Below are 107,149 nucleotides of genomic sequence, written 5' to 3'. Positions count from 1 at the left end.
TCTGTATTTTTCGTTGCAATTCTCTGCACTTTTCTGTTGCAAAACACAACTGTTGTAAAATACACCTTATATCCAGCTAAACAAGTTTAAATTCCTAAACCAATCGCTATATGCGTTTTACCTGTACCTGGCGATTCGATTAATAAGACGTTGTGTTTTTCTTGAATAAAATCTAATTTCTTTAAATGCGGAAGGCGAGAGGCCGAATTTTCCGGTAATCTCTCAGTCTCTAATTCATTTAAGAGAAACTCGCCGAACGAATCCGATTCGCTTTTACTCGCACTTCTCGATCTTGCATCTCTTGCACCAGTGCGTGATATAAAAAATCCTCTGCTGTCTGATGTTGTTTCCACATATGTTCTTCTTGAATAAATGCCCGAATATTTGGTAGTCGAAGTTATTTACATAAATTACCATACGTAAAAACTTCTGGTACAAAGCCTAAATAGTCAATACACTTTCTTACTTTCTTGATGAAAGGCAAGTAGCACTTTCTGTTTCTTCTCCAATGAAATCACCTCTATACGCTCCTAACTCTATGAAGTTAGGATTATTTTCATATAAAAGTGGATCAGTTTTAGCTTATCAAATATATACAACATCAGAAAATAAAAAAACCAGGAATTAACCCGGTTAAAAGATATCTATGATTATTTATTTTAAATAGTCCTCTAACACCCCACTTATAGCCACTTCAATAGGACGTTGTTTCACAATTTTAATATATTGTTTTTTTTCTAGTGCTTTTAGTTCTTTTCTTATGACATAATCCGTTAAGTCTAACCCGTTTTCTAACTCTTTTTTAGACATAGCTGTTCCTTCTATCCCAAAGATGAAGTGTTGTCCTAAAACGAATAAAATATCCTTTTCAATGTTATTAAGACCTTCAAGAGTTTTTATTAGTTCAAATAATCTTTCCATTTTCCCCTTTTTTTCTGATAAATCTTGCAAAATATCATTTTGGGCATTATGAATTATTTGGAAAAACACTTCACAAAAATAGGTTAACTCTCCCTTGTTTTTAGGATCATTACTTATAGTAAATGCATCATAATAAAATTGTTTCGATTTATTAGTTGAGTAAGAGAGGGTTATGGCTGTTAATTTGTCTAGTTCATCTATTAGATACATACTACTAATATATCTAGATGTACGTCCGTTCCCATCATAAAAGGGATGGATATAACCAAAATAATAGTGGGCAATAGCAATTTTATATAACATTGGAAAACTATCATTGTTTAAAAAACTTATTAGGTTTTTTAAATGTTTTTGAATAGACGTTTCAGGAGCAACTCCTCTATGTACAGTTTTACCTGAGGAGGTTACTACATCAACCGCTTCCTTTCTAAATAGCTCTCCATCCAATTCATCTTCATTTTTTATTTCTTCTTTCACTAATCGATCATAAATATCTCTTATCTCCTCAATCGATTCAATAGCAGTTTTCACTTCTGATAAAAGGTTAAAATAAGTATTCGTTAAACTTAAATGTCTTACTCTCTTCTTTGGTATATCCTTTTTGACGACAATTTCAATGACTGTTTCCATCTCTGCTTTTGTACTTCGAACACCTTCAATTTCATTTGTACTAAGCAACTCATCTACTAGTTTAGACTTAATGTATTGATTAATAGCAATGCTTGGTAATTTATCAATCATTGACTGAATTAATCTACTTTGTTTTAAAATCTGTTCATGTAACAAGTCAAGTTCAGGATGATTTACATAAAAACAAGTATACTCTTCGTTATAGTTATAAGGTTTTATTTGAAAAGGAAGTTTATATGTTCCATAGCTATTAATTCTTTTCTCATACTCAGTTCTATACTTTTCTAAGTCTTTATAATAAAGCTTGGATAACACCTCGTACATAAGACACCTCTATTCATAAAAAATGCTGTTTTTTTAAATATAATTTTTATATTATAAATTATAACCAATAAAATATATAAATATTTAAATTTATAATTAACTCTTTTAATTATTTAACATTAAATTCGACGAAATTTAATAAATACCTTCATTATAAAAAATTATTATGAGTTCTTTAAATTTATATAAGTCTTAGAGAAAAATAAATTATATCCATTGATTCTACCAATACTCTCGTCAAAAAATGAAAAATAACCCATCCTTGAGTCAGTAACTCTGATGGGTTATTTTCTTTCTACTTAAAACAGGGACATTTGTTCACGTTCTCCTAGTCGCTCTAAACTTTCTGGTGCGTGATCTTGGAAGAAGGCTGTTTGGATTTGTTTTTCTTTTGTCATCACTTGTTTGGAAGAGCCAGCTAAATGACGTAACCGACAGCTATAAATAATTGGGAAGTAATCTGCCAAGAACTTCCCTTCTGCATGTGCTGTTAATGCGATGACTTGGAATCCTAGCTGTTCTGCGATGAAAAACACTGGGCTTAATACATGATCACTTGATGCTTTACCAAATGGATTGTCTAATATGACCGTACGATGACGTTTCGCATTGGATTGAATATGCTGGCTTTTTTCTGCAATGAAATTCAAAATCCCTAAAAATAACGCCATATTTTTACTCCATTTTTCTCCTCCTGACCATTGATTGGATTGTTCCCATGAGTAGTAGTTTTTCGAAATATAGTTATCACTTTCTACCTTTAGACATTTAACCTTGATGGTTTGATTTCCAATTACTTCTCGAAGCAATGGAACTGTCTGTAATGATTTTTCTAAAAACTGGCGAATTTTTATTGGATCTTCTATTCCATTTTCATCCATATATTGTCTTTGTTCGATTTTCGATAAAATCCAGTTGATGTATTCTCGAATTCTCTCTTTTCCTTCATCTTCATCCCAATCAGGTACTTCGACTTTGTAAATAGTACGCCATTCGTCTCCTACTTTGACACGAGTTCTTCTCGGAATTTCCAATAAATCTTCTCTTACTTTTCTTAAATGAAGGTGAATATACATCATCACACGTTGTTGTTCTTCATCATACCCACGAATTGAAGTTTCTGCGAATTGATTCGTACGATCAATCTGTTCTTCTAACAATTGATGATGATTTAAAACCTCTGAATAGGTTGATTTTGTATCTATGCCATCCAGTGCTATTTTCCGCATTTTAGGATCTGTTAATTCATGGCAAAACTTTTTGAATTGCTCTTTTGCTTTTCCTAAATAGTTATACTCATTGTCAACTTGTTGTTTGTTATCATCGAGTCCACGTATGACCTTTTCAATGATTGAAATACGGCTGTAGCTAAATGCTTGAATTTCCTCATCCGTCAATTGACCAGCATTTAAGTGAGGATCATTTAATTTGTGTAACTTCTCATTTTTCTCAAAAATAAGTTGTGCTTTTTTACAATTTCGTTCAACTTGCTCTGCATTTTGTTGTTGTTGCTGTAAATAAAGATGCCGTTTTGTTAACTGAGTTTGTTCAGCATCAAGAATAGCCTCGACAGTATTTATGTCCTCCTCAAAAGAAATCAGTTCTTCACTAGAAAATGTACTTTCATACTGTTGAATGAGTTGTTTTATTTTACTTTCTTGAACAGCACATTCAGTATGCTTATTTTGTAAATGATCTTTCTCTTCATTTAAGTCTCTTTCTAATTCTCGAATCGTACGTTGTAATGAATAGATTTTTTCTTTACCGTTTACAGGAAATACAAGTTTTTCATCAAAGTTATCAAATTCCATGAGGAGATTTTTTTTCGTATCTTCTAAATCATTTATCCGTTTTTTACTACTTTCTCTTCTCGCTTCCCATTCGCCCCTTGTTTTTTGTACTTGTTTTAATTGGTCAAGGGTATTTGTTCTCAGCTCTTTTAAAGTATTCATATTCGCTGTGGAATTGATTGGTCGAGTAGATTTCACTGCTTCATATATCTCATTTATTTCTACTTCGAACTTTAATTGATACTTTAAAGATGATAGGTCATCTCGATCCTTCAAAATGTCATCCAACACTTCCTGAAGTTGAACTTTCAATTGACCCTCTATTCGTTCTTGCTCTTTTAAGTGGTTTTCATAAAGAACAATTTGAGATTCTTGCTGTTGTACTTCCTTTTTCAAACGAATAAAATCGTTAGCGAGAGGTATCCGTTTTTCTTGTAAATTTTGGAATCTTTCTTTCACACCACTTAGCTGTTGTTCTTTAATGTCTAGATCTCTTTTTATCTCATGAATTCGATCATCCAGTTTTTGATTTTCTAATTGTAAGTTTTCCAATTCATGAGACAAACCCGTAATTTCAAAGTTTAATTCATTGTATTGTTCAATTGGAAATTCGTTTATGAATTGGTGGAAGGACTGTTTTGTTTGTTCCCAAAGTTGGATGGTTTTTTCAATTTCTACACGTTCCATCGTTTTTTCTTCCGCATTTTGAGAAATGGTTGCTTTCCATTCATTAAAAATATGTTCATTAAAATTGTTTCTCCATATAGTAGGTTCAACTACTTCATTTAACGACGGCTCACCTTTAGCATACCTAGCTGCATCATGGACCGTTAGAACAAAAATTGGATATGTTAAATGGTGTTGGACTGATTGGAGCTTTTCGATTAATGCTTCTTTTTCATGTTCTGTAGTTATTAATGACGTTGCCCAAAATGGATAGTCAATGTTGGATGCATCTATTTCAACGGATTGTATATAACTGATTCCTGTTTTCAAATAGCTAAATTGATTCCATTGGTGGATTTGTTTTTCAACATAAGGATCTGCAAAGAAGTTTTCTTGGTTAACATAATCATCTACATATCGTTTTGCAATGCGTTCCTTTATTAAGGATTCTTCCTTTTTTCCCTGAAGGATTGCAAGGCGCTCTTCAATTTGTTGTTGAATGGAGGATTTTTTCTCGTAAACCGATTGTAAAAAACTCCATTGATGTAATGTTTCGGCAAGCTGTTTGATTATACGTTCATGAGCCTGATCAAACTGAAGTTTCTGTTCTATTTTCTTCGTTTGTTCCATTTGTTTATCATGAATTTCACCATTCTTTGATTTAACTTGTAGTTCCTTTTCTTGTCGTTCAATATTCAGCTGCTTTATTTGTTGATGTAATGTGATTTTTTCTTCATCTAACTGATTTTGTTCGTCAATCCATTTCGAAAGTAATTCTTCTATCGACTCTTCCTCATGAGATACTAGTTGTAACTTTATGAATTTCATCTGATTCGATTTTTCTTCCACTTTCGTCTTTGCCTGAACTTGTTTCGAACGAATATTTTGTATTTCGCTTGATATAGTGTTTATTTTTTCTTGAACCTTATCTCGCAGTTCTTCATTTTGTTTTTTCGATAAAGTTGTATTCTTTATTTGTTTTTCGAATTTTTCTTTTAGTTCTAAAAATAAATAATGAAGTTGACCATTGATATCATCAAGTTTTAAATGAAGTTGCTCAACCGTTTCGTCCTGGTCTAATGTTTCTAATTCTTTTTCAACAAATTGTAGATTTTCTAATTCATTTTTCAGTTCTATATTTATTTGTGCCAATCTCAATGAATAGTATTCTTGTTGACTGTTATTTCGTTTTAATTCAAGTTGGTCCACTAACTTTTGAATGTTATTTTGTTCTTTTTGCAGGTTGTTTAAAGTTTCATTCTCTTTATGAATGTGTAAGGAAGTCCTTTTTTGCTCCAGACGTTGTTGTTCAGTTTGCCATTCTTGAAAAGACTGTTCTAATTGTAGTAGCTGTTGTTCCACTTGATGAAGTTCTTCTAAAAGCAACTGATAGTAACCTTTTGCTGATTTTCTTGCCTGAAGATAAGTTACTTCTTTATCATCCACTTTTTTAAATTGTTCAACATAGATAGCAAGTTCTTGTTGAAGGAGTTTATTTTCTTGAATTTTTTCTTTTAATTCTTTATATTTTTTAAATTGTTCACGATGGTTTTCAAACATATCTGCAAATGTATCTTTTTTATATCCTGCAATTCCTTTTTCAACTGAAGGAATTAACAAACGGTCGATTAACTCATTTGTTTTCTTACAATTTTCAAAGAATTCTTCAATGCCGCCTTCTGATCCGTTTATTTGCACAATACTTTCCCATTCATTTCCAATAATGTGATAGTTGTTTTCGATAAATTCTCGAAATGATTTAATGGATTGGGAAAATGTTTTTGCTTTTGTACTATATTGACTGGTCATGTAGGAGTAATAATCCGACATTTCACCACGACTACTTGGGCGCTTACCATTTCCTTCAGGCTGTGTAAAGGGGATTAAATCAATTGAATGAGCATCATTTTCTCCATATTCGTAAACATATCGAAGGGATTCAATTCCATTTAATTTCCTATAAAGGGTTACAGCCGTTACAACATAACGCCGTGGCTTTTCATTCAAGAGCCACTCAATTGCAATATGTGCTGCTCCTTCATCTAAATTCAGTGTATCTTTCACTTTGCGTTCTGCAATGTCTGTATGTGGAATAATGGCCTGTAATACTGTTTGGATAAATACCGTTTTTCCACCGCCATTTTCTAATAAGACGGCTCCATTATGACCATCAAATAGAAATATTTCATCGTGGTATCTTTTTTGCCCTTGTTCATATACAACATTTGTTAAACGGATTTTGCTAATAGCTGGCATGTCTTTTACTCCTTTCTAATTAATCTTTTTTGAAAATAAAATCAGTCTTTACCCTCATCATAGACTTTAAATGTTAATCACTTTTTTGTTCTTCTTCAAAAGCATATAAAAATTCTAGTATTCCTCTATTAAATTCACGTTCCATAAAATATCTTCCTACAATAACTTTTGTTTTTTCAGTAATGGTGATTTCCCCATTCCCAATATTTTCGACAATCTGATAGGTGATTAAAAATCTGCGAACAGTATCTAAGAAACTTAAACGACTTAGCGTATTACCTGATTGTTTATTCGCTGTTTCTTTAACATCATCTAATGCATCCCATTTTTCAATAATCGCTGTCCATCGATATGAAAACTCTTTTTCAAGTTGTTCCAATTTCTCTACATCATGTTCTTTCAAGCTATCGATACGATTATTTACTTCATTTAACCATTCATCTAGGGTAATGAAGTTTAACGTTGGCTCTATTGATTGATAGCTATCATAAAAACATCCAATTAGGACAATTGAACAAAAATACAATAGGTATAGATCGACATTCGTCGCCTTTGTGCCTAGATGCATTTTTTTAAGTTGTTCATTGGTCACATGAAATGGAGATAGTTTCGTTTTCGGAACAAGGTATAACTCTTGTCCAACAGAAAGACAGACTGCATCATTCATTTCAACAAAATGGTCAGTAAGTGATCTAATCGCTTCTTCTACTTTGTAAGCTCGAGCAAGGTCACCTGAAGCGACTCCTTTTTGAGCAAGCTCGGAATATAATGAAAATGCCTTTAAAACTTGGTCTTGTTCATATCGCAACTCGTTATTTCCCCCTTATGTATGTGAATTTTCCTTTAGATAAAAAGTCATATTTTGAATTTCAAACCGTTCATTCACTTTAATAATCTCTTGAATTTCTTCAATGACTACTATTTTGTTATTTAATAATTCTAAGGCGTTACTTAAAAGGTGTAGCGCACTTTCTTCTTCGCTTTCCTTCTCTTGGAAGAGAGGACTCCTCTGATGACAGAGAATAATAAAATCGTAGAAAGCACGGTTATTTAGCCAAGGATGTTGTCTGGTTTGTAACTGGTCAATCCATTCAGAAAGTAACCATTCAGTTTTTCCTTCAAATATTTCCACCATATTGTTCATCATGTCAGCATAAAGCTTTCTTTTTATATTTACGTATTTTGCATTAGCTTCTTCTTCATCTATCGTGTCAAATACTGCATTGTTACTACTTTGGTCATCTTCTGACCAGGATTGTGGTGCGAATATGGAAAGTAATGACCATGTTTCGATCTTTTCGATTGTTAAAAATGGTGCTAGTACGCCTTTCATTGATTCAAGTGGTAATGGAGTACTTATAATTTTTGACACAATATCTTGGTCTATATTAAACGTATCCACACCAATATAGTATAGCGATTCCTCTGCCGCCTCTAACGCATGTTTTTTTAATACAAAGCTTTGATTTAGTAAATCACGATGCTGACTATGTACGATACTTAACTCTTTTTCAATTTGTAACAACAACTCATATGCTTCTTTTTCTTTTTCAGGGTTAGGTTGATAATAGTAATTGTTTCTTGTTTCTGAAACAAATTGCTGTAGTTCTTGAAATTCTTCATTTTCTAAACTAAGACGAAAATTACGATCTTCAATGACTTCCATAAAACGCTTTTGCGTTTCAATCGACACAATACTTCTTTTAATCTCATGTTCGAGTTTCACCATTCGCTCATGGATTGTTTCGACATCCATTCTCATTTCGTTAATTTGTCTTAAAGCTCCAACAAATTCCCCTTTTTCAAGTAATTTTCGTAGCATTAGCTGATGAATAGACAGCTGAAACTCTTGAAAATACTCTTTTGTTGCAAATACGAGCTCTAACCCATCATCATCAAGGGTATAGTATTGTCGATTATTCTTAACATCAAAATCTGTTGCTTTTATATATGAATAATCTATTTGATCATCTTGTTGAGTTTCCCAATTGAAAAAAGATTGTATTTTCTTCTTTCCTGTACCTGGTCGAAACGTACTAAGTATGATTCGGGCAATCTCTTCCAGTTGCTTTTCATCTAAATCATATGTACCATTAGTGAATTTCTGCAAAAATTGTATAAGCTCAGAAATTCCACTCTTTTTTTCTCTCATCAATTTCATTTCAAAGAAAAACAGTAGTGTAAACAAACCGAGACTTTTCATATCGATTTCTTTACCCTTTTTATCAGTTCGATTTTTTCTTCCTAATTCTTGTAAGGGCTCAAAAAGAAAGACTCTTTTAACACGTTCTTTATAATCTTTAGCTATTGTTTCGATAAAAGACTGGTCCAATCCGATTCACTCCAGATCTGTTTTAATTCGTTTGATGATAGCATTTCTTGAGGATAGTAGGTATCATTGGTTAAAATTTTTAGAAGTTCACTTTTTTCGTGTTCGTTGAAATAAGATAAAAATTGCTCATTAGCAGCATCGTTTTTTGTCTGTTTCGTTTTAATTGGGATTGGTTGCTTCTTTAATATAGATTGGTAAAAATAAAGTGCTGGAATAGCATCGATTTTTTGAGTAAGCAAATGCCAAATCTTAATTCCTTCCCAGTCTACATCACCAAAATAGTAGAATACATGTTTTGCAGTGGGAATAGGTATTTGTTTTTTGAAATGTTCAATACTTTTTGTAATTTTATATCCTTGTCCATAGATCAATGTTGTAAATTGAGTATCTGTTATTTTTCCAATTAGTCCATCAAATGTTGTTTTATTTTCTACGATGAGATGATACTGAGTACTGTTATTTATGTGAAGAGGATTTATTGCAAAGCTTAATGGATCATGTACAGGGATAATCCTCAATTGATCCCATATTTTTATACTTTCAAGTAGTTTTTGTCCATTGTTTTCTTGAATCCATTTTTCATCACCTACAAGTGCGAGACTACGTTCAGGAGCGGGAACTTCATCTTCTGGGAAACCATGCTTTTGTAAGTAAGAATTAATTTTTTCTATGTAAAGCTTGTCCTCTTGCCACTTTTGAGGTAAAGCACTTAAGTAAGCATCCAGTTTTATTGCTGGATGGATGAAAAGACTGAATTTTTCAATTTCCCCCTGTGAATCTTTTTTCAGTTTTGAATAGTAAATGCGATATTTATAAGCAAGTGAAGGCGTTTTTCCATTCCTTCCAGAACTTTTAACCGCTTGTAGTAGTCCTTGTTCTTCTAACTCGAGAATTTTTAACGAAAACTGTTCATAAGTTTGATATGTTGAGTCCATTTTTTCTAGTTCGTCTAGTGTGATATAAGTTTTTGAAAAAGTAAACAAGTGATCTATTAGTTCCATCATAACTCCCCCTTTACATAGTAGTTTCTATTGATTATATTCTATTAACTATTTTCCCATAGATTTAAGCTCTTAGAAGGGGAAATCTGATTTTTTTATTATTTTGTCACTTTTAGATTCATAATATTGATCATCAACTTCCAGCATTTCTTCTAACTTTTCATGCGTTACTCCATACTCAAATCCACTACTCGTATAACCCGCTATGCATGCGAAATAACCCTCTGATTCAATTTCTTTATATTTTTCTCTTCTCTGTTTTTTCTTTTTCATTATTTCCTTCTTTCCTTCATTTTACAAGTTGTTTATAACAGGTTGTTACTTGTTCAATTTCCTCCCCCACTTATTGAATACTTAGTATTTGACATTAAAAATACAAGCAAGATATTATGGATATATTAAGTCTACAATTGGGTGATATTATGAAGTTAACAAAAGCAACGAACTATGCTCTCCACACCATGTTATTTTTAGCTATGAATCCCCCTAATGAGCATATTGGCGTGGTGAAATTGGCTGAACGCCAAGAAGTTTCTACAACATATTTATCTAAAATACTAACAAAATTAGTAAAGTCGGGTATGGTTGAGTCTGTTTCCGGAGCAAATGGTGGGTATAAACTAAAACCGGGTTGGGAAAGACTTTCATTACTGGATGTTATTAAAGCGATTGAGGGTTTGACGCCTATTTTTGATTATTGTCACAATCATAATCCCGATTGTTTAATTCAAAGAGCGATCGAATCTGCAGAAGAGAAGCTTTTAAATGAACTGAATCACACACTGATTGTTGACCTTGCTAACAAAATGAACGAGACATCTTTATAATTCATGATGTCTTTTGCCTTAATTGTAGATATTATAACTCTATAATATATATTATAGATACGGAGGGAAATATTGATGGATAAATTAGATTGTATTGTCATTGGTGCAGGACCTGCTGGACTAAGTGCAACCTTAACCTTAGGAAGAGCACGTAGAAAGGTTCACATAGTTGATAATGGTACAAATCGAAATCGCGTGACGCAAGAGTCCCATGGATTTTTAACGAGAGATGGTATTAAACCACAACAACTCAAAGATATAGCAATGGAACAATTAAAACCTTATCCATCTGTTTCAATTTCGAAAGAGACAGTTACCGAGGTTTATAAAGATGATCAAAAGGATTTATTTACAGTCCATACTTCGAATAATAAATCATATTTAGCAGAAAAAATCTTATTAGCTACTGGTATACAAGAGGAATTTTCCATTTCACAGATTAAACAATATTACGGGAAGAGTTTATTCAGCTGTCCATATTGTGATGGTTGGGAGCATAGAGATCAGCCGTTAGCCGTTATTGCAGAAAATGAAGCACATATTACTCATTTGACTAAATTGGTTTTTAATTGGTCGAAGGATTTAATCGTTTTTTCTAATGGTCACCAACTATCCAATAAACTTCGAAATGAATTTGAGAGTAAAAATATTAAAGTTTACACAGCAAGAATTAAAAACTTACATGGGGAGAATGGCAACTTAGAAAGTATTGAATTAGAGTCCGGTGAAAACATCTTTAGAAGTGGTGGCTTCGTCGTTCCAAGTTTTTATAGCCCAAATAAATTTGCCGAACAATTAAATTGTCAGTTTGATGAAAACGGAGAAATTATCACAGATGGGGATGGACGAACAACAACAAACGGGGTTTATATTGCTGGAGAAACAGAAAAAGCAGGACCATCTTCTTTGATAATTGCGGCCGCCCACGGAAATAAAGCTGCTGCTAGTATAAATCTAGATTTAACATTAGAAAGGTTTTAAGCTCATGTCGCTTAGATGTAAACTCATCAGCGAACATCTAGGCTTTGCTACAAAAAAAACCTCATCAATTTATTATGTGGAAATGATGATGAAAATTAGGTATCCTTTTGGGTGTTTTTGCAGCACTTACATCCTTTTTTCTTTTAACGATAAAAATAACCCATCCTTGAGTTAGCAGCTCAGATGGGTTATTTCTATTATGTAATCAACCGCCTTTGCGGAGATCGACTATTATACTTAAGCTAAAATATCATGTAACTTATAACAACCCACCATTTATTCGAATCGTTCTAATTCCTGATATTCTTGCATAAATGGGCCGTTATCGGCTACTGCGGAGTGATAAAGTGCTTTTATTGCTAGATTTTTATCTAGACCCGTTTCTACTTTTATTTTCTTTAATTCATCGTGTAATTCACGGTGCTCATTTATTAGTTTCGTCATTACTTTTTTGGCTCTTCACCACAAGTTGTACTTGAGATTTTAAGATAGGTATGCATAGGGAAAATAGAGGATACAAAAAATGCGAATTTTCCTGTATGGTAAAGGTGACCAAACCAAACCATTGGAGGAAAATTCGCATGTACGCTCAGTTTATCAAAGAACTCATCGATTTACCAGATGTTTTGATTCAAAAGGTGCGAAAAGAAGAAGAACGTTGGATTTTCGAACTTTCTCTACCCGAACAATGCCCATTATGTCCTGTCTGCTTGAAGCGTACAATCAAAATGACAGGCAAAAAGAAGCAATGGATGCATGGGTATGCTCAACGGATCGGCATCTTTCGGGTGGAACTCCCTGTGGAGCGTAGACGTTGTGGTACATGTGGCATGACATTCAGCACGTCTTATCCCGGAATTTCCCCTCGAAGTGTAGCGACGGATGCGTTTCAGCAATGGGTGGCGCAATCTTGCATCGGAACATCCATTCAGGCGGTGGCTCGTATGCTCAAGCTTCCTTACACGACCGTGGAACGTTGGTTTTATACCCATGCCCCTTCCTTCCTATCGAATGACATCCAACCAAAGGCAGTTTGTGTCGATGAGTTTGCGTTTCGAAAAGGGCATGATTACGGAGTGGCGATCATGGATGCCGAAACGGGAGAAGTGTATGCCGTTGAAGCAGGAAAGAACGAGGAAGCCATTGGACGTGTGTTGGCTCCTGTGTCTGATTCTGTTCAGTATGTCGTGAGCGATTTGGCTCCAGCGATGAAAAAAGCGATTCAAGGGGCGTGTCCGGAAGCGAAGCATGTGGTCGATTATTTTCATGTGATTCAATTGTTTACGGAAGCGTTGGATCGATGCCGCAAATCCTTCGGAAAAGGGAACAAGAAACATGGGCATGTCCGGTATGTTTGCCGCTTATTGACCCAGCGCCCCGAGAAGCTCACCGAGGAGGAACGCCAAACGGTGCGGGAGTGGCAGAAAGAGAGCGATTCCTTGCAGGCTGTCTATCAATCCCTTCAACATTTTCGTTATGTATCCAAAAGCCAAAAGCCAAAACGAGCGACAAGCGAAACGTCGTTTGAACGCCTGGGTTCATCGGTATTTGTTTTGTCCTTGTTCTGCTGTTCGCGCCATCGCAAAATCACTCGTCAAACGAACAGACGAAATCATATCGTGCATTTTATCCCCTTATTCAAATGGGAAAATGGAGGGAACAAATAACAAGATCAAGCTGATGAAACGTCGGGGATACGGATACAGAAATATCCAGCGTTTTGCATTGCGGGTTCGGCTAGAAACAGCTAACATACTTTCATGACAGGTGCAAGTACAACTTTTGGTGATGAACCAATTTTTAATTCTCGCTCTTTCAGATCGTTTGAACGACTTAATTCAGAAGCAATTTCATTGAGCTTTCTTACCATTTCTGGAATATCACGCTCATAAAATTTTTGCCCCATATGAGTTTGAAAAAATTGAACCATATAAACCTTCTCCTTTTTTGTTTTTTTAATAGATAAAGAGGACAACCGAGTGGATTGTCCTCTTTGCCCTCTATATTTTCTTTCCAACATCAATATGGCTATTGTATTCCCATGCTGGAATATAAATCTCCATATCCACATTGATGTCGTTTTTCAAGTTTAGATAACTTATAATTTCGTGAGGGGAATCATCAAAAATGATCCATTCATATTCACGAATTGCTTTATCCGAAAAGACTTTCCTAATCACTTCACCCTTCGGCACTCCGTCTGTAAAGTAAAACGGAAAAGTGAAGGGTGTGTGTTCATTAATCCATTGTCTTGTAATTTCAGAAGATATGTGTTTTTTATTTGGTCGGGAAGTAAGGAACATACACATATCTTTTTTGTCGTCTATTATTCCTTCGATGTTTTCAATGACTGATTTCATAGGTTCTGCATTTTTAAAAATAGAACCGTCATCAAACAAACGTGAAGGAACAGGTGATGGATATATGTCGGTTCTGTATCCTTTATCTTTAAGTGCTTTGTTAACATTGGCAATGCAATTGTCTATATCAACAATCACTATTCTTGACATATATTTTTCCCCTTTCTACCAACTACTTTTGTAAAAGATGATATACTCTCGTTTCGTTTTTAAATCCGCCAACGTGATCAAAAGAAATAAAACAGCCTGAGTCCTTATGTAATTTTAGGTCTCAGGCTGTTAATGTCTGTCTGCGTGACAGGGCTTATTTTCGAACTAAGATAAAGCAGGTCACGAGTTTGCAGTCATTGGATGTTCTGTTTTTTCATTTTATGTCATTTGGTCAATTCTTACATTTTCAGGGCTTGTTTTACGGTTTCCTTCAGAGGGGTCAAGGATCCGATCAGTTTTTGCAGATCATCTGATGTTTTGGACGCTTCTCCTTTGGAAATCGCGTCATAGATCGCTGCCGTAATTTCAGCAAACGGCTCAGGGACACCAGCGTTTACGAGGAAATTTTTCTCTTCTTCGAATGAGACAGGCTGATGCACGACTTTTTTGCCGGAAACCTCGGAGAGAATTTGGGCAAGTTCATCAAAGGTCCACGGTTGATTGGAAACAAGGTTATACGTTTTGTTTTCATGCCCTTCCTCTGTAAGAACCGTTGCGGCAGCCAAAGCAAGTTCATTGCGTGTTACTGAATTAACGATCCCGCTTCCCGCATTCGTAACAATTGCTCCAGACTCTATGGATGCGCGCAGCCCCTCATTTACAAAAAAGTCCGTATATAAGGCATTACGCAGGAAAGTATACGGGATATTGGTCGTACGGATGGCATATTCCGTTGCTAAATGTACGTGTGCAAGGGGAATTATTGATTCCTCAGCAAAGGCATATCCTGTGTAAGCAATATGTTTGACTCCCGCATCTCTGGCAGCTTTTACGACATTTGCATGTTGAACGATAAGAAGCGTATTATCATAATGCGGACCTGAGATAAAGAGCAGCTTGGAGACACCTGCAAAAGCCTTTTGAAGAGATTCCGGTTGATTATAGTCGCCATGGCGAACTTCCACGCCTTGATCGGCAAGAGTAGAGGCTTTTTCAACATTACGCACGATGGCAATGATTTGACTGGCGGGAACTTTTTTGAGCAAATGTTGAATCACAAGCCCACCGAGTTGACCAGTAGCACCTGTAACCGCAATTGACATAATCATTTCTCCTTTTTTTCTAAAAATTTTTTGAATAAATAACATCATCTAGGTGGCGGAAGCCAAAAATAAACGAAGGCGGCCGCAATTGAAGACTGGATTGAGGAATGACTGTTTATTATGTATTTCGGCCATTCTTGCCCACCATTATAATTGCATCAGAAATGTAAATCAAATCTTATGCCTGTGCTGCTAAACAAGGTGAATGCCTCCTATCATTTTGTCGCGCCTATCATAGATAAGGCCGTGCAATCAAAATTTTTACAAGTCAACTCCTCTTTTTAGCTTTTTAATAGTTTGCCGCTGTTGTTCAACTCATGAAAAAGTTATTTTCTCTTTCCCTAAACTAGATAAACCTATGATGCTTCGTGTTTTTTATATATGATAGAGATTTTTTGTGTGAGCGTCAAGTACAATTGAACAAATTTCGCCAAATAATTTTGAGCACCTAGTCATTTCCAAATATGGTTTTCCTGTATTTCAAACGATAACTGTCACCGGTGAGATGAATCACCTCGCTTTTATGGAGTAGCCGGTCCAGAATGGCTGTGGTAATGGCCGGATCACCCAATAACTCTCCCCAATCTTCCGGTCCTTTGTTGGAGGTGATGATCACAGATGATTGGCCATAGAGTTTGTTGATGAGTTGAAAGAAAAGATTGGCTTCATGCCGGTTGATGGCCATAAACATCAAATCATCAATGATGACAAGATCTGACTGAGTGATTCTTTTCAATTTTGTTTGGGCGCTTCTTGTTACTTCTTGGGTACGCAGCAACTGGATTAAATGATCCATGGTCACAAAGCTGACTTTGTACCCTTGCTGAACGGCTTCTACTCCTAAGCCAATGGCCAGGTGAGTTTTACCCACCCCTGGCGGGCCCAATAAGATGAGGTTATAAACTTGTTCAATCCATAAGAGTTCACGCAACTGTTGAAATTGCTGCCGGCTTAGGGCAGGCTGGGCGCTAATGTCGAACTCATCGAGGGATTGGTGGACAGGAAAGTCTGCCCACTTGAGCCGTTTGGCCAATTGTTTTTCTTCCCGCTTGCGTATTTCGTATCCCAACAGTTTCGTCAGAAACTGTTGATAACTGAATCCATTTGTTTCGGCTTCCATCAGTTGTTCCTCAATCACTTCGGCGATGGAGGCCAATTTGAGTGTTTTCAAGCTGTGTTTCAATTGCACTAAGCTTTCTGACATAGGCTCTCTCCCTCCAGGATACGAATGTAAACTTGAGGATCTCGAATTTCTGCTTTCACTTGCGAGTGTGATTGATGTCCGAGCACGGTGGGTTTGATCTCAGGTTGATGTTCATGCTGGTGTGCTTGTTGTCTCTGTGCTTGTTGCATAAAATGTTGCACTGCATCGCTGAAGGCTGCTGCACTGTACAGTTGGTATGTCAGACAGTAGGCTAAAGCTTGTCCAATCACTCCAGAATGAGGGTTGGCTTTGTTCATGACTTCCTGTATCTTTTGCAATTGATCTCTCATATAACGCTGCTTCCGCTGATAGATTTCTTTCAAAAAGAGGGTGGCTTGATCCGGTTCTGGAAAACGCCCGGCCACTTGTTGCATTAACGCTTGAATCCCTTTGCTGCGGTCCCTTTTATGATTCGTATTTTGAATCAACTTGCCTTTTTCGTGGCAAATCGCGTGTTGGGCAAGTACCTCTCCTGTTTCCCAGTCGTAGATGGTCAGGGTATCGTCTTGAATCTTTAGTCCAACGCTTTTACCCTTGTCATCATAGGTCCCTAGAGGGACCGAATAGCGGTTCCCGGCATAAAGAATGGTATTGTCTTTTCGGACAACTCTTGTTATACTGGCCTTGGCTTCATTGAGATGATATTTTTCTTGGACCGGGCGAAGGTAAAGGCGTTCCTGTTGGAACACTTCGGCCGGTATTTTTTTGGTTGTCTGATGCACTTTGCCATTGCCTGTTCGCTCAAGCCAGGCCAGACAGTCTTCACTCCATTGGGCCAGATTGTAATAGGTCCGGTGACGGGCAAAGTTCTTTTTCACATAGCCAACAACGTTTTCCACTTTTCCTTTGCTTTCCGGGTCGCCTTTGCGGCACATGCGAACCTTAAATGCCCTGTGCTTCAGATAATTGGCAAATTCTTTTGTGTAAATAAGATCTCCACCATTTTCACTCACTAAGATGAGATGGTCTTGATCATAAACAATTTCTTGAGGAAGACCGCCGTAAAAGACGAAAGCTTGTTCATGAGCCTGAATGACATCTGCTGTTGTAAAGGGACGGTCCAGCCAATACACAAATTTGTAACGGGAATGGGATAATACGCAAGCCATAAACCACAGTTTCTGAGGTTGATGAAACGTATTTCTGACGGTGACCTGACCAAAGTCAACTTGCATTTGTTGTCCCATAGGCGGGTCTTCAACCGCTTCATATTGCCGGGTCACCTTTATTTTTGGAATACTATACTCCTTTCTCAGTTGACTAACATAGCACCTGACGGTACTTTCACCGACCGTAAGGTCAGGATATCTCTCCTTAATCCAATCATGGATCTGTGCACTTGAAATGTCGGGATACTGTTTCAACCAGGTGATGAGCTTCTCTTTGATACAGTCTAATTTCTTTTGTCTCACTTCCATGTGCTCCAACATATCTTCAAATTCTTCAGGTGTCATATTGATATATTTGTAAACTGTATTGCGGCTAATCCCCAATCGTCTGGCAATTTGCGATTTGTTAAGTCCCAGTTTCTTTAGCTGTTGAATCTCTAGGTACATGTTCCACCTTTCCATTTTATTCATATTTTCCTCTCCCAACTGTTTTGATGTTTCCAGTGATATGATACTGGGAGAGGAATGTTATGGTAAATAGTGTTCACTGTTATCCAGCGATTTTTGTTAATTCTAATTTAGCATTCACAATACATGGAGTTTAAACTATCAAACTCACATATTTTATTGTCCAATTCGATGAGTTGCTCAAAAGAATATCCTTTCACTTTTGGCATGGACTCCAAATACATGTCTAAACCCATTTTAAATCTCTCCCTTTTTGTTTTTTATTTTTATTTTTGAAGTATCTTAACTACTTCTGAACGCAAAAGGAGTATTTTTTCCTCAAACTTTTCCGTTTCAGAAGAAGTTAACTCTTTGTATTGCTTGTAGTCACGAATAGCATTATTCGTTTCCTCTACAAGCATCTTAATCTGGTCTTTCCTTAGTCCTTCTGTAGAACGACATTGATCAAGCAAGTGATCTAGGTAGTCGTTTAATTTTTTACTTACCATGTGCCTGTTATCACTTGAGTTAATAACAGGTACTTTAAAAGCGTCACTGTTTTCCAGTGAACAAATAAATGTCACTAAGTTGGTCAGCCCAGCCGTCATGCTATTGGGAACAAAATATATTACACCATTTTCACGCATAGGCGTTGGTGCCAATGAACCCAATATTTTTGCGACCATGACCCGAATGTGTTGGCTCGAATAATGGTCACGGTACAAGTAGAACTTCTGCTCTGCTTGTTTACACAGCTCTATTGCTTCGGAGTCTGACGTCTCGAACACCAAATTGCCATTCTTCTTATCTAACCTAATAATGGCTGTTTGGGCTTTGTAGCCTAGACGTTTGTTATTCTGATCAACTGTTTCAACTACTACATTTCGTTGAATAGTCCCAAGATCAGCATAGACTTCCCTTATCAAGTAATTTTTAAATATCTTTGGATTTGCTGTTGGTTTTTTGGTCTGAACCTCTTTGGTGGCTCTCCTGAAAGCATCAACTGACCGAATACGATTAGGCATCCATTCTTCGCCTAACCCTGAATCAATCAATTTTTGCTTTAAATCATCCACCCTCACAAGCTGTTTACCAATGTTGAACCAAAACAGATGACCTAACACATCTTGTGTCGATTGTGTTGTAGCAATAATTTCCTCTGCTTTTATCATTCCCATTATCCTCCCTCTATAAAGTTTAATTATCTCCCGAATACTCCCGTATTCTTAAAATTTCATAGTCACCTAATCGTTGACACACCTCAAATTTTGGATAGATGCGGTTTGTCTTAAAATATTTAGCAGGATAGGGTCCATCCTACCTTCCAAACTGGATGGGTTTGGAAAAATTGCTATAACCGTGCGTAAAAACTCCACGCAACTCACGGTCGCTTACCCTCCCATATCTCACTGGATTGAGATCCATACATTCCTTCGTCCTGCGTATCCATGAGGTGGAGGTCGGATATGCTCCTTTGCTGGGTCAAATGCCCGTATGGTGAATATATTCTCCGACTCTGCACTATTGGTGTTTGTGTATAAGATTCTGGTCGTATTCAGAAGTGACTAACCAAAAATTGTGTTAAGCAACTTGTAATGTATTGATTTGAGGTAATCCTCGCAATAGCTTTGAACCATCAAACTTACATTGTTTATTCCCAATGGCAAACAACACACGCAGTAATTTGCAACATACAGCAATGAGTGACTGTTGCTTCTTTAATGGGCGATCAGGTCGTTTGGTATAATAGTGGTGCAAGGCTTTAAACGTTGAATTATGGGCAACAAGTGGCCGAATGGCTAGATACAGTGCTCTACGTAGACGACTTCGTCCTCTTTTTGAAATCCGTGTTTGCCCTTTAAACTTTCCAGAACTATGTTCCCGTAACGAGAGCCCTGCTAGATTAACTAATTGCTGAGGGTGACTATAGTTCCTGATGTCTCCCACTTCAGCGAAGAATAAAGCGACTGTTGTTCGACCTAAACCTGGAATCGCCATCATTTCCTTAGCCCCTGGTATCGTTTCTACAAGGGCTTCTAGTTCTTGATCCAACTGTTCCACTTGCTCCTTGTAAAGCTCATATTGATCGAGTAGACATTCTAATTCTCTTTGGGCAAACTGCAACCCAACCTTGATACCAATACTCTTTTTCGCCGTTTCCACCAGCTTTGTAGCACGCTTGATTCCTACACCACGTTGGACAAAAGGTTTCCATTTCATAAGGACACCTTCTGGTGTCATCTCCTGAATCTGTGAAGGGAATGGAAACATTCGTAATGTGCAAAAAGCAGCTTTACCTTCCCAGTCTCCAAACACATCGAAAAACTCTGGGAAGTAACGTTGAATGATATTTTGGATACGTCCCTCAATGATCATTAACTGTTTAGTGAGCTGGTCTCTTAATTTGACGCCTTCTCTTAGTTCGGCATAAATGCCTTCCAAGAGGTTTGGTACGGAGTACCGCCCATCCTTGATCAGCTGTGCAATCACTTTGGCATCCTTAGTATCATTCTTCGTCGGGGAGTTATCATCTAGCTCTTTGCTCTTCTTGACATGCATAGGATTCACCAATACAAAGTCATATCCTTTTGCAGTGAGATAATAAGCGAGATTCAACCAGTAATGCCCTGTTGGCTCAACGCCAAAGATGATGTGATTTTTCCCATTTGCTTTTGCATGATGTCGTATCCATTCCAATAACTTTTCAAATCCATGTATTCGATTTTCAAAGACCAGACGTTTGCCAAACTCAATGCCTCGATCATCTTGGGCACGTGCCACATGTTTGTCTTTGGCAATGTCAATTCCTACAACTAATGTTGATGGTGTGATTTGAGAGATTTTCTGATTTTGTGTATAATTCATTTTGAGTCCTCCCTTGGTATTTTATTAATTTCGGGGTCAATGCATTGACACCCTGTACTATACCAAGAGGGCTCTTTTTTGTTCAATCCTCAAATTTCTTCATTACAGGAATGCTCCTTTAATTTTTTTATAATAAAAACAAGCGATTGCTTGTCTTTATTTAAAATCAATCAAGTTATTTATGAAGTCGCTAATTAAATCACTAACCATGTCCTCAATACTTATCTGTTGGAAGTATTTAATGATTAGTAATAACGCTAATATCACCACATAAGCTCCCAACAGTTTATAAGTTAATTTCATTTTCAACCTCCCAAATTGCTGTTTTTAAACATAAAAAAACACATTCACTTCTAGCAAAAGCTAGGTAAATGTGCCTTTTTAATCCGTCCTTTGTTCGTTTTTCAAACAGTTACTGCCTTTTTTTTGGTTCATCACCAAAAGATGTACTTGACTTTTAAAGACAAACATGATAGCAATGTTGCTCAAAGAGATGTGTGGTATAAAAAGGAAAAATGCTGTTTTGATTTTCTTTATCATAATCGTCTTTCTTTGTCAAGTACACTTTGTGGTGAAGAGCCACTTTTTTGTTATATTTCATATTTTCATACCTCTAGTTCATCACTTTTATAAAAACAACTTTTAAATAGTTAAATTCCGGAAAATTATGTGGGACCGTAAAATCTTCTGGCAACTGATATTCTTCTAGAATTTTGTAACGTCTATTCTCTTCTTTGAACGCTTTTTCAATAAATGATTTAAACTTTTTCATGTTAAAGCTATCGTTATTTGTAGATGCAATAATGACCCCATCATCATTTATAATTTTTAACGCGTCTTTTAACAACTTTGGATAGTCTTTTGCTGTACTAAATGTCATTTTCTTCGTACGTGCAAAGCTTGGCGAATCTAATACAATAACATCAAATTTCAAATGATGACGTGCTGCATAACTAAAGTAATCAAAAACATTCATTACTTTAATGTCTTGGGATTCATAATCAATGCCGTTTACCGCAAATTGTTCAATCGTTTTTGGTAAGCTACGTTTGGCTAAATCTACACTGGTCGTTCCTACAGCACCGCCAAGAGCAGCGGCTACCGAAAACGCACCAGTATAAGAAAAGGTATTCAGTACAGTTTTTCCCTCGGAATACTTATCACGTAAAGCTTTTCGAACATTACGTTGATCTAAGAAAATTCCTGTCATGGCGTCATCATTTAAGTGCACGGCATAATTCATACCGTTTTCCAAAATGATTAAAGGAAACTCTCCCTTTTCCCCTGAAACATAATCATCCTGATTAACATATTGACCATTTGTATAAAAACGTAGCTTTTCATAAACTCCACGCGTATTTACTACTTCATTTAGTGCGCTATAAATATCTTCTCGGAACGAATAAATACCTTCACTATACCAGCTCACCATATAAAAACCGTTGAAGAAATCGATTGTTAAACCGCCGATTCCATCTCCTTCACCATTAAATACGCGGAACGCCGTTGTATCTTCTGACGCAAAAAAATTAGCTCGTTTTTCAACTGCCGCACTTATCTTTTTGACAAAAAATTTCTTATCAATTTTTTCTTTTTCTTTTCGGCTTAAGACCCAGCCTATTCCCTTATTTTGAGTTCCATAATACCCAGTTGCAATATACCCACCATTTTTATCGACTAAGTGTAGTAGGCTTCCCTCTTCTATTGCAACTGCTGGAATTTCAATTGCATCTTTTAAAATTAATGGATAGCCATTTGTAATATCTTTGATTGATTTGGATTTTAATTGTATTTCGATTAACTGTCTCATTTAGTCATCCTTCACGTGTTTAATCTCTTCATTATGTCATTTTTCATCGCAATAAGCGAAAATATTCGTCTTTTAACCATAAAAAATAACCCATCCTTAAGCCATACGCTCGGGATGGGTTATATTATCCAAATGTTTAATAATAGGATACAGAGACTGACTAGCTTTTCCTGTGGAATATAAAACTGGTCAATGTACTTTCAACTTAAGTCTCTTCTAATTTAATTTTTAATAAGCAGACCATAGTATGTTCATTTAACATATTTTTCAATTCTTCCTCGTCTTGGTAATCGTATCCCGACCGGATTGAATCGCCATTCTTTTGTCGATAGACGGCCAGCAAGTATGTTTTACCGTACTCTAGTTCTTGTTTTTCCTCGCCAATGGCATATTCCCAAGCTTCCATTGAATTTGGAACCTTTAAGTTTTCGATAATTTCTGGACTTGTTCTTATCTCCGGCGCAGCAAGAAACATAGAGATTATATTTTTATCGGTGTTCATCATTCCAAATAGAATATTCCCTTTATCCACTTTGTTAGGACTTAACCCATACGATAACTTAGAAAGTGGCTCTTCTGACAACTCTCCATTCTCATACTGTTCTACCCAAATTTCTACCCACGTTTTATCTGCGTCATTTAGAATAAAATTAAATTCAAACAATCTTCCTATATTTAAATTTTTGAACGTTTTCACTTGTTCCGAATCGGTATTTGCTTGTATGGTCGCTATACTTTCATTAGAGCTTGAGCATCCTGACAACATCATTATAAAAATAACAAAACTAACAATATAATAAATCTTTTTCAAGGACTCCCCCCCAGTTCTTTATATATATATCTTTAAGAACCATACATCACTTTCCACAACATTTCTTAAATTTCAGCCCACTGCCACATGGACATGGATCGTTTCTCCCTACTTTGCCCCCGATGATTACCCTCAAAGGTAATGCTTGTATTGGTGATGCATGTTGTTTGTCTATTCTCGAAAGTTCCTCTGGCGTATGACCTCGATTTTCCCAAATTCGTGTCGTGTTTGCAATGTTGGTGAGGACTTGAATATATTCATTTGCATGCTTTAAATCTTGAAATTCATAGCGTCCTAATAAGTCACTTACTACCTCGTTAAAATCGATTTCTATTAACTGTAATTGACCAACGATTTCATCGATTTCGTCCTTGACCATCAGTGTGCTTCCTCCGAAAAAGTCTTTCGCTAACATCTTCTCTAACTTTTCTAGATAGCTCGTTTTTTCGTAGTAAAGTTCATCGGTATATCGTAATAATTCTTCTTTTACAGGAACATAGAACGGCTTTCCTATAACCTGATCTAAAAAATTTCCGTAATCCTCTACAAACTCAATCGCCTCATGGATAAATGCACGTTTATGTACAAAAACAAATTGCTGTTCCAATTGTTTTGCATACTGAGGAGTTGTAATTAATGCCCTTAATTCCTTACTAGATAAGGACGGTTTGTTTTGAGCATTATAAATTTTTAGAAACTCTTGATATTCAATTAGCCCATATAAATTCGTACAAGCAACTGCATATTGAATGATGAGGTCTTTATTTGGCAGAGCTTCTAAATCCACATAATCAGAGCCGCGGTATTTATCTGAAAGCACATAATAATTTTCATGATCAATATGCATCCATTCCGATTTTTTATATTTTACATGTTTTAATTGTTCATTTACTTCATCGTTATCAAGTGGTAAATAATACATACTTTCCGCCCATGCATAAGTTGATAAATAGTCAGAGTGTGTAGGATCCTGGTAGATTTTAAGAAACTCTTTGTATCCAGATGGACCACCTACATCCTCTGGTGGAGCAACCCCTTCTCCTGCAAGTAGTGTTGGATAGCCAAAATAATAATCCTCTACCGTCTCTTCAAGTACTACTCGAATCCGCCAGTCGTCTCCAAAATCATAGTGATATAAGATTTCACCATGTTTTTCAAGATAGTTATCTATTTTTATTCGAGATGGCTGTTTCACTGTCAATCCATTAAAAAGTCTGCCTTTATATTCTTCCAATAAATTCCTATCGTTCGTAATAAATAAATTCTCTATTTCGAAGCTGAAGTTATGATAGGAATCTAATTCACTTTGAAAGTTCGTCACATATTGAATCGTTTCATGTAATCGATTAAATGTCGCACCAGCTGGCAAAACTACTCGTCGCCATATCTCTGGCTTAATCTCTTCGAATGTAAGTTTTAAAATATAAGCTTTCACACGTCACCTAATTTCTTATAAAATAGTTATTAATAGTATAACTTATAAGTAATAGTAATATATATAAATTGTATTATTTAACCAATTATCATAACTAGGGAAACCTTCCCCTAGCGTAATCTGTTAAGTATGAAATATTAATTTGTCAATTTCTTCACTCAACCGTATCCTCAAAAATAAACACCGACACCGCCATATCCTCATCAATTTTCACATCTGAAAATAGATGGAGGAGTTTGGAGCCAATGAGTTCTTCCATACCTTCTGGGATTTGTTGCTTATAAAGATCTTGAATCATTTGAGTTCTGGCGTTATGGATTACTTTTTTGCCTTCTTCGGTTTGTGTGATGAATTTTTCGGTTGGGGTTAGAATTCCGTACATGACAGTAACAGCCATGTTCTCTACGAAGTGGGTATGAATTCGCTCCGGTCCCTTTCCATAAATCTCTTTTCGCATTTTCCGCACAATATCATTAAACATCGTTTCCCTTTTCCCCATGTTCTTGCCTCCTAATAGCTTAATACTATACAACAAAGACTTTTAAATATTCAATCACCCTAAATATGTCTTGTTTTTTTAGAAAATCGGCGTATAATCATGACTATTATTTATCATTTAAACAGCTTTTGAAATGGAATTCTAATAAATTTTTTGTTAGAACTCTATTTTTATTTTTCCCATGGAATGATTCGTTAGTAGGGATTGCTAATAAATTACTCCACTACAAGATGTCATTTGACATTATCTTGTGGTGGAGTTTTTTTGTTTTTGTACTATTTTAATCGCGGATCGTGTTTAAGTTTTAGGAGGTTTTTTAAAGGAATGTCTTGGATTGTCTTACATTTTATCGGAATTATTTCTTATGCAGCGAGTGGCGCCTTTGTGGCACTTGAGGCAAAATACTCTTTTATAGGAGTTTACGCACTTGGTTTAACTACAGCCTTTGGAGGAGCGCTCATTCGTAATGTAATTATTGGTGTTCCCGTTACTGAGCTTTGGGATCCTATCATTATTTTTACAGTTTTAATGACACTAACAATTATTGTTTTACTGCCACTAAAGCTACTTAATCATTGGCGCCGTTGGAGTTTATTTTTTGATTCTATTGGACTTGCTTCCTTCGCTTTACAAGGAGCCATGTTGGCCAAAGAGATGTTTACGAATGATTTTGGTGTAATCATTTTAGCATCAATGTTTACCGGCATTGGAGGTGGAATGATTCGTGACATCATAGCACAAAGAAAACCACTTGCTTTAAAGGAAGAAATTCATGCGATCTTAACTATTTTATGTGCTTTCTGTATTTGGTTAGGTTGGGATTCTCCCTTTGAGTTAACAGTTATCGTCCTTGTGGTTGTTGCTTTACGAATGTCTGCGATTCACTACAATTGGCGTCTACCTCTTCCCTACCACCTTCATAAAGAAAGTGAATAACAAAAAATTGGCCTAGCGAGTCGTCTTGCTGGGTTTTATTATGAAGGTAGTCGTTGAAATAATAATGGCTCCTCGTTCTTGTAATAAATTGAACGAAGAGCCAAATTGAAAATATTTATATTAGGATTCACTAGGTGATAATCTTCAATTTTCTAAAGTAATTTCTTGGGGTGGTTCACCAGACATATTTAAAATACGGATAATCTCAGGTTGTATTTCAAGAAATACGTAATTTGGATCTTCTGGGCCATCAAACCACTTTTCATATGATTCATCCCAATATTGCTTTTTTAATTCTTGGGAATCATTTAGGGTAGCTGTTCCCGTAATTTCCACGTAAGCATCACTTAACCCATTCTCTTCATATCCCAACAATACAGCAACAGCTGGATTTGATTCAATTTCTTCTATTTTTTCGGTATCCCTTTTAGTTGGTGAATATAACGTTAAGTTCTCATTATAAAACGTCATATATCTTGAATGGGGTTTATTATTTTCCACTGAAGAAAGTACACCCATTTGATGACCTGCTATAATTTTTTTCACTTTTTCTTTTATATCTTCACTCACTGTTTATTACTCCTTTTTCAACTTTTTCATTACGTTTTTATCATTTCCAAATACATAAAATTCATAAGGTGAATAACTAGAAGGAAAAGAAGAGTAAGTTTAATGAGTTAAAAATTCTACAACCCAATATAGAAATGGGATGGTAACAATACATAATAACGTAGTTAACAATACCGCTAACGACGCAAAGGAAGTATCCGCACCATATTTTTGTGCATATAGAGAAATCGTTGGTGCAGAAGGCATTCCAGACACTATAACAGCAATTAATAATAGTGGTGTTGGTACAGAAATTACTATAAACGGAATCAATAATAATGGAATCATTATAAGTTTCGCAATTGCAATTTTCCATAGCGCTCTATTTTTTAACATCGAAAAAAGAGACACGGATTTTATATTAGCGATTAAACTCCCAATTATGATCATTGATAGTGGAACGGTCATTTTTCCAACCATTTCAAGACCATCTGAAATCATATTTGGCCAGCTTATCGGTGGCAATATAAAAATCACTAATCCTACAATTGTAGAAATAATACCTGGATTTAAAAATAAATCTTTTCGTTTAATTGCATCATTACTTTTACAAAACAGGTACATACCATACGACCATATTAATAATAAATAACATATATTAAATATTGTTAAATAAATGATTCCTTGGTCTCCAAAAAGAATATAAATTACCGCATAACCTATAAATCCTTGGTTTCCAAAAATGATCATTCCTTCGTACACACTAGCTTGCTTTGTAGACAGTTTAGCATTTCTTCTCATCCAATTAGCTAACAGTATTGATAAAACAAGCACATAAATAGACATTAAAACAAGCCAGAAAAATTCCTTTACTAAGGAAAAAGAAAATGAAACATCTAAAGAAAATAAAATTAAAGCCGGTAATGTGATGTAAAGAATCAATTGTGTTAATACATTATTTGCATTTTCATTAAGGATGCCCCTTCTCCTAGCGATAAAACCTAGTATTGCTATTCCATAAAGCATTAACAGTTCTTGCAAAAGTAAACTTATTGACCCCATAATCCCCCTCCATGATAAAGGGTATGAATAAACTGCATGAAAGGTTATTCAAATATTATTAAGGAAGAATATAGAATGAGGTTTTCTCGGTTTAAAAAAAGTTTTCATCTTAAAATCTTCATGAAGAGCACTCTATTTTTTCTGCGTTCGAGAAGCGGTTGTTTGCACTGGAGCACTTTCATTTACAAAAGAAGACCAAACTGAAATAGGTTGTCCGACTGAAAATACATCACCGTTTTCCACAGATACATACGCCGAATCATATTGGCCATTATTTTGTATTGCATCGGTTTCCTCTACGTACAATCGATTCCCCTTAATCTCGATAATTTCCCCAGTAATCACTAAAATTTCTTCTGAAAGCATCTTTTGTAATTCGGCAAAGTCTTCGTTTGAAAGCTTATACCATGAATGCGAGTCTGATACTTTCACCAATACTGCCGATTGATCATTAATCCATAAATAATATTTCTCTCCATCTAAATCAAATTCAAATTGAGGGTTAAAAATATCGATGATACCTGGTTGTTTAATGGCTCTAGCCCTTGCATTAAACAGTATTTTATATACATGCTCCTGTGTTGTATTGAATACAACTGGATAGTCATTACTTTCTGTTAATTCTGCATAAATTGAATTTAATGTTTCTTCATCTTGTATTGACTTAAAATCGATTTGATATTCTTTCTCCAAATCGGATTTTTGTATCACTTCATGCTGACCATTCATTTCAAATTGCACATAGTCTGCATTTTGCACTAATGCAAATACGTAAAGAGCTAATTTTAATTGTAGCTGTTCAATTGTAGCGGGTGTGGTATGCACAATTAATCCGTAGGGCTCGTTTTTCGTCTGCAACTCGATATATTCATACCCCTGCTCCCCTACTACTGTTGACACAATTTCCGATAATGCCGAATTGTCACCAATATATGTCCCTTTTAACTTAAAAAGATTCAATGATTCATAGTCGTTCTCAGGATTTCCATTCGTACTGTCTATTGATTCTTTTGTTAACGGTGATAACAATAGAAACAAAGCAATGAATACCACACCGATGCCAGCAACAGCTGGCTTCCACATTCGTTTTGTTACCTTTTCAGCTTTTTTTGCTCTTACCATCCCATCATGAATACCTTCCTTTTCAAAAATCCTATTTAAACTTTCCTTTACCTCTTTATGCATCAAAATCCACCCCTTTCATACCAACAAGTTTTTGTTTTAACTGCTCCCGCGCTCTCTTTAGCCTCGTTTTGACTGTTCCTTCAGGTATATTTAAAAACTTTGCGATTTCTAACGTCGTAAAGTCTTCGTAATAATACAAAACGATGATTTCCCTATATTTTGGTTTTAACTTTAAAATAGCGATACCAAGCTGGGCTTTTATATCTTTCAAAATGGCATTTTTCTCAGGTGTTTCAGAATTAAATAGCTGTGCAATCGTGTTTGTTATGGACAATTGCTTATATTTCCAGCTTCTTAAATAGTCATAACTTCGATTAATGGTCATACGAATCAAATAGGTTTTATAGGAAGCATCCCCTCGAAAAGCAGATTCCTTTTCAATCGCTTTCTCGAATACATCCTGCACAATATCCTCAGCCATAGCACGGCTTTTTACATATGTATAAGCAAGTTTAAGCAGCATCACATGATGTTCATTAAATTCCCTCTCTAAGGAGTTAATCAAAGTTGCCCCTCCTTTCAAAAATTTATGATTAGACGGAGAAAAGATTAGAATGGTTTCAAAAATTTTTGTTCTCTTCTTCTTTCCAGTTAAAGCGTCACATAAAAAAGCTAAATAATTTTCTAGCAAAGACTTTGTGTAACGTAAATACTTAATAAAAATATGGGGTATGTTAATAGTTGTCGCATGGTTCATCGTGTATTAAATATGAACCAATTTACACACTTGTCCTTATCATTTTTCTATTGCTGGAAAAAAGCGTTCTACTAACTTTCTTCCGAACTATATAGTTATTTTGATATAGCAATAATTGGTTAAATTGGATAACGATTTTGACTATAAAAATATCAACCCCTTTGTTTCCAATAAGCTCAACATTATAAATTGAATATAATAAATATTAATATTTTTCATAATTTTGTTTCTTTTAAAACTTCATTGACTATTTAATTGTTTATAAATTAAGATAATTATACTAAAATAATTAAACGCAACCTAGAGGCGCATCAAAAGTGGAAACAACTATAGATCAACATACAAAGAAGCACCCTCCTGGATTATATCTGTTATTCATGACAGAAATGTGGGAACGCTTTAGTTATTACGGTATGAGGGCCATCTTAATTCTTTACCTAACTAAATCTTTAGTTAGCGGTGGATTAGGCATGGATGAAAGTACCGCTCTTATGCTTTATGGATTCTTTACAGGAGCCGTTTACTTTACACCATTAATCGGTGGTTATCTATCAGATAGATACTTAGGACAACGTAAAGCTGTTACAATTGGCGGTATCATCATGGCACTAGGTAACCTTGTTTTATTTGCACATCAAAGCTTTACTGCCGTATATATTGGCTTAGGTTTACTCATTATTGGTAATGGTTTCTTCAAACCAAATATTTCTACCATTGTTGGGGAGCTTTATGGTCCAAAAGACAAACGTCGTGATGCTGCGTTTACAATTTTCTACATGGGAATCAACACAGGTGCATTTTTCGCGCCATTAATTATCGGTGCTATTACTGATAAATGGTTTGCAGTGTCAGCAAACGGAATTATCGAATACGGATATAAATATGGATTCCTTGCTTCTGCAATCGGTATGGTTATTGGACAAATCTTATTTAACGCTTTAGGAAATCGTTTCTTAGGCGATGTTGGTAAAAAACCTGTTGGTAAACCACAAGTTTCAAGTACAGGAGTAGTAGAAAAACAACAACTTACAAAAGTTGAGAAAAACAGAACTGCTGTTATTTTCATCTTAACAGCGATTGTTATCTTCTTCTGGGCTGGATTTGAACAAGCTGGTGGAGCACTAAGTATTTATACGGATAAATTTATTGACCGTACGGTATTTGGATGGGAAATACCAACAGCATGGTTCCAGTCAGTTAACCCATTATTCATCATCCTATTAGCACCGCTTGTATCCATGCTATGGGTGAAGCTATCAAATTCAAAACGCGGAGATCTTCCAGTTCCAACAAAAATGGGGATCGGTATGATCTTGCTTGGATTTGGATTTATAGTGCTACTATTTGCAATTATGCAAACAGGTAGCGACGATAGCAATATTACTATCAAAGCAAATATTATGTTTATTGTATTCACATATCTTTTCCATACAATTGGTGAATTGTTCCTTTCTCCAGTAGGACTTTCATTTGTAAGTAAGTACGCACCAATTAAATTTGCTTCTTTACTAATGGCTGTTTGGATGGCTAGTTCTTTTGTGGCAAACATCTTAGCCGGTCAATTAGGTGCCGTTACTGCAAGTATGGGATATTTTGAAGTATTCTCTGTTATTGGTATTGCTGTTATTGTTCTTGGCCTAGTTCTTATTGCAATTTCGAAAAAGCTTGTGAAGATGTTAGGTGACGACGATAAAGAGGATCAAAATGAGGATGAATTAGTAAAAGCAAATTAATAATAGTGACTTTCTAATCTCTCCTACCCTAAGAGTTTATCTTGGTAGCTAAAATTACGAAAAAGGCACATCTAGTAATTTAACTAGGTGTGCCTTTTTTCGTGCAAACAAAAGTTCATACGAATCAACTTTGCGTGTTTTTATCCTAATTTATTATAAATCCCCAGACAATAATTCACTACCTTTTGCCTTGTACATTGCTTTATCTGCTTCTTTGATCATATCCTCTAAATCTGCATTAGAGACCTCTGTTGAGTAAGACCATCCAATGCTTGCTGAAACTTTTATCTCTAAATTGTTCATGTTCATCGGCTTATCCAATACTAATTGGATTTTCTCTAAAAGACTTTCTAAATTTTCTATGTCGATATTGGATGATAAAATAATAAACTCATCTCCGCCTAATCTACATAGTAAATCTGTATCTCTTAGGAAATCATTTAGCCTTGAAACAAACCTTTCCAACAATTGATCTCCCACTTCATGTCCATATGTATCATTTATTCGTTTAAAGCCATTCATATCAATAAATACTATCGCGATAGAATGGACCTTTATACTTTTTAATAGATCAAATTTTTCCTTTAGTAATAAGCGGTTTGCCGCCCCAGTCAAAGGATCCTTATATGCTAATTCCTTCAGACTGTTTTTTACCTTTCTTATTTTGTGTATAAATAGTAATAGAAAGGCCGTCATAAATACACCAAATAAAATTAAATAAATAAAATCCTCCATTACAACATTCGGAAAAATTTCATTGTGGAGATAAAAGAAAGCATAAAAAGTAATAATAATCGATGCATTACCCGCTATCATTACCAATTTGGTATTCTCATAAATAGTAGAAAGAGGCAGGGCTAGCCACATGAATAAATAATTTACTAAAAATGGAGAATCACTCAGTAAGTAATAAAAATAGATATACATGCCGATGACGATAACATACATCGTTATCTGTGGTTCTATTTTTTTATAAATCAATAGTAAAAAGATAATATCAAATACGATAAACAAAAAAGCTGGAGGAAAGACACTTCCAAAACCTTCAATAATAATATTAATGATTACATGTACGAAATAAAAAACGGTTATTAAAATGAATAAAATTGTATTTAGACGATGTATGGATTCATTACCGTTCATAGCTGATCATCCCGTTCCTGTAGTAATGGAGGCTGAGTTTGGTTTGTTATGTAGCTCTAAAAGATATCTAAATTCAAATTTTATTATAGCGTACGCACTTTTACTTATGTAAAAAATTAGAATTTTTAACCAACAATCAGTCCAAAGTAATAGTAATTTTTAAATGGATATAAAAAAATCCCGACTATTTAAAATTCGAGATTTTTACATTCAATTTTAACTCAGTTTTCGATCTAGTAGAATATTCATAAATTAATCGTTCTGTACTATTCAACAACCAATAATTTATTGTCCCTAATTGTCACGCCAAAATGTTTTAGCACTACTGTTTTGACAGCATTCTTTTCATTGGCAAACACGATTAAAATTCGGTCATCAAGTATATCAATGCCTCCATTGTCACCTTTAAATCGTATACCCATTGACTCTTCAATTGCTTCATTTGTCGAATAAGGACCAAACACTTCGGCTGCTCCCCATTCAAAATCCGTTAGTTTTGTTAAGTCTATTTTCTTTTCCCCTTGCTCGATTAGGGATTGAATTTCCTTACTTAAATTCGTATCTAGACTCGCTCGGTTCCAAAATAATTCAGCCACGATAATGACAATAGCAATCAACAAAACTATATATACAATTTTTTTCATAATGTCTCCAATCGATGCTAGGTGGTAATTTAGAAATCTTAACTATGTTAAAAATTATAATTGTTGCAAACTCATCACTCTTGCTATGTTATAAAGATCTTCATTATTTAATTTAAAGCTAGCACCCATAAAAATGGACAATTCATACTTCCCATTTCTATCTTCTCTTACTTCTCCGACCCCGGTGAAATAGATTTCTTTATAATGACTGAGCATTTCCTTAATTGCCCAGAACTTATTTAAATAACTCTTATTTAAAGGCTCTTTTCTGAAGCGTTCTTCGAAAACTACTTTCATCTCTTCATTGTTAAATCCTATAATTATTTCTGCAGCTGAATCGAGCAATTCAACATCTTTTACATATCCTTTAATCAATCGGACTTGTCCTACATCATTTGGGGCAATAAGATGAACCCATCTGGAAAGAAGCTTTTTTCCTTTATAGTTCGAGCTTTCTTCATCAAGGTCACCGCCGAAAAGCTTCAGTTGGAAGGATTGTTCCTTTACAGCTCCGTTTGTTTTTGGGCTATCATTCTTTTTGGGTTTGTTGTTTGAAGGTTGTATTAGTTCGCTTCCATCTACTTCAACCATTGATTTGTACGCTCTTGATAAAGCATCTTGTATTCTCGTTTTACTAATATTCATCGTATTCGCTGGTGTGGAGCCTACAACTGTTCTTCTCCCGTTCCGATTAAGATGATAAATACAGTCTGGAGAATGGTTACTGAAGCGCCATGTTTTATAATGTGCCTTTTGACCGCTGCAAAATGACACTTTTGCAGGACAATTATCAGTGGGGCAAAACAGTTTACCTTTATAAATTGCATCATATTTTTTCTTTGTAATTTCATTGAGGGTTACCATCTTGATGTCATCTTCAGTAATATATCTTGCTTTCGGAATTCGCATAAATATACCTCCAATAACTCAACTATTTAATTAATGAATACTTACCAACTCAACTACTTGATGCTATTTTAAATCTATTTGCAAAGAAGGGAAATTTTACAACTTAATTCTAATAGTTTCATTATACATCCTAATTACAGGAAATTCCTTATTTAGAAACGAAAATTGAAGTTTATTTTATCGCTATTCTTAAAGATGTTATTTGTAAAAATAGAAAATTGAAGTGAGACGGGGGGAATGGGTTCTTAGTAATATAGAATCCCTTATAGTATGTAATAGATAAGATATTGTTACCATCTTTAGATTTTAATATGATAAATACGAACATATGTGCTATAATTATTTGTAATAGTTTGGTAACTCAAGGGTGGTTGGCTCACTGCATATAAAAGAACGCAGGCTACTAAGAGTACCGCGTTCTGTGATAACGTCCCAATTACCTGCTCTATTATGCAGGCCGGGGGGTGATGCCTCTTGACAGTATTCGAAGCACTAATGTTTGCAATTTCTTTTACTACATTAGTCATAATGATTCTGTCTTTTAACTATAAAAAATAACCCATCCTTGAGTTAACGGCTCAGATGGGTTAGTACACCACTAGCCAATCCCCTTGTAGGGACCGACTATTATATTGACTACTTGATGTCGCATCATCAAGTGGTCTTTTTTAAATTACGTTTCTACTTCCTTTATTATACAAGAATTTTATGATTTAAACAAGAATGCATCATATCGCAAAGTAATATGATTCGATTTACATTATTTCAATTGCGTTTACACCGTTATAACCTACAATTATTCCTCTTAGACTAAAGAAGCACTTGTTAATTACCAGATATATTTAAAAATTTTCGGATTCTTTCTATCCCCTCTATTGCTTCCTGAAGCTTTGGCGCTCTTTTCAGCATTGCTTGGAAAGAGTTTATTGCCAATTTATAATTTTCCGTAGCACGAGTTATATCATTATGTTTCTTGTAGAAATCCCCTAGCAATTCATAGGTTTTTGCCATGCTGTTATCTACATAAATATAGTTTGACGTACTTTTCAATAAATCGTAAATTTCTAATGCTTTTTGCAAATGAGGTATAGCAAGAGTTGGCTCGTTCTTCTTTATATACATAATTGCTAATTCACGATAAGCAGAACCTATTCTATTTTGGGCTCCACCTTGTTTCGGCGAAAGTTCAAGTACAGCTTCAAAAGTCTCAATGGCTTCATTGAAGCATTCTATAGCTCGATTGTATTGTTCTAACTCGATTGAAATTTTTAAATAATCAACAAGCGCATGACCTTTCTTTTCAAGAACATCAATAAAATCTGGTGCTTTTTCAACTACTTCATTAAAGATTGAGATAGCTTCCTCATAGCTTTTGAGTTTATCGATGGTCTCTGTTTTCAATTCATAGCTCTCACCTAATCTTTTATATGCCAGCCCCATATTCGCTAAGGTTCTAACATCATATTCTCGCTCTATCGCATTTTTATAATGCTCGATAGATTGAAGATAGTATTGTCTTTGTTCATTAGAATTAAAAGTTGAATGTAGCTCACCAAGTTTTTCATATGATAAAGCTAATCTTCCATAGGCAACTGCACTCTCAGGTGATATTTCTAAAACTTGATTACATAATGAGATAGCTGTTTTGTAATGCTCCGTAGAATTTTCATATTTAGAAAATCGAATATCTAATTTACCTAATCGGATATAAACTAGAGCTAGTTCCAATAGCACTTCTAATTCTTCACTATTTGTAGTTTGATAGCTATTAATCGCATTTGAAAAATAATCATATGCTTGATCAAAATTCGTCATTTGAATCATTATTTCCGCCAAGTCATTACAACATTTTAGATATTCTCGTTTTTTTGTTGGAAGCTTAGCATAAATTGTCGCTGCCTTTTGTAGTAGTTCTAGTGCTAGTTCATAATTTCCTTGAAGAAGGCCAATCCCCCCAAAATATTGATAAATAGCCGACGCTTGTTCATTATCTTTATTAGAAATCTGTTCGATTAGTTCATTATAATAAGAAGAGATCAGTTCAAATTGTCCGCAGTCTTGAAGCTTTTTCCCTATAGATAAAAACCAATTCAAAAAGTCGTCTGTTTCCATAATAATATTCCCATGGTAAAAGGCTTCTCTAAAATATGGCCAATCCTCTCGAGATATTTGCCCATTCTCTTTATTTGTTATTTTCTCGTTGTAATATTTATAAAGGAATTGATGTGCTTTTTTATAAAGGTAAGGATTTTCTTTCTTTATTTCTTCTTGCAAACTGTTTCGCATCATTAGGTTCATATCCCATGTACGATTTTCATATTGGTTAATGAAGGAGAAACGAAATAGATCTTTATAAGCAAATATAGGGTAACCTGTTTTAAATTCACTGACTAATTCAACAAACAATTCTTCAGTCCAGTAACGAGCAAAGGATAATACTTTTAATGTCTCCTTTTCATGAAGCTCTAAATAATATAAAAATCGGTCAACAATCTTCTGAGGCGTTTGTGAAAAATCATCTAACACAGGGGTTCTTTTTTGATTATCGATAATGACTGTATACGTATCAACCATTAAATCTAAATAATATGGGTAGCCTCTACTCCCTCGAATAATTACCTCTTTTATCTCCTGACTATGGATTCCACAAGAGGATAAAAATCTTTCACTGTCCTTTTCTGAAAGTTCCCCTATTAAATGTTGATCGAGATAATTTTTCCACGCTTCCTGAATATCAGCCCAATGAATTTTCTCTCGCCCTGCAATAACCCATAAAACTTCTGGTAGTTGTAAAACAAGCTCCTGCACCCATGAATCTTTATCATGAAATGCTCCTTGCAAGCGATTTTTCGCCCACAATGCTTCGTAGGTATCTATAAAAATAACCGCGCTTTTTCCTGTTCGTTTTAAGTATTCCTTTATATCTTCAGCAAAAAAGGCTGGTAGCATTTCTTCGATTTCACTTGGAATTGATTCCTCTAAATCCTCCATCACTTGCTTTCCTATCCCATGCCACCATTGTAATGACTCCTTATATCGCCCCATATTACCGATTAATTTCAACGTTTTTGGAACCCATTGAGCAAATGGGACATAATCAAGCTGCTGAACTAAATCTGCAACAAAGCTTCCCTCTTCAAGAAATGGTAAATCGCCATTATTTGATTTCATGGATAGTTGAGGATTTAGCTTTTTCCAATAAACTGCATAGGCTAAGTCAAATGTATTAAATTTAATCTTATGGGATCTTTTAATTTTGTCTCTTATGAAAATAAGTGCTTCTCCCGGATTACGGTGACTTTCTTCTTTAAAGTCTAGAAGAACTTTAACACAAGCAGAATCAACACTTTCTAATTTATTATAAAGCTCTGTTAATAATCTGCTTTTCCCTATCCCCCCTACCCCATAATAAGTAAGGACTTTATATTCATCCTGTGTCTTTTGTTCAACCGCATTTAAGAATGCTTTTGTCGGTTCTTCACGGTCTGTGAACTCTCTTGTTGCAGATGCATTGTCTTTATTCCTTTTTAACACTTGATACTTTGGCCTTAAGTCTCCCATAAGTATCCCTCCATTTCCCGATATTTATCACTTAACTGCCAATAGATTCTTTTAGATTTATTTTCTATTACATTACTATTATTGTCCGCATATTTCTATACGGAACTGTTCACACAAGTAAATAGTGAGAGTAATAGAAATGGCCCCTTATATTAAATCTAACATCCTATTAATAAATGAATAAAAAACAATCCCACCCCAAATTTTATCCAACACATCTTTTTTCCTCAATTTCCCCAATAACTACATACCTATTGAAATTTTGACAATACTAAATTACGGAAGAAGGTGATTTCAATGCCGGGAAGGCTTGCTTTTCGTACATTAAAAAATCTCTTTAGAAAAACATCCAATAATGAACCAGCTAGTCAAACATCACAGCAGGAAGTTCCTGAAAAGCTGGACTCTTCCTTAGATCACAATATCGCAAAAGTTAAACAAGCGTTAGGAAACAGTGCCGATCTTGTTATACGGATTATCCAAATTGGACCGTTAAATGATGTTAAAGTTGGGGTACTTTTTACAGATGGGATGATAAACACTGCTGCACTTCAAGATTTAATGGACTCTTTGATTAATAAGATGCGACCGAACGATATTCATCCCTCCGATAATACAAACATTGTAACAGCTATAAGAAAAAACGCTGTTACTGTTGGTGAAGTGGAACAAATAAACGATGTTAATACGTTAATTACAAATGTCCTTTCCGGTCATGCTGCATTATTGATTGATAATGAATCACAGGCGCTTTCAGTCAGGATCTCTGGGCCTGAGAAACGTGGCGTGGAGGAGCCTCAATCCGCCACTTTAATCAAAGGACCTCGTGATGGATTTACAGAAACCCTTAGCACAAACACATCTTTATTAAGGCGGAGAATTAGAAGTTCAAATTTTTGGCTAGAATCTAAAGAGATTGGCAGAGTCACTAAAACAAAAGTAGTGGTGGCATATATTAAAGGTATTGCAAATGAAGATGTTATCAAAGAAGTACATGAGCGACTTGATAAAATTAATATAGATGCCATATTAGAAACAGGATATATCGAAGAGCTGATACAAGATGAAACCTACACCCCCTTCCCTACTGTTTTCAGTACGGAAAGACCAGATACAGTAGCAGGAAAATTATTGGAAGGTCGTGTAGCTATTTTGGTCGACGGCTCTCCTTTTGTTTTAGTTGTTCCAAGTTTAATTATTGAGTTTTTTCAAGCGAGTGAGGATTACTACCAGAGGGCTGACATTGCGACTTTTTTGCGTTTATTACGTTTTCTCTGTTTTTTTATCGCACTACTTGCCCCATCTTTCTATATTGCGATCTTAACATATCATCAAGAGATGTTGCCGACCACATTGTTAATTAGTATCGCTGCTCAACGGGAAGGTGTTCCTTTTCCCGCTTTTTTCGAAGCATTAATCATGGAACTTACATTTGAAATTTTGAGAGAAGCTGGCGTTCGAATGCCAAGAGCAGTTGGACAGGCAATTAGTATTGTGGGCGCACTCGTATTGGGTCAGGCAGCAGTTCAAGCGGGCATTGTTTCGAATGCGTTGGTTATTGTTGTTGCACTTACTGCTATTGCCAACTTTTGCTTCCCATCAATCAATTTAGCCACTTCTATTCGCTTAATACGATTTGGCATGATGTTTTTAGCTGCTGCTTTCGGGTTTATTGGGGTTTTATTTGGAATCATCGCCCTCTGTATCCATTTAAGCACCCTTAGATCATTCGGTATTCCATATACAGCACCCGTGGCACCATTTATTTTGCAAGATCAAAAAGATGTATTTTTCCGATTACCATTATGGTCTATGTTTTCTAGACCTCGATTAATCAACCAAGATAATATTATCCGGGAGCAAACGAATCCTACGTCTAAGCCGAAAAGACAGAATAGGAAATGAGTGATACTTCTATGAAAAAGTTAATTTTCATAATTCCAGTTTCCATTGTTTTAATGATAATTTTGACCGGCTGCTGGGATCGACGAGAAGTGAATGATTTAGCTATTGCGGTAGCCCTCGGAATCGATAAAAGTGAGGATAAGGGATACACTGTTTCCGCACAAATACTTAACCCTTCCGAAATCGCATCCTCATCATCGGGTGGTGGTGGCAGTGTTTATGATACACCTGTTACAACCTACACCACTTCAGGCGATATTATTTTCGAGGCACTACGTAAGCTTACACAGCAAGTACCGCGCAGAATCTATTTAGCACACATTCGTCTCATTGTGATCGGCGAGGATATTGCAGAGGAAGGTATTTATAGCGTTTTAGACTTCTTATCACGAGATCCTGAAATGCGAACGAACTTTTACATCATTGTTTCAAAGGATAGTAAGGCCGAGGATGTTTTAAATCTTCTCACTAGCATCGAAAAGATTCCAGCTAATAAATTATTCGAGTCATTGGAATCATCAACTGAAGCATGGGCAGCTACAAATAAGGTGAAATTAAATGAGCTAATGGATGACATTGTAAACGAAGGAGTAGAGCCGACCTTAACTGCTGTTAAAATTATTGGTGGTGGTGGAAGAACTCTAACCAATGTTCAGACAATTTCCCCAAGTTCAGTACTTGATTTTGACGGCATGGCCGCTTTCCGAAAAAACAAGCTAGTAGGCTGGTTAACTGAAGATGAAAGTAAAGGATTGAACTATATAAAAGGCAATGTCCAAAACACAATTGTTGATTTTGATTTTGAAGGTGATCAAGTGGGCATAGAGCTTTTACACTCAACAGCTGAAATTATCCCTCACGTTCAAGGTAATGAACCTATTTCCATTGAAGTGAAGTTAACCGGAGAAGCCAATATAGCGGAGGTAAATACAAAACTCGATTTGATGACTGACAATGTCTTTTATGAGCTTGAAGAAAAAACAAATGAAGATATAGAAGGTGTCATTACAAAGGCTGTGAATAAAGCCCAAAAATATTATGAGTCCGATATCTTTGGATTCGGAGAACAAATTAACAAAAAAGCCCCTAATGTATGGGAAGAAATTAAAGACAATTGGACGGAAATGTTCCCAGATATAAAGGTAAAAGTTAGCGTTGATATAAAAATTAGACGAGTAGGAACAATTACAAATCCTATCCACAATGAAATAGAGGAGTAAAAAGATGCTAAAAAGCCTTGGGGTACTATTAATTTTTACCGTTATTGCCCTATTTCAGATTCCACAACTCACAAAATCAGGGATGAAGAAAGAGATTGTCATATTTTCTATACTCTCAGTATTCGGCGCTGTCATTGCGATTCTACAAGTAAATAATATTCCTGTTCCAAATCCGTTAGATTTAATAGGATTTGCCATGGATCCAATAAACCAAATGTTCTCATAACAGATTAAAAGGAGGTCATACAGTGGAGGAAAAAGTAAAGCTAAGTCCATTTGAACTTTCTGTGCTCACTATTCTTTTTACAGCGGGAACAACCTTCCTTGTTATTCCTTCTAGTATGACCGCCGAATCTGAACAAGACGCTTGGTTGTCAGCTTTAATCGGCATGGCTATTTGTACAGGATTAGCTTATTTCTTCATTGTGTGCGGTAGAGCGATGGGGGACAAAAACTACATACAATACCTGGAAGATGTATACGGTAAAATACTTGGAAAGATTATGGGGATTTTGTATGTATTTTTTTCATTTATCGGCACTGCTACACTGCTTTCTTACTTCGGTTTTTTCACTACTACTCAAATGCTGCCGAATACTCCCATTGAAATTATGCATATTTTGTTAGCACTATTGGTCATTTTTGTTGTAAGAGCTGGGCTTGAGGTGTTAGCAAGAACCGGAGAACAATTAATCATCTGGGTAATATTATTACTTCTTACTTTAATAATTTTTTTAATGCCCGAGTTTAAACACGAACATCTAACCCCTTTATATGAAGCAAGTGCTATGAATCATCTCAAAGCAGCTCTAAACTTTGTTGCAACTGCAGGGTTTCCATTAGTATTGTTTTTAATGATTTATCCAAAGCATATCAATCGACCAGACCATGCAAAATGGAACTTCATTACTGGTACTATTATCGGTACGGGAGCAGTAACGATTATTATTATTCTTTGCATTTTAGTTTTAGGACCTTCAACAACAGCTAGACAGTTGTACCCGAGTTACGTCCTTGCTAAAACCGTCAGTATATTTGATATTATCGAACGAATCGAGTCCATCATAGGTGGAATATGGGTTATAACTATATTTTTTAAAACAGCGATCTATTTTTATGCTTGTGCTGTCGGGTTTGCACAAGTATTAGAGGTGAAGACCTATCGTTTTTTAGTTATTCCTATGGGTGTTTTGGCAGCTCTTTATGCGACGGTCGTATATCCCAATATCGAGTATATGATTCATTGGGATTCTAGTTATTGGATCAGTTATACAGCAATCATGGGCTTTGTCCTCCCTCTTATTACGTTGATTGTTGATAAAATGAAAAAAGCGATCAAATCTAAAAAAGCTACCGCCAATTCCTCTAACACTTCTTAAATATAGTTGCCCCTGAAAAAACCGTGGGATTGAGATTCTTCTCCCCACGGTTAATATCACTCTTATTTATTTTCAAATGCACTTTATCCCCTAACCAAATACAATAATCACATCATCCAACCACCATTTAACAAATAACTCGACTTCTTTAGTTCTATATCATTTTCCATGTAAAAGTGCTCATTACTTCCGGCTTATTTTCTACTCTATTTGAAATATGTTAAGATAATTTTCGACATCTTAGAAAGGAGAGGAAATATGCCTAATAAGATATTTTTTGGTAATTGGCGTTCTAGAGGAGGCGTACTCATTGATGTAGATGATGTAGGTAAAGGCGTATCTGGTGGAATATCAATACTAGGAAAACTGGCCATTGGTATCGCCATTTTAAGCGTCTTACTAGGCGTCATGATTGTCCTAGGTCTTGGTTTTTATAGTTTAGTTCGTCCGATTTATGATTTTATCCTCATTAAAATACTCGTATTCCCTTCTACATTTGATTTGTTTTTCAACATTTTAGGAGAGAACCATTTAGCGCAAATTCTCATTTTCATTGGGTTGATAATTATTTACATAGCGAGTGGGATGTTCATCAAAAAGAAATGGATTCGAGGTTACCTTTTTGCTAATTCCGGTATTCTCGTTCTACGTATTCTTTTTTCCATTTCGATGGGCTTAATGGGTCTTTTCTTGGAAGAAGGAGAGACGTTTTCAAATGGACAACTTGTGCAAACTGAATTTAAGCTAGTGAATATTCAAAATGAACATGAACATTCCTTTGATTACTATACATATTCTGAACGTGAAAAAGAAGAAAGCGGCAGGGCTCAAGATGCAAAAAACGTTTTATGGGTAGCATTCGGAGAAGATAGAGACGAGATTGGTCAGTTTTCAACTTTCTCGACAGAATTTCAATTTGATGGATTTCTCTTTAGCGCTCCGCAGGATATCAATCGTTTCCAAACGACTGTATCATATAGGCCAATAAATGAAGAGTTAAACGGTACTACAAACCAAACCACATTTAAGATTAATGTGATAGCGGATGGCGAAGTGATTGGACATTTTTCATTATCTCCTACAAATAACGAAGTTCATATTGATCTCCCTCTTCAAGTTGAGGAAACATTCAGTATTGAATTCGAAGGAGAAGTTCAGGATCGTTCGACTGTTTCTTTATTAAATCCGAAGTTTATTCGAGAGTTTTAAGGGTTGATTAGGTTAGTAGTGATTTGTGAGATTGTGGACGGATTTTGTATCGTGAAGTTTCGTTAACCAGTATGCTTGGCATTGCTATTTTCCCTTTCTTTTCAGGAGCATTTTTCGCTTGGGAACATTGAATACTCCTATGGCCTTTCTTCTTAGGAACTTTTTCACTCGGGAACATTGGAGCCATTTTACAGTACCTTTCCTCTGGATTTTTTCCGTTCAGGTACATTGGACTCCTATGTGTCCTTTCTCCCGGATTTATTTTTCACTTATAAGCATTGGTGCCACCTCGTATAAGAGTGGAACAGTATTTTGTAGCACGAAAAAAAGAGAGGCATACCACCTCTCTTAATAAATTTATTCGTAATAGTATTCTCCAAAATCTTCAGGCCGCTCAGCTTCAGGGTTGAAGAATCCGTATACTTCCGAACCATTCTCAGGAGCATAAAGGACCCCTTTTATGTTTTCAGCAATTTCAGAGCGATCCTGCAATAGGTAATTATCAAAGATAAAACGTTCATGATAATCGATAATTTCTCCCGGTTTTACATACATCGTTTCATCAAATTCAGAGTCAAACATCGTTTGGTCCGTACCATAGCGAGCTACATCGTCGTAAAGATAGATTTTATTTGAATCAAAATAAATTTCAGTACTTGATGTATTTTCCACTCTTATATAGCCATCTTCTTTATCAATTGGACCGTATAAGGAAATTACTAAACCAAACTGCGATTCGGGACCAACAATTTCCTCATATTCCGGATACATCATCGCCATGATTTGTTCTTCATATTGACTAGGGAAATTTAGCTGTAATGCAACGGTTTCTTCCGTTACTTCTTGATTGCCTAAATATTTGAGCCTTACTTCCTCGATATTTATCGCAAATATATCCGGTTTTGCAAAGGATACATTATAATAACCAAAAATAACGTTTTCTTCCTGAGGAGCTAAAGTAATTTCTGTTGGAAAAGCTGTCTCCCCTAGGGAAAATTCAGCATTTGGATCTTGTGTATCATATAAAGTAAAATCTTCTTGTTTTACTTGTATCTCTTCATTGCTATTATTTTTTACGATGATTGCCACCGTTAAATATCCGTAAATATCTAATTCATTCGTTTGTAAATATGCTTCATAAGCAATTGATTCTACCTGTGTTTCTTGCTTTACTTCTTGCTGCGCTCCCTCAACTACCTTCTCATCCGTGCTTTCTTCTGCATGGTTACACGCAGCTAGCACTGATATGACAAATAAAAACCCTAATAGTTTTTTCATGATGACTTCCTCTCGTTGATTTATGTATTAGTTACAGAGGTTATATAAAATTCTCCCGAACTCAATACTGCATAATAACTTCTTGATTATAATACGATTTAGATGTGAATAGCTTTGGTAATTTTTGTTTTAGGTAATGAGCTATCTATATTCATTTTCTGATTCGATTCCCATCAAGCTCTCCCTTAGGAATTCACCAAACGACGATTATTTAATAGGGATTAGGTGAAATGAAAAAACCTTCATCGCACGGTTAAATACGATGAAGGTTTATCATTAATCTATTTTGCCACTCTTATCGAAATCCTACATGTTTAGATTCTGATTCTGAATTCCATGTACGATTTTTATTACTTTTGTTATCCAATTGAAGCTGCTTACATAATGCATCTATATCTACAACACGGTCATAGTGCCATTGTAGCGCGATAGAAGTATACAGTTCATTTAGCTGAGCAAAGGAAAATCCCTTAGTTTCCTTAACGATTTTTTCTACATCCTCAAATGAAATGAACTGGTGAATATCTTTTTTCAATAAATATTGTTTACGTAACTCCTCAGTTGGAAGTTTTATTTCATAAGCTCTATCAAAACGACCCGAGCGATTTATTAATGCGGGGTCAATTTTTTCAGGGTAATTGGTAGTGCCTATTAGAAACACGCCTTCTTTTGAAGTTGCGCCATCTAATGTGTTTAAAAATACGGAACGTACCTCTTCTGGCATCGAGTCAATATCCTCAATGACCAAAACCATCGGCGCCATTTTTGCTACTGTTGAAAATACTTCATGAATTGAGTAGCTAGAAGTAAATTCTGTAATTTGCCAGTAAGCTACCGGCGCTGAAATGCTATTGGCAATGGATTTAACAAGGGTTGTTTTTCCATTACCAGGATTTCCATATAATAAAATTCCTCTTTTATATGGGATATTATATGTTTTAAAAAAGCTCCCACTTTTCGAGAAAAATTCATCGATTGAGCGATAGATTTCTTTTTTCAAACCTTCTTCTAAAAACACTTCATCTCTCGATACTAAACTTGTAATCTTTTCTTTTGTATTATCAACACCATCTTCTGTATCAGTAAATACAGTGACATGATTTTTAATATATTCCCTTTTTCGTTCTAAAACATATTCTAAAAATGCAACCATACAGTTATCATCTTTTGCTAATATAAAATCATGGGTTAAATCACTATGACTTAGGAATACAGGTGTTTTTGATAACGCTACTTGAAATTTTGGATAGTAATAAAGAGCATTTTCAATTCTATTTTTAATTATTAGCTCTAGCTTTTCTTGAGTATGATTGGACGAAATAGTTGCAGTCTCTATCCCATCATAAATATAGGAAACCAATGTTACTTCACTTTGATTACTTTCAAGATCCTCTTCTAATACTTCCCAGATTTCATTTGTTGTTTCATCATCTGCGTACATTTTAAATTCAAAGCCAAACTTCTGAACAAGTTTTTCTTTTATGCGATGAATGACAAAACCATACTCAAAATAATTGGATTTTGCATTCGGATCAGTTTCATGGTGCTTTACAATATAATTCACGTCGTTATACATTTAAAACCCTTTCTCTTTAGCGAAATAATTTATTACTCTCATATTACTTTAAAAATGTTCTATTATAGTAGTGGTAAATTTACCTAAAAATTTCATGTTATGTATTAGATAAAATAAAAGATTACTAATAATTAAAACCCCACAGAATTCTGCGGGGTGAAGATTTGTTCCCTTCAAATGTTACTATAAATCATACGAATTAGCGTTTTCAAGTTTTGTCCTGATTTTATTTTCACATCATTCATAACGTTTAGTAAATAAAGTCCACCATATTTCGAAAGCTCCAATTCCCCATTAGTATAGTTAACCTACTTTACCCCTTCCATCTCTTCACTTGCAATACTAGCTTCTTGATACTTATAGGCTATCCAAATAAGCCTCGCCATCATTAAGCTAATGAAACATGCTAACAGAAGAAAAAGACTATGAAAGCCAATCATGACTAGGTCAGTATTTTCTTTATTCGTAGAAGTCATCCATTTCGTAATGGAACCGTTTGCGAAAAAGTTCATAAAGGTTACACCGAGGGCTGTCCCTAAAGTCATTCCTAAATTTCGAAACAACGCGATATTTCCACCCATACTTCCAGTTTCAGATAAAGGTAAGTGACTCATCACGAGATTATAATTAGGCGATGTCAAAATTCCCATAGAAACACCAAGTAAACAAAGAAAAACCGAGACCGTAAATAGCGATGATGTTGTCGATAAAGTTCCTAGCCCAATTAATGAGAAAATCATTAAAACCATTCCAATGATGACCACTTTAAATGAACCTATTTTGTCTGATAATGCACCACTAATTGGACCAATCAAAGCTAGCAGCAAAGGATAGCTCATTAACAATACTCCCGTTAAAGTAGACGATAGCTCCAGAACACCTCTTAGGTAAAAAGGAATGACAACCATCGTAGAAAACGTTGCCATAAAGCTAAACACGATGATGATTAATCCTGTACGAATGAAAGGATGTGAAAACATAGTCATATTAATAAATGGTTCCGGGAATTTTTTCACCCAGAAAGAAAATAGGATTAAACTAATAATACCAATGGCACCAATTAGTAAATAGGTAGAATCGGTAATTCCTTCTCCAATTTGATTTAGTACGTAAACGATAGAGATGATGCCGACACCAAATAGAAATGCACCTACGACATCGAAGGAATTTTTTTTCGTACCCACATCATTTGGAACAAAATAAATCGATAATACAAAGGCTAGTAAAACTAAAGGTATTTGTATCCAGAATAGAACATCCCAGGAAAACCAATGTATTAAGATTCCACCTGCTGGAGGTCCCAACAATCCACCTACTCCAACTGACGCTCCAATCAGCCCTAATGCCTTTCCTCTTTTTTCTTTTGGGTAATTCTCCGTAATGATGGCCATGTTCACCGCCTGTAGCATTGCAGCACCTATACCTTGTAGGACTCTTGCAACTAATAAGAAATAAAGAGTTGGTGATACCGCAGATAAAATGACTCCCACTCCAAATACCACATACCCTGCATAATGAATCTTCTTTTTCCCAATCATATCTGCTACCTTTCCCATAATCGGCAAAAACAGCATAACGGCAAGTAAATAGCCTGTGACAACCCATTGGGAAAAGCTTAATGACACTTGAAAAACAATCGAAAGATCCGGTAATGCAACATTTACTAATCCTGCTGAAAAATGAGATAAAAAAGAACCAGGAAGAACGGAGATTAGAATTAATAGTGGAGGAATAGAATGACTTTTAATACTCCTTTGAAAAGATATCGTAGTTTCTGTAATCTCCTTTTTCATACGTTAAAGTCTCCTTAGCTAAATTGATATAAAAACCCCATTAATTTAGATGATTAATGGGGTGAAATAAATTATAATGATCCTCTAAATTTCTAATTCGATTGGAACAGATTTGATACCTTCCCATTCGTTTGCAAGTTCTTTTGAATTGGTCACTTCACCAAAGAAGCCACTCATATTTTTTAATGTCATCTCGTGAGCTTCGCGAGAGTAGGATGCTGTGCAATCTTCAAGAAATACAATATTGTAATCTCTCATAAAACCATCTCGGGCAGTGGATTCCACGCAAACATTCGTCGCAACACCTGTCATAATAAGCGTTTCTACTTTCAATGTGCGTAATACTGAATCTAGCCTCGTATTCAGAAAAGCGCTATAACGATGCTTATTGACGATAATATCATCTACATCTGGAGCTACTTCATAAAATTCAGCTCCCCATGTATTCGGCCTACAAATATTCGGTTCTGCATCACTACTTATTCTACGAGACTTCCAACTTGCAGAATCCGTCGCCGCCTCGTGGAATGTTTGAATGTAAATGACCGGTACTTTATTCATTTTGGCATTGGCTATTAATTCGATTAAATTAGGCATCATTTCATTAACCATCGTAAGATCTGCGCCTTGTTTTCCTAAATTTCCATCCCTTGAGCAAAAATCATTTTGAACATCCACCACAATTAGCGCCGTACTTTCAGGAGAAACATTTGTTTTTAACGACATAAATACCACTGCCCTTCAAATTATTATTTTTTATTATTGAAAAACTAATTCATCCCAAAACTATTCATCAGAGCTTTCAACAAATTGCATATCGATCAATTCGTCATAACTATACCCATCTGTATAAATACCAGTTTTCTCAACAACTTCCATCGTTAACGCTAAGCTTTCTTCTGTAATAAATCCGTCTTTACTCCATAGTTCGTCTTCAAAAGCACGATCAAGAGCCGCTTTCATACTCGTTTCATCAGACGTAGGGAATTCTTTCATGAAAATTTCCTCTGCTAAGGCACGATCTTCATTGATAGCTTTCAAGCCTTTTATGACAGCATTAACAAATTTTTGAACCGTTTCCGGATCCTCATCTATAGTTGATTTCCTTACGCTAATTACTGAGTACGGATAATCACCTAAATCCGTAAACTTATAGAAAGGCTCACCCCAAACCCCTTTTGCAAGTCCATCTTTAATTTGTGGTTCAGCTCCATTGGCAATTTGGGCTTTTCCAGATTCGACTAAGGAAATAGCAGCAGCTGGGTCAGCTAGCTCTTCAAGTACGACATCTTTTTCAGGATCTAAGCCAAGTTCTAACAGTAACCAACGAGTCAGAACATTTAAACTCCCCCCGTAACGGTGTGCAGAAATGGTTTTCCCTTTTAAAAATTCTGCAAACGCTTCTTCATCTGAAGGGTCTGGAACTTCCAAACCAGTTTGTGCCATTAAGTATACATTTGCTCTATTCGCAACATTGACAACAGATACAATAGGATCTGGACTTCCATTGTTAGCCATTTGGTTTGATTCTGGTCCACCAATATTTCCCCAAACTTCTCCACTAACAACAGTCGTAACATGCCCACCACCTGTTGTTGTTATAATCTCAACTTCTAAACCTTCCTCAGCAAAATAGCCTTCGTGAATGGCTGCGTAGATCGGTAAGTAACCTACATTATGAACCGGTTCTGCAATGACCAGTTTTTTTGTTTCCTCACTACTAGTTTCTCCACCACTTGTCTCACCATTAGTAGTACCTGTAGATCCAGTTGACCCTGTTGATTGTGTTGAACCACCACATGCTGCTAGTATGAAAACCAAACAAATTATTAAGATGGACATTAAGTTTTTTTTCATATAATTTATCCTCCAAAAGTGTAATCTACATTTTTTACTTTTTTATATTTTCCTGCTAGCACCTTTTAAAAGCAGCTTTTCGAGATATACCGTTGCTAAATACATAACTATTGATAGGAGAGATAAAACCACTACCCCAACCCAAACAAGATCAATATCCATAATTTGTCCGGCATAGGAAATCATGCGTCCTACCCCTTGGCGTGAAGCGATAAACTCACCTACTATTGTCCCAGCAAGGGCAAGGGCAATGTTAATTTTTAAGCTACTAATAATCCAAGGCATAGATGATGGAATAACTACTTTTGTAAATACTTGATGTCTTTTTGCTCCGAGGGAAAATAGCATCTTTTCAAGATCCGGATCTACAGCCTTCACGCCACTATGTGCTGCTAATGCTGTGACTATTACGACCATTAAGAATGCTAGTATTACTTTTGAGGAAAAACCAATGCCTAATAAAATTACAATAACGGGTGCAAGGGCTAATTTTGGAATGGAATTAAAAGCGACAAGGTAGGGTTCTGATATACTTGAGTAAAGCTTTGACCACCAAAAGGATAGTCCTAAAATAGCGCCTGTCACTGTACCTAGAATAAATCCTAATATTGTCGCTCCAGAAGTAAATGCCATATCGGTTAATAGAGTACCTTCTGTGATGGCAACCCATGATGTCTGTAGAATAATTTGAGGGCTACTCCAATAATAGGAATCCATGACCCCTATTCTAGTAAGGATTTCCCACAATGCGACAATCAATATACCCAAGGTGACTTGACCAATGAGCGTCTTCCTTTTTATCTTTTTAAGCTCTAATTCTTCATCTTCAATAATCACTTTCGAACTTTCTTCCTTTGTGAATTTTGGTTCTAAGATGATTGACTCTATGACTACTCCCATTTTTTCTTTCATAGAATTAACCTCCTCCTCTATGATTAATTTTCAATTCTTAGTTAACTCGAAGCTTCCTCAATTTGATCTTCTTTCAACATTTCTAAAAGCTGCTGTTTTAAACGAATGAAATCTTCCGAGAGTAAGGATTGATCATTTCTTGGTCTTGCCATATTCACACTTACTCTTGCTTTTAGGCGCCCTGGTCTTGGAGATAACACATAGATTTCATCTGATAAATAAATCGCTTCATCTATATCATGGGTGACGAACAATACCGTCTTCTTGAAATCTTCCCAAATTTGCAACAACCAGTTTTGCATTGTTAATCTTGTTTGTGCATCAAGCGCTCCAAAGGGCTCGTCTAGTAAAATAATTTCAGAATCATATAAAATAGTCCTTAACAAGGCAGCCCTTTGTCGCATTCCTCCCGATAATTCATTTGGAAGATGATTCTCAAAACCTTTCAGTCCGTATCTATGCAGTAAAGGCAAGGCTTTCGCGTGGGCTTCCTTTTTAGGTGTCCCCTTTATCTCTAAGCCTAAAATGACATTTTCAAGAATCGTTCGCCAAGGGAGTAATAAATCCTTTTGTAACATGTAGCCAACGTGTCCGTTTTCTCCAACAATACTTTTGCCATCTAAGAGAATTTCTCCACTAGTCGGCTTCATTAACCCAGCTATCATGTTAAATAGAGTCGATTTACCGCATCCACTTGGTCCGATAATACTGATGAATTTCCCTTCTTCAATTTGGATTGTGGTGTCTTGTAATGCAATAAACTCTTTTCCACTTTTTTTGAATATTTTGTTACCGTTAAGGACTTCCAGTTTGTAACCACCCATTTAACCACTCCCTCTCTATCACGTTAACTTTTCTAACATAAAAATTGTTAAAAAATGATTAAAACCATACTATCATACAAAAAATCGTTTTAAAAATACCGAAATTTAATAATCATTATTTGAATTTGTTATAAGAAAAGAGATATTATCATATAAAATAGAAGTATACAGTGATTTTGTGTTATAAAATATAACATTTAGAGGTGGCTTATAATGGATATAAAACACTTAAAGCATTTTAAAATTGTAGTGGATGAAAATCAGAACATGTCTAGAGCTGCTAAGAAATTACATATTTCACAACCTCCTTTGAGTCAACAAATTAAAAGTATGGAGAAAACCCTTGGCGTTAATTTATTTGAAAGACATGGTCGGAAATTGGAGCTTACGGATGAAGGAAAAGCACTTTATCAGCACTCTGTTAAAATCGTCAACTTATTTGAAGAAATGGTGAATGAAATGAAGGGAATCGGTAAGGACCCTCAAGGAGACTTAGTCATTGCCGTTTCAGTTTTTTACTCTTCTATTTTTGATTCTTCCATTCTCTTTAATAAAATCAAAGAATTTAAAAAGGATTATCCAAAAGTAAAATTAAAAATCGCCATTGTCGATGGAAATCAATTGAGAGAACGTATGGAAGCAAAGGAAATTGATTTAGCAGTGTTAAATCTACCTGTAAAAAATGATGAATTTTCATACATCCATCTTGAAACACAACAATTTGTATGTGTCGTCCCTGAGCTCTGGAAGGATACGATAAACAAAAAGAAGGAACTTTCTTTTAAAGAAATAAAAGATTTACCATTAATTCTTTTAAAAAGAGATTCTGGCAATGGGATTTACGAGAGGTTTTTAGAGGCTTGTTTAAAAGAAGGGTTTTATCCAGATGTTACAGCAGAAAGTAATGATGTAAACACAGTTTTATCATTAGTAAAAGCGGGCATAGGCGCTACCATCCTCCCCCAATCCATTGTTAGTGGCTTTTTGGGAGAAAATTTAAGAGTAATTAAATTTTCGGATACCAATTTCTATACAGAATCGGTTCTAATGTGGCTAAAAGATCGCTATATGTCAACGACAACGAAATTATTTTTAGAATACATGAAAATGGATTATTAAAGACAATTTATAATAAATAGTAAAATGCGTTATCCGTTACTGGCAGAAATATAAAAAAACTTTTATTTATACGAGCATTTTTCAGCTCATATGAATAATTATTGGTTATCAATAAAGTTCGTATTACCAGCACCAAAAAGGTATTTAATCGCATTTAATCGAACATTATTATTACATTTTTCGCATCTAAAAAATTTTGTACGTCTTTCTTTATATAACTTATATTGAAGGCTACCTTCAGCAAGCTCATATCTTTCACAACAACCACTACATTTAACATAATAAGACATTTTCTCATTGCTCCTTATAAGTTTTTAATAGAGCTAAGCTTATTACTGTGTGATTATAATAATAACGAGTTTTAGATGCTAAGCGCTAATTAACTCAATAGTATCATAGAGCGAAGGGATGTCAATTTTAGTTTCGCGACGTTTCGAAAAAACAACTACAAACAAAACTCTTAACTAAAAATAACCCATCCATGAGTTAAGACTCCGATGAGATGGGTAAGAATTTTTCCTGAAATCACTAACTAAATGACGAAAGGAAACTCCTTGTAACTTTGTAGTTCTTTTGTACAAACTGCCCTTTAAACTATCTTCTAAAAATATTTAAAATGGAACCAAACTGCCTCATCATTTGTATCCCGTTGTTGATTGTTCCCATATGACCTACTAATGTATTAAAATGATCCGGCAATCTTTCAAAACGAGAGGGTCTCCGTTGTTGATTTGGAGGAGGTTGTTGCCCTTGCATTTGATTTGGATAATAGTCAGGAGTTCCTTGACCTCTCATCTCAGTCGGATAATATTCAGGCGCTCCTTGTCTTCTCATTTGATTCGGATAGTAATTCGGTGCTCCCTGCCCTCTCATCATTTCATTCGGATAAAAGTAGGCCGCATCCTCTCTTCTAATTGCTTCAGGGCGAAATCGTGGATTCCCTCTTGAATTACTGCCCATTTGCATTTCATTAGGGTAAAAATACTCCGCATCCTGTCTACGCATTAGATTGGCAGATCTTGGTCCCGTTCTTTGTGGATACATAGGCGAGTCTGGTCTTCTTGAATTATCTGGCGGATAATACACCAATTTTATTCACCACCTATCATGTATTAACTTCAGCTTAGTATATGTGAATTTTTACCGATAACTTAGACATTAGGGACAATTGCTTAAAAATTATCTTCCTATTTGTGTATTTCTAATTCCCGTTAAAGCGTTATTTTAATTTGCCCAAGACTTCATGTAAAAAATCTAATTTTATTTAAAATTACGGGTATGAAAATAACAGAACGATCTATACTATTAAAGATTTCACTTCTAATCCAAGTGACAAGGAGGGTCAACCCGATGAGTGCGAATGATCGTTAACTCAAAAGGTCCGTCAACTGAATAGCTAGAGCAAGGTTTTCTTAGGGTAAATCTTAAGATCCAAGCAAAAAGCGGAGGTTGAAGTGTCATGGAGGATGAAAAGTAAGTGAGAATCGCCCGGAATTTATTTCCGGGTTTTTTTATTTTTCATCGAGTTTTCCTATCATTGAATTTTTGTTAAAATGTATCCCCCCTTCAACTTTAAATATTATCAAGAAAAAATCCCCAAGTTGTAAACGTTTGCATTATTTTTTAAAAAGGAGTATGATAGATTCAAAGAGAAATATGTCGAAATTATGACAATCTCTAATAATAAATATATTTTTTAATTTATGGGGGCAGGAATTATGATTTATGCAAATCCAAATACAGAAGGTTCTTTAGTTCAATTTAAAGATCAATATCAAAACTTCATTGGCGGAGAATGGGTTGCACCAGTAAAAGGTCAATATTTAGAAGTAATTTCTCCAGTGACAGGTAAAGTATTTACAACAGTTCCTCGTTCAACAGCAGAAGACGTTGAATTAGCACTTGATGCAGCACATGCAGCAAAAGATGCTTGGGGTAAAACAACTGTTGCTTACCGCTCACAAATTTTAAATAAAATTGCGGATCGCATTGAAGAAAATCTTGAAATGATTGCTGTTGCTGAAACTTGGGACAATGGTAAAGCAGTGCGTGAAACATTAAATGCAGATATTCCTTTAGTAGTTGATCACTTCCGTTATTTCGCAGGTGTTATTCGCGCTCAAGAGGGCGGTATTAGTGAAATCGATGGTGATACAGTAGCATATCATTTCCACGAGCCACTAGGTGTAGTTGGACAAATTATTCCTTGGAACTTCCCACTACTTATGGCTGCATGGAAAATCGCTCCAGCACTTGTTGCAGGTAACTGTATCGTGATGAAGCCAGCTGAGCAAACACCGGCTTCTATGTGTGTATTAATCGAGCTAATCCAAGATTTATTACCAAAAGGTGTATTAAACATCGTTCAAGGTACAGGTTTAGAAGTTGGGAAACCACTTGCAACAAACCCACGTATTGCAAAAATCGCCTTCACTGGTTCAACAGCAGTAGGTCGCTCAATTATGCAATATGCAACTGAAAATATTATTCCTGTAACATTAGAGCTTGGTGGTAAATCACCAAACATTTTCTTCCCAGACGTAATGGATGCAGATGATGAGTATTTAGATAAAGCAATTGAAGGCTTCGTATTATTCGCTCTTAACTCAGGTGAAATTTGTACATGCCCTTCACGCGCATTAGTTCATGAATCAATCTATGATAAATTCATGGAAAAAGTAATGGAACGCATTAAAGCGATTAAAATTGGTAATCCATTAGATACAGACACAATGATGGGTGCTCAAGCTTCTAAACAACAATTAGATAAAATTCTTTCTTATATCGAAATCGGTAAAGAAGAAGGTGCTGAACTTTTAATCGGCGGTTACCAAAACAAATTAGAAGGCGAATTAGCTGAAGGATACTACGTAGCTCCAACTGTATTCAAAGGCACAAACAACATGCGTATCTTCCAAGAAGAAATCTTTGGTCCAGTACTTTCAGTGACAACATTCAAAGATTTCGACGAAGCAATTTCAATCGCTAACGACACATTATACGGCTTAGGTGCTGGTGTATGGTCTCGTAATGGCGAAATCGCATACCGCGCTGGTCGTGCAATCCAAGCTGGTCGCGTTTGGACTAACACATATCACCAATACCCAGCACATGCTGCATTCGGTGGTTACAAACAATCGGGTATCGGTCGTGAAAACCACTTAATGATGCTTAGCCACTATCAACAAACAAAATGTATTTTAGTAGGCTACAATAAAGGATCAATGGGCTTCTTCTAATATGGAGAAAGTTGTTGCAACAGCTGCTGCTAAAGAGCTAATCAAACAATTACAAAAGCAGCACGGAGAGCTTGTGTTTATTCACTCAGAAGGCTGCTGTGATGGGACTTCCCCTATTTGCATGACAGCTGGTGACTTTTATCTCGGTAGCCGTGACGAGCAAATAGGAATGATATTGGACGTGCCTTATTATATGCACACCTCAAACTTTTCTTATTGGCAGCATCTGCAAATTATCATTGATGTCGTTGATGGATTAGGCAACTCCTTTTCACTCGAAAGCAGCATGAATAAGTCCTTTATTATCCAAGCTAAAAAATTAGAAATGTAGTTTTACGTAAATAACCCCCTTTGCTACCAACAGAGCGAAGGGGGTTAACTATATTTCTCAACTTATAATTTCAGCTAATTAGAATGGATTCGTCGCAATTAAGCTTGCTGTTTTCACATAAACTCTTGGATTTAATTTTAGTTGATCCACAATAAACTCAGCAATGTCATCTGGTTGCATAATTTTAGATTCATCGTTTTCTTTAATTAAGTTTAACTCAAGGGATAAATCTGTTCCTACAGTACTAGGCGTTAATGCTGACACGCGAATATTATTGCGTCGAACCTCTTGTGCTAATGACTCAGTGAAACCAATAACACCAAATTTTGATGCACTATATGCACTTGATGTTGCAGCTCCACCTAATCCGCTTGTTGATGAAATATTAATGATGTCCCCACCATTTTTTTCGATTAGTTGAGGTAATACGGCACGCGTTACATAATAAGTACCCATCAAGTTGACATCAATGATTTTTTTCCACTCTTCTGGATCCATATTTAAAACCGTATCAAATTTTGCAGTACCTGCATTGTTAATTAAAATATCAGCAGTACCTAAGTCTTTCGTTAATTTGGAAACAGCTGTTTCAACTTCCTCTTTCGATGTAACATCCGCCACAGCATAAGCAACTTTTACACCTAAGCCTTCAACTTCAGCCGCTACTTCTTTTAATGTGGATTCTGTTCTTGCAAGTAAGCCTACATTTACACCTTCTTTTGCTAAATGAATTGCAATCGCTTTACCAATTCCTTTTGCTGCACCAGTGATATATGCTACTTTTCCATTTATTGATTGTGCCATTTTAACGACTCCTTTTTCGCTGTATTTATTTTCGCTCCCATTATACTATCTAGTGGATAGATTTGGTATGAATTCGATTTTTGTGAACATCTTTTATATCATGCACTGAAATTTCTTAAGCTTAAATTGTAATAATACTGATTGTTTCGGAAAACATAGTTTTAAAAAAGGATGGCTAAGATGAAAGAACATACAGAAACAAACTTGAAGACTTTTTGTAAGAGTGAATACGATACATTAAAACGAGTAATCCTTTGCCAGCCTCAGTATATGAATATCCGAGAAATAATTAACGAAACACAGAGGCACTTTAAAAATGAAGGGATTCATATCGAACGCGCACTCAAACAACATGAGGAATTGGTGAAGACACTAAAAAAGTATAATATCGAGGTTATTTTACTACCCTATCATAAAAAATATCCCGAACAGGTCTTCACTCGTGATATCGGTTTTACTCTAGGACAAACAATCTTTGTTGCGAAAATGGCAAACAATCTACGTCAAGGTGAGGAAAACGTTTTAAAACAATGGCTAGAGGATGAAGAAATCTCCTATTTCAATTTAGTTGAGGAGAAAATTGAAGGTGGAGATGTAATTATAGACAGAGATACTATATATGTTGGACTAAGCGATCGGACAAATCAAAAAGCAGCGGATCAATTACAACGACTCTTAAATCAATTTAATGTCATAACTGTACCATTCAAAGAAAAGTTCTTACATTTGGATTGTGTATTTAATGTAGTTTCCCCTGACGTTGCACTCATCTATCCAAAAGCCTTAACAGAAAAAGACATTGATCTTTTTGCCTCACGCTATGATTTAATCGAAGTATCTGAAGAGGAACAGTTTCAATTAGGTACAAATGTCTTGAGCATTGGCAACAAAAGAGTGATTAGTCTACCAGTGAATGAAAAGGTAAATAAACAACTTAGCAATAAAGGCTTTGAGGTAATTGAAGTTGATATTACCGAAATCATAAAATCTGGCGGGTCATTCCGTTGCTGTACCCTACCTCTTTTGAGGGAAGAGTAAATTTTCGGCAGAAGCATAATAAGTACTAAAAAAGACACCCTTATCTATCAAACTAATTTTGAAGAAAAGGGTGTTGTTATTTTTAAAGGAATCCTTATATATAGAATCATGCTTCATTAAATGGAACATAAACTAACCTTTTTGCTTCTGCAGTAGGGCGTTCATCAGCTGGTTCATTTTTTCTTGTAACTGCTTATTAGACTCTCGAACATTGGCTAATTCTTCTTGGATCCCTTCTAATTCATTCACAAGTTCTTTATTATCTACTTCCATCTCCTGAGATATTTTCTGTGCATTATTAACGATTTCTCCAAAGAAGATATTTGCGACGATAAACGCACTAATAATTATAAAGGAACTAAAATATATCCAAGACCAACCAAACTCTAGAAAAATTGGTCTGAATATTGCACTTGCCCATGATTCTAATGTAAATACTTGAAATAATGCTAATAATGCCAATTCCAGACTTCCAAAGTATTCCGGTGTAACCTCTGCAAAAAACGTTGTACCGATAATGGCATAAATATAAAATACAATCACCATTAATAAAAAAGTACTGCCCAATGCAGGTATAGACATGAACAGTGCGTTTACTAGCCGTCTTAATGAAGGGAAAACTGAAATAGTTCTTAAAATCCTTAACACTCGAATAATTCGTAAGACGCTCACAAAGCTCGTATTAATAAAAAGTAAGCTTAGGACGACGATAGAAAAATCCATTACGTTCCAACCACTTTTAAAATAATTACCTTTATAAGCGACCAATTTTAGTGCAATTTCAATACAAAATAGTGTTAGTATAACGCGATCCACAATGATGAACAAATCTTGATATGTACTATGTAGTTCCGGATACGTTTCTAAGCCGATGCAAATTGCATTTACAAGAATGAGCAACATAATTCCAGTAGAGAATAATCGATGTTCAACAATACCTTTTAATTTCATACATTTTTCCTCTCTTAAACTTCAGTTATTTTCACCGCTTATGTTACTCTAATAGAAGTTAATACTAGTTTAATATTAAAAGGGCTCAAAAAGAAGCCACTGATTTTTATATAATCAAAAAATATTTACACGAAAAGAGGTATAAGTATGGCCGTCAACTCATTTTTAATTCGACTTTCGCTCATTATCATTATTATTTTTGGAGGCACTTTTATTCTTCGTTACGTTCGAACAGGTGAACTATTTTTAGACCAAATGATTGGTGGAATAGTTGGAGTAATTTTATTAATCGCTTGTTTGATTTGGAGGAAGGCAAGAAAATAAAATGTTTACATTTCTAATAGCAAACGGACGCCAGAAAATTATAAACTGCGTTTGGTGGATTATAGACCGGATTTTGGACGATAATAGACAACCCTCATTGGATAATAGACAAAACAGTCCGATAATATACACATTGCATTTTGCGGCAAGTTAATGGACAGACCTCACTGGATAATAGACAAGCCAATACACTTAATAGACATCTGTCGCAGTGCCAATCCATTATAGACAGAAGTTCCAGGATAATAGACAGAATGAAGCATATAATAGACAATCCCGGAACAATAATAGCCCCACTACAAAATTATAAAAAAACTTCTATTCATATCGCCTCATGCCTAATAAAAAAGTGTGCAAAATCTGATTTTGCACACCTTTCATCACTTTAGTCAAATCCATTTTCCTTAAGGCTACTCCATTATTTCAATCTCTCCACAAAGTATTTTAAAATCCTTGCCGTTAGCCCCCAAATCGTGTAGTCTTCATAGTCAAAAAACCATTCCTCCATGGAGCGTGTTCTCCACTCATATTGTTCACCATTCATAATTTTATGAAACGGAAAATCAGTTGATGGTTTTACTTCAACCGATGCATAATGCATATAAGGCTCGTATTCCAACAGCCAATCTAAAGGAATCGTAAACACTTCTTCCACTTCATGTTCATTGATCTGAATTTGCTTCACGTCCAGTATTGCAACAAAGGGATATACAACAAACTTCGGACTTGTGACAAGTGGACTTAACTCACTAATGACGTTGATTGATTCAAATTTAATTCCTAGCTCTTCGACTGTCTCCCGTACTGCTGCTTCCAAAGGAGATTTGTCTGTTGGATCTATTTTGCCGCCAGGAAAACTGATATCTCCAGGCTGTTTTCGCATTTTCAATGAGCGCACTTCAAATAGGACGTGCCACACTCCATCAACCTGCACTAGCGGAATAAGCACTGCAGATTGAAATGCCGTATCCTCCCCTATAAAAAGTGGCTGATTTTGATTAAATCTCTCTCGTATTTTATCAATAACCATAAAATCCCCCTTCCCTTTGGACTTCGTTTTAGTCGCGCTTTATTTACAATCATCCTTTAATTATTTTCCCACAAAAAAATGAAAAATGATAATGAACAGTTACTTGAAGGCAAAATGTCGCCATTTCTTTGCATCAACACAACAAAAAAGGTCCCGCAGCTTATCTTACTGCAAGACCTTTAAAAAACTAGTGATAATTCATCAAAAAACGCTCTAGCTTCTCAATCACTTCACTACTAATATAGGTTTCTACATTTTTTACTTCATTTTCGATTTTTTCCTGCTCGATACCTATTACTTCGAAAAGATGCACTAATATTTTATGCCTCCGAATAAGTCCCTTGCTTATTTCATTTCCCTTTTCAGTCAAAGTAATGATGCCGTATCGTTGAAATTGTATTAGGTTCTCTTCATTTAATTTTTTCGCCATTTTAGAGGCAGAGGGAACTGAAACTTGTAATGATTTTGCTAATTGCGATACTCTCGTGTACCCTTCTTCGTTTAAATTGGTATATATCTCCCAAAGGTGTTTCTCTCTATTAGCTGAAACCAAACTTTTCACTCCCTATTTCGCAATACGTTAAAACAAACTTCATCATTTAGCTGTAGCTGGGCGAATCCAATACGAAAGCATACCGTGTCGAGGTGAGAATAAAAAACTAATAAGAAAAACGATACCTGTCGCAAATGCCATAGAGCCTGAAATGGAGGTATCAATCCATAGGGCAAAGTAATACCCAAAAACTGCTGAAATTGTTCCAAAAAGAGCACTTAAAACAAACATCATAATAAGTTTATCCGTCCAGAGATAGGCTGAAGCTGCAGGGGCAATTAGCATGGCAACTACCATGATAGCTCCAACTGCATCAAAAGCTGCAACAGTTGTCATCGATAGCAATGTCATATATAGATAATGCATTGCAAGCACTGGAAGTCCAATACTTGCAGCAAGAGCTGGGTCAAAGGTTGTAATTTTCCATTCCTTATAAAATAGCCCTATAATTAAACTAACAATGAATAATACAATCATTAAAGTCAGTGTTGCAACAGGGACTTCTCCGAGCAAAGGTATACGAATGGTATCCCACGGAATAAATGCGATTTCCCCCATTAAAGCATGTTTAACATCAAGATGAGCATTCCCTACTTTTTTTGCAATCAGAATAACCCCTAATGCAAAAAGTATCGTAAATACTACACCAATCGATGCATCGTGTTGAACCCCTCTAGAATTTAACCATTGCACAAGATATGTGGTTAATACACCTGCAACGGCTGCACCTATCACCATATGAATGCCACTTAAACTCTGAGTTGCCAAGTAAGCCATGACAATACCCAGAAGTACAGTATGACTAATAGCATCTGCCATCATGGCCATTCGACGTAGAATCAAAAGCACACCCACAATCCCACAGGAAATTCCTACGAGAGAAGCGGTTAATAATATCCATGCCGTATAGCTCATGATTTCCCCTCCCTTACAACTGGTGCCTTTAAAGAAAGCTGCTTCATTTCATTCTTTTTATTGCGCAGCATCATATATTCGATAATTAACCCCTTCTTTGCACCTAAAAATAAGGAAGCTAAAAAGATAAAACCTGATGTCAATACAATGAAAGGTCCCGTTGGCCAGCCAGCACCAAATGTACTAATGGTTGTTCCAATCGCACCAGCAACACCACCAAATACTGCCGATAACCACATCATCGTCTTAAATGAATGCGTCCAATAGCGTGCACTAACTGCCGGAATTATGAGTAGAGCGGACATCAGAATAACGCCAACCGCCTGAATTCCAATCACAATTGTCAATACAAGTAGTATTAGATAGAGAGCATTCATTCCTTTAATTGAAAAATTAAAGCCCTTCGCAAAATTAGGATCGAACAAAAACAATTTCCATTCTTTAAATCCAGCAATAATTACGAAAATGATTAGTAGAGCAAGAGCTGACATTAGAGTAACATCTGATCCTACCATGGAGGCTGCCTGCCCAAATATAAAATTGTCTAAACCGGCCTGATTTCCGCCACCACTCCGATTCACAATCGTAAGAAGAACCATTCCTCCACCGAAGAATACCGCTAAAACCATCCCCATTGCCGTATCTTCCGTAATGCGAGTGGTTGATTTTACTAACAGGATTAATAATGCGCCAAGAAGGGCACTAATACTTGCTCCTATTATTAATACAATAAAATTCTTTTCATGGAATAATAGAAAACCAATCATAACGCCAGGTAGGGCAGCATGAGAAAGGGCATCACTCATTAAACTCTGCTTTTTCCAATAGGCTAAACAACCTATCAATCCGGAGGCGATACCTAGAAAGAGTGTACTCATGAAAACCCACTGAAAGTTACTAGATAGGAGAATGGACAAGGCCGATCCCCTCCTTCAACCAACGAACAGTACCACCATATGCTTTCTCAATATTTTCTGTTGTGAAAGTATTATGAACCTCGCCATGTGCAACAACAGTACGGTTTAAGAACAACACCTGATCGAAATAATTTTCCACAGTTTGAAGGTCATGATGAACTACTAAAACTGTTTTTCCTTCATTTTTTAATTCACGTAATATGGTCATAATCGCCCTCTCTGTTGCAGCGTCAACGCCAGCTAGTGGCTCATCCATAAAATACAAATCCGCCTCTTGAATTAAAGCTCGCGCTAAAAAAACCCGTTGCTGCTGACCACCAGACAGTTCACTAATTTGACGATGAGCATAGTCAGCCATACCTACTTTATCTAATGCATTTAAAGCTTTTTCTTTATGTTTTTTATTAGGCCATTTCAGCCAACCAATCTGGCCATACATCCCCATCATCACGACGTCTAATGCATCCGTAGGAAAATCCCAATCAACAGAACCACGTTGCGGAACATAGCCAATTCTAGTTTTCACTGTTTTTAAAGGTGACTCAAAAAATGATACATTTCCAGTAAGCTTAGGATGTAAATCCAGTAAAACTTTGATTAACGTAGACTTCCCTGCACCATTAGGACCAACAATTCCAGTAAGTGAACCTTTCTTAACGGAAAAGGAGACATCATGAAGAACTGTATTTTTCCGATAAGCGGCACTTAAATTTTCTACTTTTAGAACATGCATTACTCAACACCTCTAGTTAAGCCTTCATAAACAGTGTTTACATTGTGGCGATACATACCTAAATAGGTTCCTTCCTCAGTTCCTTCTTCGCCCATCGCATCTGAGAATAGTTCTCCACCAAGTTCAACTTCTAAACCTTGCTTCGCAGCACCCTCAATAACTGCTTGAATAGAGTTTTGATTAATACTACTTTCTACGAAGACGGAAGGAACCTGTTTATCGATTAACAAATCTACTGTTGATTGAATATCCGATAAACCTACCTCATCTTCTGTACTTAACCCCTGTAATCCAACAACCTCTATGTCATACATACGACCAAAATAACCAAATGCATCATGAGCAGTAACTAAAACGCGTTGTTCATCCGGAATACTAGATAATTTCTCTGTGGCCTCTGCCTTAAGTTCATCGATTTGAGCAAAGTATTTCTGTTTGTTTTGCTCAAAATAATCAGCATCCTCTGGGGAATATTCCTTTAACACTTCAGTTGCATTATCCAACGCATCCTTCCAAATATCTAAATCAAACCAAATATGCGGATCGATTGCACCTTCCTCATCCTTTAGTAATCTACTTTCATCAATTGACTCCCCAAGAGCCAGTGTTGTTTTGGATTCCTTTAATTTGGAAAATATTTCAATCATATTTCCTTCAAGATGAAGGCCATTGTAGAAAACAATCTCTGCATTTTGTAATGTCGTAATGTCTCCCTGTGTCGCTTCATACAAGTGCGGATCCACTCCAGGACCCATTAAACTTTCAACTTCTACACGATCTCCACCTATAATTTGAATCGGTTCACCAATTTGAGAAATCGTCGTAATGATCTGTATAGAATCATTTGAATCTGATCCCTTTGCCCCTTCCTCGGTTGTTGAATTACACGCACTTAATAGAATCACACTCCCAATACCTAACACTATTAACTGAATAAAAGATTTTAAATTACGCAATTATTCTCCTCCTTGCTTTTAGGAATATTTGTTGCCCTAAGGAAACTTTTGGGGTAAAAAATTTAGCAGTTCTCTAGTACAAGCATTTCCTACAAGACAAAAATTTTCCTTGAGGAAACTTTATGTTATGATTCCAACTTTGTCAACACATAAATAATAAAAATTTTAAAAACCCTTTGTTTACAACCTGATACCCGACTCATCAATTTCGGATTTCCAAAGGAAAAACGCTACTAAATCTAAAATTGGATTAGTAACACTTTACTTATTTTCCCTAAGTAATTAAGACGTATTTCGTTTATAGGTCAAAATAACTAACAAATCCAAAATTCATTTGAATACAAACTATTCTAAAAACTGAATCAAACTATTAACATATACCTAAATTTTCAGATATAATTCAAAGTAAGAACAACTCTATTAATCATCTATTAAAAAAGGAGACCAATCGAATGAAGTGGATCAAAAATCTAAAACTTACTCAAAAATTCACTTTGCTATTAGTCGTTACTTTAATAAGCCTTATATTAATAGGCGTCATTAGCTATACCCAATTTTCGAAAATGGGAAATAAATTGAGCGATATGTATGATAACAAACTCACTCCAATCGAAACTGTGAGTGAACTGAAAAGCAATTCGCAATATATCCGATTAGCATTAATAGAATTAATGATTAATACAAGAATTAGCCGTAACGAGGAGCTTTTACTTTCCATTAACGAAAGAATAAAAGCAAACGAAGATTTACGACAATCCTATCAAACCGATGATCCAGAGAAATTAGGATTACTAGAAAAACTCGATGCTTTAGAGGCAGAATTCTATGACTTAAAGGATGAAGTAATGAGTTTAGCAATAAAAAATCAAAATACAGAAAGCTATAATTTATATGTAGCTGAAGTAGCTCCTTTAGTAAACGAAATAGATGATTTGTATTCCCATCTTATCAATGTAAATAATTTAGAAGCCAAAACAGAAAATGAACAAAACGAAAAAGATATAAGCACATCATTGATTTTATTAATTAGTATCATCGTTGGTGCGTTAGTTTTATATGTTGGACTAAGTTGGGTCATTTCACAACTCATTTCAAAACCAACAAAAGAAATGGAAAAATTGATGAAAAAGGCTGAGCGCGGTGACTTAACTGTACAAAGTACATACCAATCAAAAGATGAAATTGGATCGTTAGCTCATTCCTTTAATGAAATGCTTAGCCAATTAAATAGATTGGTCAAGAATGTTCGCGATGCATCCAATCAGGTTGCATCATCCTCTGAAGAATTGATCGCAAGTGCTGAAGAAACAAGCAATGCCTCACAACATATTGCAGAGGCGAGCACACTTCTGGCTACCGGTGCGGAAAGTTCATTAAATGATACAGAGGAGATAGCTATCTCAATGCAAAATACGGCAACAAGCATTGGAGAAATTGCTAATTCTATTTCCCTTGTTTCTAAGCATTCAAATACAACTTCCGAAGAATCGGAAAAAGGCAATGTAGCTTTAAATAAAACAATTGATCAAATGAAATCTATCAGTAATACTGTTCAAGCTTCATCAAGTGTTATTAAAGAGCTTGGTAATCGTTCATCGGAGATTGAAAAAATAGTAGCTGTTATCACTGGCATCTCTGAACAAACGAATCTATTAGCCTTAAACGCGGCAATTGAAGCTGCAAGAGCTGGTGAGCACGGTAAAGGATTTGCTGTAGTTGCTGAAGAAGTTAGAAAATTAGCTGAAGAATCAAAACGTTCTGCAGAGCAAATTACACATCTTATTTTAGATATTCAAAACAACACGATAGATGCTGTCTCATCAATGGATAAATGTACATCAGAAGTCGAGACTGGTTTACAGTTAATCCATGAAACTGGAGAATCCTTCGAGAAAATTTTAAGCTCTGCTATTGATGTTGCAAATAAATCAGAAGAGGTATCGATTACATCAAAACAAATTACAGCATCTGTAGAAGAAATGAGCCACAAAATACAAAATATATCTAAGAGTGCTGAAGAGGCTTCTTCAAATTCTCAAAGCGTTGCGGCTGGAGCTGAGGAACAATTAGCTTCCATGGAAGAAATAACCGCTTCTGCCCAAGCACTTGCTAATATGGCAGAAGACCTAAGAAACGCAGTAAATACGTTTAAAATTTCTTAATACAAACTTAGAGTGTAGCATTTTTTCTACACTCTATTTTTATTTTAATTTAACCTAGCATTTCCTCTCCCCTAATGTTCGAACCATTCAAAATGTAAATTGCACACCTAGCAATTTAATGCTGGTGTGCATTTTATTCTTCAAACTTATTTTTAAGATACGTTTGTTTTAGCGACTTTTGGTTGAAAGGAATGGGAAAAACCTTCTCCAAATACCTCGGTCGCTTCACATAAAATAATGAACGCACCGGGGTCAATTTCTTGTACAATAGCTCTAAGTATAGTTGCTTTTGCTGGATTTAAAACAATCATCATAATAGCTCTTTCACTATTCGTATAGCCACCTACTCCAGATATTTTCGTTAATCCTCTATCTAAATCATGGAGAACTTTCTCTTCAATTTTTTTCTCATATTCTTTAGAGGTAATAATATATGCAACCTTCGAGCCTTTTTTATCGCCATGGATGATAATATCCATCGTTTTTCTTGTTAGGAATGCACCAACTAAAGCATACAAAGCGATTTCCGGAGAGAAAATAATTCCTCCTGCAATAATAACCGTACCATCCATCACCAACAGAGAAGTGCTATGTTTAACAGACTTCATTTTATATAATATTTGTGCGATTAATGAAAATCCACCTACGTTGCCCCCTACCCGAATTACAATACCTAAACCAATGCCGACACCGACACCTCCATAAATTGATGCAAGTAAAGGATCATTTGTCAGTGCAGGTAATCCATTTGTTAAATTGACGAACAGTGGAATTAATAACGAACCTATAACGGACTTTCCAATTGATTTGATTCCTAAAAAATAACTAGAAATAACTAATATAATTATCGTAATTGCCCATAAAATGATACTTGAAGGAAGATGAAATATAGAACTAAGTACCAAGGAAGTCCCCGGTAATCCACCAGAAGCTATTTGATTGGGTCCTTGTAATACATTAAAGGATAACGCAATAATTAATGTTCCTATAATTAAAGAAAAATAAAATTTCACTTGATTCACATTTTCTACCCCTTCCCTAAAAAAATTATAAGGGTAGAATAACTTTTATGCAATATTTGATATTTATGGTACTTTTTTGATTTAATGCGTTGATGCGTTGAATTACAGAAGTTTATTTAAATAATTTTCCCTAAAACAAAGTAAAAAACGTCTCTACAATTTAGTAGAAACGTTATATCAAAATAGTTATGGGAATATTTTTATTAAGAAAGTTTAACTGGAATAGAATGGTCAATTTTCAAACCATCTTCTACCACAATCGTATCATAGGCTAAAATTTGTACCCCTGCTTGGTGTGCCAGGAGCAATGCATCTGCAAAAGCTGGATCTGTTTCTCGATTTGGAGTAAATTCATGACAACCCTTTAATTGCACGATTAAAAGAATGGCATTTTGGTATCCCTCTTGCTGGGCTTTTGCCAATTCTAGAACATGTTTTGTCCCTCTTGTCGTTGGCGCATCTGGAAACATTGCAATTCCATCTTTTTCTAATGTCACACCTTTCACTTCAATGAATCCTTTCTTTCCATCCTTCTCATAATAAAGATCGAATCTTGATGCACCATAGGTTACTTCCCTTTTAAGGTTAGTTGGAATTCCAAATTCAACTATTTCCCCTTCACTCATCGCTTCAAATGCGACCTTATTTGGCGCTTGTGAATCAATATTCACCCATCTACTATCTTTTTCAACTGCGACAAGGGAATACTTTGTCTTTCTATCCGGGTTATCACTTTCTTCTAGCAGAACTGCTGTTTCTGGGATAAATAGCTCCTTTAAGCGTCCCGTGTTTTTAATATGTACGCGTTCTTTTATTCCTTCTATCTCAACTTCAGCAATAAAACGATTCATTCTCTTATGGAATTTGCCATGTACAATGTTCTGATACTTCATCTATTCACGTCCTTACTCGGTATATCTTTCACTTCTACAATAGTAAGTCATTCTGCTACATTTTACCGCAGTTATATTTGGTTATCGATTGATTTTCTGAAAATATTGAAACACTTTTTTTAGTTTTTTGGATTGATTTCCTCCTGGATTCTCCATTGAGCCAAATTCAAAAAATTTCACTTTTTTCATGCCCGTAAAATGAAATAAGCCTTTCTTCATCAATACTTGGTGTGCATTGTGGAGTAAAAAACGTGGATAGAATGTAGGTCCTCTCATCGTCGATATACAGACAGCAGACTTTCCTTTCAAAAGTCCCTCTGGTAATAGTCCATTTTTAAATTTATAGGCAAAATTGGCTGCGAATACTTGGTCGATGTAGCCAAGCAACATTGCAGGAGGTCTTCCCCACCAGATAGGATAAATGAATACAATTTTATCTGCCCAGGAAATTTGTTTTCTATATCTCTCCATTTTCGGATCAAGATGCATATCCCTTCTTCGCTTTTGTTTATTAAATTGTAAAGCCGGTTGGAACTGTTGTTCATATAAATCTAAAACCTGCAGTTCTGTAATGTTTGGATTTTTTTCACTACCTTCAATAACCTTTTGTAAAAATGAATAACATAAACTTTGATGATTCGGGTGTGTATAAATAACTAAGACGTTCATATAGCACCTCTTTTATTTATCATTTGATAAGTATAGAGTATACCGCACGGCATTTACTTGTCAAATAATAATTGTTTTTTGATAATAAATTTGTTATGTTTTGATGTGAGGTGAACCTGATGGATAAAAAAAGACTTTTTCAAAAAGTAGTGTCGTTTACAGCTTCTTTTTATCGAGTAACACATGAATTAACGAAAGACGCTAAAGCAGATTTCGTAACGCCCGTGCAATATGACATTCTCGAATTCATCACGGTGAATCAACCTGTCACTCCAAGTGAAATTAGTGATTGCCTATATATATCAATGCCTAATACAAGTCGAGAACTAAGAAAATTAAGCGAGAAGAACCTTATTGAGAAAATTACTGACTCAATAGATAAACGCAAGCAATTAGTTCGTCTTTCGAAGGATGGAGAAAAAATGATGGACGAAGCCTTTGCATTAGTTGAATCTCATTTTTTAGCTCGGATTAAAAATGCATCTGAAGAAGATTTAGAAGAGATTGAACGAGCTATGGATATACTTCATAGAAAGTTATATTATTAGCACTATTTCGTTGTATACCATAATGCAAAAAGTACGCATTGGCCTAATTTCCAATGCGTACTTTTTATTTTATAGGTGTAAATTACAACTACGCCTTATTCATCATCAATCTCACCGTCACCAATTTCATCTTCTTCTTCAATTTCTTCAATATGTTCCCCATCTTCCAGTTCATCGTCCCCACAACCTATTAAAGCAACTGAAGAAAATGCTAGGAAGAGCAAGAAAAATAGCTTTTTCATTTGAATTTACCTCCTTTTTCATTAGCTTTACCTATTGTTCTAAGATTATGAAGGTATACTTTTACGGAATTTCACTACAACACAAAGAAAGCAAGCCTAGTTTTAATAGACTTGCTTTCAGAATTGCACTTTTTACAGTGCCTGATTATTTTAATATTTCGTTGCCATTCGAATCGAAGTTAATTGTATGCTTTTTGGCAGCTTCTTCGATATGCGAGAATGCCCAGTTCGTTGTTGGGACATCTTTGAAGGTTGGTGTCGTGAGACCTGTTAACGGACCACGTTTAAATAAATTATTTAAAACAACAACGGCTTGCGCTCTTGTTAGTTTTTCATTTGGGCGGAATGTGTTGTCTTCATACCCTACCATTACTTTTGCTTCTTTTACAAAACTGATGGCCTCAATTGCCCAATGTTTAGATGATACATCGCTAAAAGTTGCTGTAGAATAATTCGTTATTTTTTGACAACTATCAAAAGCAGAATTATCATTTTTACATTCGTTTTCAATCCATCGATAGGCAATGACAGCCATTTGCGCACGGGTCACTGTCCCATTTGGGTCAAATGTTGTAGGATTCACACCAGTCATGATACCTGCACCTTTAGCTTCCATGATCAGTGGATACGCCCAATGCGATACTTTCACATCGTTATATAGCACTGTAGAAGGTATTCCTTCCAGATTTCTTGAAAGCATTGATGCCATTTGCGCTCTTGTAATGGACGCATTTGGACGGAACATATCTCCGTAGCCACTGATATAAGGTTTATGCATCAGATCCTTCTGTTCATCTTGCCCAGAACCATCAGTTGGTCCTTGATTTGAATCAGGAATTAAATCTTCCCAACCTTCCATGTTTAGAATCGTAAAAGTACTAAACTTCGTGATTCCAAATTCCAATCCAAGTTGACCATCTTTATATTGCACAACGGTCGGTTTAAGTAATTCTTTGTCTCCATCACTATGTTCAATGAATATTACTAAGTCAGCTAAAGAGGCTTCTTTTTCTGAAGCATTTGTAGGTATTTCCACTTCACGTAGTGGCAAGATAAGTGTCACTGGACGACTTTGTAAATTTGTTTCAATTGTCATTGGACGCGATACAACATTGACTTCCTTATCCCCTGCAACCTCTTTTACAATCGCTTCTACCCGCGCACGACTTTCCACCTCTTGTCGCTGTACTTCATCTTTAATTGGAATAACACGGAAATATAAATCCTCTTCAAAATTATCCAATGAACCTTCAGGGACTTGAATCCTTACATTTTCTGTATAGATCTCAAGATTTACGATCTCTTCGCTTAGTGATTTTGCAGCTTCTTTTGTGATTGAAACATCAACTTGTCCAACTTCATCCTTATCATCTGGAATCACAATACTTGCTGTGTTTTGTCCAGAACCTTTTACATTTGTTATTGTCTCTTTTGTTTTTTCTTCAGTTAACGTTACTTCATCTTGTACCGTACCATCTGATTGTTTCGTACGTGTGACAGTTGTTTGGCTCACTACCGAATTATTATCACCTGTTTTAACATCAACTTTGATTTCTTCTTTTGATGATTGAGGTTTTGAACTGCTCCCACCAGAAGAATGAGAAGTTGAGTCTTGTACTGTTAGATTTAAGCTTTGTACTTCACCTTCATTAAATACAAAAATAAGTGTAGATGTACCTTTTGGGAGTTTTGCTAAATATTCTTTTTTCAGTACTATAGTTGAATCACTAATTGTATAGTCCTTACCCTCTTCCAATGGGCTATCGCCATTTGTAATACTATCTAAAGTAACTTCCGGACTATTTATTGTAATGATGATATCTTCTTGATTTTCAGATTTTTTATCAATTCATCTTGCCACATGTAAAGACCATTATTCAGTTTATTTACTACAGTTTTATACATGTTGACTTTCCTTTCATGAATAAAATTACCCACTAATTATGACACCCAAAACACCTTTCTACAAGATGATAAATCTTACTAAAATGTGAATAAAAAAGAGTAGAATTTTTAAAAAATCCTACTATAATTTAATACTTAATTTATTTAGATTATCAATTCAATACTTCTATTGCTTCTTCATAAATTCGAACCTGATTGCGACCACTATGTTTTGCAGAGTAAAGAGCTTTATCTGCTCGATTTAACACTAGATTTAGTGTCTCATCCTCTTCATACGACGCCTCTGCTACACCTAAGCTTAATGTGACAGAATGAACCCCTTTAGAAGAAACAAGTGGATTAGATTCTACATATTGACGAATCTGATTAGCAATCGCCTCTCCTTCCTCTACTGTATATCCTTTAAGGGCAATGACAAACTCCTCACCGCCATAGCGAGCAAATAACATATCATCCGTTAATTGAGTTTGACAAGCATTCACTACATGAACAAGCATTTGATCACCTACATCATGTCCATATGTATCATTCACACTCTTGAAAAAGTCAATGTCGATTAAAAGAAGTGTAAAAGGAATGCCCTCATTTTTCGCTTGTACAAAGTCTTCTTCACACTGCTGGAAAAACGCACGGCGATTATAAATTTTTGTTAATTCGTCATAATAGGCTTGTTTTTTTAGCTGCTCTTGTAGCTTTTTTAACTCGGTAATATCCGTAAACATCAGGAGTAATCCTTTTTGATGATCTTTCTGTTTTAGAGAAGATACGCGAACCTGATAAATACGTTCTTCAAATTGGATAGTACTTGTAAGATCTTTATTAGTCACTGTCATTTCAAATTGTAATGGAAATGCTTCTCCTGATAATTCATACCAAACCTTATTAAAATCCGTTCCATACATCGATTTTTTCAACCTAGAGAACATACGTTGACTTTCTTCATTGTATTCGATTAATCTAGTGGATTCGTCAAGCACCATTACCCCATCATTCATGCTATTAAAAATCGATTCCTTTGCAATCGGCATTACCATAAACAATTGTGATGATCGAATCGACCAAAGATAAAGCAATGAAGTCATCCATAATACCATTGGAACTGGATCTACCCCAGTAGGTGTTAAACCAAGTAAATATATAAAAGCTGTTAACATCGGTACAAGCTGACCAAACATGAGGGCAATCAATTGAGGGCGATAGGTCTTCGCTGTATCTTTCCACTTTCTTAAAACAATAAAGAATGCGAAGAACATACATCCAAAGATGTAGGCTCCGTGGACAACATACCAAATCCCCATTTCTTGTAGCATATACGGAGCGCCTAATTGTGGATGAAATTCGTACACACGATAATGTAGATGGTGTAGATCGTTTGTTGCAACCATTAATAAAGTAATAAAGGGCAGTGTAAGTAGGGAAATTGCCTGTTTTTTCGTTATAGGAATCCCTACATATTGCATAGCAAATATTAATCCTAACGGAGGAGCAAATGGTATTCCCACATACTGAATAACCGTCCAAAACTTCATTTCTTCTAATGTAGTAGACATTAAGCCAAAAGCAGAAGCAAAGCAATAAATCGTGATGACTGACGTACTAAGAATAAAAAAATTTAAGATGTTTGTATAATTATGCCGCTTTCCAAAAACATAAACACATAAATATAGATTCAATACACCCGACGTACAAATAAGCGCTATATAGGCAGTCAATTGCGAATTCACGTTCATACCTCTTTACTTTCAAAATTTTCCTTTTTTAATGTAGCATATCTAGAGATAAAAGTGAGAATTTTTCGAAAAATATTTTTCAGTATTTTTAATATTACTTTGAGGTACTTATTTTAAAAGCATAGTCCATGACCATCCCATTTATTAATTTAACCTTCGAAATGCTTCTCCTTTTTGGACCCAGTTGTTGGTCACCTCTAATATATGGGTTACAATCTTTTCCTTTGTCCGCCATCGCATCACTTTTTTAGCTGGATCCATACCGTATTCAGAAACGATGTCTTTTAGTTGATCAATTTCTAATTGATTTAAGGATTCAAAAAGCCCCTCTTTTCCTTTTTCACTTAGGACGATTTCTGGGTTGAACAATGCTGGTTTTCTTTTTCTTGCCCTTTTTTTGCCTGTAGTTGAAGTATTTGTGGAGCTTGCGATTGTCTCCAGTTTAGGTTTCCTTGTGGTTTGCTTTTTCTGCTCATACTTCCCGAACTCCTTCTCTGTGAAAACCGTCTCAATTTTCTTAGCGAATTCTTTATTTACGTTTATTTCTTGTAAGATCACTTTAAATAATTCCAAGAGCTTCATTTCAATGTTCATTTCTTTCATACCTCTCCACTATTTCATTAGCTAAGCTGTAAAAGGCATCAAATTGACCTCCATAGCCCCATTTTTGACGGAATGTCGCATAAGTCATGGTGAAATCAGCTGCACTTGCCATTTGGTTATTTTCTTTAAATATTCCACTGAGTAGTGGTGCATCGATTTCCCGCTTCAATTTCCTCAAAGTTGTTTTATGAATATTAGAATTTTCCTTATACTTCGTTATCACTATACCTAGCGTCTCAATTGGATAACCAATTTCCCATGCGAAGTCATTTACACGGTTTATAATTTGTGGAATGCCATATGTGGAAAGCACATCTGGAATTGTAGGAATCATATAGCCATCTGCAATTCGAAGGCCATTGAGGGTAATAATGCCAAGATTCGGTGGACAATCAATTAATATATAATCATAGTTGTTTAGAATCGGCTGAATCGCTTTTCGTAAAATGTCAGTCGGATTATTTGCATAGAGTGGACCCATCGGCACTTTCGCTAGCTCATCCTGTACTTTAATCAAATCTAAACTAGAGGGAATCAGATCTAAACTCATAACAGATAAAATATTGGATACATTACGTTGCAATGTGTTTTCTAAATCAAAGTTATATTCATTCGGCTTTAACGCGCTTTCAAATAAACGAGCTAACGTATAGCCTTGGTCATTCAGTTCTTTCCATGCATGCTCACCAATTAACATTGTTGTACCATTCGTTTGAGGATCTAGATCAATGAAAAGCACCTTCTTTTTAAACTCAGATGAAAGAATCTCAGCTAGTCCAACACTTGTCGTTGTTTTTGCTACGCCACCCTTTAAATTAATAGTCGCAATAACAGTAGCCAAATAATTAGAATCCCCCTTCATAATTACTTATCTTTTATTAATATATTTTGAGAGGGTAGAGATAATGATATATTTAAAATTTTCTTTAATAACCATAGCTTCTACAAGCTGCGTTTCTATAGCAGAAGCAATTCATTAGCCAGGAATTCACCATATTGTGTACGATGGAAATAAATAAACAATGGAGGGATACAAAATGACAACTGTTTACGACTTTTCCGTAAAGCTACCTACTGGGGAGATGAAATCACTTAAAGATTATGAGGGGAAACCATTACTTATCGTCAATACTGCCAGTAAATGCGGGCTAACGCCACAATTTAAAGGTCTTCAGGAACTTTATGATAAATACAAGGAGCAAGGGCTCGAAATTCTCGGTTTCCCTTGTGATCAGTTCAACAATCAGGAATTTAATGATATTGATGAAACATTGCAGTTTTGCCAGATGAATTACGGTGTCACGTTCCCGATGTTTGCAAAAATCGATGTCAATGGCGATAATGCTGATCCCTTATTTAAGTTTTTAAAAGAGCAGAAGAAAGGTGTTTTATCGAAAAATATTAAATGGAATTTTACGAAGTTTTTAATCGATAAAAATGGCAGTGTTATTGAACGCTATGCACCGACAACTGAACCAGAAAAAATTGATGACGATATCCAAAAAATATTGTAGATTAGTACTTTATTATAGAGCAAATGAGTTTAATTTCGTTAAAAAATGCCGTTTCCAATTGAGTAACGGCATTTCTTTTTTGTTTTCACAGTTGACTATATACATTCAATTTCTCATTCAACTTTTTATAAACGACTTTCATTTCTGGCTCCGTACTTTTCTCAATGGCTTCTTCAAGTCCCATCCACTGAATGGCACTATTTTCATCTGGTTTTACTTTTGTTAATTCGTTTTCGTCAGCTTCTAATAAATATGTAACATTTAAATGAACATGTGTCGCCACATGCTTTCCTCGTTTTTCATGAGCTGGTACTCCTAAAATTTCAATCGAATAGATCTCCTCTGATACCGGTTTGACCAGACTCAATCCCGTTTCTTCCTTCGCTTCCTTAATAGCGACTTTGAGCAAATCCTCTTCACCGTCTGCATGTCCACCAACCCATGACCATGAATTATAAATATTGTGATACGCCATCAATACTTTTGTATGATTTTGATTTACAAGCCATGCCGATGCAGTAAAGTGAGCAAATTCATTATCACGTACCAATAAATTGTCGAATGTATCCATGTATTTCAGGATGACTTCTTGATCCTTCATTTCTTGTGCATTATATGGTTTATAGTTTTCGATTTGTAGTTTCAGATTCATAGGGTACTCCTTTATTTAACGTTTCTTATAATTTAACATAATTAGCTATACTCATAGGTATTAGCTACAAACAAATTGCTCAATAAATCTACGATGGCTCCCAACCATTCTGTCTGGCAATTTACGGCAATTGAAATACTGCACATCAATTGTTTCAGATGAGTGTTTATGAAGCTCCCCTTCCACTTCATTTGTTAAAAACACAGCTGTCACTCCATAAAACTCATCACCATTTGGGGCTTTCGCATAAAATTCTTCTCCCGAAAAAACATGGAGCAGTCTCAAATTTTGAATATGTAAACCTGTCTCCTCTAATACTTCTCTAATCGCTACTTGCTCAAAGCTTTCGCCAAGATTCATTAACCCACCTGGTAAACCCCATCTTCCTTCAGGTCTCTTTTGCAGTAGAACCTCTCCTAATTCATTTAAAATGATTACCGTGGAGCCTGGTAATATTAAAGGTTTTGTTCCAACATACTTCCTCAAAAACTTATAATACTCTTGATCTTCTGGCATATGACGATCTCCTTTAATCATGCTTTCAATTTATCCTATATATTAAATTTTGCGTCTTAATGGTAGTCGTTTTTTTAGACTTATTTCCAATTCTACGCACATGTCCCTAAAGTTATAGTATGAAACTGAATAGAATAGGAACAAATAAATATTCGAAACTTTCCACTCTTCGCTTCGTATATGAAGAAAGAGATCGGATTGGTGATGATAATGAATTTTGCTTCTTGGGTAGCGATTGGTATTGCAATAGCAGTTGCATTAGGTTTATTTGACAGTAAAAAAGAAAAATAATGAATCTCGTTTTTATCTATTAACCCTTTTCATACACCTCATTTTAACCGATACCTTACTGGTGTCGGTTCTTTCATGCCCATAACTTCTATCATTTGTCGAAGAAATTTAATTTCAATGAATTTCATGGAATATTTCCTTGGAAATAATCGAAATTTGTTTAAGTAGAAATCGTTAATCGACATTTTGTCTTTGAAATAGCCATCGAAATTCTCACTTCTATATTACACAATGCGATTACTTTAAAAAAATCAAAGAGACTTGATATAGAAAATCAAGCCTCTTTTCAATATGCCCTAATTATTATCGAAATACATAAATATCTTTTAAAACACTTTTTTCCCCCGACAATAGGTTGCTACGATACTGTGTGGAAATTCATAGCCTGCATATATGGATTGTTTATGCTTTGCCATCATATTTCCTTTCGTCACTACAAAAGGTACTTCCTCTACTACTGCAAAGTCTGCATCATAACCATTTGCAATCCTGCCTTTCTGAGTAATGCCGAATCTTTCCGCAGGCCCTAAAGCTGTTAATTCCGCTACTTTTGTTATCGGTAAGTCTTTTTCCTTTGCAACCTTTAACATTGCCAGTAGCGTATATTGTCCGCCGCTAATCCCTCCCCACGCTTCAAAAAAGTTAAGCTTACTTAAATCCTTCAAATGCGGAGAACATGGGGAATGATCAGAAGTAATGAAATCGATTTTCCCTTCTACCAATAACGCTACTAATTCATTTTGGACACTTGGTGGGCGAAGAGGTGGTGCACATTTGGCAAAAACCCCATGTTCTTCAAAGGCTTCATCATTAAATAGCAAATAATGTGCACAGGTTTCAAGCGTTACGTCTAAGCCGCGCCCCCTTGCCTCGTGGATAATTTGAACAGCCTCTGGACTACTAATATGAACAAAGTGAAGGGCACAGCCTGTAATTTCTGCATAGCTTAATGCACGAACTACGGCTTCCACTTCTGCTGCAATCGGTCTTGATTCGCAATAATCCTTTGGCGTTAACTTTCTATCTGCTATTTTTTCAGCTTGTAGGAAGCTCGTCATTTCATCACTTTCCGCATGCAAAGCTAAAATTTTATCTAATCTACGTATCTCTTTCATACCTATTAACAAAGATTGGTTATCTACTGAAGAAAAGGGTTCAAATCCAGAATTTGAAATAAAAGCTTTAAACCCAATAACACCTTTTTCAGCTAGCGCCTCAAGCTCTCCAATATTATCTGGGACTAGACCTCCCCAAAATTTATAATCAACAACGGACTTTTCCTTCGATAATTTTTCCTTTAACTGTAAAGAAGGTACATTAATCGTCGGGGGATCGCTATTTAATGGCATATCAAAATACATCGTTACACCACCAGCAGCAAGCATTTTAGTACCTGTCTCAATCCCTTCCCACTCAACGTTTCCCGGTTCATTAAAATGCACATGGACATCAATGGCACCAGGTAAAACAAACTTGCCCTCTAAATCGACCACTTGCACGTCTTCCATATCAATTGAAGGAGCGATTTCTACAATTACACCATCCTTAACTGCAATATCACATATCGAGACTTGGTGTGGTTCAACTACTGTTCCTTTTTTTAAAACAAGGTCATATACCATGATACTTCACCTTCCTAAAAAGAGATGAAAACAGGTGCTTCATAATAATCAAGCGCTGCCTGCACACCCTCACCACGAATTGGTTCAAAACCACTACGGATTAATGCTGCTTCCAATGCATATAACACAGCTAATACATTTTCTTTTCTACAGCTATATCCCATTGTGCCGATTCGCCAAATCTTCCCATGCAGCGGACCAAATGAAGAAGCAATTTCAACGCCAAATTGCTCGAGCATTAATTTACGAACTAGTTCACCATCCACCCCATCAGGAATTTCAATACATGTCACCGTTGGAAGTTTGCAAGTACGATCGCCAAATATTTTTAATCCCATTGCTTCGATTCCTTCAATCAATGCAGCCTCATGATAGCTGTGCCGTCCAAAACGTTCATATAATCCCTCATCTAACACAAGACGCAATCCTTCTCGCAATGCATATAGCATAGACGTTGCCTCAGTATGATGATTTAAACGTCTGGGTCCCCAATAATCCTGAAGCATTGCTAAGTCAAAGTAATTACTTCGAATCATATTTGTACGTTTCGTTGCAAACTCTTCCTCTGTTGCAATACCATATTCCACTTTTTTACGCTTTTGAATAATCGCTTCTATTCGATCATTATACGTAATCGGTGACATTCCAGATGGTACAGATAAACATTTCTGTGTACCACCGATAATCCCATCAATATACCACTCATCTACTGGGATATTGACACCGCCAATAGAAGCAACTGCATCAACTATGAGCAATATATCTTGCTCATGACACGCCTTTCCTAGTTCATTTAATGGTTGCATACAGCCTGTAGATGTCTCACCATGAACAATGGCCACTACTTTTGGCTGAACCTTTTTCATTTCATTAATGATGTCTTGTTGGTCAAAAACCGTACCCCACTTTGTTTCCATCGTATAAACTTCAGCGCCATAACGCTCACATATTTCAACGAGCAAATGACCAAAGCGGCCGAAAATTGGTACAAGAACTTTATCACCCGGCTCAATAATACTTGCTAGCATCGCTTCATTTCCTGATCTTGAAGTGCCGTCTATCGGGAATGCCCACTTATTTTTCGTTTGGAATAGGGAGCGTAGCATCTCCATTACTTCATTCATAATATCCGTAAAGGCTGGATCGAATTGCCCAAGAATGGGGGTACTCATTGCCTGCAATACTCTTGGATCTACTTCAACAGGTCCTGGAGTCATGATTGTTCTACTTGGTGTTTGTAATGGTTTATAAAACATTAGGCGATGCCCCCTTTATATGCTAGGTGGTATAAAGTATCCATCATTACTTTTACTCCCTTTTCTAAATATTCATCTTCTGTAAATTCAAGCGGTGAGTGACTAATTCCGTTACAGCTCGGGATAAAAATTAAAGTGGTCGGATAATGTCGTCCAAATACCTGTGCATCATGACCAGCTCCACTGACCATTTGCATATGGCTAAATCCCTTTGATTCTATTTTCTTTTTCATTAGCTCATGCAATGATTGATCTAAAGTAACAGGATCGATATCAGTCCACTTTTCTACCGATAATTGAATATCACTTTCATTAGAGATACACTCCAGTACTTCTATAACTTTCTCGCAATAGCTATCTAAAACCTTCTTATCGTGGTAACGAATATCTAATGTAAAGCTAACTTCACCAGCTACTACATTAGGAACATTCGGCTTGGCAATGAGTTGTCCTGCCGTTATTCTTAGTCCTGGAGCTAAGCTTATGGCTATTGAAGTTAGCTGACTAATAGCCTTTGCAGCACACACCATAGCATCTTTCCTTTCATCCATCGGTGTTGTACCAGCATGATTACTTTCACCCGTTAGCGTAATTGTGTATCGTTTTTGGCCAACGATGTGAGTAACAAGGCCAATATCCTTCAAATTCTTTTCTAAGATTGACCCTTGTTCAATATGAATCTCTACAAAATGTTCTATATCATTGCGCTTTTTCGGAGAATAAGCATCAATTGGATAGCCTGCATCATTCATTGCCTTTTTAAAAGGAATCCCTTCATTATCAGAAATATTGTCAATGGATGTTATTGAAAATTCACCAGTAATATTTTTTGAGCCCCAGAAGGTTAAAGGAAAACGACTTCCCTCTTCTTCACATAGTGACACTACTTCGATTGTTTTTATTGGGGGACCGTATTTCTCTACTAATCTTCTAACTGCAAGAAAGCTCGCGAGTATACCGTACGCCCCATCGTATTTTCCACCCTGTTTTACTGTATCAATATGAGAGCCCGTTAATATGACAGTATCACCTTGAATAGAGCCTTCGATTCTTCCGTATAAATTCCCTACTCCATCAAAATAGGTTGCCATTCCAGCTTCATGCATTTTTTGTTTCAACGCTTGCTGTGCTTTTATCCATTCCGTTGAGTACAGTAATCGAGTTACACCCCTCTCGTTTGTTGTACCGAAAGTCGAAAGCCATTCTACCAATTCTCTAATTTCAATAGTTTGAACGTTTGTTGTACTTTCGCTCATAGTTGACACCACCTCCCTGCCTGTTACGTTTCCTTTATTTTAAGGAAAGGTTTCCTACCGTTCATCGTCAGAAATGTGAAAAAAAAAACACTTTTTAGTTAACTTAAACAAAATAGACATATTTCCAGCTTATTTCATGTAATGTTTTCTAACAAATATGTACATAACCAATGCATATATGTTATATTTTGTAACATATAACGAAAAAGGGAGGTTTTAATTGTGAATATTCTACAAATGTTAACCCAACAAGAATTGGCTCCAATTACGTTGGTGGCTGGGGAGGCAAGTAAATATCGTCAGATAACATCCATTACAATGATGGATGCACCTGATATCATTCCATATTTACGACCAAATATGCTTATCATTACAACCGCCTATCATTTAAAGAATAATCACGACTACTTCCAAGAGCTTATTCGTGAAATGGCTGCAAACGGATGCGCTGGGATTGGTATAAAGAAAAACCGTTACCTACACGAAATCCCTCAAGATATCTTACTACTAGCAGAACAACTAAATTTACCCTTTATGGAATTACCGGAGCACTTATCATTAGGGCAGATCAACTTTTTAATGACAGAGAAAATATTACAGAGCGAAGCTTCTTTATTGACGCACGCAATGGATATTCATCGTCAATTCACTTTACTTATTTTAAATGGTCACGGGGTTCCAAAGTTAATACGACAGCTATCATCACTTATCGGGAGGGAAGTTCTTCTCATAAGCCCTTATTTAAGACCTATGTATTCAACACAGCAATACGTACCGGTACTTGCAACTATACAAAATATGATGAATGAAGGTTTTCAAAATCCATTAAACTGCGAACAAACCTTCACATTTTCTCTCATTGAAGGAAAAGAAACATTCGCCTTTTTTCCTATCAATACCCACGCGGAGAAAAACTGCTTTTTAATGGTTAAAGGGAATATCGATCAACAGGATATTACAGTGCGTTTAACGATTGAGCAGGCCATCAATGTACTATCATTCGCATTGATGCAGGAGCAGGCTTTACAGCAACAAAAGCGCAATATTCGCAATCAGCATTTAAAAGATTTTTTAGAGAATGATAGCGGATCTACCGTTGTTACGAAGGCGATGTCACAGGAACTTTCCCTCCCATACCAACAGGCGTATGTATGCATTATTGGTCATGTGATAACGAAAACACCTTCTTACTCATTTCAACCTACTTTTACAATTGAACAAATTCATAAATTTTGCGAAGAAACCCTTCAGTCAACACGAATACCTATACACGTATTCTCATTAAATAATGAATTGATTTTTTTATACGAGCTTCAAGATCCAAACTCTGATTATATTTTATTTTTAAGAGAATTGTTTTCGGAGCTGGAAGGATCCATCTATCAATATTTTGATTTGCATATGGTTTTTGGTGTCAGCAACCAAACACAAAGCTTTTCAGACATTCAGCGAGCATTCAAAGAAGCACAAAGTACAATAGTCACTTTACGGAATAAACAGCGCGTTGTTTCCTTCTATAAAAAGAAAGAGATCAACGAATTACTACAAATGATTCCACAAACAGATTTGTTGAACTATCAACGAATGGTATTTAAGGCTTTTGCTTCTTTGCCAGATGATGAACAAACAATTTTATTTGAAACTTTAAACGAATATTTAGAATGTCATTGCCAAATTTCTGAAACAGCAAAACGTTTATTTGTTCATCGAAACACCGTCATTTACCGTATTGAAAAGTGCAGCTCTTTATTAAATAAAGATTTAAAGGATCCAGAGGTAACATTACAGCTACGCCTTGCCCTAAGAATCCGCAATCACCTTATCATTGAACAACATGCATAATTCATCAAATCGCCTTTAAATGCAGATATAAAAATGGATATAACGGTATACATTTTCTTAAAGCGAACTATATCGTTAAAAATAAATTCAGATGCCTTTGCATCATTTTGGAGGTTATATTAATGGCTTTAACATTAGATCAATTAAACAACTTTACAGAAAAAGAGTTTACTAATCTATTCGGAGAAATCTTTGAGCATTCTCCATGGATAGCAAAAATTGCTGCACATATGCGACCGTTCTCTTCATTTGATATCGCCTTCGATACAATGAAGCAAATTGTGGTGGAAAGCGGCAGCGAAGCACAGCTCTCACTTATAAAAGAACATCCGGAGCTTGGCAAACGAATTCAAATGAGCCAGGCATCCGTTAAAGAACAGCAGGGTGCCGGTCTTGACTCTTTAACACCTGAGGAATATCAAATCTTTTCCGAAGTAAATCAGGCATATATGGAAAAGTTCCGATTCCCTTTTATCATTGCCGTTAGCGGAAAGGATAAAAACGATATATTACAAGCAATGAAGGAACGTCTTTCTTCTAACCCGGAAAAAGAATTCCAGACTGCTTTACAAGAAATCTACAAAATTGCAAATATACGTTTTAGAGGAATTATCGAAACTTATAATTAAGGAGGCTTTTTCATGCCATCTCTTTCAACACATGTGCTCGATTTATATCACGGGCACCCCGCTAAAAACGTAAGAATTGATCTTTATTTCCAGCTTGAAACAGAACCCAATCTATTATTAAAAACCATCTATACAAATGAAGATGGTCGCTGTAATGAGCCCCTTGTTACAAATGCTACTTTTAAACAAGGGACATACGAGCTCGTTTTTCATGTAGAGGATTATTATAGAGCTACAGAAGTAGAGCTCCCAACACCAAATTTTTTATCAACGGTGCCTGTGCGATTCCAAATGCTAGAAACGGAAGCCCACTATCACGTTCCATTACTCGTTACACCTTGGAGCTACCAAGTATACCGAGGAAGCTAACAAAACCGACCGCTACACCTTTTATAAAGGAGGCGGTCACATTCTTTTTTTAGTATCATCGATTACCCTCACCCTCCACTTCAACTCACTCCCCCTTTCACAAAGTAATATGTAACAAAAGGCAACATGCAATTTAGACCTTTTAGTTAAACCGCACAAAAGCAAATTTAATTTTTAGATAGGCCTATAAGGAATGTTAAATTTCAGAATGTTAAGATAGTTATATAAATAGATGTTAGAAGATGTTACATAAAAGTAAAGGAGCTGTTCCTATGAGTCTTGAAGCATTAAATGAGCAAGTAAAAAAAGATCTTTCTTATATTGCCCATCCCGGTAAAGAGTGGGTAAAACCCGTTACACATGAAGATAGCCATGTTTATGATGTAGCAATTATCGGAGGCGGTCAAAGTGGATTAAGTACTGCTTTCGGTTTATTTCGAGAACGGATTACGAATATTACGATTTTAGACGAAAATCCAAAAGGTGTTGAAGGTCCATGGATTACTTATGCTCGTATGATTACGCTTAGGACTCCAAAGCATCTCCCTTCTATTGACTTAGGGGTCCCATCTCTTACGTTCCAATCATGGTTTATTGCTAAATTCGGTCAAGAGGCATGGGATGAATTAGATAAAATCTCCCGGAACGATTGGATGGAGTATTTAAAATGGTATCGAGAAGTTTTAAATTTACCTGTACAAAACGAAGTAAAGGTTGATTTAATCGAACCAGTCGGCAATAAGTTACACCGTCTTCATTTAAGCGGAAATGGCGCACCGTCAAAAACGATTTTAGCTCGTAAGGTTGTTCTCGCTACTGGTATACAAGGCGGCGGAGAGTGGCATGTACCTAATTTCGTCAAAAACGCACTTCCGAAATCACTCTATGCACATACTTCAGAAACTATTGATTTCGATGCATTAAAGGGTAAAAAAATCGGTATTCTCGGTGGCGGCGCTTCTTCGTTTGATAATGCAAATTTTGCCTTATCAGCTGGTGTGAAAGAAGCCCATGTATTTGTTCGACGTAAAGAAATGGTGCGCATCAACCCAATGCGTATCCTTGAACAAACTGGCATTATTGAACGTTATCATTCTTTAAGCGATGATGAAAAATATGCGGCAATGGCCCATTTCTTTAAATTTAATCAACCTCCGACGAATGATACGTTTAACCGCGCAAGTGCATGGGAAGGGTTTAAGGTGCATCTTGACTCCCCTTGGATAGAAGTGAAAGAAACAGAAGAAGGGGTATTCATTCGCACACCCCACGATACATTTACTTTTGATTATTTAATCATTAGTACAGGTTTAGTTTCAGACCCAGCATTGCGACCTGAGTTAAAGGCTGTCGAAAAATATATTACACGCTGGGGCGATGTGTATAAGGCAAGCCCTAACATTGCAAGCCCAATGATTGATGCACACCCATATTTAGATTACGGTTTTAAATTCATTGCCAACTGCGAGGAAGGGAAAGATGCTTTATACGGTTTATTCCCCTTCAATTATTCAGCATTAATCAGCTGCGGTGTATCTGCTTCTGCACTATCTGGAATACGTTTTGCCATCCCAAAACTCGTCATGGCCATTGCAGACGAATTGTTCCAAGATGATAAAGAACTTATTCTCAAGGATTATTTTGAATACGATATAGTGGAGTTTACAGGCAATCCAAAGATTCCTACCGTTTAATTTTCAAACCTTCAAAATTACCCGGAACACATTAGGTTAAATACACAGAAACACTCGGACAGATTAAAAGAAAGGACTTAAGCTTATAAAGAGCTCAAGTCCTTTTTCATAATATTAGAGATATACCCCCTGATTGGAGCTTTCTCCGCTTTGAACGCCACTCATCATATCAGTTTTTGGTTCCGTCGAATATTGAGGATTCCTTTGATGAATAATTTGTGTTCCAGCTAAATCACTAGTAATATTGAAGCTGTACCAGGAGTAGCTGGCGAAGTGGTAATGCAACCGTATATATCATTGCGTCCACACAGCTCATATATTAGCACTTCACGAACTCGGTCTAAATGTTCAATACATTAAACATGCTCCTACTTAATAAAATCTAACCCCTTCCTTCTAAAGAAACACTCCACCAACCACTAAGCCGGCTAAAATTACAAAGGCTGGGTGGATTTTAAGCTTTTCTAAAGCAAAATATGCACATACTACAATCACCGCAGTAATAACTAATCCAATTACATCATAAGACGTCTTTACAAAATCAAAGGTCATTTCAGCTAACAACACCGCAATCGCCGGTAAAACAAAGCTTGATAGACGCTTAACTCTCGGAGAATTGCGGAAGCGATACAAAATATTTAAAAGGATTAGCATTAATATTAATGAAGGTGCTACAGTTGCAAATAATGCAACAACCACTCCAAGAACCCCGCCCACTTCATAACCAATAAAACCCGCCATTTTTGTTGCAATTGGTCCGGGTAATGAATTACCAAGGGCGAGCACCTCACTAAATTCGCTCGTTGTCATCCAACCATAATTTTCTACCACCTCATGCTCAATTAACGGAATTGTAGCAGGCCCTCCTCCATAACCTAAAATTCCAGGATAGAAAAAGGCTAAAAAGATTTGGATGTAAATCATTTCGCACCATCCTCCTCTTTTTTAAATGGCAGAAAGAGTGCTAACAACAATAAGACAGCAATAACGATCCCCGGATGGATATGGAATAAAATCATACTTACACCAGAAGCTACAAGAATAATAGCTCCCTTCACCCAACCAAGCGATTTTTGGGATTTCTTTAAAAAATCCCAGGTTAGCACTGCTAGCATTACTCCAACAATCGGTACTACCCCATTCGTCATCCCTTTAACAAAATCAAATTCTCTTATTTGATTTAATGAGGCTAGTAATAAAATCATTAATAAAACAGTAGGTAAGACCGTTGCAATCAGTGCATTAACAAGCCCCAACCATCCGCCTACTCGATAGCCTATATAGCCAGCCATTTTCGTTGCAATCGGCCCCGGCAATGTATTTCCAATGGATAAAACATCTGAAAACTCTTCATCTGTCATCATTTTATAGGTTTCTACAACTTCTTTATGTACCAACGGAATCGTAGAAGGCCCTCCTCCAAACCCGAGCATACCCGAACGAAAGAAGGCGATAAATATCTCTTTTTGTTTTCCCATACACCTAATTCTCCCTTATCATTACATCCTCAAATGAGCTTTCCATTCAGATCGAATTTTCTAGCCTTTGCCTAGCTTTAATAACCAATCGCCATACCATCCCCACGCGGATCAGCACCACCAAATTTCACATTTGTTTTTCCATCAATAAATATTGCACCTGCATGACCCATTGTGTCTGTATAGTCCGCTAATACTTCAACTTCATGACCAAGTCCTTCAAGCTCACGACGAACTGTTTCCTCGATTCGACCTTCCAGCTTCAAACTGTTGGATGAGGCTCCCCATGTACGCCCATATAAAAAGCGCGGTGCTTCAATAGCTGCTTGAACACTCATACCATAGTCAACCATTCTCGTCACAAGCATCGCTTGAGTTTGAGGCTGACCCTCTCCCCCCATCGTCCCATAAACAATGGCTGGTTTTCCATCCTTTAACAACATGGCTGGATTTAGCGTATGGAAGGTTCTCTTCTTTGGCGTTAAAGCATTGACATGTTTTTCATCAAGCGAGAAAAAGCTTCCTCTATTTTGCAGTAAAATTCCTGTTCCTTTTGGGATAAAGCCAGAACCAAACTCATGGTAAATACTTTGAATAAAGGAAACCGCATTGCCTTCTTCATCAACAATGCCAAACCATACGGTATCACCTTTTACATCTAATAATGCTAATTCACTTGCCAAATGGTGTTCTTTTATTTTTTCAGCAAATACTAACCCGCGTTCAGAGCTTAACAATTCCTTTATAGGTATATCGCTAAACTCCGGATCCGTTAAATATTGATCTCGATCCATAAAGGCGTGCTTTACTGCTTCAACGAGAATATGATAATAGGTAGAAGACCCCTCTTCCATTTGCCGTAATTCTATATGGTTTAAAATATTTAAAATTGATAAAGAAGCCATCCCTTGCGTATTTGGAGGCAAATTGTAAGCAACATAATCTCTGTAAGGGACTGATATCGGTTCTACCCAATCGCTTGTATGTTGTTTAAAGTCCTCTACAGTTAATAGCCCTCCGTGTTTTTGTAAATCTTTAATAATTCGCTCTGTCAATTCACTATTATAAAGATACGCCGCACCATTCTTCGAAATATCCGATAAGGTATTCGCCAAATCTTCCTGTACCATAATATCTCCCATTTCATAGGGCTTGCCATCCTTTAAAAATACGCGAGAAAATTCCTCAAACCGTCCAAGGTCACGAAACTCCTTATCTTTTTCATCTAAATTCACCTGTGTCCAATACTCCTGACTTGGTGTCACAGGGAAACCTTCTTTAGCATAGGTAATAGCTTGTTCTAGTAGATCACTCCATGCTAAGGAGCCTTCCATTTCACTCGTTCCGTATTTATAGGCTTCCCCCCAACCAGCCACCGCGCCTGGTACGGTATTAGCAGCAACAGCACCTCTTGAAGGAATTTTTGAGAAACCTAGTTTTTTGTAAAAATCAATTGTCACCTTCTCACCTGAACGACCACTCGAATTTAACCCTTTTAATTCATTCTTCCGCGCATTGTAAATAAGCCAGAAATTATCTCCACCAATACTATTCATATGAGGATAAACAACCGCAATAGTAGAAGCTGCTGCAATCGCTGCTTCTATAGCGTTACCACCTTTCTGCAAGATTGCCATCGCAGCCTGAGAAGCTAAATAATGCGGTGTTGTCACCATCCCCTTTGTCCCCATTGTTGTCGCTCTATATTGTTGCACCATTTCAAATCCCCCTCACAATCCCCAAAGTCTTAATTTTAATTACCACTAAAGTATTTTCGGACAAATTTTAGCAACGACCGATCACATTGCTTATTTGCAATAAAGGATAATCCTAATGTCATGCCATCTTCTCTTAGTACTGGGACCGTTACCTGTGGCAAACCTGAAATTCCGGCAATACAAGTTAATTGCATAGTCATAGCACGGACACTTTCAACCGCTTCACCGGGTGCATTTTTTTCAGGCGCAACAGAAGCTGCTGTAGGAATAATAATCATGCCGTCTTCCCCTAGAGCCTCGCTTATCCTCCATGCTATTTGCGCTTGTTGTTTTTTCAGATCATCATATTGCATCGGATTTAGAGAGCTAGCATATTGGAATCTCCCATAGATTGCTTCAGAAAATCTCGGCTGCGCGTTTGTGATCCATTCACCATGTGCACGCCACGCTTCAATACCTTGTATTCTTTTAAACAGTTCTGGCCATTCAAAGAATCCAATAGATTTGAAATCTACTTTATCAATAGAAAGTCCTTGAGGAATTTTATTCCGCAATATTTCACAGTCTTCGGAATTCATTAGACTCCACGCATTTTCTTCTATATAAAAATGATTAAAGGCGGTATCAACAGCATTAGGTAGTAAAACCGAGCCTACCGCCTCCAATGTTTCAATCGTTTTCGCCATCCATCCAACCGTATCAAAACTCGGTGCCAAAGGAATCACACCATTACAAGGTATGGAGTCATGTGTAGGTCGGATACCAAATAATCCGCAATAGGATGACGGTATACGAACGGAACCTCCCGTATCTGTTCCCAGAGCAAAATCTGTTATTCCACAGGCAACTGCTGAAGCAGAGCCACTGGATGACCCACCGGGGATACAATTTGGAGCAATCGGATTCAGCGGAGTACCATAGTGAATGTTCTCTCCATTCAAGCTATACATTAGTTCATCTGTATGAGTCATTCCTTTTAAAGTAGCCCCGTTATCTAATAACCTTTCAATCACGGGCGCTGTATGTTTTCCCTTTTCATGAGTTTCGTACCATGTTGGATTTCCTGCACTATTACGATGCCCACTCACTTCGTACACATCTTTTACTGCAAAGGTCATTCCACTTAATGGCCCTTCTTTTTTTGGCAAGATCATGATCGCTTCATCAAAAAATGCATGACTCTCCATTGTAAAATCCCCCTTTTACCAGTAGTTTTTATTGTAAATAAATACGACACTTCATACATTGGTATTCTCCACAAAACCCTATTATTAATTTAGTTACCATATATAATTTTCTTATTATTCAGTTAATTCTATCAATCTACCGAATTTAAATAAAGTCCTAATACAATAAAACAAAGAGCCAATCCAAACAATTGGATCAGCCCTCTATTTAGATATAGGTAATTATTGTGGTAAAAATTCTGTTGTAAAGATTGTGCTTGCATCATATTGCTCATCAAGCAATCCTAAGCTGTACAATTGTTCAATTAATGTCGCCCAACGCTCTTCCGTCATATAACCTACACCATTTTCAGCAGCATCCATTCCGTAAACAAATTCAGCTTGAGATTCAGCTTCGAATTGCAATGATTCTAATTCTATATCTGGATTATCTGCCTGGATGATTGGATTAATCTCTTCGTAAGAATCTTTATATAAGTTCCAACCTTCAACAAATGCTTTTGTGAACGCAGCAACTGTTTCTTTATTTTGTTCTAAGTAATCTTTTGTTACGTAAAGTACTACGTTATAAGGATCGTAACCTGCATCTGCAATTAACTTTGTTTCTACTTCAACACCTTCTAATTCCATAAAATACGGTTCAGAAGTAAGGAATGCTTGTGTAACAGATTCTACATCAGGAATGAAGTTTACATGTTGACCCGTGTAAGTTAATTCTTCAACACCACTAAGGTCATATTGTGTTTTTAAATATTCCCAATATATAATTCCTGGTTGGATAAATACTTTTCTTCCATTTAGCTCTTCAAAGTCTTCAATACCATGACCTTTATGGAACATAAATGCTTGAGGACTTCCTTGCATCGCTGTCGCAACTGCTACTAATTCAATTCCTTCGTTACGAGCCATTGCGATTTGGTCAGCATGAGCAAGACCAAATTCCGCATTACCTGATGCGACCATGTTAATCGAAGATACTTGAGGTCCACCTGGCTCAACGGTTACATTTAAACCCGCCTCTTCAAATAACCCATTTTCTTGCGCAGCATAAACACCGCCATGCTGTGCTTTAGCAAACCAGTTTAAAACTAATTTGACATCCTTCATTTCTACAGGTTCTTCTGTTGTTTCCGAAGGTGTTTCACTACCAGACGTTCCTGTCCCTTCACCTGCCGGTTCGCTACTTGAACCACTTCCACCACAAGCAGCTAAAACAACTAATAAAGCTAGTCCAAATAATAATAAACTTAATTTCTTTAATTCCTTCATAACCTTTACTCCCTTCAATTTTCAAAATGCATAAATTTTGAACACATAGGCCTGTATCATTGGAATATGTTAACCGATTCTTAAAATCGATTTTCTTCTTAGAAGTGAGATAAATTAAAGGTTTTCTTATTTATTGAAATGATTAACATATCATTATAAGCCCATTTATATAAAAGAATTTTCAAACGAAAGCGTCTGTCATTCTCCTACATTACGAATTTACTACTATTTTTCTACTTTCATCGCTGATTCGTGCCAAGATTTTAGGACTAATCGCGAAAGCAAGCTGACTAATAGATAGAACACAATTCCAAACAGCGCACCTGCGATTGCACAAGCGAATAGATAAGGCGTCTTCAGCTGAACTGCAGCTACAGTAATGGCATAACCCAATCCACCTTTTCCGCCGCCAATCCCTGCGATATATTCTCCTGTTATGGCACCAATGATAGCTAATGTACATGAAACCTTTAAACCAGACATAATAAACGGCATTGCAGCTGGAATTCGCAGTTTAAACATCGTTTGCCATTTGTTCGCATTGTACAGTTTGAACAAATCACCCATGTTATTATCAACGGAGTTTAGACCCATTAACGTATTTGAAACAATCGGGAAGAATCCTATTAAAAAGGAGATGATTACGATAGAATTAAACCCTGAACCAAACCAAATAACAACAATCGGAGCGATGGCAACAACAGGAATGGTTTGTAAGATTACCGCATAAGGGTAAAGACTAATCTCTAATACTCTTGAGCTCGCTAGTAAGATAGAGATCCCTATCCCGATAACTGCACTGAGAACAAAGCCAATCACCGCTTCAAATATGGTCATTTGCATCGCTGGCCACAGTAAATGCCAGTCCTCAATCGCCGCTTCCAAAACATCCGTTGGTTTCGGAAGAATAAATGGTTTAATATCCATTAACATCGGTACAAACTGCCAAACAGAAATAAATACTACAAAGGCAATGATTGGACCGAGATACTTTAAGCCAAACAAGCTTTTCCATTGCACACTGGATGTTTTCTTTACAGCTTTTTTTGATTCTGTAGATACAGTTTTAACCGTCATTTATACTAACTCCTTTCGTCCCATACTGTGCTCAAGACTTTGAGAGGCAACATTTACAAGATCTGCAAATTCGGTATTTGTACGTTCTCTCGGATAAGGAAGGTTGACATCAATTAATGTTGATAGTCGTCCAGGTCTTGCGGACATAACCGCAATCCTAGAGGATAGGTATACCGCTTCATAAACATTGTGGGTAACAAACAATATCGTCATTTTTTCCTTTTCCCAAATATTTAACAAATCCATTTGTAATGTTTGACGTGTTAACTCATCTAACGCAGCAAAAGGTTCATCCATTAACAAAAGCTTTGGTTTTGCAGCCATCGCACGCGCGATAGACACCCTCATTTTCATCCCACCCGAAAGCTGACGTGGGTATGATTTAATATGATCTTTTAACCCTACTTTCTCCAATACTTGAATTGCCGCCTCTTTTCTACTCTTTTTATCAGAGCCTCTTAATTCCAACGGTAACAAAACATTATCCAAAACCGTCCGCCAAGGAAGTAAATTTGCTTCTTGGAAAACAAATGCTACATCGTTTGTCTTTTGAATAACTGCCTTCGGATCTTGACCAAATACATTCACTTTCCCTTTCGTCGGATCACCTAATCCTGCAACCATGCGTAATGCAGTAGACTTCCCACAACCCGAAGGACCTAAAAAACTGATAAATTCTCCTTCCTTTATCGAAAGGTTTAGCCGGTTTAACGCCACAGTTCCTGTATTGTAGATCTTATCTACCTGTTCAAATGAGACAACCTCGTTTTCCATTACAACCATTTTAAACCCTCCTAATCTAGCGGATTTCTTATTTTCAATTCGTTTTATTCTTTAACCAAATTCAGTACAATGGCTGAATGCTATTCCATAAATCAGAAATAACGTTACTTTTTATAACTTATTGTGTATAAGTTTTATAACATGATTTAATTATATTTTCTTACTTTCTATTTGACATTAGCTATTGCTTACAAAATTAGGTTTACTATTTAGCTATTTTAACTAAGTGAAGTAAACGTTTTTACACAAACCTCTTCTTATTAAATAGAAAACTAATTGAACAGATTTGGATAAAGTAACAAAATGGATATCTAGGTGCATCATTTTTTCTATTCACTTTAAGTATCCAAAATTGAACTTAAATTTAAAGGAGGCTGGGACAAAAGTAAACTACGAACAAGTAGACACAAGAAAGAATAGTAAATATTTGTTCACCGCTTATTTGGAAGTCGTTCGTTGGAGAGGTAGGCGAAGACTCCTGCGGGATGTAAGAGCAGTGGTGAGACCCAGCAGAGCAAAGCTCGAGGAGGCTCACCGCTCGCCCGCGGAAAGCGAAGCCTGCCTCGGAAACGAACGGTTCTATATCAAAAAAGTACAATCCGCATTTTAAAATGGATTGTACTTTTCTCTTTATGTCCCAGCCTCTCTTTGAGCGTTTTTTCACCCAATGGCATGTACACTTTATCCCGGATATTTTTCATTATTTGTTTACATGTTCATCGTCATTAAATAATAGTACAAAAACATCCAAATAATCGGTATGAAGTTAATGAAGAACGAAGCAATTGGTTTCTTCGAATGAAAATACCACGCAATGATGGAACAAACTACAATCACCACTGGATATACGGTTATCGTTAAAACAAACAAAGTATTATCTAAATTAATCCCCGAGCCAAAGGTAGTAAGTGACAATCCCCAAATTAAAAACCATGGCAGTATCGTTAGAAAGTACACCATCTGCGTCACGATAAAATAAACCCTCATTGCTCTCCCCCAAGTAAGTATATTTTCGAACGAAGATTTTAGGATTATATTATATTTACGATTTTTCGAGGACGAGTATGTTAATTTCATCATAAATCCTTTCATTTCAAATACGTTCCATTTTTCTCGAACCCATTAATGACAAAGTTAAATATTAGCATAAAATTTTGTTGTTAAAAATCCCCGCTCTTCCAAACTTTAAAAGAAGTAATAGACATTAATAGAACTCTTTCTAGCATAAATCTCATAATAAACTAATTAACTATCTATTTTTTTCAATTTTTTTGTACTCTATTATTCATATTTACTATTTTTTTTGCATATGTAGAATAGAATCCATTTTTACTAAACATAATAGAAATAGAAATATTTTCATTGAATAGGAGTGAGAACACTTGGAAAATTGGAATCAAATTCTATACACTTTAATATCAGAAAACCCTATCGAAACCGCAATTCTATTATTTACGATATTTTTACTGTCCATCGTTTGGTTGAGGTTAAATAAAATTGTGAAGATTGATTTACTAAAGGATAAACGGGACGCAACGGAAAAGGCCATATTATTCGCAGATCGTTTTACAGATACTGTCGTCCCACATTTAAAAAATTATAAAGTTAAAGTACGAGATTTAGCTTATGATGACCCATCTTTTGTATCAGATGTAAAAGGTATTCACAACTTTAAATACGATTATCCGCTAACAAAGGACCAGGTTGCTATCCGCGAAGAATTGGATGTACACGGCGCATTGTATCACTTGAAAACAATTTCAACAGGGATTCAACACGGTCGAGTTGATAAAGATGTTTGCTGTAAATTATTTGGGCAGGAATTTTGCGAAGCTGTTGAAGTTTACTATGATATGATTCTTCATATTCGAAAAGAAGATAGCAAAGCATATGACCAGGTTATTTCTTTATATCAAGACTGGCGTAAAAAATTCACAAAAATCAAAACAACAAGCACAAGTAAAAGTATTGAATTCATTCCAGAAATGATTACAGAAGCAAATTAAAAGTGGCCCCCTCAACTTTTTTTGAGGGGGTTATTTATTTATCTTAATGCTATTATATGAATAGTATTTATTTTATTGTTTTCACAATCCCTTTTCTAGCACAAGAACCTCCCACCCCTCTATTTACAACCAGTAAAAAGCTACCTAAGTTTTTTTACTTTTCAGATAAATAAAGATTGATTACTTGGAATTTTATGTTAGTATATAATTGTGTCTATCTAAAAGATTATAACTCAATAAACCTACCACTTAGCGAGGTGTCCATCATATTACAGCATAGTTTTATACCTATATTGGAAGTAGCCACGCTCTTTCTTGGATTATTTTACACACTAAATGTGAAGCCAACACTTAATAGGACATTTATTTGTATCGTTTTTGTTTTCTTACCATTATTGATATTGTTTCAACTAGGAACTAAATGGATATTTACTATATTCTTAATACTATCTACATTAGCCATCTTTAATTTCTTTTCTAAATCAATTCGCTCTATATTAGATTTAAGCTTCTTAGTACTTGGCTCTAACCTTTCAGAGGATAGCGCTCAAAGGCTTACATACTTTTTCATTAGTAATGAACAATACCATCTTTACTACTATACATCGATATATTTGGTAGCCTTTTCATTACTAGCATTTCTTTATAAAAAGCTGATTTCCAATATTAATCCAATTACACCATTACCTTTTAAAGTTCGTCTGTATATTTTATTTATTTCCATTTTTACAATTATCGTGGTTTACTTGAATACTTTTATCCGCGTTGATCCTAGTGAAACGATTGCATTCCGCATTAACGTTGCATTAGAAACTGGCTATTTGTTCATGATGGCTATCCTAGCAAGAATTCTTTATCAAAGTATTAAAAAACATAGAGAATTTCAACAAATGACAAAGGAACAAGAACAACAATTGAATTACATGAACTCACTGGAAAAAGTAAATAAGGAAATGCGTAAATTCCAGCATGATTATGCAAATATCCTACTTACCATGCGTGGTTACTTAGAAAATGAGGATTTAGAAGGGTTAAAAAATTATTTTCAATCTCACATTTTAAAGGCTGAAAAAGAAACTCTTATTAAAAACGAAGTACTTAGCAATTTAGATAATTTAAAAATTGTAGAGCTTAAAGGCCTCCTTGCAACAAAGTTAATGAGAGCTGATCAAATTGGCATTAAGATGAATATTGAAATTCCCGAAGTAATTGAGGCGATTGATATGGATATTATTGATTTAACTCGAATTATCGGCATCTTAACAGATAATGCAATTGAGGCTTGTACAAAGTTAGAAGAAGGTGAAGTTCACATTGCTTTCATCAATACTCATCAGAACTCAATATTAATCGGGATAGATAATACAGTAGATGAATCATCCATTAACATTACTGACATTAATAAAGAAAACTTTTCAACAAAAGGTGATGGTCGCGGAATTGGTTTATCCAATGTAAGAGATCTTTTAAAGGGCTATAATAATGTTAAAATGTCTACACAAATTGAAAATGGTTGGTTTATGCAGGAGATTGAAATACCCAATAGTCAATTAACATTACATGTTTAATTAAGTAATTTTAAAATAATGCATTTGCAATTTTTCTTACATAACAAAAAGCTTATCCACGAGATAATACGGATAAGCTTTTATAATTTTCTATCAAACTTTCTATCACATAAAACCTCTGCTATTTTTATTCTATAACATCCTCAAGGGTTTCATTTTCTTCCTTCTGACCGAAAATCGTCACGATTTCATCCGATTTCTTACGTTCTTTTCCTTTTGGCAATTCATCAAAATACCCTAACTGGAGCATTGAAATAATTCGTTCCCCTGGCTTTGCACCAATCGCCTCGCGAAATGCTGGAGCATCTAAATATTCAGGCGTTTTCCAGCAAGAACCAATACCATAATCCCATGCCAGAAGCTGGATATTGTGAATAAATGTACTCGCTGCAGCGTAATCCTCTAAACGTTGTTTTTGACGAACATCCTCTGGCACAATCACAAAAACGAAAGCACCCGGTGTAGTAAATTTTTGCATTTGTTTTTCTAACACTTCAGCTGATAAATCCTGCCATCTTGGTATAGCGGTATCTCTTAGTAAATCATGCAATTGGAAAAGTTCTTTCCCACACGCAACAACTAATCTCCATGGTTCTCTATTTTTATGATTCGGCGCCCAAACTGCATCATCGATAATGTTTAATAAATCTTCTCTATCTACAGGTTGGCCATTAAATTTTTTAATGGAACGTCTTCCAACGATTGCTTCTCTAACTGATAATGATTGTTCATTCATATTGTCGTTTTCTCTCCTTAAACTTTGACTCGACAAATACCCCATTTCATATCAGTTACCTTATCATAAAACAGATAAAATGGAAATAGTGATTATATTTTACTACTTTACATGCTATGTAAGTTAATGTTTTTGTTTTTAATTAAATACATCATCAATTTTATAATAAAAATACTGGGTATTTGGTGTGTAGGCTAAAGAATTTCGATAATCATAGTGACGATTTTCACTATTTACCGTATGCGCATGAATATAAGGCACACCATTTATCATACTGGTCACAATGGTACTATGATTAGTCCTTCCATCCCCTTCAAAGTCATAAAATATCACATCGCCAACAGTTAATTCTGATGGCGAATTAACTCTTGTTGCCGTTAAACCCGATGTGGCATTTTCGAGGTATAGTCTTAGCGCATGCGATACTGACCAGCTATAACTCCAAGTCTCCCTCGCAAACTGCCCCGGCCGTCCTGTTTGCCAGCCATCAGTAATCCACCAACCTCTCCCCCTATTTGGCGCTCCAGTCATTGGTGCACCACCAGCTCTTAAACATTGAGAAATAAAATTGGTACAGTCGTCTACAAACGAAGGGTATACTGGATTTCGACCATTCCACCAAGTTCTTGCATATTGCACCGCCGCATTGCGGTTATAATAAGTTGCGATTACCGTCCCTCCTCTACAACCATCCTATGCGTATTCCCTCGCTATTCTGCCTAAAATTTCAAATTTATTGAACATGATTTAGTAATTTCCAGGTAATTTATGTAATAAAAATGAAACATTTTTTTGTCTATAAAATTTAACTTATTCCACAAAATTAATGATATATTATCAAGATAGACATCATATTGTAAGTTGCATATTTTTTGAGAGTTTTTCAGTGAGAGGATGTATTAACTTGACGCAGCATGCTGAACGAGAAATTGTGGAGCTCACCCGTTTATGTGATAAAAAGGGAAATTTAAATCCAAATGCAATCGGATTTGCCCGCAAACCATTGATTGAAAGTAATTTATCTGGCCATTTTATGCGTAAGAAGAAATGGAATTACTGGTGTGTTTTTGGAGAAGAAATCTTATTTTCTGTAACAATTAGCCATTTAGATTATGCTGCGGTATGCTTTGTTTATTTCTTAGAATATGAGACACAACGGTTTATAGAAAAAACTATTACAATTCCATTGGGTGGTAAGGTCAAAATGCCAACAATGGTATTAGAACCAATCCAATTTTCAAATGCGGAATTAAATATTAGTATTACTCATTTACAACAGACTACTTATTTATCTGTTGCTTCAAAAAACTTTGATAATGCTAATTTACAGGCAGAATTAATTATAGAACATCCGGCTGATGATGAATCCTTAAATGTAGTTATTCCAAAAAACCGTCAAATCTTTCAATTCACTGCCAAACATCACACTTTACCGACTACCGGTTTTGTAAAAATCGGGGATCGTACTTATAAATTCAATGAAGAAGATTGTTTTAGTGTGCTTGATTTTGGTCGCGGTATTTGGCCTCGAGAAGTGGTTTGGAATTGGGCAATGGCATCTCAACGGGTTAGAGGGCAACGAGTAGGTTTAAATTTTGGTGGTCAATGGACAGATGGCACAGGTATGACTGAAAATGCGGTTTTCATTGATGGTAAAATGACCAAGATTCATGAAGATGTGTTATTTAGCTATGATCGTACTAATTTCATGAAGCCTTGGTATATCACAACGAAATTCTCTGATCAGGTAATGCTCAGCTTCCACCCATTTTTTGAACGTGTTGCAAAAAATGAGATGAAGATCGTTCATTCGGAAGTCCACCAATTAGTTGGTTATTACCATGGACAGGTTAAATTAGAAGATGGAAGTACAATATTAATTCAGCAGATGCTAGGGTGTATTGAGGAGCACGAAGCAAAATGGTAGTTCAACGAAGAACTTCATAGAAACAATCACCTATTAGATTTTAAAATGATACATTAAATTGGAGCCAACCTATGAAAAGGTTAGCTCCATTTTTTTCTATCTATTATGGATATACTTATACATTTTCTCTGGCTCGTCTGTAAATATACCATCAACCCCAAGTTGTAAAAGTTGATCAACGTAGTCTAATTCATTTACTGTCCAAACCCTCACAATAGAACCTTGTTTTATAGCATCAAGTACGGGTTTTCGAACTGCAGTCGGCAAATAGACATGTAAAGCTTTTGCAGGAAGCTGCCTTTGATATTCCTTAACATTTAATATCATATTTGCAAACAATGCTGCATTTTCCACATCTGGAGCAAGTTCGAAAATTCGATTTACCGCTTCATGGTCAAAGGATGAGATGACAACGCGTTCCACCATCCCACATTCCTCGACTTCCTTTAGAACTAGCTCTTCTAATCCTGTATAAACAAAAACATCTGATTTCAGCTCAATATTAATGTGGTGATGGCATTGACGAAATACATTTAATACTTCAGATAAGGTTGGAATGACTTCCCCTTCAAACTCCCTACCAAACCATGAACCAAAGTCATAACTACGCAACTCTTCAAGGGTCATATCTTTAATGTATCCCTTACCGTTTGAAGTACGATCTATGGATTCATCATGAATGACAACAACTTGGCGATCTTTCGTTAAATGCACATCAAATTCAACTCCATGTACAGGTAACTTTGCGACTGCACGAAAAGCGGCTAATGTATTTTCAGGATAACTCCCTGAATACCCCCTATGTGCATAAATTTTCATACGACCCCTCCATTATCGGATTCAGATAATCCTATTCATTTAACTTCAAACCACTTACACCTGTTTTTCTACATGTTATCGAAACTTTATTACTCGATACAATACATTTAACAGAAATACAAATTTTCCATGATATAGTAATCACAAGTAAAGCATATTCCATCTAGTATGTGTCAATAAATATTAAATAAAGTGAAATGAGGGTTACATGTTGAATTTAGATGATAAGTATTTACAAGCAAAAAAGAAAGTGGAAAAAATAAAGGCTTTTTATATTCATCTATTTGTTTATGTCGTTGTAAATATCGGGTTAATCGGCATTAATTTATTTAATTTCGATGGTACATTATGGTTTATTTATCCCTTATTAGGATGGGGAATTGGTATTGTTTCACATGCCTTTGCCGTCCTTGGTCACACATCACTATTCGGGAAGAACTGGGAAGAACGACAAATTGCTAAATATATGGATGAGGATTAGTCCGAAACATAAACGCATTGATTAAAAAGAATCAGTGCGTTTTCCATCTATTTAAATAACCGATCTAATTCACGTCGGATTAAATACCTTACTCTTTCCTCACCAATCGGTACTACCCCCATTAATATATGTAATGCTAGCCCGTCGATTAACGCATGTAGATGAACGATTTCCTCTTCTAAAAAAATATTCTCTTGAAGGACACCTTCGTCATTTAGCTTTGTTACTAGTTGCACAACAGCAGAATAAACATTATCTTCTCCTACTTCTTTCTTTCGAATTTTGTAAGAAACATACTCCAACCATACTTGCATTTCAATATTGCGATTTTCAAATGGAACAAGCTCCATTAAGATGTTCAATGTAATTTCCTTTAGGCTAAGTGGCCTCTTTGTATGCTCGATAATTCGTTCCCTCACCTGTTCTTCAACAAGCTGCATTGCAAACTCCAGCAGTTCTTCTTGTGTATTAAAATAGTGACGAACTGCTCCAAGTGATAAATTCGCCTCCTTTGCAATCGAGCGTACAGAAGCCCCTTCTAATCCATACTTCGCAATAACATTCCAGGTTGCTTTTGCGATTTGTGTTTTTCTTTCTTCATGATTTACTATTTTCGGCATGTTTTTATTATAACAATATTTTTTAAATAATACAGTTGTATTATTTAAAACACCATGATATCATTTCAATACAATTGTATTAAATAAAATTTAAGGGGTAGAGTTTTTGATTACATGGATAATTGCTGCTGAAATTGCCTTTTGGATTGCAATAGCACTCGGTCTTGTTTCAAGATATATATTGAATTTGAAAGGTCTTAGTTGGTTCTTTTTTATCCTTACACCTTTTGTTGATTTAGCACTTATTGTATTAACAGCTATGGATTTAAAAAATGGCGCTATAGCAACAACTGCCCATGGAGTTGCGGCTATTTATATCGGCGTTTCGTTAGCTTACGGAAAGTCGATGATTGCATGGGCAGATGAGAAATTCCAAGTGCTGTTTTTAAAGAAGTCTTCAACAAAAAAGAAACTTTCAGGACTGGCAAAAGGGAAATACGAAATGAAAATGTGGGCTAGACATGTCGTAGCTTATGTAATAGGCAGTTCCTTAATTTGGCTCATGATTTTCTATGTAGGACACCTTAAGGCAGAAGCGTTGTTTAATCTTTGGAGAATCTGGTCAATTGTCGTATTAGTCGATGGTGCAATTAGTGTTTCGTATATTATTTTCCCGAAAAAATCTAATTAATTTTAGAGCGCTCATTAAGCTACTCTATACAAATAACATCTAACAAAGATAAAAACTTAAAACGCTTGGGTATTTTAAAGATTCCCAAGCGTTTTTTCCGTTTTAATTATTCTTTAACCCTTAATAATCTCATACTATTTAACGAAACTAACAAGGTTGCACCCATGTCAGCTAAAATAGCAATCCATAGCGTTAGCCATCCCGGAACAACTAGTAATAGCGCTAATACCTTTATACCAAGGGCAAAGATTATGTTCGATTTGATAATACCCAATGCTTTTCGACTTAATTTAATTGTAAATGGTAGCTTCGTTAGGTCATCTGCCATTAGCACAACATCAGCTGTCTCCAATGCAGTGTCTGTTCCAGCACCACCCATTGCAACACCAACTGTAGCTGCTGCAAGTGCTGGTGCGTCGTTAACTCCGTCTCCTACCATTGCCACTTTGCCATATTCAGATCGTAATTGTTTAATATAGTTTAATTTGTCTTCTGGCATTAATTCTGCTTGAACATCAGATACACCAATCTCATGTCCTTTTGCTTTTGCAGTCGATTCATTGTCCCCTGTTAACATAATGGTTTTAATACCATGTGAATGAAGTTTACTTATAACACCTTTACTTGACTCTCGAACTTGATCTGCAACAGCAATGATAGCTAAGGTTTCTTCTTCAGTACCCATTACCATCACCGTCTTACCCTCTTTTTGAAAGGCAGTTATTTCGGGAAAATCAACCGTTGTTGTTTGGAATAGTTTTGGACTACCAATATAATAAGTAATTCCTTCAATTGAACCTTTTATCCCTTTACCTGTGATAGATTCAAAATTTTCAACGACAATACCTTTGTAGCTAATTCCCATTTCATTTGCTTTCCTAACAATTGCAGATGCAAGTGGATGGCCAGAACGGTTTTCCAGCGCTGCCACATTAGCAAGTAACTCTTTCTCACTCGATAAATCTTTTAATAATTTGAAATCTGTCACAACCGGTACACCTTTAGTCAATGTCCCTGTTTTATCAAAAGCAATAGCCTTTATGCCGCCCATTTCCTCTAAATAAATACCGCCTTTTATAAGGACACCCTTTTTTGCAGCATTGCCTATAGCTGAAACGATTGAAATTGGAGTTGAAATAACTAAAGCACACGGACAACCTACTACAAGGATAGATAACCCTTGATACACCCAAGTTCCCCAATCTCCATTAAACAATATAGGAGGAATTACCGCTACCAATCCAGCAATAATCATAATGAGTGGTGTATAGTATTTAGCAAATTTATCAATAAAGGCTTGAGATGGCGCTCGTTCACCTTGCGCTTCTTCAACCAGTTCAATAATTTTTGCAATCGTTGTATCTTCAACTAATTTTGTTACCTTTACTTCTAATAAACCTTCTTCATTTAATGTTCCTGCAAATACTTCATCATTAACTTCTTTTGCAACTGGTACAGATTCGCCAGTAATGGCTGCTTGATTGACTGCAGAATATCCTTTAACAACCAAACCATCCATTGCAATTTTTTGGCCCGGTTTTACAATCATAACGTCTCCAATTGCAACGGATTCAACATCTACTAATATTTCTTGCCCATTTCGACGAACGAGTGCTTCTTTAGGAGCAATATCCATAAGGGAGCGAATGGATTGTCGTGCTCGATCCATTGAAAATCGTTCCAACGCTTCACTAATGGCAAATAATATAACAACGATAGCACCTTCAGCCCATTCTCCAATAATAGCGGCACCAATTATGGCCACAGTCATCAGAGTTTTCATATCAAAATCAAGACGAAGTAAGTTTTGAAAACCCACTTTAAACAATGAATAGCCACCTATTAAGATTGCAGCTAAAAACAATAGCGTTGTCACAATATTTTCTTCACCATTTGTAAATAACGAAATAAATCCTATGACAATTAATAATGCAGAAAATAATACTTCCTCATATTTTTTTATAAATGAAATCTTAGTTTCTTTTCTACCTTCATCTTGAGCTGTGCCCCTTTGTCCAGCTGTTTTCTTTGGGTAAATTTTTAAGTTTTCAAACGCACCTGCTTTTTCAAGCTCCTCAATGGTTGCATTTCCTACAACTGAGATTTTTGATGCTCCAAAATTCACCTTTGCATCACGAACACCGGGTAGCTCCTTTACGTTCCGTTCAAATTTGCCCGCACAATTGGCACAAGAAAAACCTTCAACCCGAAACTCTTGTTCATCTTTTTCTTTTACATTATTCAACTTTTGCTACCTCCTTTTGATGGGCAAAAGCTACTTCAATTAGTTTTCTCACATGGTCATCATCTAATGAATAAAAAACTAATTTTCCTTCTTTGCGTGATTTCGCTAAACCTAACTCTCTTAGGTTTCTTAAATGATGTGAAGCTGTCGCTGTTGTAGATCCAACAATATTCGCAACATCACAAACACATAATTCATCTTCAAAAGCTAATGCATAAGCGATCTTCACCCTTGTAGGATCAGATAAAACTTTAAAAAATTTCGCTACATCCAAAGGATTTTCTTCAGCCAATTTATTTTGAACACGTGTCACCTTTTCCTCATCGACACATGTGATTTCACACATATCCATTTCTTTTGTCAAGATTCCCACCCCTATCTCATTCAAATATCCGTTTGATTATTTATTCCTAATATATGCTGTTTCATCTAAATAGTCAAACGAACATTTGAATAATAAGTTGAATAAAACACTAGTTTTTGTATAATGATTAAATATGACCAAATTTTATAAAAAATTGATATTATTTTACACATTAATCGGAGGTTATTATGATAAAAAAAATAATTGTATTCACTTGTGTCTTTTTACTATCCTTTATGAGTTCTGCATTTGCCCATACTCATTTAAAAAGTTCTACCCCAGAGAATGGAGAGGTTGTAACTGAGCAACTACAACAGGTTACCCTCATATTTGAAACAAAAATTGAGCAGGGCAGTACTATGACGTTACAAAATACAAATGGTGAGTCAATAGCCATTAACAACATTACTATTAATAACGATCAGTTAACTGGCGAACTTTCATCACCTCTTGAAAATGGGGACTACACATTAGAATGGAGTATTATTGGCGCTGATGGACATCCAATTGATGAAAGTATCTCATTTACAATCGATATTCCTGTTGAAAATACAGGCACACAAGAACAGGAAAATGGCACTGTTGAAGAGACAAACGTTGAGGAACAAGAGGAAACAGTAGAAGAAACTACAACGCAAACCGAGGAAAACTTAGCGGAAACAGAAAACCATACAGACCATGAAGTAGCGGAAGAACCTGAAGAGGAAAATTCTATTCTTATGCCGTTTCTAATTGGCGCTTTAATTGGAATTGTGGTCGTTGTTCTCTTCTTCATGATTCGAAGAAAGAAATAGAAGATGCTGATTATTACAATCATTAGCCAAGCTTTACTATATCTTTGCCTTTCTTTATGTATAGGAACTTTTATGTTTTCTCTTGTTCCTAATATAAAACGCCCAAAGATTACTGTTTCCAAAAGTGTTTTGTTAGTTGCTTTAGGTGGTATATTGATTTTTTCATTTTTACCTGTTTTACAAGTCATTCTTTTTTTATCAACAAGAATGGCATTTATAGATTCCGTTCAATCTGTCCTATTTACTTTTGAAATTGGTAAAGCATGGGGTTTAACCTTACTTATAACGCTTATCTGTTCCCTATTTGTTTTTATTTTTGATTATAATGAAAAACGCCGCTATGGATATATCGGTGTTTTCCTTTCTTTTCTTATAATTTTATCGATTGCTTGGTCTAGCCACCCTAGTTCTATAGAGCCGCTATGGGGATTTATAAGTGATTCCATGCATGTCCTTGCCGTCTCCATATGGGTAGGTATCCTTATTATTGTTAGCTGGTTATCAAGTAATCATGACAATTGGTTAAAATTTTTAAACTGGTTTACACCACTAGCATTTCTTTGCTTTGGCGTAACCATTATATCTGGATTACTTCTTATGAATTACGTTGTTAACTATGAAGATTACATAAATTCATGGATGATTCCCTATGGTCAAGCTTTATTATTAAAGCATTTGTTCATCATTCCATTAATCATTTTCGCAATTGTAAATAGCATTTTTATAAGACGCAAATTAAAACACGGAGCCAGTTTCAATCCAAAGCCATGGGCAAAGGCTGAAAGTATCATTATACTCATGATTTTTTCAGCAACAGCAGCATTAAGTCAACAATCACCACCTAAAGAAACGATTATTTCAGCAGAAACTATTTCTCCTACTTTTTCAATGTTTTATAGCGAAGACGTGCATGCAGATCTAAATATTCAACTTAGTTTTAATTTCACAAGCAGTTTATTGCTTTTACTATCCATTTTATTTTTTGTTTTAATAGTTTTATCGTTTATTAAAAAAGTGCCTGCTGCCCTAAGCTTACTCGTTTGCATTTTATTTGTGTTTTGTATTTACTTATCATTCATGACTGGTGTTGCTTAATCAATCCATTTGAGTTACCAATGGGGCACATTTTTTCCAATATTTCATTTAGTATAGATAAAATTAAATGAACGCACCTTAATTTGGTAGTGTCAAAACTTCTATGAAAAATTGAAAATCACAAAAAATTAGA

Annotated in this window: 99 protein-coding genes and 1 pseudogene; 29 read left to right on the top strand and 71 right to left on the bottom strand. The window is 35.8% G+C overall.

The window, feature by feature from the left end:
- Positions 1-86 precede the first annotated feature (86 nt).
- The 7 genes from CD30_RS06730 to CD30_RS06700 all read right to left on the bottom strand — a co-directional run bounded on the left by CD30_RS06730 (position 87) and on the right by CD30_RS06700 (position 10,193).
- Positions 87-353, bottom strand: a complete 267-nt coding sequence (locus CD30_RS06730; RefSeq protein ID WP_052126081.1) for an ATP-binding protein — start codon at positions 351-353, stop codon at positions 87-89.
- Between the two features lie 301 nt (positions 354-654).
- Positions 655-1,875, bottom strand: a complete 1,221-nt coding sequence (locus CD30_RS06725; RefSeq protein ID WP_036174266.1) for a Fic family protein — start codon at positions 1,873-1,875, stop codon at positions 655-657.
- Between the two features lie 299 nt (positions 1,876-2,174).
- Positions 2,175-6,587: a coiled-coil domain-containing protein gene (locus CD30_RS19425; RefSeq protein ID WP_052126080.1), complete on the bottom strand. Its 4,413-nt coding sequence runs from the start codon at positions 6,585-6,587 to the stop codon at positions 2,175-2,177.
- A gap of 73 nt (positions 6,588-6,660) precedes the next feature.
- Complete coding sequence (locus CD30_RS06715; protein WP_036174263.1) at positions 6,661-7,395, bottom strand: DUF6063 family protein; 735 nt, start codon at positions 7,393-7,395, stop codon at positions 6,661-6,663.
- A 15-nt stretch (positions 7,396-7,410) separates the two neighbouring features.
- Entirely contained in the window at positions 7,411-8,919 is a 1,509-nt protein-coding gene (locus tag CD30_RS06710; protein ID WP_036174261.1) for a hypothetical protein, read from the bottom strand.
- Positions 8,892-9,920: a Wadjet anti-phage system protein JetD domain-containing protein gene (locus CD30_RS06705; RefSeq protein ID WP_052126079.1), complete on the bottom strand. Its 1,029-nt coding sequence runs from the start codon at positions 9,918-9,920 to the stop codon at positions 8,892-8,894. Before CD30_RS06705 ends, CD30_RS06710 begins: the two co-directional genes overlap by 28 nt.
- Before the next feature lie 72 nt (positions 9,921-9,992).
- Positions 9,993-10,193, bottom strand: coding sequence for a hypothetical protein (locus CD30_RS06700; protein WP_036174255.1), 201 nt, complete (start codon positions 10,191-10,193; stop codon positions 9,993-9,995).
- Between the two features lie 149 nt (positions 10,194-10,342).
- On the opposite strand from CD30_RS06700, the gene CD30_RS06695 reads away from it, so the two are divergent.
- Both CD30_RS06695 and CD30_RS06690 read left to right on the top strand, forming a co-directional pair.
- Complete coding sequence (locus CD30_RS06695) at positions 10,343-10,747, top strand: Rrf2 family transcriptional regulator (RefSeq protein WP_036174252.1); 405 nt, start codon at positions 10,343-10,345, stop codon at positions 10,745-10,747.
- A gap of 75 nt (positions 10,748-10,822) precedes the next feature.
- Positions 10,823-11,728, top strand: coding sequence for an NAD(P)/FAD-dependent oxidoreductase (locus CD30_RS06690; protein WP_036174249.1), 906 nt, complete (start codon positions 10,823-10,825; stop codon positions 11,726-11,728).
- A 276-nt stretch (positions 11,729-12,004) separates the two neighbouring features.
- Here CD30_RS06690 and CD30_RS20310 read toward each other — a convergent pair whose 3' ends face one another.
- Positions 12,005-12,172 (bottom strand): hypothetical protein, encoded by a 168-nt coding sequence (locus CD30_RS20310; protein WP_088350732.1) that lies wholly within the window; start codon positions 12,170-12,172, stop codon positions 12,005-12,007.
- A 137-nt stretch (positions 12,173-12,309) separates the two neighbouring features.
- Here CD30_RS20310 and CD30_RS06685 point away from each other — a divergent pair.
- Positions 12,310-13,492, top strand: a pseudogene (locus CD30_RS06685) (ISL3 family transposase).
- Here the strand turns inward: CD30_RS06685 and CD30_RS06680 are convergent.
- The 11 genes from CD30_RS06680 to CD30_RS06630 form a co-directional block, all read right to left on the bottom strand.
- Positions 13,476-13,658, bottom strand: a complete 183-nt coding sequence (locus CD30_RS06680; protein WP_036174247.1) for a hypothetical protein — start codon at positions 13,656-13,658, stop codon at positions 13,476-13,478. The pseudogene CD30_RS06685 and the gene CD30_RS06680 overlap by 17 nt on opposite strands.
- Before the next feature lie 70 nt (positions 13,659-13,728).
- Positions 13,729-14,238 (bottom strand): hypothetical protein, encoded by a 510-nt coding sequence (locus CD30_RS06675; RefSeq protein WP_003725286.1) that lies wholly within the window; start codon positions 14,236-14,238, stop codon positions 13,729-13,731.
- A 239-nt stretch (positions 14,239-14,477) separates the two neighbouring features.
- Positions 14,478-15,341, bottom strand: a complete 864-nt coding sequence (locus CD30_RS06670) for an SDR family oxidoreductase (RefSeq protein WP_036174241.1) — start codon at positions 15,339-15,341, stop codon at positions 14,478-14,480.
- Between the two features lie 448 nt (positions 15,342-15,789).
- On the bottom strand, positions 15,790-16,545 hold the full coding sequence (istB, locus tag CD30_RS06665; RefSeq protein WP_036174224.1) for an IS21-like element helper ATPase IstB: 756 nt from the start codon (positions 16,543-16,545) through the stop codon (positions 15,790-15,792).
- Entirely contained in the window at positions 16,530-18,125 is a 1,596-nt protein-coding gene (gene istA, locus CD30_RS06660; RefSeq protein WP_036174221.1) for an IS21 family transposase, read from the bottom strand. Before istA ends, istB begins: the two co-directional genes overlap by 16 nt.
- Before the next feature lie 263 nt (positions 18,126-18,388).
- Positions 18,389-19,273: a DUF6744 family protein gene (locus CD30_RS06655; protein WP_036174219.1), complete on the bottom strand. Its 885-nt coding sequence runs from the start codon at positions 19,271-19,273 to the stop codon at positions 18,389-18,391.
- 409 nt (positions 19,274-19,682) lie between these two features.
- Positions 19,683-20,966, bottom strand: a complete 1,284-nt coding sequence (locus tag CD30_RS06650; RefSeq protein ID WP_036174216.1) for an IS110 family RNA-guided transposase — start codon at positions 20,964-20,966, stop codon at positions 19,683-19,685.
- 613 nt (positions 20,967-21,579) lie between these two features.
- Positions 21,580-22,776 carry a class I SAM-dependent rRNA methyltransferase gene (locus CD30_RS06645; protein ID WP_036174214.1) on the bottom strand — a complete coding sequence of 399 codons (1,197 nt, stop codon included), beginning with the start codon at positions 22,774-22,776 and terminating at the stop codon, positions 21,580-21,582.
- Positions 22,777-22,981: 205 nt separating this feature from the next.
- Entirely contained in the window at positions 22,982-23,587 is a 606-nt protein-coding gene (locus CD30_RS06640; protein ID WP_036174212.1) for a hypothetical protein, read from the bottom strand.
- Positions 23,588-23,633: 46 nt separating this feature from the next.
- Complete coding sequence (locus CD30_RS19420) at positions 23,634-25,022, bottom strand: plasmid pRiA4b ORF-3 family protein (RefSeq protein WP_052126078.1); 1,389 nt, start codon at positions 25,020-25,022, stop codon at positions 23,634-23,636.
- Positions 25,023-25,176: 154 nt separating this feature from the next.
- Positions 25,177-25,521, bottom strand: a complete 345-nt coding sequence (locus CD30_RS06630) for a Na-translocating system protein MpsC family protein (protein ID WP_036174210.1) — start codon at positions 25,519-25,521, stop codon at positions 25,177-25,179.
- A 324-nt stretch (positions 25,522-25,845) separates the two neighbouring features.
- Between CD30_RS06630 and CD30_RS06625 the strand changes: the two genes are divergently transcribed.
- Positions 25,846-26,457, top strand: coding sequence for a trimeric intracellular cation channel family protein (locus tag CD30_RS06625; protein ID WP_036174208.1), 612 nt, complete (start codon positions 25,846-25,848; stop codon positions 26,455-26,457).
- Between the two features lie 144 nt (positions 26,458-26,601).
- Here CD30_RS06625 and CD30_RS06620 read toward each other — a convergent pair whose 3' ends face one another.
- The 4 genes from CD30_RS06620 to CD30_RS06605 form a co-directional block, all read right to left on the bottom strand.
- Positions 26,602-27,027 carry a pyridoxamine 5'-phosphate oxidase family protein gene (locus tag CD30_RS06620; RefSeq protein WP_036174206.1) on the bottom strand — a complete coding sequence of 142 codons (426 nt, stop codon included), beginning with the start codon at positions 27,025-27,027 and terminating at the stop codon, positions 26,602-26,604.
- A 99-nt stretch (positions 27,028-27,126) separates the two neighbouring features.
- A complete protein-coding gene (locus CD30_RS06615) occupies positions 27,127-28,068 on the bottom strand; it encodes an AEC family transporter (protein WP_036174204.1) in 942 nt (313 codons plus the stop codon).
- Positions 28,069-28,200: 132 nt separating this feature from the next.
- On the bottom strand, positions 28,201-29,253 hold the full coding sequence (locus CD30_RS06610; protein ID WP_036174202.1) for a DUF4825 domain-containing protein: 1,053 nt from the start codon (positions 29,251-29,253) through the stop codon (positions 28,201-28,203).
- The gene (locus CD30_RS06605; RefSeq protein WP_235802013.1) at positions 29,246-29,758 is read right to left on the bottom strand and encodes an RNA polymerase sigma factor; all 513 of its coding nucleotides are present in this window, start codon (positions 29,756-29,758) and stop codon (positions 29,246-29,248) included. The genes CD30_RS06610 and CD30_RS06605 overlap by 8 nt, the downstream gene beginning before the upstream one ends.
- Before the next feature lie 509 nt (positions 29,759-30,267).
- Here CD30_RS06605 and CD30_RS06600 point away from each other — a divergent pair.
- Positions 30,268-31,683: a peptide MFS transporter gene (locus CD30_RS06600; protein WP_052126077.1), complete on the top strand. Its 1,416-nt coding sequence runs from the start codon at positions 30,268-30,270 to the stop codon at positions 31,681-31,683.
- A gap of 153 nt (positions 31,684-31,836) precedes the next feature.
- Here CD30_RS06600 and CD30_RS06595 read toward each other — a convergent pair whose 3' ends face one another.
- The 4 genes from CD30_RS06595 to CD30_RS06580 all read right to left on the bottom strand — a co-directional run bounded on the left by CD30_RS06595 (position 31,837) and on the right by CD30_RS06580 (position 37,940).
- Complete coding sequence (locus CD30_RS06595) at positions 31,837-32,826, bottom strand: GGDEF domain-containing protein (RefSeq protein ID WP_036174199.1); 990 nt, start codon at positions 32,824-32,826, stop codon at positions 31,837-31,839.
- Between the two features lie 266 nt (positions 32,827-33,092).
- Positions 33,093-33,470 (bottom strand): hypothetical protein, encoded by a 378-nt coding sequence (locus CD30_RS06590; protein ID WP_052126076.1) that lies wholly within the window; start codon positions 33,468-33,470, stop codon positions 33,093-33,095.
- Positions 33,471-33,524: 54 nt separating this feature from the next.
- Positions 33,525-34,379, bottom strand: coding sequence for a hypothetical protein (locus CD30_RS06585; RefSeq protein WP_036174197.1), 855 nt, complete (start codon positions 34,377-34,379; stop codon positions 33,525-33,527).
- An 825-nt stretch (positions 34,380-35,204) separates the two neighbouring features.
- Positions 35,205-37,940: a tetratricopeptide repeat protein gene (locus tag CD30_RS06580; RefSeq protein ID WP_036174194.1), complete on the bottom strand. Its 2,736-nt coding sequence runs from the start codon at positions 37,938-37,940 to the stop codon at positions 35,205-35,207.
- Positions 37,941-38,237: 297 nt separating this feature from the next.
- Between CD30_RS06580 and CD30_RS06575 the strand changes: the two genes are divergently transcribed.
- From CD30_RS06575 to CD30_RS06555, 5 genes are all read left to right on the top strand, one after another.
- Entirely contained in the window at positions 38,238-39,845 is a 1,608-nt protein-coding gene (locus CD30_RS06575; protein WP_036174191.1) for a spore germination protein, read from the top strand.
- A gap of 11 nt (positions 39,846-39,856) precedes the next feature.
- Complete coding sequence (locus tag CD30_RS06570; protein WP_036174189.1) at positions 39,857-41,065, top strand: Ger(x)C family spore germination protein; 1,209 nt, start codon at positions 39,857-39,859, stop codon at positions 41,063-41,065.
- A 4-nt stretch (positions 41,066-41,069) separates the two neighbouring features.
- Complete coding sequence (locus tag CD30_RS06565; protein ID WP_036174187.1) at positions 41,070-41,291, top strand: hypothetical protein; 222 nt, start codon at positions 41,070-41,072, stop codon at positions 41,289-41,291.
- Positions 41,292-41,313: 22 nt separating this feature from the next.
- A complete protein-coding gene (locus CD30_RS06560) occupies positions 41,314-42,444 on the top strand; it encodes a GerAB/ArcD/ProY family transporter (protein ID WP_036174184.1) in 1,131 nt (376 codons plus the stop codon).
- A 258-nt stretch (positions 42,445-42,702) separates the two neighbouring features.
- Positions 42,703-43,653 carry a hypothetical protein gene (locus CD30_RS06555; protein ID WP_036174183.1) on the top strand — a complete coding sequence of 317 codons (951 nt, stop codon included), beginning with the start codon at positions 42,703-42,705 and terminating at the stop codon, positions 43,651-43,653.
- Between the two features lie 357 nt (positions 43,654-44,010).
- Here CD30_RS06555 and CD30_RS06545 read toward each other — a convergent pair whose 3' ends face one another.
- The 7 genes from CD30_RS06545 to CD30_RS06515 form a co-directional block, all read right to left on the bottom strand.
- Entirely contained in the window at positions 44,011-44,931 is a 921-nt protein-coding gene (locus CD30_RS06545; protein WP_036174176.1) for a putative periplasmic lipoprotein, read from the bottom strand.
- 295 nt (positions 44,932-45,226) lie between these two features.
- Positions 45,227-46,507, bottom strand: a complete 1,281-nt coding sequence (locus tag CD30_RS06540; protein WP_036174173.1) for an AAA family ATPase — start codon at positions 46,505-46,507, stop codon at positions 45,227-45,229.
- Between the two features lie 308 nt (positions 46,508-46,815).
- The gene (locus CD30_RS06535) at positions 46,816-48,300 is read right to left on the bottom strand and encodes an MFS transporter (RefSeq protein ID WP_052126075.1); all 1,485 of its coding nucleotides are present in this window, start codon (positions 48,298-48,300) and stop codon (positions 46,816-46,818) included.
- Between the two features lie 84 nt (positions 48,301-48,384).
- Positions 48,385-49,026: a cysteine hydrolase family protein gene (locus CD30_RS06530; protein WP_036174171.1), complete on the bottom strand. Its 642-nt coding sequence runs from the start codon at positions 49,024-49,026 to the stop codon at positions 48,385-48,387.
- Between the two features lie 60 nt (positions 49,027-49,086).
- Positions 49,087-50,157, bottom strand: a complete 1,071-nt coding sequence (locus tag CD30_RS06525; RefSeq protein WP_036174168.1) for an ABC transporter substrate-binding protein — start codon at positions 50,155-50,157, stop codon at positions 49,087-49,089.
- Between the two features lie 42 nt (positions 50,158-50,199).
- Positions 50,200-51,069, bottom strand: coding sequence for an ABC transporter permease (locus CD30_RS06520; protein WP_170933642.1), 870 nt, complete (start codon positions 51,067-51,069; stop codon positions 50,200-50,202).
- Between the two features lie 41 nt (positions 51,070-51,110).
- Entirely contained in the window at positions 51,111-51,893 is a 783-nt protein-coding gene (locus CD30_RS06515) for an ABC transporter ATP-binding protein (RefSeq protein ID WP_036174164.1), read from the bottom strand.
- A 213-nt stretch (positions 51,894-52,106) separates the two neighbouring features.
- On the opposite strand from CD30_RS06515, the gene CD30_RS06510 reads away from it, so the two are divergent.
- Complete coding sequence (locus CD30_RS06510) at positions 52,107-53,012, top strand: LysR family transcriptional regulator (RefSeq protein WP_036174160.1); 906 nt, start codon at positions 52,107-52,109, stop codon at positions 53,010-53,012.
- Between the two features lie 98 nt (positions 53,013-53,110).
- Here the strand turns inward: CD30_RS06510 and CD30_RS06505 are convergent, their stop codons facing one another.
- Positions 53,111-53,302 (bottom strand): hypothetical protein, encoded by a 192-nt coding sequence (locus CD30_RS06505; protein ID WP_036174157.1) that lies wholly within the window; start codon positions 53,300-53,302, stop codon positions 53,111-53,113.
- Between the two features lie 304 nt (positions 53,303-53,606).
- Positions 53,607-54,101 carry a hypothetical protein gene (locus tag CD30_RS06500; protein ID WP_036174153.1) on the bottom strand — a complete coding sequence of 165 codons (495 nt, stop codon included), beginning with the start codon at positions 54,099-54,101 and terminating at the stop codon, positions 53,607-53,609.
- A gap of 629 nt (positions 54,102-54,730) precedes the next feature.
- Here CD30_RS06500 and exaC point away from each other — a divergent pair.
- A complete protein-coding gene (gene exaC, locus CD30_RS06495; RefSeq protein WP_036174150.1) occupies positions 54,731-56,251 on the top strand; it encodes an acetaldehyde dehydrogenase ExaC in 1,521 nt (506 codons plus the stop codon).
- Position 56,252: 1 nt separating this feature from the next.
- Complete coding sequence (locus CD30_RS06490) at positions 56,253-56,582, top strand: DUF779 domain-containing protein (RefSeq protein ID WP_036174147.1); 330 nt, start codon at positions 56,253-56,255, stop codon at positions 56,580-56,582.
- A 78-nt stretch (positions 56,583-56,660) separates the two neighbouring features.
- Here the strand turns inward: CD30_RS06490 and CD30_RS06485 are convergent, their stop codons facing one another.
- The gene (locus CD30_RS06485; RefSeq protein WP_036174145.1) at positions 56,661-57,386 is read right to left on the bottom strand and encodes a 3-ketoacyl-ACP reductase; all 726 of its coding nucleotides are present in this window, start codon (positions 57,384-57,386) and stop codon (positions 56,661-56,663) included.
- A gap of 180 nt (positions 57,387-57,566) precedes the next feature.
- Here CD30_RS06485 and CD30_RS06480 point away from each other — a divergent pair, with 180 nt between their 5' ends.
- Positions 57,567-58,424: a dimethylarginine dimethylaminohydrolase family protein gene (locus tag CD30_RS06480; protein ID WP_036174142.1), complete on the top strand. Its 858-nt coding sequence runs from the start codon at positions 57,567-57,569 to the stop codon at positions 58,422-58,424.
- A 132-nt stretch (positions 58,425-58,556) separates the two neighbouring features.
- On the opposite strand, the gene CD30_RS06475 is transcribed toward CD30_RS06480, so the two are convergent.
- On the bottom strand, positions 58,557-59,375 hold the full coding sequence (locus CD30_RS06475; RefSeq protein WP_052126074.1) for an ion transporter: 819 nt from the start codon (positions 59,373-59,375) through the stop codon (positions 58,557-58,559).
- A gap of 147 nt (positions 59,376-59,522) precedes the next feature.
- Here CD30_RS06475 and CD30_RS20305 point away from each other — a divergent pair, with 147 nt between their 5' ends.
- Positions 59,523-59,699 carry a hypothetical protein gene (locus CD30_RS20305; protein WP_170215810.1) on the top strand — a complete coding sequence of 59 codons (177 nt, stop codon included), beginning with the start codon at positions 59,523-59,525 and terminating at the stop codon, positions 59,697-59,699.
- 418 nt (positions 59,700-60,117) lie between these two features.
- Here CD30_RS20305 and CD30_RS06470 read toward each other — a convergent pair whose 3' ends face one another.
- The 6 genes from CD30_RS06470 to CD30_RS06445 form a co-directional block, all read right to left on the bottom strand.
- On the bottom strand, positions 60,118-60,729 hold the full coding sequence (locus tag CD30_RS06470; RefSeq protein ID WP_036174139.1) for an NUDIX hydrolase: 612 nt from the start codon (positions 60,727-60,729) through the stop codon (positions 60,118-60,120).
- A gap of 187 nt (positions 60,730-60,916) precedes the next feature.
- The gene (locus tag CD30_RS06465) at positions 60,917-61,282 is read right to left on the bottom strand and encodes a metal-dependent transcriptional regulator (protein WP_052126073.1); all 366 of its coding nucleotides are present in this window, start codon (positions 61,280-61,282) and stop codon (positions 60,917-60,919) included.
- Between the two features lie 42 nt (positions 61,283-61,324).
- A complete protein-coding gene (locus CD30_RS06460; RefSeq protein WP_036174135.1) occupies positions 61,325-62,197 on the bottom strand; it encodes a metal ABC transporter permease in 873 nt (290 codons plus the stop codon).
- On the bottom strand, positions 62,194-63,114 hold the full coding sequence (locus tag CD30_RS06455; RefSeq protein ID WP_036174132.1) for a metal ABC transporter permease: 921 nt from the start codon (positions 63,112-63,114) through the stop codon (positions 62,194-62,196). The genes CD30_RS06460 and CD30_RS06455 overlap by 4 nt, the downstream gene beginning before the upstream one ends.
- Positions 63,095-63,847 (bottom strand): metal ABC transporter ATP-binding protein, encoded by a 753-nt coding sequence (locus CD30_RS06450; RefSeq protein WP_036174131.1) that lies wholly within the window; start codon positions 63,845-63,847, stop codon positions 63,095-63,097. The genes CD30_RS06455 and CD30_RS06450 overlap by 20 nt, the downstream gene beginning before the upstream one ends.
- Entirely contained in the window at positions 63,847-64,803 is a 957-nt protein-coding gene (locus tag CD30_RS06445) for a metal ABC transporter solute-binding protein, Zn/Mn family (protein ID WP_036174130.1), read from the bottom strand. Before CD30_RS06445 ends, CD30_RS06450 begins: the two co-directional genes overlap by 1 nt.
- A 452-nt stretch (positions 64,804-65,255) precedes the next feature.
- Between CD30_RS06445 and CD30_RS06440 the strand changes: the two genes are divergently transcribed.
- Positions 65,256-66,965, top strand: coding sequence for a methyl-accepting chemotaxis protein (locus CD30_RS06440; RefSeq protein WP_036174126.1), 1,710 nt, complete (start codon positions 65,256-65,258; stop codon positions 66,963-66,965).
- A 152-nt stretch (positions 66,966-67,117) separates the two neighbouring features.
- On the opposite strand, the gene CD30_RS06435 is transcribed toward CD30_RS06440, so the two are convergent.
- The 3 genes from CD30_RS06435 to CD30_RS06425 form a co-directional block, all read right to left on the bottom strand.
- Entirely contained in the window at positions 67,118-67,987 is an 870-nt protein-coding gene (locus CD30_RS06435) for a YitT family protein (RefSeq protein WP_052126072.1), read from the bottom strand.
- Positions 67,988-68,190: 203 nt separating this feature from the next.
- Positions 68,191-68,880, bottom strand: coding sequence for a DNA/RNA nuclease SfsA (gene sfsA, locus CD30_RS06430; RefSeq protein WP_036174123.1), 690 nt, complete (start codon positions 68,878-68,880; stop codon positions 68,191-68,193).
- An 81-nt stretch (positions 68,881-68,961) separates the two neighbouring features.
- Entirely contained in the window at positions 68,962-69,549 is a 588-nt protein-coding gene (locus tag CD30_RS06425) for an NAD(P)H-dependent oxidoreductase (RefSeq protein ID WP_036174120.1), read from the bottom strand.
- 119 nt (positions 69,550-69,668) lie between these two features.
- On the opposite strand from CD30_RS06425, the gene CD30_RS06420 reads away from it, so the two are divergent.
- Entirely contained in the window at positions 69,669-70,097 is a 429-nt protein-coding gene (locus CD30_RS06420; RefSeq protein WP_036174117.1) for a MarR family winged helix-turn-helix transcriptional regulator, read from the top strand.
- Positions 70,098-70,192: 95 nt separating this feature from the next.
- On the opposite strand, the gene CD30_RS20300 is transcribed toward CD30_RS06420, so the two are convergent.
- From CD30_RS20300 to CD30_RS06400, 5 genes are all read right to left on the bottom strand, one after another.
- Complete coding sequence (locus tag CD30_RS20300) at positions 70,193-70,339, bottom strand: hypothetical protein (RefSeq protein WP_170215808.1); 147 nt, start codon at positions 70,337-70,339, stop codon at positions 70,193-70,195.
- Between the two features lie 145 nt (positions 70,340-70,484).
- Positions 70,485-72,188, bottom strand: coding sequence for an S-layer homology domain-containing protein (locus tag CD30_RS06415; RefSeq protein WP_268871084.1), 1,704 nt, complete (start codon positions 72,186-72,188; stop codon positions 70,485-70,487).
- A gap of 208 nt (positions 72,189-72,396) precedes the next feature.
- Positions 72,397-73,968 carry a histidine kinase N-terminal 7TM domain-containing diguanylate cyclase gene (locus tag CD30_RS06410; protein ID WP_036174114.1) on the bottom strand — a complete coding sequence of 524 codons (1,572 nt, stop codon included), beginning with the start codon at positions 73,966-73,968 and terminating at the stop codon, positions 72,397-72,399.
- 150 nt (positions 73,969-74,118) lie between these two features.
- On the bottom strand, positions 74,119-74,568 hold the full coding sequence (locus tag CD30_RS19415) for a hypothetical protein (RefSeq protein WP_141096037.1): 450 nt from the start codon (positions 74,566-74,568) through the stop codon (positions 74,119-74,121).
- Positions 74,558-75,418, bottom strand: a complete 861-nt coding sequence (locus CD30_RS06400; protein WP_036174111.1) for a ParA family protein — start codon at positions 75,416-75,418, stop codon at positions 74,558-74,560. Before CD30_RS06400 ends, CD30_RS19415 begins: the two co-directional genes overlap by 11 nt.
- A 196-nt stretch (positions 75,419-75,614) precedes the next feature.
- Between CD30_RS06400 and CD30_RS06395 the strand changes: the two genes are divergently transcribed.
- Positions 75,615-76,091, top strand: a complete 477-nt coding sequence (locus CD30_RS06395) for a glutathione peroxidase (RefSeq protein ID WP_036174109.1) — start codon at positions 75,615-75,617, stop codon at positions 76,089-76,091.
- A gap of 85 nt (positions 76,092-76,176) precedes the next feature.
- Here the strand turns inward: CD30_RS06395 and CD30_RS06390 are convergent, their stop codons facing one another.
- The 5 genes from CD30_RS06390 to allC all read right to left on the bottom strand — a co-directional run bounded on the left by CD30_RS06390 (position 76,177) and on the right by allC (position 81,684).
- A complete protein-coding gene (locus CD30_RS06390) occupies positions 76,177-76,743 on the bottom strand; it encodes an NUDIX hydrolase (RefSeq protein WP_036174107.1) in 567 nt (188 codons plus the stop codon).
- A gap of 60 nt (positions 76,744-76,803) precedes the next feature.
- Positions 76,804-77,259: an NUDIX hydrolase gene (locus tag CD30_RS06385; RefSeq protein ID WP_036174105.1), complete on the bottom strand. Its 456-nt coding sequence runs from the start codon at positions 77,257-77,259 to the stop codon at positions 76,804-76,806.
- A gap of 617 nt (positions 77,260-77,876) precedes the next feature.
- Positions 77,877-79,172: an allantoinase AllB gene (allB, locus tag CD30_RS06380; protein WP_036174103.1), complete on the bottom strand. Its 1,296-nt coding sequence runs from the start codon at positions 79,170-79,172 to the stop codon at positions 77,877-77,879.
- Between the two features lie 14 nt (positions 79,173-79,186).
- Positions 79,187-80,428 carry a pyridoxal-phosphate-dependent aminotransferase family protein gene (locus CD30_RS06375; protein ID WP_036174101.1) on the bottom strand — a complete coding sequence of 414 codons (1,242 nt, stop codon included), beginning with the start codon at positions 80,426-80,428 and terminating at the stop codon, positions 79,187-79,189.
- Positions 80,428-81,684, bottom strand: coding sequence for an allantoate deiminase (gene allC / locus CD30_RS06370; protein ID WP_036174099.1), 1,257 nt, complete (start codon positions 81,682-81,684; stop codon positions 80,428-80,430). The genes CD30_RS06375 and allC overlap by 1 nt, the downstream gene beginning before the upstream one ends.
- A 222-nt stretch (positions 81,685-81,906) precedes the next feature.
- Between allC and CD30_RS06365 the strand changes: the two genes are divergently transcribed.
- The 4 genes from CD30_RS06365 to CD30_RS06350 all read left to right on the top strand — a co-directional run bounded on the left by CD30_RS06365 (position 81,907) and on the right by CD30_RS06350 (position 86,218).
- Positions 81,907-83,526 (top strand): PucR family transcriptional regulator, encoded by a 1,620-nt coding sequence (locus tag CD30_RS06365; RefSeq protein ID WP_036174096.1) that lies wholly within the window; start codon positions 81,907-81,909, stop codon positions 83,524-83,526.
- Positions 83,527-83,648: 122 nt separating this feature from the next.
- Positions 83,649-84,155, top strand: coding sequence for a 2-oxo-4-hydroxy-4-carboxy-5-ureidoimidazoline decarboxylase (gene uraD, locus CD30_RS06360; RefSeq protein WP_036174093.1), 507 nt, complete (start codon positions 83,649-83,651; stop codon positions 84,153-84,155).
- A 12-nt stretch (positions 84,156-84,167) separates the two neighbouring features.
- A complete protein-coding gene (gene uraH, locus CD30_RS06355; protein WP_036174091.1) occupies positions 84,168-84,524 on the top strand; it encodes a hydroxyisourate hydrolase in 357 nt (118 codons plus the stop codon).
- A 272-nt stretch (positions 84,525-84,796) separates the two neighbouring features.
- Positions 84,797-86,218: an NAD(P)-binding domain-containing protein gene (locus CD30_RS06350; protein ID WP_036174088.1), complete on the top strand. Its 1,422-nt coding sequence runs from the start codon at positions 84,797-84,799 to the stop codon at positions 86,216-86,218.
- Between the two features lie 396 nt (positions 86,219-86,614).
- Here the strand turns inward: CD30_RS06350 and CD30_RS06345 are convergent, their stop codons facing one another.
- The 8 genes from CD30_RS06345 to CD30_RS20050 form a co-directional block, all read right to left on the bottom strand.
- The gene (locus CD30_RS06345) at positions 86,615-87,142 is read right to left on the bottom strand and encodes a chromate transporter (RefSeq protein ID WP_036174085.1); all 528 of its coding nucleotides are present in this window, start codon (positions 87,140-87,142) and stop codon (positions 86,615-86,617) included.
- Positions 87,139-87,696 carry a chromate transporter gene (locus CD30_RS06340; protein ID WP_036174083.1) on the bottom strand — a complete coding sequence of 186 codons (558 nt, stop codon included), beginning with the start codon at positions 87,694-87,696 and terminating at the stop codon, positions 87,139-87,141. Before CD30_RS06340 ends, CD30_RS06345 begins: the two co-directional genes overlap by 4 nt.
- A gap of 77 nt (positions 87,697-87,773) precedes the next feature.
- Positions 87,774-89,414: a gamma-glutamyltransferase gene (gene ggt, locus CD30_RS06335; protein WP_036174080.1), complete on the bottom strand. Its 1,641-nt coding sequence runs from the start codon at positions 89,412-89,414 to the stop codon at positions 87,774-87,776.
- A gap of 35 nt (positions 89,415-89,449) precedes the next feature.
- Entirely contained in the window at positions 89,450-90,601 is a 1,152-nt protein-coding gene (locus CD30_RS06330; RefSeq protein ID WP_036174077.1) for an amidase, read from the bottom strand.
- A 222-nt stretch (positions 90,602-90,823) separates the two neighbouring features.
- Positions 90,824-91,870 (bottom strand): ABC transporter substrate-binding protein, encoded by a 1,047-nt coding sequence (locus tag CD30_RS06325; protein ID WP_036174074.1) that lies wholly within the window; start codon positions 91,868-91,870, stop codon positions 90,824-90,826.
- 225 nt (positions 91,871-92,095) lie between these two features.
- Positions 92,096-92,947 (bottom strand): ABC transporter permease, encoded by an 852-nt coding sequence (locus tag CD30_RS06320; RefSeq protein ID WP_036174071.1) that lies wholly within the window; start codon positions 92,945-92,947, stop codon positions 92,096-92,098.
- The gene (locus CD30_RS06315; RefSeq protein WP_036174068.1) at positions 92,948-93,730 is read right to left on the bottom strand and encodes an ABC transporter ATP-binding protein; all 783 of its coding nucleotides are present in this window, start codon (positions 93,728-93,730) and stop codon (positions 92,948-92,950) included.
- Between the two features lie 708 nt (positions 93,731-94,438).
- Entirely contained in the window at positions 94,439-94,717 is a 279-nt protein-coding gene (locus tag CD30_RS20050; protein ID WP_141096036.1) for a hypothetical protein, read from the bottom strand.
- A 395-nt stretch (positions 94,718-95,112) separates the two neighbouring features.
- Between CD30_RS20050 and CD30_RS06310 the strand changes: the two genes are divergently transcribed.
- Entirely contained in the window at positions 95,113-95,736 is a 624-nt protein-coding gene (locus CD30_RS06310) for a hypothetical protein (RefSeq protein WP_036174065.1), read from the top strand.
- Positions 95,737-95,930: 194 nt separating this feature from the next.
- The gene (locus tag CD30_RS06305; RefSeq protein ID WP_084077677.1) at positions 95,931-97,304 is read left to right on the top strand and encodes a sensor histidine kinase; all 1,374 of its coding nucleotides are present in this window, start codon (positions 95,931-95,933) and stop codon (positions 97,302-97,304) included.
- A 127-nt stretch (positions 97,305-97,431) separates the two neighbouring features.
- Here CD30_RS06305 and CD30_RS06300 read toward each other — a convergent pair whose 3' ends face one another.
- A complete protein-coding gene (locus tag CD30_RS06300) occupies positions 97,432-98,040 on the bottom strand; it encodes a nitroreductase family protein (RefSeq protein ID WP_036174059.1) in 609 nt (202 codons plus the stop codon).
- 138 nt (positions 98,041-98,178) lie between these two features.
- Complete coding sequence (locus tag CD30_RS06295; RefSeq protein ID WP_036174056.1) at positions 98,179-98,709, bottom strand: amidase domain-containing protein; 531 nt, start codon at positions 98,707-98,709, stop codon at positions 98,179-98,181.
- A 235-nt stretch (positions 98,710-98,944) separates the two neighbouring features.
- On the opposite strand from CD30_RS06295, the gene CD30_RS06290 reads away from it, so the two are divergent.
- A complete protein-coding gene (locus CD30_RS06290) occupies positions 98,945-99,967 on the top strand; it encodes a DUF2804 domain-containing protein (RefSeq protein WP_036174053.1) in 1,023 nt (340 codons plus the stop codon).
- 96 nt (positions 99,968-100,063) lie between these two features.
- On the opposite strand, the gene CD30_RS06285 is transcribed toward CD30_RS06290, so the two are convergent.
- Positions 100,064-100,786, bottom strand: a complete 723-nt coding sequence (locus CD30_RS06285; protein WP_036174050.1) for a glycerophosphodiester phosphodiesterase — start codon at positions 100,784-100,786, stop codon at positions 100,064-100,066.
- A 211-nt stretch (positions 100,787-100,997) separates the two neighbouring features.
- Between CD30_RS06285 and CD30_RS06280 the strand changes: the two genes are divergently transcribed.
- Complete coding sequence (locus CD30_RS06280; protein ID WP_141096035.1) at positions 100,998-101,267, top strand: 2TM domain-containing protein; 270 nt, start codon at positions 100,998-101,000, stop codon at positions 101,265-101,267.
- A 47-nt stretch (positions 101,268-101,314) separates the two neighbouring features.
- Here the strand turns inward: CD30_RS06280 and CD30_RS06275 are convergent, their stop codons facing one another.
- A complete protein-coding gene (locus CD30_RS06275) occupies positions 101,315-101,887 on the bottom strand; it encodes a TetR/AcrR family transcriptional regulator (RefSeq protein ID WP_036174044.1) in 573 nt (190 codons plus the stop codon).
- 106 nt (positions 101,888-101,993) lie between these two features.
- Between CD30_RS06275 and CD30_RS06270 the strand changes: the two genes are divergently transcribed.
- A complete protein-coding gene (locus tag CD30_RS06270) occupies positions 101,994-102,518 on the top strand; it encodes a hypothetical protein (RefSeq protein WP_036174041.1) in 525 nt (174 codons plus the stop codon).
- Positions 102,519-102,624: 106 nt separating this feature from the next.
- On the opposite strand, the gene CD30_RS06265 is transcribed toward CD30_RS06270, so the two are convergent.
- Both CD30_RS06265 and CD30_RS06260 read right to left on the bottom strand, forming a co-directional pair.
- Positions 102,625-104,763: a heavy metal translocating P-type ATPase gene (locus CD30_RS06265; protein ID WP_036174038.1), complete on the bottom strand. Its 2,139-nt coding sequence runs from the start codon at positions 104,761-104,763 to the stop codon at positions 102,625-102,627.
- Complete coding sequence (locus tag CD30_RS06260; RefSeq protein ID WP_036174271.1) at positions 104,756-105,115, bottom strand: ArsR/SmtB family transcription factor; 360 nt, start codon at positions 105,113-105,115, stop codon at positions 104,756-104,758. Before CD30_RS06260 ends, CD30_RS06265 begins: the two co-directional genes overlap by 8 nt.
- Before the next feature lie 200 nt (positions 105,116-105,315).
- On the opposite strand from CD30_RS06260, the gene CD30_RS06255 reads away from it, so the two are divergent.
- Together CD30_RS06255 and CD30_RS06250 are read left to right on the top strand one after the other, a co-directional pair.
- Positions 105,316-105,921 (top strand): copper resistance CopC family protein, encoded by a 606-nt coding sequence (locus CD30_RS06255; protein ID WP_052126069.1) that lies wholly within the window; start codon positions 105,316-105,318, stop codon positions 105,919-105,921.
- 153 nt (positions 105,922-106,074) lie between these two features.
- Complete coding sequence (locus CD30_RS06250; protein WP_235802011.1) at positions 106,075-107,016, top strand: copper resistance D family protein; 942 nt, start codon at positions 106,075-106,077, stop codon at positions 107,014-107,016.
- Positions 107,017-107,149: the final 133 nt, after the last annotated feature.

This window comes from Ureibacillus massiliensis 4400831 = CIP 108448 = CCUG 49529, assembly GCF_000772965.1.
Lineage (GTDB): Bacteria > Bacillota > Bacilli > Bacillales_A > Planococcaceae > Ureibacillus > Ureibacillus massiliensis.
The sequence above is the reverse complement of the archived record's forward strand: the minus strand, read 5'-3'. Positions and strand labels throughout refer to the sequence as shown.

Excerpts from the sequence above, each read along its gene's own strand:
- CD30_RS06725 (WP_036174266.1), bottom strand. The coding sequence starts at position 1,875 with ATGTACGAGGTGTTATCCAAGCTTTATTATAAAGACTTAGAAAAGTAT.
- CD30_RS19415 (WP_141096037.1), bottom strand. The coding sequence starts at position 74,568 with ATGAACATTGAAATGAAGCTCTTGGAATTATTTAAAGTGATCTTACAA.
- CD30_RS06610 (WP_036174202.1), bottom strand. The coding sequence starts at position 29,253 with ATGCATAAAGAGGTAAAGGAAAGTTTAAATAGGATTTTTGAAAAGGAA.
- CD30_RS06325 (WP_036174074.1), bottom strand. The coding sequence starts at position 91,870 with ATGAAGGAATTAAAGAAATTAAGTTTATTATTATTTGGACTAGCTTTA.
- CD30_RS06375 (WP_036174101.1), bottom strand. The coding sequence starts at position 80,428 with ATGTTTTATAAACCATTACAAACACCAAGTAGAACAATCATGACTCCA.
- CD30_RS20310 (WP_088350732.1), bottom strand. The coding sequence starts at position 12,172 with ATGACGAAACTAATAAATGAGCACCGTGAATTACACGATGAATTAAAG.
- ggt (WP_036174080.1), bottom strand. The coding sequence starts at position 89,414 with ATGGTGCAACAATATAGAGCGACAACAATGGGGACAAAGGGGATGGTG.
- CD30_RS06510 (WP_036174160.1), top strand. The coding sequence starts at position 52,107 with ATGGATATAAAACACTTAAAGCATTTTAAAATTGTAGTGGATGAAAAT.
- CD30_RS06470 (WP_036174139.1), bottom strand. The coding sequence starts at position 60,729 with ATGGTTATTGATAAAATACGAGAGAGATTTAATCAAAATCAGCCACTT.
- CD30_RS06655 (WP_036174219.1), bottom strand. The coding sequence starts at position 19,273 with ATGATAAAAGCAGAGGAAATTATTGCTACAACACAATCGACACAAGAT.
- CD30_RS06260 (WP_036174271.1), bottom strand. The coding sequence starts at position 105,115 with ATGGATATGTGTGAAATCACATGTGTCGATGAGGAAAAGGTGACACGT.
- CD30_RS06505 (WP_036174157.1), bottom strand. The coding sequence starts at position 53,302 with ATGTCTTATTATGTTAAATGTAGTGGTTGTTGTGAAAGATATGAGCTT.
- uraH (WP_036174091.1), top strand. The coding sequence starts at position 84,168 with ATGCCATCTCTTTCAACACATGTGCTCGATTTATATCACGGGCACCCC.
- CD30_RS06680 (WP_036174247.1), bottom strand. The coding sequence starts at position 13,658 with ATGGTTCAATTTTTTCAAACTCATATGGGGCAAAAATTTTATGAGCGT.
- CD30_RS06390 (WP_036174107.1), bottom strand. The coding sequence starts at position 76,743 with ATGAATCTGAAACTACAAATCGAAAACTATAAACCATATAATGCACAA.
- CD30_RS06570 (WP_036174189.1), top strand. The coding sequence starts at position 39,857 with ATGAAAAAGTTAATTTTCATAATTCCAGTTTCCATTGTTTTAATGATA.
- CD30_RS06630 (WP_036174210.1), bottom strand. The coding sequence starts at position 25,521 with ATGGGGAAAAGGGAAACGATGTTTAATGATATTGTGCGGAAAATGCGA.
- CD30_RS06385 (WP_036174105.1), bottom strand. The coding sequence starts at position 77,259 with ATGCCAGAAGATCAAGAGTATTATAAGTTTTTGAGGAAGTATGTTGGA.
- CD30_RS06420 (WP_036174117.1), top strand. The coding sequence starts at position 69,669 with ATGGATAAAAAAAGACTTTTTCAAAAAGTAGTGTCGTTTACAGCTTCT.
- CD30_RS06330 (WP_036174077.1), bottom strand. The coding sequence starts at position 90,601 with ATGGAGAGTCATGCATTTTTTGATGAAGCGATCATGATCTTGCCAAAA.
- CD30_RS06490 (WP_036174147.1), top strand. The coding sequence starts at position 56,253 with ATGGAGAAAGTTGTTGCAACAGCTGCTGCTAAAGAGCTAATCAAACAA.
- CD30_RS06670 (WP_036174241.1), bottom strand. The coding sequence starts at position 15,341 with ATGTCAATTGCGGTTACAGGTGCTACTGGTCAACTCGGTGGGCTTGTG.
- CD30_RS06595 (WP_036174199.1), bottom strand. The coding sequence starts at position 32,826 with ATGAACGGTAATGAATCCATACATCGTCTAAATACAATTTTATTCATT.
- sfsA (WP_036174123.1), bottom strand. The coding sequence starts at position 68,880 with ATGAAGTATCAGAACATTGTACATGGCAAATTCCATAAGAGAATGAAT.
- CD30_RS20050 (WP_141096036.1), bottom strand. The coding sequence starts at position 94,717 with ATGAGGGTTTATTTTATCGTGACGCAGATGGTGTACTTTCTAACGATA.
- CD30_RS06690 (WP_036174249.1), top strand. The coding sequence starts at position 10,823 with ATGGATAAATTAGATTGTATTGTCATTGGTGCAGGACCTGCTGGACTA.
- CD30_RS06275 (WP_036174044.1), bottom strand. The coding sequence starts at position 101,887 with ATGCCGAAAATAGTAAATCATGAAGAAAGAAAAACACAAATCGCAAAA.
- CD30_RS06645 (WP_036174214.1), bottom strand. The coding sequence starts at position 22,776 with ATGAGACAGTTAATCGAAATACAATTAAAATCCAAATCAATCAAAGAT.
- CD30_RS06255 (WP_052126069.1), top strand. The coding sequence starts at position 105,316 with ATGATAAAAAAAATAATTGTATTCACTTGTGTCTTTTTACTATCCTTT.
- CD30_RS06590 (WP_052126076.1), bottom strand. The coding sequence starts at position 33,470 with ATGAAAAAAATTGTATATATAGTTTTGTTGATTGCTATTGTCATTATC.
- istA (WP_036174221.1), bottom strand. The coding sequence starts at position 18,125 with ATGAATAAAATGGAAAGGTGGAACATGTACCTAGAGATTCAACAGCTA.
- CD30_RS06520 (WP_170933642.1), bottom strand. The coding sequence starts at position 51,069 with ATGAAAGAAAAAATGGGAGTAGTCATAGAGTCAATCATCTTAGAACCA.
- CD30_RS06555 (WP_036174183.1), top strand. The coding sequence starts at position 42,703 with ATGCCTAATAAGATATTTTTTGGTAATTGGCGTTCTAGAGGAGGCGTA.
- CD30_RS06535 (WP_052126075.1), bottom strand. The coding sequence starts at position 48,300 with ATGAAAAAGGAGATTACAGAAACTACGATATCTTTTCAAAGGAGTATT.
- CD30_RS06300 (WP_036174059.1), bottom strand. The coding sequence starts at position 98,040 with ATGAATGAACAATCATTATCAGTTAGAGAAGCAATCGTTGGAAGACGT.
- CD30_RS06705 (WP_052126079.1), bottom strand. The coding sequence starts at position 9,920 with ATGGAACTAATAGATCACTTGTTTACTTTTTCAAAAACTTATATCACA.
- CD30_RS06675 (WP_003725286.1), bottom strand. The coding sequence starts at position 14,238 with ATGTCAAGAATAGTGATTGTTGATATAGACAATTGCATTGCCAATGTT.
- CD30_RS06285 (WP_036174050.1), bottom strand. The coding sequence starts at position 100,786 with ATGAAAATTTATGCACATAGGGGGTATTCAGGGAGTTATCCTGAAAAT.
- CD30_RS20305 (WP_170215810.1), top strand. The coding sequence starts at position 59,523 with ATGGCCGTCAACTCATTTTTAATTCGACTTTCGCTCATTATCATTATT.
- CD30_RS06425 (WP_036174120.1), bottom strand. The coding sequence starts at position 69,549 with ATGAACGTCTTAGTTATTTATACACACCCGAATCATCAAAGTTTATGT.
- CD30_RS06525 (WP_036174168.1), bottom strand. The coding sequence starts at position 50,157 with ATGAAAAAAAACTTAATGTCCATCTTAATAATTTGTTTGGTTTTCATA.
- CD30_RS06440 (WP_036174126.1), top strand. The coding sequence starts at position 65,256 with ATGAAGTGGATCAAAAATCTAAAACTTACTCAAAAATTCACTTTGCTA.
- CD30_RS06305 (WP_084077677.1), top strand. The coding sequence starts at position 95,931 with ATGTTAGTATATAATTGTGTCTATCTAAAAGATTATAACTCAATAAAC.
- exaC (WP_036174150.1), top strand. The coding sequence starts at position 54,731 with ATGATTTATGCAAATCCAAATACAGAAGGTTCTTTAGTTCAATTTAAA.
- CD30_RS06700 (WP_036174255.1), bottom strand. The coding sequence starts at position 10,193 with ATGAAAAAGAAAAAACAGAGAAGAGAAAAATATAAAGAAATTGAATCA.
- CD30_RS06575 (WP_036174191.1), top strand. The coding sequence starts at position 38,238 with ATGCCGGGAAGGCTTGCTTTTCGTACATTAAAAAATCTCTTTAGAAAA.
- CD30_RS06460 (WP_036174135.1), bottom strand. The coding sequence starts at position 62,197 with ATGAGCTATACGGCATGGATATTATTAACCGCTTCTCTCGTAGGAATT.
- CD30_RS19425 (WP_052126080.1), bottom strand. The coding sequence starts at position 6,587 with ATGCCAGCTATTAGCAAAATCCGTTTAACAAATGTTGTATATGAACAA.
- CD30_RS06625 (WP_036174208.1), top strand. The coding sequence starts at position 25,846 with ATGTCTTGGATTGTCTTACATTTTATCGGAATTATTTCTTATGCAGCG.
- CD30_RS06340 (WP_036174083.1), bottom strand. The coding sequence starts at position 87,696 with ATGGGAAAACAAAAAGAGATATTTATCGCCTTCTTTCGTTCGGGTATG.
- istB (WP_036174224.1), bottom strand. The coding sequence starts at position 16,545 with ATGTCAGAAAGCTTAGTGCAATTGAAACACAGCTTGAAAACACTCAAA.
- CD30_RS06480 (WP_036174142.1), top strand. The coding sequence starts at position 57,567 with ATGAAAGAACATACAGAAACAAACTTGAAGACTTTTTGTAAGAGTGAA.
- CD30_RS06485 (WP_036174145.1), bottom strand. The coding sequence starts at position 57,386 with ATGGCACAATCAATAAATGGAAAAGTAGCATATATCACTGGTGCAGCA.
- CD30_RS20300 (WP_170215808.1), bottom strand. The coding sequence starts at position 70,339 with ATGAAAAAGCTATTTTTCTTGCTCTTCCTAGCATTTTCTTCAGTTGCT.
- CD30_RS06540 (WP_036174173.1), bottom strand. The coding sequence starts at position 46,507 with ATGTATAACGACGTGAATTATATTGTAAAGCACCATGAAACTGATCCG.
- allB (WP_036174103.1), bottom strand. The coding sequence starts at position 79,172 with ATGGTATATGACCTTGTTTTAAAAAAAGGAACAGTAGTTGAACCACAC.
- CD30_RS06545 (WP_036174176.1), bottom strand. The coding sequence starts at position 44,931 with ATGAAAAAACTATTAGGGTTTTTATTTGTCATATCAGTGCTAGCTGCG.
- CD30_RS06350 (WP_036174088.1), top strand. The coding sequence starts at position 84,797 with ATGAGTCTTGAAGCATTAAATGAGCAAGTAAAAAAAGATCTTTCTTAT.
- CD30_RS06565 (WP_036174187.1), top strand. The coding sequence starts at position 41,070 with ATGCTAAAAAGCCTTGGGGTACTATTAATTTTTACCGTTATTGCCCTA.
- CD30_RS06315 (WP_036174068.1), bottom strand. The coding sequence starts at position 93,730 with ATGGTTGTAATGGAAAACGAGGTTGTCTCATTTGAACAGGTAGATAAG.
- uraD (WP_036174093.1), top strand. The coding sequence starts at position 83,649 with ATGGCTTTAACATTAGATCAATTAAACAACTTTACAGAAAAAGAGTTT.
- CD30_RS06345 (WP_036174085.1), bottom strand. The coding sequence starts at position 87,142 with ATGATTTACATCCAAATCTTTTTAGCCTTTTTCTATCCTGGAATTTTA.
- CD30_RS06695 (WP_036174252.1), top strand. The coding sequence starts at position 10,343 with ATGAAGTTAACAAAAGCAACGAACTATGCTCTCCACACCATGTTATTT.
- allC (WP_036174099.1), bottom strand. The coding sequence starts at position 81,684 with ATGAGCGAAAGTACAACAAACGTTCAAACTATTGAAATTAGAGAATTG.
- CD30_RS06580 (WP_036174194.1), bottom strand. The coding sequence starts at position 37,940 with ATGGGAGACTTAAGGCCAAAGTATCAAGTGTTAAAAAGGAATAAAGAC.
- CD30_RS06615 (WP_036174204.1), bottom strand. The coding sequence starts at position 28,068 with ATGGGGTCAATAAGTTTACTTTTGCAAGAACTGTTAATGCTTTATGGA.
- CD30_RS06395 (WP_036174109.1), top strand. The coding sequence starts at position 75,615 with ATGACAACTGTTTACGACTTTTCCGTAAAGCTACCTACTGGGGAGATG.
- CD30_RS06585 (WP_036174197.1), bottom strand. The coding sequence starts at position 34,379 with ATGCGAATTCCGAAAGCAAGATATATTACTGAAGATGACATCAAGATG.
- CD30_RS06450 (WP_036174131.1), bottom strand. The coding sequence starts at position 63,847 with ATGCATGTTCTAAAAGTAGAAAATTTAAGTGCCGCTTATCGGAAAAAT.
- CD30_RS06320 (WP_036174071.1), bottom strand. The coding sequence starts at position 92,947 with ATGACGGTTAAAACTGTATCTACAGAATCAAAAAAAGCTGTAAAGAAA.
- CD30_RS06530 (WP_036174171.1), bottom strand. The coding sequence starts at position 49,026 with ATGTCGTTAAAAACAAATGTTTCTCCTGAAAGTACGGCGCTAATTGTG.
- CD30_RS06475 (WP_052126074.1), bottom strand. The coding sequence starts at position 59,375 with ATGAAATTAAAAGGTATTGTTGAACATCGATTATTCTCTACTGGAATT.
- CD30_RS06650 (WP_036174216.1), bottom strand. The coding sequence starts at position 20,966 with ATGAATTATACACAAAATCAGAAAATCTCTCAAATCACACCATCAACA.
- CD30_RS06515 (WP_036174164.1), bottom strand. The coding sequence starts at position 51,893 with ATGGGTGGTTACAAACTGGAAGTCCTTAACGGTAACAAAATATTCAAA.